General features: G+C 57.1%; 111 protein-coding genes (1 of these 111 running past the window's edge). 31 read left to right on the forward strand and 80 right to left on the reverse strand.

The features are described from left to right. Positions 1–428: 428 nt before the first annotated feature. The 5 genes from tyrS to argH form a co-directional block, all read right to left on the reverse strand. The gene (gene tyrS / locus CQ011_RS15090; protein WP_181148152.1) at positions 429–1748 is read right to left on the reverse strand and encodes a tyrosine--tRNA ligase; all 1320 of its coding nucleotides are present in this window, start codon (positions 1746–1748) and stop codon (positions 429–431) included. A gap of 91 nt (positions 1749–1839) precedes the next feature. Beyond that, on the reverse strand, positions 1840–4122 hold the full coding sequence (locus CQ011_RS15095) for a HelD family protein (RefSeq protein WP_105678548.1): 2283 nt from the start codon (positions 4120–4122) through the stop codon (positions 1840–1842). Positions 4123–4260: 138 nt separating this feature from the next. After that, positions 4261–4794 carry an adenine phosphoribosyltransferase gene (locus CQ011_RS15100; protein ID WP_502692890.1) on the reverse strand — a complete coding sequence of 178 codons (534 nt, stop codon included), beginning with the start codon at positions 4792–4794 and terminating at the stop codon, positions 4261–4263. A 91-nt stretch (positions 4795–4885) separates the two neighbouring features. Further along, positions 4886–5626: a maleylpyruvate isomerase family mycothiol-dependent enzyme gene (locus tag CQ011_RS15105; RefSeq protein WP_105678549.1), complete on the reverse strand. Its 741-nt coding sequence runs from the start codon at positions 5624–5626 to the stop codon at positions 4886–4888. A 132-nt stretch (positions 5627–5758) separates the two neighbouring features. Further along, entirely contained in the window at positions 5759–7177 is a 1419-nt protein-coding gene (gene argH / locus CQ011_RS15110; RefSeq protein WP_105678550.1) for an argininosuccinate lyase, read from the reverse strand. Between the two features lie 354 nt (positions 7178–7531). On the opposite strand from argH, the gene CQ011_RS15115 reads away from it, so the two are divergent. Then, positions 7532–8083 carry an O-acetyl-ADP-ribose deacetylase gene (locus CQ011_RS15115; RefSeq protein ID WP_105678551.1) on the forward strand — a complete coding sequence of 184 codons (552 nt, stop codon included), beginning with the start codon at positions 7532–7534 and terminating at the stop codon, positions 8081–8083. 215 nt (positions 8084–8298) lie between these two features. On the opposite strand, the gene CQ011_RS15120 is transcribed toward CQ011_RS15115, so the two are convergent. The 6 genes from CQ011_RS15120 to argC are packed head-to-tail and all read right to left on the reverse strand — an operon-like array spanning position 8299 to position 14234. Beyond that, positions 8299–8802, reverse strand: coding sequence for an arginine repressor (locus CQ011_RS15120; protein WP_105678552.1), 504 nt, complete (start codon positions 8800–8802; stop codon positions 8299–8301). After that, positions 8803–9762: an ornithine carbamoyltransferase gene (gene argF, locus CQ011_RS15125; protein ID WP_105678553.1), complete on the reverse strand. Its 960-nt coding sequence runs from the start codon at positions 9760–9762 to the stop codon at positions 8803–8805. It lies immediately after the preceding gene. A gap of 50 nt (positions 9763–9812) precedes the next feature. Continuing rightward, positions 9813–11000 (reverse strand): acetylornithine transaminase, encoded by a 1188-nt coding sequence (locus tag CQ011_RS15130; RefSeq protein WP_105678766.1) that lies wholly within the window; start codon positions 10998–11000, stop codon positions 9813–9815. Positions 11001–11053: 53 nt separating this feature from the next. Next, complete coding sequence (gene argB / locus CQ011_RS15135; RefSeq protein ID WP_105678554.1) at positions 11054–11980, reverse strand: acetylglutamate kinase; 927 nt, start codon at positions 11978–11980, stop codon at positions 11054–11056. Between the two features lie 26 nt (positions 11981–12006). Then, complete coding sequence (argJ, locus tag CQ011_RS15140; protein WP_105678555.1) at positions 12007–13206, reverse strand: bifunctional glutamate N-acetyltransferase/amino-acid acetyltransferase ArgJ; 1200 nt, start codon at positions 13204–13206, stop codon at positions 12007–12009. Then, entirely contained in the window at positions 13203–14234 is a 1032-nt protein-coding gene (argC, locus tag CQ011_RS15145) for an N-acetyl-gamma-glutamyl-phosphate reductase (protein WP_105678556.1), read from the reverse strand. Before argC ends, argJ begins: the two co-directional genes overlap by 4 nt. A gap of 170 nt (positions 14235–14404) precedes the next feature. Between argC and CQ011_RS15150 the strand changes: the two genes are divergently transcribed. After that, complete coding sequence (locus CQ011_RS15150) at positions 14405–15373, forward strand: quinone oxidoreductase family protein (RefSeq protein ID WP_105678557.1); 969 nt, start codon at positions 14405–14407, stop codon at positions 15371–15373. A 107-nt stretch (positions 15374–15480) separates the two neighbouring features. On the opposite strand, the gene CQ011_RS15155 is transcribed toward CQ011_RS15150, so the two are convergent. Beyond that, positions 15481–17028, reverse strand: a complete 1548-nt coding sequence (locus tag CQ011_RS15155; protein WP_181148153.1) for a DUF5129 domain-containing protein — start codon at positions 17026–17028, stop codon at positions 15481–15483. 356 nt (positions 17029–17384) lie between these two features. On the opposite strand from CQ011_RS15155, the gene CQ011_RS15165 reads away from it, so the two are divergent. The 4 genes from CQ011_RS15165 (at position 17385) to CQ011_RS15180 (ending at position 24202) form a co-directional block, all read left to right on the forward strand. Then, positions 17385–21305 carry a Pls/PosA family non-ribosomal peptide synthetase gene (locus CQ011_RS15165; protein WP_105678560.1) on the forward strand — a complete coding sequence of 1307 codons (3921 nt, stop codon included), beginning with the start codon at positions 17385–17387 and terminating at the stop codon, positions 21303–21305. Positions 21306–21318: 13 nt separating this feature from the next. Next, complete coding sequence (locus tag CQ011_RS15170; RefSeq protein WP_105678561.1) at positions 21319–22620, forward strand: M1 family metallopeptidase; 1302 nt, start codon at positions 21319–21321, stop codon at positions 22618–22620. A 126-nt stretch (positions 22621–22746) separates the two neighbouring features. After that, positions 22747–23643, forward strand: coding sequence for a polyphosphate kinase 2 (gene ppk2 / locus CQ011_RS15175; protein WP_105678562.1), 897 nt, complete (start codon positions 22747–22749; stop codon positions 23641–23643). A 118-nt stretch (positions 23644–23761) separates the two neighbouring features. Further along, entirely contained in the window at positions 23762–24202 is a 441-nt protein-coding gene (locus CQ011_RS15180; protein ID WP_105678563.1) for a VOC family protein, read from the forward strand. Positions 24203–24208: 6 nt separating this feature from the next. Here the strand turns inward: CQ011_RS15180 and CQ011_RS15185 are convergent, their stop codons facing one another. From CQ011_RS15185 to infC, 11 genes are all read right to left on the reverse strand, one after another. Beyond that, on the reverse strand, positions 24209–24514 hold the full coding sequence (locus tag CQ011_RS15185) for a hypothetical protein (protein ID WP_105678564.1): 306 nt from the start codon (positions 24512–24514) through the stop codon (positions 24209–24211). Further along, positions 24511–24837, reverse strand: a complete 327-nt coding sequence (locus tag CQ011_RS15190; protein ID WP_105678565.1) for an antibiotic biosynthesis monooxygenase family protein — start codon at positions 24835–24837, stop codon at positions 24511–24513. The genes CQ011_RS15185 and CQ011_RS15190 overlap by 4 nt, the downstream gene beginning before the upstream one ends. Positions 24838–24853: 16 nt before the next feature. Further along, the gene (locus CQ011_RS15195; RefSeq protein WP_105678566.1) at positions 24854–25066 is read right to left on the reverse strand and encodes a hypothetical protein; all 213 of its coding nucleotides are present in this window, start codon (positions 25064–25066) and stop codon (positions 24854–24856) included. 159 nt (positions 25067–25225) lie between these two features. Beyond that, complete coding sequence (gene pheT, locus CQ011_RS15200) at positions 25226–27766, reverse strand: phenylalanine--tRNA ligase subunit beta (protein WP_105678567.1); 2541 nt, start codon at positions 27764–27766, stop codon at positions 25226–25228. Between the two features lie 3 nt (positions 27767–27769). Then, positions 27770–28849: a phenylalanine--tRNA ligase subunit alpha gene (locus CQ011_RS15205; protein WP_105678568.1), complete on the reverse strand. Its 1080-nt coding sequence runs from the start codon at positions 28847–28849 to the stop codon at positions 27770–27772. A 116-nt stretch (positions 28850–28965) separates the two neighbouring features. Next, the gene (locus CQ011_RS15210; RefSeq protein ID WP_105678569.1) at positions 28966–29616 is read right to left on the reverse strand and encodes an LppM family (lipo)protein; all 651 of its coding nucleotides are present in this window, start codon (positions 29614–29616) and stop codon (positions 28966–28968) included. 74 nt (positions 29617–29690) lie between these two features. Further along, positions 29691–30125, reverse strand: coding sequence for a (deoxy)nucleoside triphosphate pyrophosphohydrolase (locus CQ011_RS15215; protein WP_105678570.1), 435 nt, complete (start codon positions 30123–30125; stop codon positions 29691–29693). A gap of 10 nt (positions 30126–30135) precedes the next feature. Beyond that, positions 30136–31017 carry a TrmH family RNA methyltransferase gene (locus tag CQ011_RS15220; protein ID WP_105678571.1) on the reverse strand — a complete coding sequence of 294 codons (882 nt, stop codon included), beginning with the start codon at positions 31015–31017 and terminating at the stop codon, positions 30136–30138. 112 nt (positions 31018–31129) lie between these two features. Then, positions 31130–31792, reverse strand: a complete 663-nt coding sequence (rplT, locus tag CQ011_RS15225; protein ID WP_105678572.1) for a 50S ribosomal protein L20, sunset domain variant — start codon at positions 31790–31792, stop codon at positions 31130–31132. Positions 31793–31895: 103 nt separating this feature from the next. After that, positions 31896–32090 (reverse strand): 50S ribosomal protein L35, encoded by a 195-nt coding sequence (gene rpmI / locus CQ011_RS15230; protein ID WP_096254473.1) that lies wholly within the window; start codon positions 32088–32090, stop codon positions 31896–31898. 169 nt (positions 32091–32259) lie between these two features. Continuing rightward, positions 32260–32919, reverse strand: a complete 660-nt coding sequence (gene infC, locus CQ011_RS15235; protein ID WP_502692891.1) for a translation initiation factor IF-3 — start codon at positions 32917–32919, stop codon at positions 32260–32262. Positions 32920–33246: 327 nt separating this feature from the next. Between infC and CQ011_RS15240 the strand changes: the two genes are divergently transcribed. Beyond that, positions 33247–33612, forward strand: coding sequence for a DUF1844 domain-containing protein (locus CQ011_RS15240; protein WP_105678573.1), 366 nt, complete (start codon positions 33247–33249; stop codon positions 33610–33612). A gap of 141 nt (positions 33613–33753) precedes the next feature. Here the strand turns inward: CQ011_RS15240 and CQ011_RS15245 are convergent, their stop codons facing one another. The 8 genes from CQ011_RS15245 to CQ011_RS15275 form a co-directional block, all read right to left on the reverse strand. Beyond that, positions 33754–35091, reverse strand: coding sequence for an MFS transporter (locus tag CQ011_RS15245; RefSeq protein ID WP_105678574.1), 1338 nt, complete (start codon positions 35089–35091; stop codon positions 33754–33756). 21 nt (positions 35092–35112) lie between these two features. Next, the gene (locus tag CQ011_RS15250; RefSeq protein WP_105678575.1) at positions 35113–35994 is read right to left on the reverse strand and encodes an SseB family protein; all 882 of its coding nucleotides are present in this window, start codon (positions 35992–35994) and stop codon (positions 35113–35115) included. A gap of 231 nt (positions 35995–36225) precedes the next feature. After that, positions 36226–36963 carry a bifunctional 1-(5-phosphoribosyl)-5-((5-phosphoribosylamino)methylideneamino)imidazole-4-carboxamide isomerase/phosphoribosylanthranilate isomerase PriA gene (priA, locus tag CQ011_RS15255; protein ID WP_105678576.1) on the reverse strand — a complete coding sequence of 246 codons (738 nt, stop codon included), beginning with the start codon at positions 36961–36963 and terminating at the stop codon, positions 36226–36228. Positions 36964–36985: 22 nt separating this feature from the next. Continuing rightward, positions 36986–37138, reverse strand: a complete 153-nt coding sequence (locus CQ011_RS17895; RefSeq protein ID WP_181148169.1) for a CG2302 family histidine operon protein — start codon at positions 37136–37138, stop codon at positions 36986–36988. Continuing rightward, the gene (hisH, locus tag CQ011_RS15260; protein ID WP_105678577.1) at positions 37139–37774 is read right to left on the reverse strand and encodes an imidazole glycerol phosphate synthase subunit HisH; all 636 of its coding nucleotides are present in this window, start codon (positions 37772–37774) and stop codon (positions 37139–37141) included. It lies immediately after the preceding gene. Next, on the reverse strand, positions 37775–38395 hold the full coding sequence (hisB, locus tag CQ011_RS15265) for an imidazoleglycerol-phosphate dehydratase HisB (protein WP_096254480.1): 621 nt from the start codon (positions 38393–38395) through the stop codon (positions 37775–37777). 25 nt (positions 38396–38420) lie between these two features. Then, positions 38421–39527 (reverse strand): histidinol-phosphate transaminase, encoded by a 1107-nt coding sequence (locus CQ011_RS15270; protein ID WP_105678578.1) that lies wholly within the window; start codon positions 39525–39527, stop codon positions 38421–38423. Between the two features lie 74 nt (positions 39528–39601). Beyond that, positions 39602–39955 (reverse strand): LysM peptidoglycan-binding domain-containing protein, encoded by a 354-nt coding sequence (locus tag CQ011_RS15275; RefSeq protein ID WP_105678579.1) that lies wholly within the window; start codon positions 39953–39955, stop codon positions 39602–39604. A gap of 255 nt (positions 39956–40210) precedes the next feature. On the opposite strand from CQ011_RS15275, the gene lexA reads away from it, so the two are divergent. Next, positions 40211–40927 (forward strand): transcriptional repressor LexA, encoded by a 717-nt coding sequence (lexA, locus tag CQ011_RS15280; protein ID WP_105678580.1) that lies wholly within the window; start codon positions 40211–40213, stop codon positions 40925–40927. A gap of 88 nt (positions 40928–41015) precedes the next feature. Here lexA and CQ011_RS15285 read toward each other — a convergent pair whose 3' ends face one another. The 4 genes from CQ011_RS15285 to hflX form a co-directional block, all read right to left on the reverse strand. Continuing rightward, on the reverse strand, positions 41016–42134 hold the full coding sequence (locus CQ011_RS15285) for a glycoside hydrolase family 76 protein (RefSeq protein ID WP_105678581.1): 1119 nt from the start codon (positions 42132–42134) through the stop codon (positions 41016–41018). An 89-nt stretch (positions 42135–42223) separates the two neighbouring features. Beyond that, positions 42224–43939 (reverse strand): HNH endonuclease signature motif containing protein, encoded by a 1716-nt coding sequence (locus tag CQ011_RS15290; RefSeq protein WP_181148154.1) that lies wholly within the window; start codon positions 43937–43939, stop codon positions 42224–42226. Positions 43940–44006: 67 nt separating this feature from the next. Then, positions 44007–46004: an ATP-dependent DNA helicase gene (locus CQ011_RS15295; RefSeq protein WP_105678583.1), complete on the reverse strand. Its 1998-nt coding sequence runs from the start codon at positions 46002–46004 to the stop codon at positions 44007–44009. After that, complete coding sequence (hflX, locus tag CQ011_RS15300) at positions 45997–47568, reverse strand: GTPase HflX (protein ID WP_181148155.1); 1572 nt, start codon at positions 47566–47568, stop codon at positions 45997–45999. Before hflX ends, CQ011_RS15295 begins: the two co-directional genes overlap by 8 nt. A 411-nt stretch (positions 47569–47979) precedes the next feature. Here hflX and CQ011_RS15305 point away from each other — a divergent pair, with 411 nt between their 5' ends. Next, a complete protein-coding gene (locus tag CQ011_RS15305) occupies positions 47980–48585 on the forward strand; it encodes a class I SAM-dependent methyltransferase (RefSeq protein ID WP_105678585.1) in 606 nt (201 codons plus the stop codon). A gap of 79 nt (positions 48586–48664) precedes the next feature. Here the strand turns inward: CQ011_RS15305 and dapF are convergent, their stop codons facing one another. The 3 genes from dapF to miaB are packed head-to-tail and all read right to left on the reverse strand — an operon-like array spanning position 48665 to position 52039. Next, positions 48665–49597 carry a diaminopimelate epimerase gene (dapF, locus tag CQ011_RS15310; RefSeq protein ID WP_105678586.1) on the reverse strand — a complete coding sequence of 311 codons (933 nt, stop codon included), beginning with the start codon at positions 49595–49597 and terminating at the stop codon, positions 48665–48667. An 8-nt stretch (positions 49598–49605) separates the two neighbouring features. Beyond that, positions 49606–50526 (reverse strand): tRNA (adenosine(37)-N6)-dimethylallyltransferase MiaA, encoded by a 921-nt coding sequence (gene miaA, locus CQ011_RS15315; protein WP_105678587.1) that lies wholly within the window; start codon positions 50524–50526, stop codon positions 49606–49608. A 4-nt stretch (positions 50527–50530) separates the two neighbouring features. After that, the gene (gene miaB / locus CQ011_RS15320) at positions 50531–52039 is read right to left on the reverse strand and encodes a tRNA (N6-isopentenyl adenosine(37)-C2)-methylthiotransferase MiaB (RefSeq protein ID WP_105678588.1); all 1509 of its coding nucleotides are present in this window, start codon (positions 52037–52039) and stop codon (positions 50531–50533) included. Between the two features lie 361 nt (positions 52040–52400). On the opposite strand from miaB, the gene CQ011_RS15325 reads away from it, so the two are divergent. Next, entirely contained in the window at positions 52401–52712 is a 312-nt protein-coding gene (locus tag CQ011_RS15325; protein ID WP_105678589.1) for a hypothetical protein, read from the forward strand. Positions 52713–52869: 157 nt separating this feature from the next. Here CQ011_RS15325 and CQ011_RS15330 read toward each other — a convergent pair whose 3' ends face one another. The 17 genes from CQ011_RS15330 to dapA form a co-directional block, all read right to left on the reverse strand. Beyond that, positions 52870–53634: a regulatory protein RecX gene (locus CQ011_RS15330; protein WP_286161224.1), complete on the reverse strand. Its 765-nt coding sequence runs from the start codon at positions 53632–53634 to the stop codon at positions 52870–52872. Positions 53635–53732: 98 nt separating this feature from the next. Next, on the reverse strand, positions 53733–54776 hold the full coding sequence (gene recA, locus CQ011_RS15335; RefSeq protein ID WP_096254492.1) for a recombinase RecA: 1044 nt from the start codon (positions 54774–54776) through the stop codon (positions 53733–53735). Positions 54777–55010: 234 nt separating this feature from the next. Continuing rightward, positions 55011–55235 carry a DUF3046 domain-containing protein gene (locus CQ011_RS15340; RefSeq protein WP_105678590.1) on the reverse strand — a complete coding sequence of 75 codons (225 nt, stop codon included), beginning with the start codon at positions 55233–55235 and terminating at the stop codon, positions 55011–55013. Between the two features lie 76 nt (positions 55236–55311). Further along, entirely contained in the window at positions 55312–55734 is a 423-nt protein-coding gene (locus CQ011_RS15345; protein WP_105678591.1) for a helix-turn-helix domain-containing protein, read from the reverse strand. Positions 55735–55931: 197 nt separating this feature from the next. Next, the gene (locus tag CQ011_RS15350; protein WP_105678592.1) at positions 55932–56414 is read right to left on the reverse strand and encodes a CinA family protein; all 483 of its coding nucleotides are present in this window, start codon (positions 56412–56414) and stop codon (positions 55932–55934) included. A 14-nt stretch (positions 56415–56428) separates the two neighbouring features. Next, positions 56429–57040: a CDP-diacylglycerol--glycerol-3-phosphate 3-phosphatidyltransferase gene (gene pgsA / locus CQ011_RS15355; protein WP_105678593.1), complete on the reverse strand. Its 612-nt coding sequence runs from the start codon at positions 57038–57040 to the stop codon at positions 56429–56431. Positions 57041–57043: 3 nt separating this feature from the next. Continuing rightward, positions 57044–59971, reverse strand: a complete 2928-nt coding sequence (locus CQ011_RS15360) for an FtsK/SpoIIIE family DNA translocase (RefSeq protein WP_105678594.1) — start codon at positions 59969–59971, stop codon at positions 57044–57046. A gap of 257 nt (positions 59972–60228) precedes the next feature. Next, the gene (locus tag CQ011_RS15365; protein WP_105678595.1) at positions 60229–60582 is read right to left on the reverse strand and encodes a TM2 domain-containing protein; all 354 of its coding nucleotides are present in this window, start codon (positions 60580–60582) and stop codon (positions 60229–60231) included. Positions 60583–60902: 320 nt separating this feature from the next. Then, positions 60903–61805, reverse strand: coding sequence for an ABC transporter substrate-binding protein (locus CQ011_RS15370; RefSeq protein ID WP_105678596.1), 903 nt, complete (start codon positions 61803–61805; stop codon positions 60903–60905). After that, positions 61802–62572 carry an ABC transporter permease gene (locus CQ011_RS15375; RefSeq protein WP_105678597.1) on the reverse strand — a complete coding sequence of 257 codons (771 nt, stop codon included), beginning with the start codon at positions 62570–62572 and terminating at the stop codon, positions 61802–61804. The genes CQ011_RS15370 and CQ011_RS15375 overlap by 4 nt, the downstream gene beginning before the upstream one ends. Continuing rightward, positions 62572–63255 (reverse strand): ABC transporter permease, encoded by a 684-nt coding sequence (locus tag CQ011_RS15380; protein WP_105678598.1) that lies wholly within the window; start codon positions 63253–63255, stop codon positions 62572–62574. Before CQ011_RS15380 ends, CQ011_RS15375 begins: the two co-directional genes overlap by 1 nt. Further along, on the reverse strand, positions 63252–64079 hold the full coding sequence (locus tag CQ011_RS15385; protein ID WP_105678599.1) for an ABC transporter ATP-binding protein: 828 nt from the start codon (positions 64077–64079) through the stop codon (positions 63252–63254). The genes CQ011_RS15380 and CQ011_RS15385 overlap by 4 nt, the downstream gene beginning before the upstream one ends. A gap of 437 nt (positions 64080–64516) precedes the next feature. Beyond that, positions 64517–65008, reverse strand: coding sequence for a hypothetical protein (locus tag CQ011_RS15390; RefSeq protein WP_105678600.1), 492 nt, complete (start codon positions 65006–65008; stop codon positions 64517–64519). Between the two features lie 133 nt (positions 65009–65141). Then, entirely contained in the window at positions 65142–65624 is a 483-nt protein-coding gene (locus CQ011_RS15395) for a hypothetical protein (protein ID WP_105678601.1), read from the reverse strand. An 83-nt stretch (positions 65625–65707) separates the two neighbouring features. Continuing rightward, positions 65708–66238: a hypothetical protein gene (locus CQ011_RS15400; protein ID WP_146112643.1), complete on the reverse strand. Its 531-nt coding sequence runs from the start codon at positions 66236–66238 to the stop codon at positions 65708–65710. Between the two features lie 86 nt (positions 66239–66324). Continuing rightward, complete coding sequence (locus tag CQ011_RS15405; protein WP_105678603.1) at positions 66325–68031, reverse strand: ribonuclease J; 1707 nt, start codon at positions 68029–68031, stop codon at positions 66325–66327. A gap of 19 nt (positions 68032–68050) precedes the next feature. Continuing rightward, a complete protein-coding gene (gene dapA, locus CQ011_RS15410) occupies positions 68051–68962 on the reverse strand; it encodes a 4-hydroxy-tetrahydrodipicolinate synthase (RefSeq protein WP_105678604.1) in 912 nt (303 codons plus the stop codon). Between the two features lie 66 nt (positions 68963–69028). Here dapA and CQ011_RS15415 point away from each other — a divergent pair, with 66 nt between their 5' ends. Together CQ011_RS15415 and CQ011_RS15420 are read left to right on the forward strand one after the other, a co-directional pair. After that, positions 69029–70201: a heparan-alpha-glucosaminide N-acetyltransferase domain-containing protein gene (locus tag CQ011_RS15415; protein WP_219844222.1), complete on the forward strand. Its 1173-nt coding sequence runs from the start codon at positions 69029–69031 to the stop codon at positions 70199–70201. A gap of 374 nt (positions 70202–70575) precedes the next feature. Then, entirely contained in the window at positions 70576–71166 is a 591-nt protein-coding gene (locus CQ011_RS15420) for a hypothetical protein (protein ID WP_146112644.1), read from the forward strand. 86 nt (positions 71167–71252) lie between these two features. Here CQ011_RS15420 and CQ011_RS15425 read toward each other — a convergent pair whose 3' ends face one another. Then, positions 71253–71717 (reverse strand): hypothetical protein, encoded by a 465-nt coding sequence (locus tag CQ011_RS15425; protein WP_105678607.1) that lies wholly within the window; start codon positions 71715–71717, stop codon positions 71253–71255. Continuing rightward, positions 71714–72472, reverse strand: coding sequence for a 4-hydroxy-tetrahydrodipicolinate reductase (gene dapB, locus CQ011_RS15430; protein WP_105678768.1), 759 nt, complete (start codon positions 72470–72472; stop codon positions 71714–71716). Before dapB ends, CQ011_RS15425 begins: the two co-directional genes overlap by 4 nt. Before the next feature lie 427 nt (positions 72473–72899). Between dapB and CQ011_RS17705 the strand changes: the two genes are divergently transcribed. Further along, positions 72900–73085 (forward strand): hypothetical protein, encoded by a 186-nt coding sequence (locus tag CQ011_RS17705; protein WP_146112645.1) that lies wholly within the window; start codon positions 72900–72902, stop codon positions 73083–73085. Positions 73086–73158: 73 nt separating this feature from the next. Continuing rightward, on the forward strand, positions 73159–73923 hold the full coding sequence (locus tag CQ011_RS15440) for an alpha/beta fold hydrolase (protein ID WP_181148157.1): 765 nt from the start codon (positions 73159–73161) through the stop codon (positions 73921–73923). Positions 73924–74006: 83 nt separating this feature from the next. Here the strand turns inward: CQ011_RS15440 and CQ011_RS15445 are convergent, their stop codons facing one another. Both CQ011_RS15445 and CQ011_RS15450 read right to left on the reverse strand, forming a co-directional pair. Then, positions 74007–75377, reverse strand: coding sequence for a M16 family metallopeptidase (locus tag CQ011_RS15445; protein ID WP_502692892.1), 1371 nt, complete (start codon positions 75375–75377; stop codon positions 74007–74009). Positions 75378–76219: 842 nt separating this feature from the next. Next, a complete protein-coding gene (locus tag CQ011_RS15450) occupies positions 76220–76711 on the reverse strand; it encodes an S-ribosylhomocysteine lyase (protein WP_105678610.1) in 492 nt (163 codons plus the stop codon). 142 nt (positions 76712–76853) lie between these two features. Here CQ011_RS15450 and CQ011_RS15455 point away from each other — a divergent pair, with 142 nt between their 5' ends. Next, complete coding sequence (locus CQ011_RS15455) at positions 76854–77432, forward strand: phosphorylase family protein (RefSeq protein ID WP_105678611.1); 579 nt, start codon at positions 76854–76856, stop codon at positions 77430–77432. Between the two features lie 444 nt (positions 77433–77876). Here CQ011_RS15455 and CQ011_RS15460 read toward each other — a convergent pair whose 3' ends face one another. From CQ011_RS15460 to CQ011_RS15470, 3 genes are all read right to left on the reverse strand, one after another. After that, a complete protein-coding gene (locus CQ011_RS15460; protein WP_105678612.1) occupies positions 77877–80105 on the reverse strand; it encodes a polyribonucleotide nucleotidyltransferase in 2229 nt (742 codons plus the stop codon). Between the two features lie 307 nt (positions 80106–80412). Next, complete coding sequence (locus CQ011_RS15465) at positions 80413–81756, reverse strand: exodeoxyribonuclease VII large subunit (RefSeq protein WP_181148158.1); 1344 nt, start codon at positions 81754–81756, stop codon at positions 80413–80415. A gap of 494 nt (positions 81757–82250) precedes the next feature. Further along, positions 82251–83474, reverse strand: coding sequence for a serine hydrolase domain-containing protein (locus CQ011_RS15470; RefSeq protein ID WP_105678614.1), 1224 nt, complete (start codon positions 83472–83474; stop codon positions 82251–82253). 324 nt (positions 83475–83798) lie between these two features. Between CQ011_RS15470 and CQ011_RS15475 the strand changes: the two genes are divergently transcribed. Both CQ011_RS15475 and CQ011_RS15480 read left to right on the forward strand, forming a co-directional pair. After that, a complete protein-coding gene (locus CQ011_RS15475; protein WP_105678615.1) occupies positions 83799–84842 on the forward strand; it encodes an NAD(P)-dependent alcohol dehydrogenase in 1044 nt (347 codons plus the stop codon). A gap of 136 nt (positions 84843–84978) precedes the next feature. Further along, positions 84979–85293 (forward strand): DUF1883 domain-containing protein, encoded by a 315-nt coding sequence (locus tag CQ011_RS15480; protein ID WP_105678616.1) that lies wholly within the window; start codon positions 84979–84981, stop codon positions 85291–85293. Here the strand turns inward: CQ011_RS15480 and CQ011_RS18200 are convergent. The 4 genes from CQ011_RS18200 to CQ011_RS15495 all read right to left on the reverse strand — a co-directional run bounded on the left by CQ011_RS18200 (position 85273) and on the right by CQ011_RS15495 (position 87309). Next, entirely contained in the window at positions 85273–85602 is a 330-nt protein-coding gene (locus CQ011_RS18200; protein ID WP_502692893.1) for an ADP-ribosylglycohydrolase family protein, read from the reverse strand. The two genes, CQ011_RS15480 and CQ011_RS18200, sit on opposite strands and share 21 nt — an antisense overlap. After that, positions 85536–86252 carry an ADP-ribosylglycohydrolase family protein gene (locus CQ011_RS15485; protein WP_502692894.1) on the reverse strand — a complete coding sequence of 239 codons (717 nt, stop codon included), beginning with the start codon at positions 86250–86252 and terminating at the stop codon, positions 85536–85538. Before CQ011_RS15485 ends, CQ011_RS18200 begins: the two co-directional genes overlap by 67 nt. 84 nt (positions 86253–86336) lie before the next feature. Beyond that, on the reverse strand, positions 86337–86852 hold the full coding sequence (locus CQ011_RS15490) for a PaaI family thioesterase (protein ID WP_096254531.1): 516 nt from the start codon (positions 86850–86852) through the stop codon (positions 86337–86339). A 13-nt stretch (positions 86853–86865) separates the two neighbouring features. Beyond that, a complete protein-coding gene (locus CQ011_RS15495; protein ID WP_286161225.1) occupies positions 86866–87309 on the reverse strand; it encodes a PaaI family thioesterase in 444 nt (147 codons plus the stop codon). A gap of 84 nt (positions 87310–87393) precedes the next feature. On the opposite strand from CQ011_RS15495, the gene CQ011_RS15500 reads away from it, so the two are divergent. After that, on the forward strand, positions 87394–87870 hold the full coding sequence (locus tag CQ011_RS15500; RefSeq protein WP_105678618.1) for a winged helix-turn-helix transcriptional regulator: 477 nt from the start codon (positions 87394–87396) through the stop codon (positions 87868–87870). A 65-nt stretch (positions 87871–87935) separates the two neighbouring features. Here CQ011_RS15500 and CQ011_RS15505 read toward each other — a convergent pair whose 3' ends face one another. After that, on the reverse strand, positions 87936–88421 hold the full coding sequence (locus CQ011_RS15505) for a hypothetical protein (protein WP_146112646.1): 486 nt from the start codon (positions 88419–88421) through the stop codon (positions 87936–87938). A 487-nt stretch (positions 88422–88908) separates the two neighbouring features. Between CQ011_RS15505 and CQ011_RS15510 the strand changes: the two genes are divergently transcribed. From CQ011_RS15510 to CQ011_RS15520, 3 genes are read left to right on the forward strand one after another with little or no spacing between them, the layout of a single operon-like run. After that, positions 88909–89934, forward strand: coding sequence for a 3-oxoacyl-ACP synthase III (locus tag CQ011_RS15510; protein ID WP_181148159.1), 1026 nt, complete (start codon positions 88909–88911; stop codon positions 89932–89934). Next, positions 89931–92519 carry an alpha/beta fold hydrolase gene (locus tag CQ011_RS15515; RefSeq protein ID WP_105678620.1) on the forward strand — a complete coding sequence of 863 codons (2589 nt, stop codon included), beginning with the start codon at positions 89931–89933 and terminating at the stop codon, positions 92517–92519. The genes CQ011_RS15510 and CQ011_RS15515 overlap by 4 nt, the downstream gene beginning before the upstream one ends. Then, positions 92516–93526, forward strand: a complete 1011-nt coding sequence (locus CQ011_RS15520) for an NAD-dependent epimerase/dehydratase family protein (protein ID WP_105678621.1) — start codon at positions 92516–92518, stop codon at positions 93524–93526. Before CQ011_RS15515 ends, CQ011_RS15520 begins: the two co-directional genes overlap by 4 nt. A 281-nt stretch (positions 93527–93807) precedes the next feature. Here the strand turns inward: CQ011_RS15520 and CQ011_RS15525 are convergent, their stop codons facing one another. Then, complete coding sequence (locus CQ011_RS15525; RefSeq protein WP_105678622.1) at positions 93808–94551, reverse strand: IclR family transcriptional regulator; 744 nt, start codon at positions 94549–94551, stop codon at positions 93808–93810. Between the two features lie 276 nt (positions 94552–94827). On the opposite strand from CQ011_RS15525, the gene CQ011_RS15530 reads away from it, so the two are divergent. Both CQ011_RS15530 and CQ011_RS15535 read left to right on the forward strand, forming a co-directional pair. After that, positions 94828–95688: a prephenate dehydratase gene (locus CQ011_RS15530; RefSeq protein WP_105678623.1), complete on the forward strand. Its 861-nt coding sequence runs from the start codon at positions 94828–94830 to the stop codon at positions 95686–95688. Positions 95689–96034: 346 nt separating this feature from the next. After that, a complete protein-coding gene (locus tag CQ011_RS15535) occupies positions 96035–97435 on the forward strand; it encodes a trimethylamine monooxygenase (protein ID WP_105678624.1) in 1401 nt (466 codons plus the stop codon). Positions 97436–97578: 143 nt separating this feature from the next. On the opposite strand, the gene CQ011_RS15540 is transcribed toward CQ011_RS15535, so the two are convergent. After that, positions 97579–98250, reverse strand: a complete 672-nt coding sequence (locus CQ011_RS15540) for a response regulator (RefSeq protein WP_105678625.1) — start codon at positions 98248–98250, stop codon at positions 97579–97581. Between the two features lie 10 nt (positions 98251–98260). Beyond that, the gene (locus CQ011_RS15545) at positions 98261–99868 is read right to left on the reverse strand and encodes a sensor histidine kinase (protein ID WP_353616177.1); all 1608 of its coding nucleotides are present in this window, start codon (positions 99866–99868) and stop codon (positions 98261–98263) included. 219 nt (positions 99869–100087) lie between these two features. Here CQ011_RS15545 and CQ011_RS15550 point away from each other — a divergent pair, with 219 nt between their 5' ends. From CQ011_RS15550 to CQ011_RS15565, 4 genes are read left to right on the forward strand one after another with little or no spacing between them, the layout of a single operon-like run. Next, a complete protein-coding gene (locus CQ011_RS15550; protein ID WP_105678772.1) occupies positions 100088–101101 on the forward strand; it encodes a Bug family tripartite tricarboxylate transporter substrate binding protein in 1014 nt (337 codons plus the stop codon). Further along, positions 101098–101601 (forward strand): tripartite tricarboxylate transporter TctB family protein, encoded by a 504-nt coding sequence (locus CQ011_RS15555; RefSeq protein WP_105678626.1) that lies wholly within the window; start codon positions 101098–101100, stop codon positions 101599–101601. The genes CQ011_RS15550 and CQ011_RS15555 overlap by 4 nt, the downstream gene beginning before the upstream one ends. Then, positions 101602–103221 (forward strand): tripartite tricarboxylate transporter permease, encoded by a 1620-nt coding sequence (locus CQ011_RS15560; protein ID WP_105678627.1) that lies wholly within the window; start codon positions 101602–101604, stop codon positions 103219–103221. Next, positions 103221–103622 carry a universal stress protein gene (locus CQ011_RS15565; protein ID WP_105678628.1) on the forward strand — a complete coding sequence of 134 codons (402 nt, stop codon included), beginning with the start codon at positions 103221–103223 and terminating at the stop codon, positions 103620–103622. The genes CQ011_RS15560 and CQ011_RS15565 overlap by 1 nt, the downstream gene beginning before the upstream one ends. 84 nt (positions 103623–103706) lie before the next feature. On the opposite strand, the gene CQ011_RS15570 is transcribed toward CQ011_RS15565, so the two are convergent. The 9 genes from CQ011_RS15570 to truB all read right to left on the reverse strand — a co-directional run bounded on the left by CQ011_RS15570 (position 103707) and on the right by truB (position 111169). Beyond that, complete coding sequence (locus tag CQ011_RS15570) at positions 103707–104147, reverse strand: DUF4282 domain-containing protein (RefSeq protein WP_105678629.1); 441 nt, start codon at positions 104145–104147, stop codon at positions 103707–103709. Between the two features lie 217 nt (positions 104148–104364). After that, the gene (locus tag CQ011_RS15575; RefSeq protein ID WP_105678630.1) at positions 104365–105750 is read right to left on the reverse strand and encodes a plasmid pRiA4b ORF-3 family protein; all 1386 of its coding nucleotides are present in this window, start codon (positions 105748–105750) and stop codon (positions 104365–104367) included. A 76-nt stretch (positions 105751–105826) separates the two neighbouring features. Then, on the reverse strand, positions 105827–106924 hold the full coding sequence (locus CQ011_RS15580; protein WP_105678631.1) for a pyridoxal-phosphate-dependent aminotransferase family protein: 1098 nt from the start codon (positions 106922–106924) through the stop codon (positions 105827–105829). Between the two features lie 252 nt (positions 106925–107176). Further along, positions 107177–107446, reverse strand: coding sequence for a 30S ribosomal protein S15 (rpsO, locus tag CQ011_RS15585; protein ID WP_105678632.1), 270 nt, complete (start codon positions 107444–107446; stop codon positions 107177–107179). 107 nt (positions 107447–107553) lie between these two features. Then, positions 107554–108342 carry a class I SAM-dependent methyltransferase gene (locus CQ011_RS15590; RefSeq protein WP_105678633.1) on the reverse strand — a complete coding sequence of 263 codons (789 nt, stop codon included), beginning with the start codon at positions 108340–108342 and terminating at the stop codon, positions 107554–107556. 3 nt (positions 108343–108345) lie between these two features. After that, positions 108346–109299, reverse strand: coding sequence for a bifunctional riboflavin kinase/FAD synthetase (locus CQ011_RS15595; RefSeq protein WP_105678634.1), 954 nt, complete (start codon positions 109297–109299; stop codon positions 108346–108348). Between the two features lie 62 nt (positions 109300–109361). Further along, the gene (locus tag CQ011_RS15600) at positions 109362–109832 is read right to left on the reverse strand and encodes a hypothetical protein (RefSeq protein ID WP_181148160.1); all 471 of its coding nucleotides are present in this window, start codon (positions 109830–109832) and stop codon (positions 109362–109364) included. After that, positions 109829–110206 carry a hypothetical protein gene (locus CQ011_RS15605; protein WP_105678635.1) on the reverse strand — a complete coding sequence of 126 codons (378 nt, stop codon included), beginning with the start codon at positions 110204–110206 and terminating at the stop codon, positions 109829–109831. The genes CQ011_RS15600 and CQ011_RS15605 overlap by 4 nt, the downstream gene beginning before the upstream one ends. 36 nt (positions 110207–110242) lie before the next feature. Then, the gene (gene truB, locus CQ011_RS15610) at positions 110243–111169 is read right to left on the reverse strand and encodes a tRNA pseudouridine(55) synthase TruB (RefSeq protein ID WP_286161226.1); all 927 of its coding nucleotides are present in this window, start codon (positions 111167–111169) and stop codon (positions 110243–110245) included. 220 nt (positions 111170–111389) lie between these two features. Here truB and CQ011_RS15615 point away from each other — a divergent pair, with 220 nt between their 5' ends. Next, positions 111390–111818, forward strand: coding sequence for a hypothetical protein (locus tag CQ011_RS15615; protein ID WP_105678636.1), 429 nt, complete (start codon positions 111390–111392; stop codon positions 111816–111818). 198 nt (positions 111819–112016) lie between these two features. Here CQ011_RS15615 and CQ011_RS15620 read toward each other — a convergent pair whose 3' ends face one another. After that, the gene (locus CQ011_RS15620) at positions 112017–112613 is read right to left on the reverse strand and encodes a class I SAM-dependent methyltransferase (RefSeq protein WP_105678637.1); all 597 of its coding nucleotides are present in this window, start codon (positions 112611–112613) and stop codon (positions 112017–112019) included. 366 nt (positions 112614–112979) lie between these two features. On the opposite strand from CQ011_RS15620, the gene CQ011_RS15625 reads away from it, so the two are divergent. From CQ011_RS15625 to CQ011_RS18095, 3 genes are all read left to right on the forward strand, one after another. After that, entirely contained in the window at positions 112980–113759 is a 780-nt protein-coding gene (locus CQ011_RS15625; protein WP_105678638.1) for an electron transfer flavoprotein subunit beta/FixA family protein, read from the forward strand. Between the two features lie 68 nt (positions 113760–113827). Further along, positions 113828–114820: an electron transfer flavoprotein subunit alpha/FixB family protein gene (locus CQ011_RS15630; protein ID WP_105678639.1), complete on the forward strand. Its 993-nt coding sequence runs from the start codon at positions 113828–113830 to the stop codon at positions 114818–114820. 79 nt (positions 114821–114899) lie between these two features. Next, positions 114900–115343, forward strand: the start of a protein-coding gene (locus CQ011_RS18095; protein WP_286161227.1) for a cytochrome b/b6 domain-containing protein. The gene runs 1365 nt beyond the window's last position; only the first 444 of its 1809 coding nucleotides appear in the window; it begins with the start codon at positions 114900–114902; the stop codon falls past the right edge of the window.

Raw genomic sequence — 115343 nt, forward strand, 5'->3', positions numbered from 1 at the left:
TTATATATCCACCAAATTAAAAATAATTCGGTATCAACAAACTTGGCACACTATTGAGTTCTCAAACAACAAACACTCTCGACACCACAACCACCAAAACTCGGTGACTGCTTCGCTCCGGAGCAACTTTTCAACTCTAGCATGTTCCGTGAACCGGTCATAACCAGTCGAAACGCCTTGCGAAAAGCTCTTTGCTACCGAATGAATTCTTCGTGTATTCCACGTTGTTTTCGTTTCGGCAACAGAGAAAAACTATACGTTCATTCTGAGCAACGCGCAAATCGGCTATTCCCACTAAAAATTACCCATAAACTCTATCTGACTAGTGATTTAGTGTTTTAGATACAAGAAAACCGCCAGAAAAGTGTTGTGGTTCACAGACTTTTCTGACGGTTTCTGGTTTTTAGCCGAACTACGTGGGTGTTTGACTAAGCGGTTAGCTCGACAACTGCCATATTCTTCTTGCCGCGACGCACAATGGCGTACTTACCGTGCAGGAAGTCCTCGGTGCTAAGTACCGAATCGATGCCGGCTACCTTTTCGTTGTTCACGTAGGCGCCACCCTCGTTCACGGTACGACGCGCTGCCGAAAGCGATTCACTAAGCCCCGACGTATGAAGCACATTCAAGATACCTAGATCATCGGCGCTAATCTGAGCCGAAGGCAGCTCGGCCAGCACCGATTCCAGTGTTGGCAGATCGATCTCGTTCAGATCTCCGTTACCGAATACCGCGGCCGAGGCAGCGATAACTTTATTGGTCGCGTCTTCACCGTGAACCAATGAGGTCACCAACCAGGCAAGTTCGCGCTGAGCTTGGCGCTTGAATGGACGTTCGGCGACCTCGACCGCCAACGCCTCAATCTGCTCGCGGGTAAGGAAGGTGAAGACTTTCAAACGATCAATAACATCGGCGTCTGCGGTATTGAGCCAGAACTGGTAGAGCGCGTACGGGCTGCACATTTCCGCGTCCAACCAAATGGCGTTACCTTCGGACTTGCCGAACTTGGTGCCATCGGAGTTGGTGATCAAAGGAGTGCCGTAGGCGTGAGCGGACTTGCCCTGCACCTTGCGGATCAAATCGGTACCGCTGGTCAGGTTGCCCCATTGGTCCGAGCCACCGGTTTGTAAGGTGCAACCGTACTGTCGGTTGAGCTCCAAGAAGTCATAGCCCTGCAGCACCTGGTAGGAGAACTCGGTGTAGCTGATGCCCTCATCGGAGTTCAGCCGTGCAGAAACAATTTCTTTCTTGATCATCGTGCCCACGCGGAAGTACTTACCTACGTCACGCAGGAAGTCCAAGGCCGATAGCTGTGAGGTCCAGTCTAGGTTGTTCACCAGACGTACCGCGTTCGGCCCCTGGTTGGACAGGAAGCGTGAGACCTGAGCCTGAAGACGGGTGACCCATTCGGTCACGGTCTCTTTGGTATTCAGGGTGCGTTCGGCGGTCTGCCGCGGATCACCGATCAGTCCGGTGGAACCACCGACCAGGGCCAGTGGCTGGTGACCGGCCAACTGTAGTCGACGCATATTCAACAACTGAACGAGGTTGCCAAGGTGTAGTGAGGGTGCGGTCGGATCGAACCCGCAATAGTAAGTGATACTCTCCTCGGCCAGGGCTCGCTCTAGCTCGGCTTCATCGGTGGACACGTGCACTAGGCCGCGCCACTTTAGTTCCTGCCAGATGTTCTCGAAGGAGGGATCATTACTCTGTCCCGCAATGACGGGATTCTGCTTATTCTCAGACACGCTCTCAACATTAGCAAAATCCCGTCGCCACGGCGTAGTTTGTACCGCCGATCACACCCACAAATACTCGTGCGGGAGTAAACCTCCGGCCTTAGGCTTCGGTAAACCCGGCCGGCAGCGGTTGATGGTGGATCACGTGCAGACGCTGGGTGGTGCGGGTCATCGCTACATACAAGTCGCCCACTCCCCCATCTACCTCTGCCACCAGCAGTGCCGGTTCCACGATCATTACCCCGTCGAATTCCAGACCCTTGGATTCACGGGCGGAAATCACCACGATGTCCTGCGCTAGGCCACCGGAACCGGTACCCACCCGCTCCGTGTAGCGCTTGGTAACCGCATCACGCGCGGCAACCAATAATTCTTGTGGCACGATCACCGCTTGCAACCCGCCTGCTGAGTATTCCAATTCGCCAGGTAGTTCTTCGATCAAGCTCTGGATCAGCTGGTCCTGGCCCACGGTGGTAATCACCGGTGGCCATTCACCTTCACGCACCGCTTGCGGCGTGGTGATCCGCAAACCCGCGGCCTGAGCCACGCGCACCGCAGCATCGGCAATCTGTGCCGGGGTGCGGTAATTGACGGTGAGTTCTTCGAGTTTGTAGCGGTCCGCGAAGAACGGTTCCAACGCTTGGGCCCAGCTATTGGCCCCCGAGGCGGCAGAGGTCTGCGCGATATCCCCGACGATGGTGAAGGACTTCATCGGGCAACGACGCACCAAAAGCCGCCACTGCATCGGCGAAAGTTCCTGAGCTTCGTCGACCACAATATGTCCGTAGGCCCAGGTGCGATCGGAGACTGCACGTTCGGCCGCGCTGGCCGAGGCGATGGTTTCCTGATTGACCGCGGCTACCTGCTCCGCGGTCACCACCCCGTCGATTCCCGCATTGGCGAGCATCGTATCCATATTGTCCAGCGCCCGTTTGGCGTTTTCCACGTCGCGCTCGTACTGCGAGGTATCGGGCAGATCCTGTGGGTTCACAAACTCGCCCAATAGTTCCGCTGCCTCATCGAGCAACGGCACGTCAGCCTCGGTGAAGGCCGAACCGGCCGGGCGGAATAGTGCATCGCGGTCCGCTGGGGACATCCTTGGGGCGGCAGCCTCCAACAGATGCGGTTTAGCAAAGAGTTCCGAGAGCAGACCCTGCGGGGTCATTGGCATCCAGCAGAGGTTGACGGCCACGCGCACATCCCAAGATTCGCGCACCTCCTGGGGAAGGTAGGAACGATCCGCGGCGCTTGGTTGTCCGGCGGATTCTTCCAATTTACGGCGCAACTGCTCGGCCAGATCTCCCACGATCACCTTGGTGAAGGTTTCGCGTGCCTCGTTATACGGCTTATGTGTATGACGGGCACGTTCGCGGGCGTTGCGCACCATTCCGCGAGTCAGCGTGAGCCGAGTACCTTCGACAACTACCGTGCGGTCTTCGGCCAGCAGACGCTGGCGATTGCGCACCGCCGCGCCGATGACCTTTGCCATCGATAGTCGACCCTTCACCCGGGCGACATTACGTGCGGTTTCCGGTCCGGCATGTACCCCGTGGTACAGCTCGCCGACCGAGGACATCACCACGCCGGTTTCACCCAGCGAAGGCAGCACTCGTTCGATATAGCGCATAAATGAATTGGACGGGCCAACGATGAGCACGCCTGCGTGCTTGAGCCGTTCGCGGTATTCGTAGAGCAGAAAGGCTGCACGGTGTAGCGCGACGGCGGTTTTACCGGTACCCGGTCCACCCTGAACCACCACGGCTCCAGGAAGATCGGCGCGAATGATCGCATCCTGCTCGGCCTGGATGGTGCCGACAATGTCGCCCATACGGCCGGTGCGCTTTTCGCGTAGCGCGGCCATCAACGCACCTTCACCGTGGTGCGTGTGACCCTCATCGAGCCAGGTTCCGTCGAGCACATCGTCTTCGATACCTGCGACGGAGCGGCCCTTGAGCATGAGGTGGCGGCGGCGACGTACACCGCGCGGATTTAGCGCGGTCGCCTGATAAAACGGTGCGGCTTCGGAGGCGCGCCAGTCGATCATCAACCGGTTCAACTCATCATCGGAGAGCCCGATGCGTCCAATGTAGCGCGGTGAATTCCCCGCGCCGTTGGACTCGGCTTGCGCCTCCCCTTGCTCGGCCAGATCCAACCGGCCAAAGACCAATCGGTCCTGCACCGCGTCCAATTGCGCGATGCGATCCTCATAAAGGCTCGCAAAGGAGTCACGTTCGGACTGGTTTTGGAAGGTTCCTACCGCGCCGGTAGCCCGGGTGCGTGCAAGCTGCTCGACCTTTTCGGCGCGCAACTCATCAAGCCGGTCATATAGTCGTGAGACATACTGGCTTTCGGCGAGCAGATCCTGCTCGATCGTACCGCTCAATCTTGGTTCCCCTCGCGCTCATATCGCTTATATACAGGACAGATTATGATACGCGCGTTGTTCGGCGCGGGGTTAATCCCGCGAAGTCGCGTGCGTCATCTTCCGGCCATGGCCGGCGCCCGGCACCGGTTAGAAACACTAAACTTTTTGTAAGCTGAGCACCTGGTGATCGCCCAGGTTGGCGCGTCCGCTAAGTTCTTCGAGCTCCAAAATTACGCCGACTCCGGCCACCACCCCGCCGGCGCGTTCGATCAACCGGACTGCGGAGCCCACGGTGCCACCGGTGGCGAGCACGTCGTCGAGTACCAACACGCGGGTGCCGGGCGCGATCTCATCCTTGTGCAGCTCCAGCGAAGCTGAACCATATTCCAAGGTGTAATCATCGCGGTATACCTCGCGCGGCAACTTTCCGGCCTTACGGATGGTCAGCATTCCGGTGCCCGAGGCGTAGGCAGCCGCGGCGGCAAGCACAAATCCACGCGCTTCTAGCCCGGCGACGATGTCGAACTGCCCGGCGAAGGGCGCGATCAGCTCATCAACCAATCGGCGCAACCCCTGCGGGTCAGCAAACACCGGGGTGAGGTCCTTAAAGGAGACCCCGGGTTGTGGGTAGTCTGCGACCACTGCGCACAGTCGGTCTAGCAGCTCACTTATACTCTCGTTATTAGTCACGCGTAATATTTTAGTGCGTCCAACGGGTTGCGAAAGACCGGGAATCGGCTTTTGCTCTGCGATCGCGCACACGTTTGGCGTCAACCGGAGTCTAACGCGCCATCAATACGTCGCTAGGCCACGGTAACAAGGTGGGGAAATCGGCCGAATCCGCGGCCTGCGTGGCACGAACCACCCCGCCCACCGGCCGGCCGGACAACCAGGCGGCCAAATCAAAATCTGTTCCCTCTAATACCCACGATCGCTCGCCATCACCAATCACCTGACGCTGGCGGCCGTGGGGTTGCAATACGATGCGGTCCTCTGGCTTAACCCGAGCGGCCAGGGCACGCAGCAGATGGTCGGAAAATTCTTGCGGCCAGCTAGCGGCGGGGCGGATAAATTCGTTCAGGTCGGTGGCGTGGATCAGCATTTCTCGCCAGACCGCGTAAACCATATCGGCCACCTTCGCTCCCGGACGATAGCCAACGGGCTCTTCGAAGTGCGCTTGCACGGTGCCTAGGGTAGCGCGTAGCTGGGCTAAGGAAGCGGTCACCAGTTCGCGGAGTTTTTCCGGCCGCATCAGCGCGGCCATATTGATTGCCTCGATTCGCCCGGCCGCTCCCCCGTCATACATCGGTGGGAGCTGCGCGGACCCGGCCTGCTCAAATTGCCGGTTTGCGGCCAGCGCGAGGGAATGTAGGTGCGCGACCAGTTGCGCGGTACTCCAGCCGGGCAACGAGCTGGGCTTGGCGAAATCCTCGTCAGCCAGGGTGGAAAGCTGCGCGACCAGTTCGTCCAAGGCGGTGGTCACATGTGCAATGAGTTGTTTCGGAGGCAGTTGAAGTGTCATGGCACACACTCTAGCGCGCACCGGTTCCCGTGCAGAAGTCCGGCACCCAGAACGCGCCGGGCGGCCGATCAACCACGCGCAATGCGTAGCTAAGCGGCCGCCCGGGAAGCGGTTTATTTGTGCAGTGTCGCTTTAGGCCTTGGCCCAGGCGCGAATCTGATCAAGCTGGCGTTCAAACTCGACAATTTGCTCTGCGACGGCGCTCGGGGCGGTACCGCCCTGGCCATTACGGGCATTAAGCGAGCCCTCGGTGGACAAGACCTCACGCACCTTCGGGGTTAAGTGTTCCGAAATGCCGGCGTATTCTTCGTCGGTCAAATCCCACAGCTCCACGCCACGCGATTCGGCCAATTGCACCGCGGCACCGGAAAGTTCGTGTGCGTCACGGAACGGCACGCCCTGACGGACTAACCATTCGGCAATGTCGGTGGCTAGGGCAAAACCCTGTGGCGCGAGCTGCGCCATGCGCTCGGTGTTAAAGGTCAGCGTGCCCATCATGCCTGCCATCGCCGGCAACAACATTTCTAGGGTGTCCGCCGCGTCGAATACCGGCTCTTTGTCTTCCTGCAGGTCGCGGTTGTAGGCCAACGGCAGCGCCTTGAGCGTAGCCATGAGTCCGGTCAGGTCGCCGATCAAACGTCCCGCCTTACCGCGTGCAAGCTCGGCAATATCCGGGTTCTTTTTCTGCGGCATGATCGAGGAGCCGGTGGAGAAGGCATCGTGCAATTTCACGAAGCTAAACTCCTTCGTGGCCCACAGGATCACTTCTTCGCTGACCCGGGACAGGTCTACGCCGATCATCGCGGTGATCCAGGAGAATTCTGCGAAGACGTCGCGTGCGGCGGTGCCGTCGATCGAGTTGAAAACCGCCGAGTCGAAGCCCAGTTCCGCGGCGACGAAGTTCGGGTCAAGCCCGAGCGTCTGCCCGGCCAACGCGCCGGAGCCGTAAGGGGACACCGCTGCGCGCTTATCCCAGTCGACAAAGCGCTGCACATCACGCAACAGTGGCCACGCGTAAGCAAGCAGCAAGTGTGAGAGCAGGATCGGCTGGGCGTGCTGCAGGTGGGTGCGGCCGGGCATCGGCGCGTAGGGGTGCGCCTTGGCCTGCTCTAGCATCGCGTCGATGGTATCGATGACGCCGCCGGCGATGATCCGGGCGTGGTCGCGCAGGAACATTCGGCCTAAGGTGGCGATCTGGTCGTTGCGTGAACGGCCAGCACGTAGCTTGCCGCCCAATTGGGTGCCGGCACGTTCGAGCAACCCGCGCTCCAAGGAGCCGTGCACATCTTCATCCGATTCGGCGGCCACGTAGGCTTCAGACTTTACATCTGCTTCGAGCTGGTTCAGGGCGCTGAGCATATCGCTCAGTTCGGTCTCGGTCAGCAACCCGGCACGCTGGAGCACCTTGGCGTGAGCGCGGGAGCCGGCGATGTCATACCCGGCTAGGCGCCAGTCAAAGTGGGTGGACTTGCTCAGTGCTGCCATCGCTTCTGCTGGCCCACCGGAGAAGCGGCCACCCCAGAGCGATCCTTGATTTGTTGACGAGGACATAACTCGTTCCTTTCAGCCAGATCCCGCCGGGTGACGGGCAAAGTTGATGATGCGCTGCTTCCACTCTAGCAAAGCATTATGCATTGTCGCTCATAATTATTCAGCGAGTTCAGTGTGCACCGCTCAGGGCACGGCACGATCGTGGACAAATTCAGCTCCGGAGCCTCCATCCGCCACCCGTTGCAAAGCTTCGCAGCCGACGTAAATGCCGGATCGGGCGCCAACCTGTGAACCGCGTATAGATTTTTAGTCAGGACACGGTGAGTTGTGCGTTTGCTACTTCCGCAGGTGCCAGCGCGAGCGTATGGTGAGAGACACAAAGCCGAATACGGATACTTCGTTGGAGGAAACCCCATGGAAATCCAGTTGTACCGCGGTGATATCACCACGTTGAACGTTGATGCCATCGTCAATGCAGCCAATCCCTCGTTATTGGGTGGGGGCGGCGTCGACGGAGCTATTCATGCGGCGGCCGGGCCTGCCCTGCTAGCCGCCTGCCGTGCAGTTCGTGCGGCCAGGTACCCCGACGGAATCCCTTCAGGTATTGCGGTGGCGACGAAGGCCGGAAACCTTAGCGCCAAATGGGTCATCCATACCGCGGCGCCAAACCTCGCACTGATTAAACCGAACCCGAAGATCTTGGCCGATTGTTTTAGCAATTCGCTCTATCTGGCGGCACGGCATGAGGCGCACTCCATCGCATTTCCTGCAGTGGGTGCCGGTGCGTTCGGCTGGCCTGCACAGACGGTCGCGCAAATTGGTTTTGACACCATTAGCGCATGGGTGGAAACGAATAAGCACGTTTCGCCAATCCGCCGCATCGTCATGGTCTCGCACACTGACGAAGTTCAAGAGGCCTTCGAAGAGGCCTTTGGGATGTCCTCGGTAGACCAGTTGGCCGCCTAGCACCAAGAGCCCAACCCGCTAAGAACAAAATTACCCGTCACCACTCCTGTGCGATGACGGGTAATTTCATTTCTCACGAGGTGTGCTGTGCACCGCGGATGCGCCGGTGTCATAACTGATTAACGCAGCACGCCACCGCGGGTGAAAACCCTTTCGGTGGCGCGTTACTCGTGCATGAAATTTGTGCGGTGCTGCGCTTTGCGTGTTGGGCCAGGTTAGCGCGGTTCGGCCAGCTGCAAAAAGCGGCTAGCTACCTGGCTGGCCCCATCGGCGGCGCGGGTGATCACCATAATCGTGTCATCGCCCGCGATACAGCCAAGAATCGCGGGAATCTGCGAGTGGTCGATGGCCAGCGCCAGCAGGTTCGCGGCCCCCGGCGGGGTGCGCAGAACAACGATATTTGCCGAGCCCTCTGCGGTCACCAACTGCTCCTGACAGATTTTAGCCAGACGCGCGTCGAGCACCTCCTGGGTGATGGCGGTCTGCGGGGAACGATCCCCGCCCTCTTGACGGATCGCATAAATCAGTTGGCCCAGATGGTCGCGGATGCGCACGGCTCCGATCTCCACTAAATCGCGGGAGAGCGTTGCCTGGGTGACTTCCAACCCGTCATCTTTGAGCAAGCCAAGCAGTTCTGCCTGAGATTTAACCGAATTATTGCCCAAGAACGCACGGATCCGGGCTTGGCGCGCTGTTTTGGTGCTTGGCTGTGCCGACATTTAGAGCTCCACTCGGGGATCGTGTGCCAGACCGGAAGCGACCATCAGCCAGGTCATGATGGCCTTCTGCGCGTGAACCCGGTTCTCGGCCTCATCAAACACCACCGACTGTGGGCCGTCGAGCACCTCGGCGGAAATCTCGTAGCCACGGTAGGCCGGCAGGCAGTGCAGGACGATCGCGTCGTCCTTGGCAAGCTTCATCGCCTCGGCGTCCACCGCGTAATCCACGAAGAGCTTCTGCCGCGCTGCCTTCTCATCTTCCTGACCCATGGAAACCCAGGTGTCGGTGACGACCACGTCGGCATCCTGCAGCGCCTGCGCCGCATCGGTGGTGATGACCACCGAGCCGCCGGTTTCTTCGGCACGGATCTGGGCTGCGGCAATGATCTCGGCCGATGGCAGGTAGCCTTCAGGGCCGGCGATGCGTACGTGCATGCCGGCGGTGACCCCGGCGAGCAGGTAGGAGTTGGCCATATTGTTGGCCGAGTCGCCCAGGTAGACCATGGTCAGACCCGCGGTTTTGCCCTTGTGCTCACGCACGGTCAGCAGGTCCGCCAGTAGCTGGCAGGGGTGGTAATCATCAGATAGCGCGTTAATCACCGGCACCGCCGAATTCGCTGCCATCTCTTCGAGCCCGGACTGAGCGTAGGTGCGCCATACGATGGTGGACACCATGCGCGCCAACACCTGAGCGGAATCGGCGATGGTCTCCTTGTGCCCCAGCTGCGAATCGGTGGAGTTGATGATCAGCGGTGAGCCGCCCAACTCGGCAATCCCCGCGTGGAAGGAAACGCGAGTACGCGTAGAGGTTTTGTCGAAGAAGACCGCGACGGTTTGCGGGCCCGCGTAGGGTGCGAAGCCGTATTTGTCGGCCTTCATCGCTGCGGCGAGGTCCAAAACTTTGGACTGCTCTGCCGGGCTCAGATCAAGGTCGGTGAGGAAGTGGCGGGTAAGACTCATGGGATGATTCCTTAGTTTCCGGCGGTAGCCGGGCTGTTCGTTCGCAAGGTTTAGACGGCCGCGGTCAGCAGCTGTGGCACGGCGGCGAGGAAGGTTTCGAGTTGTTCGCGGGTAATAATCAGTGGTGGGGCCAGGCGGATGGTGCGCTCGTCGGTGGCGTTGACGATGAACCCGGCATCTAGCGCGGCGGAAACAAACTTCGGCGCGGCCGCCGTCTGCAATTCAAAGGCGGTCAGCAGACCGCGGCCACGCACGGTGCTAATCCCGTCGACCTCGGCCAGCGCGGTGCGTAACCAGTGACCGGTTTCGCGTACATGCTCCAGCAGATTTTCGTTTTCAATGGTGTGGATGACGGCCAGACCCGCGGCGCAGGCCACCGGGTTGCCACCAAAGGTGGTGCCGTGGTCCCCCGGGGTCAGCCAGCTGGTGTTTTCTTCCCCGAAGACGATCATCGCGCCGATCGGGAACCCGCCGCCCAGACCCTTAGCTAGGGTCATCACGTCCGGGAGCACCGGTGCGGAGGCAAAAAATTGTCCGGTGCGACCCATTCCGGTCTGCACCTCGTCAAAAACCAAGAGTGCACCGGCGTCCTTGGTGATCTCGCGGGCCGCGCGCAGGTACTCTGCGTCCAACTCGCGCACCCCTGCTTCACCCTGAATGGGTTCGATGAACACCGCCGCAACGGTTTCGTCGACCGCCTCACGTAGCGCCTGGATATCACCGGCCGGAATCCAGCTGACATTATCTGGCAGCGGGGCGAAGGGTTCGCGGTACTTGGGCTTATAGGTCAGCGACAGCGCGCCAAGGGTGCGGCCGTGGAAGGAGTGTTCCAGGGCGATCACCTTGGTGCGCGGGGTCTGTTCGGTTCCGACATTACGCCGGGTCAGCTTCAACGCAGCCTCGTTCGCCTCGGTGCCGGAGTTCGTGAAGAACACCTTGGACCCGGCCGGCGCGGCAGAAATTTCTAGTAGCTTCTCCGCCAGGGCAATCTGCGTTGGGGTGCTGAAAAAGTTCGACACATGCCCCAAGGTCGCCAACTGACTGGTGATCACGCTGGTCAGCAGCGGGTTCGCGTGACCAAGGGTGTTCACCGCGATGCCGCCGAGCAGATCTAAGTACCGGTTGCCGTCGGCGTCCCAGACGTGGCAGCCGGCGCCACGCACCAAAACTCGTGAGGGGGTGCCAAAAACGCCGAGCAGCGACTTGCTGTAACGCTCGGTCAGCTCGGCGCCATGCATCGAGGAGAGCTCATTGGCCTGATTCAGCGCACCACTTGGGTGCAATTCCTGACTCACTTTGATTCCTTATCCTGGGGTACCACCTGGGTGCCAACCCCGGCGGTGGTGAAAATTTCGAGCAGCATCGAGTGCGCCTCGCGGCCGTCGACGATATGCGCCTGGGCCACTCCCTCGTCGACCGCCTTCAGGCAGGCCCCCATCTTCGGGATCATGCCCGATTCCAGGGTCGGCAACATGGTGCGCAGCTCATCGTTGGTAATCGAGCTGATCAGCGAGGACTTGTCCGGCCACGCCGCGTAGAGACCCTCCACGTCGGTGAGGATGACCAGTTTGGCAGCGCCCAGCGCGGTGGCCAGCGCCGCGGCCGCGGTATCCGCGTTGACGTTGAGGATCGCGCCGGTAGGCTCCCCATCCGCATCAAATTCCGGGGCCACGGTGGAAATAACCGGGATCATCCCGGCGGAGACCAACGAGTCCACCTGATCGGTGCGCACCTTGATCACCTCGCCGACCAAACCCAAATCAACGGGCAGCCCGTCGACGATGGTGCCGGTACGAACCGCTTGCAGCATCGCGCCGTCCTCCCCGGACATGCCCACCGAGTAGGGGCCATGCGAGTTGATTAGCCCCACCAGGTCACGTTGCACCTGGCCGGTGAGCACCATGCGTACCACATCCATCGCCTCGGGTGTGGTCACCCGCAGCCCACCACGAAATTCTGATTTGATGCCCAACGTGTCAAGCATCTTGTTGATCTGCGGTCCGCCACCGTGCACCACTACCGGGTTGATTCCGGCGTGACGCAGGAACACGATGTCCTCGGCGAAGGCGCGGCGTAGCTGGTCGTTGACCATCGCGTTGCCACCGTATTTGATGACCATCGTGGTTCCGGCGAAACGTTGAATCCAGGGCAGCGCTTCGATGAGCGCTTCAGCCTTGGTGCGGGCTGCGCCGAGGTGACTTTGTTCGGTGTGCGGCATCGTGGCCGGGCTCCTAGGGTGCGTGCCTAGCTGGAGTAGGCGGAGTTTTCGTGGACGTAGTCGTGGGTCAGGTCGTTGGTCAAGATGGTGGCCTGTGCGGATCCGGCGTTCAGATCAATGTCGATCGAGACGTTGCGGTCCTCTAGCGAGACCAGCGAACGGTCCTCGCCGACACCACCGTTTTTGCAGACCATCACCGAGTTGATCGAGACGTTCAGTTCATCGGGTTCAAAGGCCGCACGCGTGGTGCCGACCTCGGAGAGCACCCGGCCCCAGTTCGGGTCCTTGCCGAAGATCGCGGTTTTCACCAGGTTCGAGCGGGAGACCGCGCGGGATACCTCTAGCGCGTCGGCCTCGGTAGCAGCATTAAAGGTCCGCACCGCAATGGTGTGCTGTGCACCCTCCGCGTCGTCGATGAGCTTGGCCGCCAATTCCTGGCACATATCTGCCAGTGCGGCGGTGAACTCTTCGGTGTCCGGGGTGATCCCGGAGGCGCCGGAGGACATCAGCAGCACCGTGTCGTTGGTGGACATGCAGCCATCTGAGTCTGCCCGATCAAAGCTGACCGCGGTGGCTGCGCGCAATGCCGCATCAAGCTGTGCGGCGTCGAGCACCGCATCAGTGGTCAGCACCACCAGCATCGTGGCCAGCGCCGGGGCGAGCATGCCCGCACCCTTCGCCATGCCGCCCAAGGTGTACCCGCCCACGGCGCGCGAGGCAATTTTTGGCACGGTGTCGGTGGTCATGATGCCGGCCGCCGCCTGATCGGAGGCGTCCTGACCACCGGCGAGCGCGGTTGCTGCGTGATCCACCCCGGCCAGTAGCTTGTCCATCGGCAGTTGTTCGCCGATGAGCCCGGTGGAGGCTACTGCCACGTCACCGGAGGAAATGTTCAAAAGTCCGGCAACGTGCTCCGCGGTGCGGTGCGTGTTGGCAAAGCCTTCGGCTCCGGTGCAGGCGTTGGCGCCGCCGGAGTTCAACACGATCGCGTCCACTCGGCCGTCGGTGATCACCTGTTTGGACCAGTGCACCGGGGCTGCCGCCACGCGGTTGGCGGTGAAGACCGCGGCCGCCGTGTAGTTCGGGCCCTGGTTGGTCACCAGCACCACGTCGTTTTTGCCCGTGGATTTCAGGCCCGCTGGCACGCCTGCGGCGCTAAATCCTGCCGGTGCGGTGACTCCGGCTAGTTCGGCCTGCTCAAAGGTTGGGGTGTGGGTGAGGCTCACGGTGCGACTCCTTGCATTAACAATCCGGTGGTTTCGGGTAGCCCGAGTGCGATGTTCATCGATTGCACGGCGGCGCCGGCGGTGCCCTTGGTGAGGTTGTCCAGCGCGGCGGTGACGATCACGCGTCCGGCGTGCTCGTCGAACGCTAATTGCATGTGCACGTGGTTTGAGGCTTGCACCGCGCCGGTGGTAGGCCACTGCCCCTCGGGCAATAGGTGCACAAATGGTTCGTTGGCGTAGGCCGATGCCCAGGCATCGCGCAATTGGTCGGCGCTAACCCCGGCCTTTACCAGTGCGGTGGCGGTGGTCAGGATGCCGCGCGGCATCGGCGCCAGCGTCGGGGTGAAGGACACGGTGACCGCCTCGCCGGCCAGCTTGGAAAGGCCCTGTTCCATTTCGGGAATGTGGCGGTGCACGCCGCCGACCCCATAGGTGCTCATCGAGCCCATGGTTTCGCTGCCCAGCAGGTGGGTTTTGGCGCTTTTGCCTGCGCCGGAGGTGCCGGAGGCGGAAACGATGACTACGTCTTGTGGCTCAAGTAGCCCGGCGTGGTAACCCGGTGCCAGGGCTAGTTGGCCGCCGGTGGGGTAACAACCGGGTACGGCGACGCGTTTGGCGCCGGCAAGTTTCTCGCGTGTACCGGGAAGTTCAGGCAGTCCGTAGGGCCAGGATCCGGCGTGTGGTGAGCCGTAGAATTTTTCCCAGGCGCTCGCCGATTCCAGGCGGTGGTCCGCACCGGCGTCAATGACCAGGGTGGATTCGGGCAGGGCCGCTGCCACCGCTGCGCTCGCGCCGTGCGGTAGAGCCAGAAAGACCACGTCGTGTCCGGCGAGGTTTTCCACGGTGGTTTCCACCAGTACCCGATCGGCCAGGGAGTGCAGGTGCGGGGCGATGCCGCCTAGTCGCAATCCGGCTTGGGAATGCGCGGTGATCGCACCAATCTCTACCTCTGGGTGATTGGCTAAAATTCTAAGGACTTCGCCTCCGGCGTATCCGCTGGCGCCGGAGACAGCAACTGAAATCGTCATGACCTCACTCTACAACCGGTTATGCATCAAACCTAATAAATATGCATAAATTGTTCGTCATTTCATGCTAGCTCGGGGTTGTCGCTCATCGCACTCACACCCGCCACGCTTAGACTGGAAATAGGCAACGGCCAGCAACTGGCAAGGGACAAAGATTGGAAGCGCATCGTATGAATCAGCAGAGCATACTCGTCTCCCACGCAGGTGGACCCGAAGTGATGGAACTCGGTGTTACTCCCGTCCAGACCCCGGGCGAGGGCCAGGTCTTGGTGAAGATCGAAGCGATCGGCGTGAACTTCATCGAAACCTACCAACGCTCCGGCGTCTACGCGGTGGACTACCCCTTCACCCCGGGAACCGAATTTTCTGGCACCGTGACCGAGCTCGGCAAAAACGTGCGTCACCTGAAGGTCGGGGACCGTGTGGCGACCTCCAGCGGCACCAAGGGCTACGCGCAATTTGCGGTGGTCGACGAAAACCAACTGGGCAAGGTGCCTGACAACGTCGATCTGCGCCTCGCCGCCGCGCTGCCGTTGCAGGGCATGACCTCGCACTACCTGACGCATTCGAGCTATCTGGTCCGTTCGGGCGACGTCATCCTCACCTACGCCGGCGCCGGCGGAGTGGGCCTATTACTGACGCAGATCCTGAAGATGAAGGGCGCGACGGTGATCACCACCGCCTCCACCCAAGAAAAGAAGGACTTGGCGCGTGCCGCCGGAGCAGATTACGTGGTGGCTTACGACCAGGTCGAGGCCACCGTTGACCAGGTCACCGACGGCCAGGGCGTGCATGCGGTCTACGACGGCATCGGCAAAGACACCTTCGACACTTCGCTGAAGGTACTCAAGCGTCGCGGCACACTTGCACTCTTTGGTGGAGCCAGCGGCCAGGTGCCACCCTTTGACCTACAGCGCTTAAACGCGGGTGGGTCCTTGACCGTCACCCGCCCGAAGCTCGCAGACTTCCTAGCCACCGACGAGGAACGCGCCTGGCGTTTTGGCGACGTGTTCGGCTGGGTGGCTTCCGGTGAGCTTGATATTCGGGTGGGCCAACAGTTCGCGCTCAAAGACGCGGACCAGGCGCATCGGGCCTTGGAATCGCGACAGACCACCGGCAAGGTGCTCCTTGTTCCCTAAACGCCTGACTCACGCGCCAAGGCACCCAATAGCACCACATAGCGAAGGCCTGTCACCGAATTTGGTGGCAGGCCTTCGCCGTTGGTTTGATCAGTTGCGGGGCAACCTTAGAAGTGCGAGGAGCCTCCGGCGCCGGAGAAACTACCCCCACCGGAGTAGCCCTGAGAAACACCCGAAGCGCCACCGGATGAGCGTGAGCTATCCACCGAACTGACCGCTTGGCTATACCCGGTGTTGTAGGAACCCACGGACCAATACATCGCCGCCGGGTAGCTGACATCCAAAATTGTGCCGACCGCGCGCGGACTTTGATTCGTTGCGTCATGGCGTGAGCGATTGAGCTCCGTGCGCATTTCTTCCTCCTCTTCCGGGCTCGTCGCATAGGTCAAGATTTGTGCGTTGGCCAAAGCATCAAGTTTTTCGGTCAGTTGCACACGCAAATCCGAAAGCGCATCAAGCGCGTCATCAACCGCAATACTTTCACCGCTCAGCTCATCGCCCAGGCGTTGCAACTGCGTACGGGCTTGAGCCGCGAAGGAATTTAGCGCGGCCGCGCTGGCTCGAACCTCTTCGCTGCTTGCCTGGTCGGTGACAAAATTCTCGGTCAGTTCGGGCAACGCATTGAGGTCTTCAAGTAGCGGGGCGATCTGCCTGCGCCAGGCAGCTTCCCAGTTCGCATCGCGGGTATAGAGCGATGCTGCATCGATGATCGCGTCGTCGGTCAAATCCAGAGTTTGCGCGGTGGACAAGAAATCTTTAGCCCGCAGTACTCCGACACTGCGTGAACGCAGCTTTTTCGTCGCCGCCTCCAACTCTTGGCGCTCACTAAACACCGTGCGGTAATCGGCGCTGAAGTCGGAGAAGCGGCTAGCCAGTACGGTTGCGTGCGCGGCGTCGGCCGGGAGCGTGCGCGCTGCAAGCTCGGTAGTATCCAGGTCCAGCGTGACCCGGGTCAGGTGTTCGGTGCCCTCGGCGAGCGCTTGGCTAAAACGTGTGCGATTGTGTGCGCGTACCGCGGCGGTGATCCCCACCGTGCCCAGCGCCCCGAGTCCGCCAAGTCCCACGGTCCACCCCAGTGCCGGATGCTGATACCAAGGGCGATTCATGATTTTGGACCCGCGCTCGGCGACCGCGATCACCCCGTCAGACCAGCGCCCAGCGTTAAAATCCTCGTAGCCGGCCTCATGAATGGCCCCCATCTGCCCCTCGGAGACCTTACGATCCTCGCCGAAGTAGGTGCCGATCTGCCCGTCTCCTTGGCCCTCCACCGACAGGGTAATAATGAAGTAGCCATCGGCCCAGTAATCGCCATAGTCGTCGGGCTTATCCGAAATCCATTCACGGTGGCTACTGCGCGCAAAATCTAGGGTGTTCGTGTTGATGTCATCGGAATATTCTCCGTTGCGCGAATATACGGCCACCTTGGTCGGCTCATTAAAGTCCAGACGTTCGATCGCGTCGCGCAATTTGTCCTCGTTGAGCACATTTGCGGTGTCATCAACGCTGATCGATTCCAGATTCTCCGGCTCGGCCGCGGCAGCATAGGCTCCGGGGATGATGCTGGCCATCAGCAACGTGGCGGCAAATCCTGCAGCCATGGTGCGACGGATCGGCCTCGCAACTTTGCTCAAGCCTGTTGGGTGGGGCTGATGCATGGAAAATTCCTCCAGAGGGGTGTCGAGATTTATTCCGATCGATGCGCTTATCATTTAGCCTACTAGGTGCTTACGCCGCCGCGCATCCCCACCCAGCTGCGCGCACTGCCCCCACCGGGAAGAATTGAGCCGACCATGGTGAGTCCGCGCAGCGACACTAGTGTTGTGATCCATACGACCAAAAGTGCCCAATGCTTCCCCGTGACCGCTTTCAGGGGCTTTAATAGGTGCAGGACGTCGCAACGTCCGATCCCCTCCAGGATCCATACCCCTTTTTTATGCGAGCCCGTATCCCCCACGAACTCGCAGCCCACTGGTGCACCCCACCCGTAGCGAAGGGACGGATCCGCCCGCTTATGGACTCCGTAGATAGTTCCACCCCCGAGAATTCGTCCATCTACCCGGCGCAGTTTCCGGCCGGTTCGCTGGCCCCAGCGCCACGGACGCTGATCGACATTGTGCAGGCCACCGCCAAGGCCCATCCCGACGCGCCGGCCATTGACGACGGCGCACGCATCGAAAGTTACGCCGAGCTGATCGACGAGGTTAAGACCAAGGCACTACGCCTACATCAGTCGGGCCTCGGCGCCGGGGACCGGATCGGCGTGCGCGTCACCTCCGGGACCGCCGCGCTCTACGAATGGATCCTGGCGATCCTCTGGGTGGGTGCCGCCTACGTGCCGGTGGACGCCGACGATCCCGACGAGCGCGCCAAAACCGTGTTTGACGAGGCCCAAGTGGCCGGTTTCATCTCCGGCACCGATCAGCTGACCGTGATCGACCCGAACCGTCCGGCCCCCTTCCGCAACCCACGCGCCCCACAACTTGGCGACGACGCGTGGATCATCTTCACTTCCGGCTCCACCGGCAAACCCAAGGGTGTTGCGGTCACGCACCGCTCCGCGGCGGCCTTTGTGGACGCCGAGGCGCAAATGTTCTTACCCAACGACCCGCTGAACACTAGCGACCGGGTGCTTGCCGGACTATCGGTGGCCTTTGACGCCTCCTGCGAGGAAATGTGGATCGCCTGGCGCAACGGCTCCTGCCTGGTCCCGGCCCCGCGCGCCCTGGTCCGCAGCGGCATGGACTTAGGCCCCTGGCTGATCTCCCGTTCGATCACCGCGGTGTCCACCGTGCCCACATTGGCCGCGCTGTGGCCGGCCCAAGCACTAGATTCGGTACGTTTGTTGATCTTCGGCGGGGAGGCTTGCCCTCCAGAACTTGCCGCCCGTCTGGCCACCGACAGTCGCGAACTGTGGAACACCTACGGGCCGACCGAGGCGACCGTGGTAGCGTGCGGGGCCACCATGGACGGCAGCTTACCGGTGCGCATCGGATTGCCGCTGGCCGGCTGGGACCTGGCGGTAGTGGACCCCGAAGGTATCCCGGTGCCCGAGGGTCAATCCGGTGAGCTGATCATTGGCGGCGTGGGACTGGCCCGCTACTTAGATCCGGATAAAGACGCAGAAAAGTATGCGCCGATGCCCACCCTGGGTTGGGAACGCGCTTACCGCTCAGGCGATATGGTGATCAACGACCCGCTGGGGTTGGTGTTCATCGGGCGCGTGGATGACCAGGTGAAAATCGGCGGGCGACGCATTGAACTGGGCGAAATTGATGCCGCCCTCGCCTCACTAGAGAGTGTGTCCAGCGCCGCCGTCGCGGTACGCGAAACAAACACCGGCAACAAGATTTTGGTCGGCTATCTGGCTGCGGACCCGGACTACGACCTGAACGCGGCACGCACCGCACTGCTCGAAGATTTACCGGCGGCGATGGTGCCACTGCTCACTCTGGTGGAGACCATGCCGATGAAAACCAGTGGCAAGGTGGATCGTAATGCCTTGCCCTGGCCGTTGGCAGGCGCCGGCGAAGACACCGGCGAGCAACTGAGCGGCTTAGATACGACCGGGCAGTTTGTGGCAGATGCGTGGAAGGGTGCGTTAGGCGCGGCGGTATCCAGCGCGGACGCCGACTTCTTCGGCTCCGGCGGCGGATCGTTGTCTGCCGCGCAGTTGGTCTCCGCGTTGCGCTACCGCTACCCGGATCTGACCGTCGCCGAACTCTACGACTATCCGCGCTTCGGCGCGCTGGTCACCTACCTTGGCGGTAAGCCGGTCAACGACGAGGTGATCGAACCTCGCATCGTTAAACGCACTAAACGCAGTACCCAGATCATCCAGTCGCTGCTGGCGGTGCCACTATTTATCCTTTCCGGGTTGCGCTGGTTCACCTACCTCATGCTGGGGCACTGGTTCTTGCTCAGCGTGGGAATTTTTGATGCGCCGCTGCCGATCCCGTGGTATTTGCTACTGGCCTCGTGGCTGATTTTTGTTACCCCGCCCGGGCGCATGTTGCTCTCGGTGGTAGCAGCGAAACTGCTGCTGCGTGGCCTGACACCGGGCACCTACCGACGCTCCGGGGCGATGCACCTGCGGCTCTGGTTGGCTCAACACATCGCTGACGTGGTCGATCCGGTCTCGCTGGCCAGCGCACCACTGCTGCCCTGGTATGCGCGGATGCTCGGCGCGAACATCGACAAAACCGCTGCCGTGCACACCCTGCCACCGGTCACCGGAATGCTCACCGTGGGCCCCGGGGCGGCCCTAGAGCCCGAGGTTGATGTCTCCGGTTACTGGATCGACGGAGACCTGGTGCACGTCGGACACATCACCGTGGGCGATTTCGCCTCCGTCGGCGCGCGTTCCACGCTGACTCCGGGCGCAATCGTTGCGCCGCACACCATTGTGGAAGCCGGCTCGGCGATCTACGGCGAAACCCGGGAAAACTCCCGCTATGCAGGCTCCCCGGCCACTCGTGCAGGGCGCGCTAAACCGCGCTGGCCCGAACAAGTTCCCGCTTACCGGGTGCTGCCGCGAGTACTCGGCGGAATCGGCTCGCTGGTGCTGAACCTGGCCCAGTGGATCCCCGTGGTCCTCGCGGTGCTCGCCGTGAGCCCGCTACTGGACGGTGACAAGTCGCTGAGCAACATTGGGCTGAGCTTCATTCCCGCCGTGTTGCTGGCGGCGCTGGTCTGGTTCTTCTCGATGATGTTGCTGGTCATTATTCAGGTGCGGCTCTTATCCATTGGGCTGCGTGAAGGTTGGCATCCGATCACCTCGCGGGTGGGCTGGCAGGCCTGGGCCACCGAACGCGTGCTCGATACCGCACGCGATGTGCTGTTCCCGCTCTACGCGTCGCTGTTCACCCCGATCTGGTTGCGCCTGCTCGGTGCGAAGGTCGGGCGCGATGTGGAAATTTCGACGGTACTGCTGATCCCGAAGATGACCACCATCGCCTCGGGCGCTTTTCTGGCCGATGACACCATGGTCGCCTCCTACGAGCTGGGCGGCGGATGGATGCACATCGCCCCGGTACGCGTAGGCAAAAAAGCCTTCCTGGGGAACTCCGGCATCCTGCATGCCGGACGCCGGGTGCCCAAGCGCTCGCTGATCGCCGTACTTTCAGCCACCCCACGCAAGATGAAGGCCGGTACCTCGTGGATCGGCTCTCCCCCGCATAAGCTGCGGCGCACCACCGTGGATGCCGAATCCGAGCGCACCTACAGCCCGCCGATGAAGCTGAAGGTGATGCGCGCACTGTGGGAGTTGACCCGCGCGCTAGCCGTGTTCACCACCGTGGGGATCGCGGCAGCCGTGTTGTGGGCGCTGTCCGCATTGACCAGCTACGGCCATCCGCTCACCGCGGCGCTGCTCTCCGGGGCGGTGCTGGTGGCAGCCGGGGCGGTGGCCGCGCTGACCGCGCTGGCCGCCAAATGGCTGGTGGTCGGGGTGATCCGCCCGGGCGAGCACACGCTATGGAGCTCGTTCATCTGGCGCACCGAGATGGTGGACTCATTTGTCGAACTGGTCTGCGCCCAGTGGTTTGCGCGCCTAGCCTCCGGCACCCCGGCACTAGTCTGGTTCCTGCGTGCGCAAGGCGCCAAGATCGGACACGGGGTGTGGTGCGAAAGTTACTGGTTCCCGGAGGCTGACCTGGTCACCTTGGAGGATCATGCCACGGTGAACCGCGGTTGCGTGCTGCAAACCCACCTCTTCCACGACCGCATCATGTCCATCGACACGGTTACCCTAGGTGCGGGCGCAACGCTTGGCCCGCACAGCGTGATCCTGCCCGCCGCGATCATTTCCGAGGGCACCACCGCCGGGCCGGCCTCGCTGATCCTGCGCGGTGAGCAACTGCCGGCCAATACCTACTGGCGCGGCAATCCGGCGGTACGCTGGAACATCACCACCGATCAGCCAGTGAAAGCCTAGAGGACCGCACCGCATGCCGCAGCAGCTAGATGACTACACCAAACACCACGGCTCCGAGCAGTACACCGTGGAGCACTACGACCTAGAGCTCAAGTGCAAGCTGGCCAGCAACCTGCTCGAGGGCAAGGCCGTACTGCATATCCGCGCGCTGGTCGACCTGGATGTGGTGCGGCTAAACCTGCATGGCTTGCGCGTACTCAAGGCCACCTGCCAGGGCAAAAAGCTGGCGGTCGCCAAAAGGCACCACCGCATCGAGGTGAAACTTCCTGCAATGCTTCCCGCCGGCGAACAGTTGGAACTGGCGCTGCGCTATGCCGGAAACCCGGGGGTGGATGACGGGATGTGGGGCGAGGTCGGCTGGGAGGAACTGACCGACGGGGTACTAATTTCCGGTCAACCCACCGGGGCGGCCACCTGGTTCCCTTGCAACGATCACCCCAGCCACAAATCCAGCTACCGTTTTTCGATCACCACCGATGCCGGCTACCGGGCGGTGGCCAACGGCGAACAGGTCGGCTATTCCCGGGCCGCGAGCGCCGATACCTGGGTCTACGAACAGCGTGAGCCGATCGCCAGTTATCTAGCCACCGTGCAGATCGGACGCTACAGCGAAATCCCCTTTGATAGCCAACGCCACCTGCTGGCCTACGCGGTGCCCGGCATGGATTTAGCGGTGCGCGGTGCCTTTGCCAAACAGGGCGAGATGGCCGAGGTTTTTGAACGGCACTTTGGCCCCTACCCGTACGCCAGCTACAAGATTGTGGTGGTGGACGACGAGCTAGAAATCCCGTTGGAGGCCGCGGGGCTGAGCATTTTTGGGCGCAATCACCTGTCCTTGGACTGGGAGGCGCAACGGCTGATCGCCCACGAATTTTCGCATCAGTGGTGGGGCAATTCGCTGACCTTAAAGCGCTGGAGCGATATCTGGTTGCATGAGGGGTTCGCCTGCTTCAGCGAATGGTTGTACTCCGAATCTGCCGGGTTGCTCTCGCTGGCCGATCGGGCCCGAGCGGCGTGGGAGAAGCTAAACGAGTCCGCGCAGGATCTGGCTATCGGGGCCCCGGGGGCCGAGCAAATGTTCGATGACCGGGTATATAAACGCGGCGCGCTAGCGCTGTTCGCGTTACGCGGTGCGCTGGGTCCCGAAACCTTCTACGCGATGCTCAAAGACTGGGTTGCCACCTATGCCCACGGGCATGTGGACACCGCCGCGTTCCTCGCGCACGCCCAGGGGTTCGCGCCCGACACACTGGATGTCGCCGCGCTTCTAGATCCTTGGCTTTACGAACAAGCGCTGCCGGCCTTCCCGCACTAGCTCGCTGCGTATCGCGGACACCACCGGGGACCACGTGGCGTAGGCCATAGGTCATAAACGCGGTACTCAATGAGCGGTTGGCCAATTATTCACCAGCTGTTCACCTGGCAAAACTAGGCTGAAGCCATGACGGTTGAACTCCCCCTGCTTGAAGATGCGTTTCGCGGCTACTCCGTGCTAGACAACGACGATGATGACCCGGTGCTGGTGCGCGCTGACGGATCCATCGTGGACACCTGGCGCGAGGACTACCCCTACGACGCCAAAATGGAACGGGCGACCTACGATACGCAAAAGCGTGCGTTGCAAATCGAACTACTGAAGCTCCAAAAGTGGCTCAAGGCGCACGATCGGCGGTTGATGATCGTCTTCGAGGGACGCGACGCGGCCTGCAAAGGCGGCACGATCAAACGTTTCACCGAGCATCTGAACCCGCGCGGGGCACGCGTCGTCGCCCTAGAAAAGCCGACCGAACGCGAATCCACCCAGTGGTATTACCAGCGCTACATCGAACATTTCCCGGCCGCCGGGGAGATCGTGCTCTTTGACAGGTCCTGGTACAACCGCGCCGGGGTGGAGCGGGCGATGGGTTTCTGCAGTGAAAATCAGGTTGAGCACTTTTTGGAGCAGACTCCACACTTTGAACGGCTGCTCGTAGAAGAGGGCATTGACCTGGTGAAGTTCTGGTTCTCCGTCTCCGCCGCCGAACAGTTCACTCGTTTCCTCATTCGCCGCATCGACCCGGTGCGCCAGTGGAAGCTCTCCCCCATGGACCTGGCCTCGCTGGACAAGTGGGATGACTACACGGCCGCGAAAAAACAGATGTTCCTGAAGACCGACACCGAGCATGCCCCGTGGACGGTGGTGAAGTCCAACGACAAGAAGCGCGCCCGGCTGCAGGCCATGCGCCACGTGCTGAACCTCTTCGAGTACAAGGGCAAGGACCACGAGCTGGTGGGCACCCCCGATCCGCAGATCGTTGGGCGAGCTGCAAACGTCATCAGCCACGGTGAAGAGTTCTAATACTGCTTCTTGCGGCTTCGCGGCTCTTGCGCCTTCGCGCGGCCCGGCACTACGCTGAGGCAACCGATAAACACCGACGCGACTTTCTAAGTGGTGCGCGAAGTGTGGAGGAAAGCTCATGGCAGAACCTAAGTCCCCCGAATCCCCGGCGCCGGTCTCGGCTGCGCCCGCGCCCTACATCCTTTTTCCGGGCACCGCGGCTCAAGCGTTGGAACGCTACCAAGATATTTTTGGCGGAACGCTCGCGCTCTTTAGCTACGCCGAATTTGCGCGCACCGACGGGCCAGGCGAGCACATCGCCCACGGCATGCTGCACGGTGCACTCACCTTGTACGCGGCCGATGCTGCAGCGGGCGAAGAAGCACTGTCCACCCAAGGTTTAATGCTCAGCCTGCTGGGCACGGCGCCACCTGCAACATTGCATGTCTGGTTCGAGAAGCTCGCCGAGGGTGGCACGATACTCGATCCGCTGGCGCGCAAAGCCTGGGGTGCCAGCGACGGTCAGGTGCGCGATCGTTTTGGGGTGCACTGGCTCATCGGCTACGAACCGGAAAAGTAATCTGAACTAATTTGCGCGCGGTGTCGCCAGGGGCATTCCGTAGGGGTAATCCACCCATGACCCGTCCCCGGTGTGCGGGCAATGTTGTTCGGCCCCGTCGCGGACGCATTTGGTGTCAGCCGGGTAACGGTGGCCCTGTAAAAGTTTGTCGAACTCGATCGCGCCTACCTCGTACAATTCTCGGCCGTCGGAGTAGCGCAACGCATAGCGGAAGTAGCGGAAACTGCGTCTGCTCAGGCGCCGGATCCCCAGCGCGGCGGTGGCTCGTACCGCGACCGGCAGTTGCTTGTTCTCCCGCGGGTGGTCGATCACAACCCATCCTCCGCCCGGGAGCCGGGTTCGGAATCGAACACCGGGGTAAAGTGTTCCACCACGGGGAACGGATCATAAAAATGGTGCAGCGCCTGCTTCCAGAGCTGATACTGAGCTGAGCGGCGAAAGCCTTCGGTGTGTGCGGCCACCGACTCCCATCGCACCAGCAGCAGGTACTGGTTCGGGCTTTGGATCGAACGTGAAAGTTGGAGCGCGATAAATCCTGGTTGTTCTTCGATTAGGCTGCGTGCCTGGCCGAAGGCGAGTTCAAACGCTTCCTCGGCCCCGCTGCGCACAGGCAGGATGGCGTGTTCCACGATCATGGTGTTGCGCTCGTTTCTAGGGTCCGTTGGGGTGCCCGGGTAGCGGGTCCGCGGGCGGTTCGCTAAATTCCACGCTCGGGGTGGGCGGCTCTTCCAGATGTGTCCCGGCACCGCGCTGGATCAGGTTGACCGCGCCCATCGCCAAAAACACCGCCACCGCTACCGCGAGGGCGCCAAGCACCACAATAAGTAGCACCGCGCCAAGCCGCGCGGCGATCCGTGAACCCATATATTGCCCCCGAGGTAGCTACCGTGAACCCTAATTCTAACGTGCACCGGCCGGTGCTAGCTGGCAGATGCGGGAAAAACCAACGCCCCAGGATCATCTGCGTGAATGCAGAGACCCCGGGGCGTTGTTTGCCCGACGCTCGGCGCCGGTTAACATGGTTTAGCGCTGGGTAGCGCCAAACTTTTCGGCCGCCAAGGCTACCGCGGCGGCACGCGCCTCGGAGGCTTCATCGGCGGTCAGCGTGCGATCCTCGGCGCGGAAGCGCAACCCGAAGGCCAACGACTTCTTGCCCTCTTCGATGCCCTGCCCCTGGTATACATCGAACAAGGTGATGTCTTCGAGCAGTGCGCCGGCACCCTCGCGCAGGGTGTCAAGCACATGACCTGCGACGACGTGTTGATCGACGACCAAGGCGACATCCTGGGTGGCCAGCGGCTGAGTAGACAGCGACTGCGCCACCACTACCTGCGGCGCGGCGGCCATCATCGCGGCAGCGTTCAGCTCCATCGCCACGGTGCGCGGCGGCAGATCGGCGTCCTTGAGCAACGCCGGGTGCAGCTCGCCAGCGTAGCCAACCACTTCGCCAGCAACCTTCAGCGTCGCGGCGCGGCCCGGGTGGAAGGCCTGGTGATCGCCCTGAGCGACCTCCAGCTGAACACCCAGGATGTCCGCGACGGTGCGTGCGGCGTCCAAAGCATCGGCCCAGTCCCACAGACGCGGCGCAAATCCGGCGGCGGCCGAAGCCTCATGGCCGGTGAAGACCGCGGCCAGCTGCCATGGCTGGTGGGGAACCCCGTGATACAGGTCCGCCAGCACCTCATCGCTTGGCTTGACGCCCAACGGAGGAAGGAATGCCGAGCCCAACTGCTCGCCCGGCAAGAACACCAGACCACCCTCGTACAAGGCCAAATCGCGGAAACCACGGCCGATATTGCGTCGTGCGGTGTCCAGCAGACCCGGCAGCAGGCTGGTGCGCAGGAAACGGAACTCCTTGGAGATCGGGTTGGCCAGCGACACGGCTTTCACCGTGCTGCCAGCTTCCGGGGTGCCGAAGGTGTTGTTCTGCGCCTCGGAAACGAACGGGTAGGTCAAGACCTCGGTCAGGCCAGCATCGGCAAGGCCCTGCAACAGGCGTCGGCGCTGGGACTGGGTCCGGGTCAGGCCACGTCCTGGTGGGGCCACCGGCAAGGTTGCCGGGATCTGGTCATAGCCAACCACGCGGGCTACTTCCTCAACCAGGTCTTCCTCAATCTCTAGGTCCGGGCGCCAGCTTGGAGCCGAAACCATGAAGCCCTCGGCGTTTTGCTCGACGGTTGCGCCGATGCCCCCAAGCGCGGTGATGGTCTGCTCGTCGGTATATTCCACGCCGATCAGTGCCCCGGCGAAACCGGCAGGCAGCTGAATCTGGGTGTCGGCCGGAACCATGCCTGCGTCGGTGACGTTGGCAGTCTCGGTGCCCCCGGCCAGCTCAACGAGCAGATTCACCGCACGCTGCGCGGCGATGTCCATAATGCGCGGGTCAACCCCGCGCTCAAAACGCTTGGAAGCCTCCGACGGCAGTTTGTGCCGGCGGCGGGATCGGCCGATGGATACTGCGTCAAAGTGTGCGGCCTCGATCAGCACGCGGCTGGTGGAATCGCTGACCTCGGTAGCCGCGCCACCCATGACGCCAGCAATACCCAAAGCACCGGACTCGTCGGTGATCAGCAGGTCCTCCACCGACAGCTCGCGGTTCTTCTCATCGAGCGTGGTGAGCTTTTCTCCGGCGGTAGCACGGCGCACGGTGATCGCACCGGTGAGCTTGTCCGCATCGTAGAAGTGCAGTGGTGCGCCGAGCTCAAGCATCACATAGTTGGAGATGTCGACAACCAGCGAGATCGAACGCATTCCTGCCAGTTGGAGGCGCGAGGCCATCCAGCGTGGGGTGGGCAGCGCCGGGTTGATGCCGGTGACTTCGCGAGTGACAAAACGCGTGCAGCCGGGCACATCGTAGATCGGTGCGTCGTCGGACAGCTTGACCTGGTGGCCGGCGCCGGTTGCCGCGGTGACCTTGATGGTGCTCGCCGGGTCGGTGAACGAGGTGCCGGTGGCTAGGCCGTATTCGCGGGCGACGCCGCGGATCGAGAAGCAGTAGCCGCGATCCGGGGTGACGTTGATTTCAGCGGCCTGATCGTTCAGCCCGAAAAGCTCAAACGCGTCGGTGCCCACCTCTGGGTCTAGCCCGAAGTTTGCCAGCACCATAATGCCGTCGTGGTCCTCGCCGATGCCCAGCTCGCGGGAGGAGGCGATCATGCCGGCTGAAACATGTCCGTAGGTTTTGCGTGGGGTGATCTTAAAATCTCCGGGCAGCACGGCGCCGGGCAGGGTGACTACAACCTTGTCACCCTCCACGAAGTTATGCGCGCCGCAGATGATGCCCTGCACGCCGTTGGGCTCGATGCCCTTGCCGGTCAGCGTCTGCTCGGTACCTTCGGGCACCACGCGGACCTGGCACCAGTTGATAGTTTTGCCGTTGGTCTGTTCTTCCTTCACCAACGAGAGCACCTGACCGACGACGATCGGGCCCGAGAGGTTGTCGGAGGGACGGTGTACGTCCTCTTCCTCCAAACCGACCTTCACCAGATCGGCCATCAAATCTTCGGCGCTTGCATCGGCCGGAAGCTGCGTGTATTCGCGCAGCCATGAAAGTGGAATACGCATAACTTAAATCTCCATCCCGAAGTGCTGGCTGAAACGAATGTCGCCCTCGATCATGTCGTGCATGTCCGGGACGTCGTTGCGGAACATGAGCGTGCGCTCGATGCCCATGCCGAAGGCGAATCCGGAGTATTCTTCCGGGTCGATCCCGGCGGCGCGCAGCACGTTCGGGTTGATCATGCCGCAGCCACCCCACTCGATCCAGCGCGGTCCGCCCTTGGCGCCTGGGTGCCAGATGTCCAGCTCGGCGCTTGGTTCGGTGAACGGGAAGTAGGCCGGGCGCAGACGGATCTGTGCATCCTTGCCGAACATCTGACGCGCGAAGTGCTCCAGCGTGCCGCGCAGATCGGCCATGGTCAGGCCCTTATCTACGGCGAGACCCTCAAACTGGTGGAAAACCGGGGTGTGGGTAGCGTCCAGCTCATCGGTGCGGAAGGTACGGCCCGGGCAGAGCACGTAGACCGGGGTCTCACGCTGCAGCATCGAACGCACCTGCACCGGGGAGGTGTGGGTACGCAGCACCAGGTGCGCGTCGGCCGGCTCAATGAAGAAGGTGTCCTGCATTTCGCGGGCCGGGTGGTCTGGTTTGAAGTTCAGTGCATCGAAGTTGAACCACTCGGATTCAACCTCGGGGCCTTCGGCGATTTCCCAGCCCATACCGACGAAGATGTCCGATACGCGGTCCTGCAATACCGACAGTGGGTGGCGGGCACCGACGCGGCGACGGCGCGGAGCCGCGGTGACGTCGACGGTCTCCTCTTCCAGGATGCGTGCGGCCTCGGCTTCTTCGAGCACTACCGTGCGGGCGGCCAGCGCCTTGTTCACCCGTCCGCGGGCGCCGCCGACGAGCTTGCCGGCCACCGCCTTCTCGGACTTGTCCAGCTTGCCGATCTGCCGGTTCGCCAGCGACAGCGCGGACTTCTCACCGCTGTGGGCGAGCCGTGCATCTTTTAGTTCGGTCAGGTCGCCAGCGGATTCGATGGCTGCCAGTGCAGCTTGAACCGCGGCGTTGATGCCTGCTTCATCTGTCGGATGCGGTGCGTTGAGCTCCGCTTCCGTTGCCTCTTGGATTGTCTGATCAGACATGGGATCGATCGATCCTTCTCTTATCTCGTGGAACTATTAGTCCCTATTCTATTAGCTAAGGCCCGTCAACGTTTCAACGATGACGGGCCCAGGCCGTGAAGAAGCTAACGAATCACTTAGTGACCGGCTGGATCCTTGGCTGCCTTCGGTACAAAAGCGAAAACGAGGATCATCGCTAGGACCAGCATGGCGCCTGCAAAAATCAGCGAGTAGAACACCGCGTAGTTTGCTGCGCCGGTAGCCTTGTACTCGTTTGCACCGGCAACCATGTCGAAGGTGACGGTGTGGTGATCGACCACTCCGGCGGAGTGGGTGAGCACCTTACCGGGGAAGCTGACCTGCAAGTTTGCCTCGGTGAACTGTTCGTTGACCGCGACTTCACCGGCGCCTGGCATCGAGAATCCGAATTCGCCGCCCTGATCGGTCAAGGTAATTGGGAAGCCGAAGGTCATAAATGCGTCCTGTAGCTGGACAAAGTTCATCTTGCCGACGGTTTCAAAGCGCAGGCCGACGTTTTCACCGTCGTCGATGGTGGTGTAGCTCCACTGCTCGCCCAGAATGCTATCCAGCTCGTCGGTGTTCATCTGTGTGGCCAGCACGTCCTCGAACTTCTGGCCCTGCAGGTTTTCCTGATGAGTGGTGAGCTGCAATGCACCGGTAGCCTGATCGGCACCGGTCACGTTGACCTCAGCGTTCATGTTGACGCAGCCGGAGAGGGCCAGCATTGCGGTAAAGACCAGCGCGAGAACGCCAAGAAGTCTCTTCACTCGGATTACTCCTAAAAATTTTGTGGGTTGGTTACGGGTTGCCGTTTCCAGGCACTATGACCAGCTTACGTGGTTCAGTAGGTAGACCCCGAATGGGCCTGGGCCAGGCAGGCAGCCACAATCGGGGCGTCGGCCTCGATCCACGGCACTACCGTGCCCAAGGAATCGTCGAGTTCTAGCCAGGCCAATTGGTCATGTCCATCGAGCGTGTCCGGCGTACCTTCACTGATGGTGGCGAACCAGACGCGCATTGCTGCCCTCTCATTGAGCACCCAGCCCTGGGCGTGCGGACCGGTGATCTCTGCTCCGAGATTCAGCTGTATGCCAAGTTCTTCACGCAGTTCGCGGTGTACCGCATCGATCTGCGACTCCCCCGGTTCGACTTTGCCCCCGGGAAATTCCCAGAGTCCGGCCAGTTCCACCGGCCGATTGCGCCGTGCTGCCAACATCTTGCTGGGCGCTTGGAAACTGTCGATGATCGCTACCGCGACGATTTGTTTGAGCTGCATCGGACGCTGCCTACCGCTGGGCGCGAGCCGACGCGTAGAGGCACACGGTCGCGGCGGTGCTCACGTTCAGCGATTCGGCCACCCCGTAGAGCGGTACTGCGACGTTAAACTGTGCCAGCGCCTTTTCTTGCTCGCTCAGGCCCTGGCCTTCATTGCCAAATAGCCAGATCGTCGGGCGTTCCAGTGCTGGCTCCTGCGCGCTCACGGATTCCAATGAACCAGCGCGTAATACTGCGCCATCTTGCAGGGTGTCTAAGTTGTGTTCGGCGTAGCCATCGGCCGACAAAATTTGGAAGGACTCTTCCGCGCCATTAATTTCGGCCACGACCTGTGCTAGGTCTACGTCGCTGAGCACCGGCAAGTGGAACAGTGAGCCGGCGGTGGAGCGTACGGCTTTGGGGTTATAAATATCAACGCTGTCTTTGGTGATAATCACCGCGTCGGCACCGGCTGCATCGGCGGCGCGCAAGATCGTGCCGGCATTTCCCGGATCCTGAATGCGGCACAGCACCGCGATCAATTTCGGTTTGCTGGCCAGTACCTCGAAAAGCTGCGGCTGGGACATAGCAACTACGGCGAGGATACCTTGGGGGTTCTTCGTGTCTGCCATGGCGGAAATGACATCGCCGGTGACAAAGAAGGTGTGAATGTTAGCTGCATCGAGCAACGTCGCAAATTCCTCATGGCTTTCCAGGAAGCCGGGCACCACGTAGACCTCTTGAACCAGCTGGTCATTACTTTGGTGGGCGAGCAGCGCTTCGCGCACCGATTGCGGGCCTTCGGCGAGGAATTCGCCGGTTGCTTCGCGCCCCTTACGGTGGGCTAGCCGGGCTACTGCCTTCACTCGGTCGGCGCGTGGATTGGACATCACATCATTGGAGAAGCTGGTCATATAACGAGAATACCGGTAGAAACACCGAAGGGTGGGCTCCGCACTATGTGCGGTGCCCACCCTTCGGTGTGATCTGTCCTACCTGAGACTTAGCTCAAAGGGAGAAACAGATTTACTTCATCTGCTGGCGGGATTCTCCACCAGCTGGCTCGAAGCCTGCAGCCTTAGCAGCGTCGGTCGAGTTGAACCAGAACTCGGCTTCGGTCTGCTCGAACCAGGTCGAACCTGGAACGTGGTACTTGTTCGAACCGGCGTTGCCCTTGATGACGAAGCCTTCTGGTGCGTCTTCGCCCTCAACGGCCTTGACTACGCCTTCGCCTTCGACGGACTTAGCTGGTGCAGCAGCCTTCGCAGCCTTTGGAGCCTTAGCTGCCTTTGGAGCAACTGCAACTTCAGCGTTACGTGGTGCGTTGACGTCTGCTGGAAGAGCGTCCTTAGCAACCTTAACCAAGGTAGCGAAAGCGTTCGAATCCGAAACAGCAAGCTCGGAAAGCATACGACGGTCAACCTCGACCTCAGCGGCCTTCAGGCCCTGGATCAAGCGGTTGTAGGTCAGACCGTTAGCGCGGGATGCAGCGTTGATACGCTGGATCCACAGGCGACGGAAGTCACCCTTGCGCTTACGACGGTCATTGAAGCTGTAAACGTACGAGTGGAGCAACTGCTCCTTGGCCTTACGGTACAAGCGCGAACGCTGACCGCGGTAACCCTTTGCGCGTTCCAGAACGACGCGACGCTTCTTATGGGCGTTTACTGCCCGCTTCACACGTGCCACGTGTGTACTCCTTCAAGTCAGTTCCTCCCACCGGGATTACCCGATGAAAGCGAAATCTATGGTTGTTGGGGTGGTGCTTCCCCGAATTGCGAAAAGGGAGAGCTTAGATGCCCAACATCCGCTTGATGGTCTTAACATCGGCCTTAGCGACCAACTGGTCAGAAGCCAGGCGGCGAGTAACGCGCGAGGACTTGTGCTCCAGGTAGTGACGACGGTTAGCCTGCTGGCGCTTGAGCTTGCCGCTACCAGTCAGCTTGAAGCGCTTCTTGGCGCCACTGTGAGTCTTGAACTTCGGCATAGCTGCCGTTCTCCTAACGTGCTCCACATAAATCGTGAGATCTGTGGGGATCATCCGAAGCGGACCCTCTTGGCAAGGTGACCGCTGCTGTTCTCTTGATAGTTGGAACTTCTCAAGGAAGCTCCTTCATCGTTTCCGATGACGGGCCCGAAGGCCCAACAGACTTGGGCTAAGCTTCGTCTTCAGCTACGTTGCGAGCCTGCTCCAGCTTGGCACGAGCATCGTCGTCCATCGCAGCTGCGACGTTCTGACCCTCGGTTTCTACTGGGGCGTCGGTGCGGATCTTGCGCTTCGCGCTATCCCGGCCACCGGACTTCTGCTGTTGCTGCTGCTGTTCGCGGCGAGCTTCTGCCTTGTTCTTCAGCGGACCTACCACCATGACCATGTTTCGGCCATCGATGCGAGGCGTGGACTCTACAAGTCCTACCTCGGCGACGTCTGCTGCAAATTTTTCGAGCAAGCGAATGCCCATTTCTGGACGCTGCTGTTCACGACCGCGGAACTGGATCATGGCCTTGACCTTGTCGCCTGCGCCTAAGAAGCGTAGTGCGTGGCCGACCTTGGTCTCGTAGTCGTGAGTGTCGATCTTCAGACGGAAGCGAACTTCCTTCAGGATCGTATTGGTCTGGTTCTTACGAGCTTCACGAGCCTTGACTGCAGCTTCGTACTTAAACTTGCCGAAGTCCATCAGCTTGCATACAGGAGGCTTGGCGGTCGGTGCGACCTCAACCAAGTCCAGATCGGACTCGACAGCTAGACGGAGTGCGTCCTCAATACGGACAATTCCTACTTGCTCACCATTGGGTCCGACGAGACGTACCTCTGGCACGCGAATGCGCTCATTAATGCGTGGATCGCTGATGTGTCACTCCTGATTTTCGTAAGTCACTTACTCGCAAACAAAGAAGGCCTCCGTCTGCGAGGTGCAGGCGAAGGCCAAAACATAGACGACACAATAGTTAAGCGAATCTCATCGCAAAACTATTTCGGGATACCGCGAGGTATCCTGCCGAATGACCCGGAAGCCTCAACGGCTACAGCGGGTGGGAGTTGGCCTCCACTTGCATGGCTCAACACTGATCTCTTGTGGACATCATCCGGATACCGGACGCTCTCAAGTACCTGTATTGAGTCGGTCTATGACAAGCTTAGCAGTATGAGTACTCAAGACACCAACTCGCAGCAGGAAGCTGTCGAGCAGCAGATGCGAGACATCGCTGAAGTTCCAGCAGTAGAAATCATCACCACCGGCGCGGTTCACCTGATGAGCGCGGCAGCGGTCAAATGTGGTCTAGCAGCGGGCGATGATGCCGATGAGCTGAAGGATCTTGATGAAGCTCGTAAACTAATTACGGCACTAGCTGGCCTAGTCACCGCCGGCGCACCGGAGATTGGCTCGCAGCATGCGGCCCCACTGCGCGATGGACTACGCAGCCTGCAGCTGGCCTTCCGCGAAGCCTCGTTGATCCCCGACGAGCCAGGTAAGGGCCCGGGCGAAAAGTACACCGGACCAGTTAACTAGCGTTTATTGCACTAAATTTAAGAGATTAACGTCATGGACTCGCTTCCCTATGGGAAGCGAGTCCATTGTTCTTTAGCTCACTTATTGGGTGAAATTACCCAGCGAGTAGTGCGCGGGGCACGAATATCAGGCAGCGCGGAGCTATCCGATGGCTTCCAACCTGCGACGACGCGCGCGGCGCACCCGGCGACGAATCTGCTGGGCGATCAGCGCAATGATCACGATGAACACCGCCAGGGCACCGATACCGATGAAGGCTTCTGCCGGACCCAGCGTGTCAACGAAGATGCCTGTCAACGGTGAACCGAGAGCGGTGCCGGTAGTCATCGCCGAACCATACCAACCCATCGCCTCGCCGCGGCGTTTTTCTGCGACCAGATCGGTGAGCCATTCGGAGGCTGCCGAAAGAGTTGGAGCGCAGAGGAATCCGGGGGCCAACGACAGTAAGGCCAAGGACCAGGTGTCGGTGGCAAAGTACATGGGCACGGTAAGTATGGCCATGGCCAGCAACAGCATGAGCGGGGAGATCGAACGATTCATCGCCCCATAAAGCAACCCGCCAATGAGCGAGGACCCGCACCAGAAGAGGAATACGATTCCTAGGTCTCCCGAGCGTGACTGGGCTTCAAGCTCGGCGACGATACCCACTTCGGTGCCGGTAAGCAGCGCTCCGGCACCGCCAGCGGCGATGAAAACCGCAAGTACCGAGGCGCTAATCCAGTTAAACCGACCCTTAAAGGCTCGACCTCGGCTCTTAATTCTGGCGCGCGCTGATTTCCAGCCGGCGGTAATCAGTTCGCCTTCCACCTCGGCTACGCCAACCGGTGCAGCTGCAATGAAGCTGGCTTCCGCGCCGAGGCGTTCCTCATGCACGTTGGCGCGCATCGCGACCGCTTTGGGATCATCACTGCGTGTGGGTGGGTTTAAAATCATCAGCGCGAGGCCAGCGAGCGAGGCGGTGATTCCTATGACGCTCAGTCCGATGGTGCTGCTGACCTGCGTGGCGACGATTCCTGCGGAGGCCGGTCCGACGATGAAGACGAGCTCGGTGCCGGTGGCATCGAGCGCAAAAGCCGTGCGGCGTTGGTCTCCGGTGGTCATGATGCCCAGTGCCGTGCGCACTACGGAGAACACCGGTAAGGAAAATAGCCCGCCAATGAATGCCAGCGGGTATACCCATTCCAGTGCAACGTGGGGCACGGTGCACCAGACGAGGGTTTCCACGAAGATCGAGGGGATCAGCGCCCGGCGCAGACCCCACGCATCAACGCGGGCCCCACGCCACGGTGCACCAATGGCGATACCCAGGGTCATTAAAGCGGTGACTAGGCCGGCAGATACCCAACTCTGATCAAGGTTGGTGACCAGGTGCAAAAGCAAGAGCATACTCAGCGCCGAATGCGGAAGTCGAGCAATCATTCCGATGACCAGTAACGATGAGATCTGCGGCTGCCGCAGAATCTGCCAATACCGTTTCATACCCGGGCTTTTCCTTCTCTATTAGTTTGGTGCGCTGTGCAAGCTCACTTCGATTGAATCTACCGCTTCGGCGAATTCTGGGTTTTGGGCGAGTAGCCCATGAATACTCTGGGTGATCTGTCGAGCTTCGTCCTCCGGGGTTCCGGCGGCGAACACGAACTGCAAATTCAGTTCTGGACCCGAGCCTCCACCGAGAACTGGGGCGCCTAGCTGGTCACGCGAACCGACTCCGCGACCCGGAGCAAGCTTCACCGTCCGTAATTTCTGGTGTCCGGCGGTAGCTTCCTCGACCAGCTTGGCCACCTGCTCGTTCAAATAACTCGGAGTCCAGTCAATTTGTTTAGCCAGCGTCCACATTCCCGGGCGGCGCAGCACAAAAGTGAAGTCGCTGCCGGGATCGAGCACTAATAGCTGGGCTTCCTCACTGACCGCGGACAGGGCCGCACGCGGGGCGTACACCGCGACCGGTCGGGCCTGATCATGCCAGGCTTGCAGACGTTCGACGGTAGTGAACACGGGTAGGGCCATACGGCCATCGGGTGCCTTGATTTTCACCAAGGCCATATCCGCTTCCTTGTCCGCGGCGAAACCGTGCTCGGTCATCGCTTCCTCACCCAGTTGCGCGACCACTGCTACGAAAATCCGCGCCTGGGACAGCGCGCGATGTACCCCCGCTTCGTCCCCGGTCCCAGCACGCAGCCCGGCAAGGGCCTGGACCACTCCAGCGTCGGCGGATCCATCGTCCTTATCAAATTTGTGCAGGGGATTTTCTTCGCCACTGAGATCTCGCCCATCCCAGCTTTGGCCCGCAGAATCAGCGTGATTACCGGCTTGTGCCAAGGCCGCTGTAATGTGGCCGGGCAGGTGTCGGGTGGGTTCTGATTCTGGGTGCAAAGCGCTCATAAAACAATGCTATCTGGCGTGCGCAAATAGAAAAGACCTCAAAGCTTGCTGCGTCCATGAGCTTGGCCACCCATGGCGGTGACACGCGACGATAAAGTCGCACTCCCCCAGCATTGGTGGTTTCGGTGGTCCCCGATTTTGCCGATTGTCCTTTTACATCGATGTCGAATTAAAAAAGCAGGACCCGAGGGAGCATTAGGCGCTGCCTCGGGTCCTGCAATGGCTGTGTGTTTAGCGGCGGCCGGCCACGTCTAGCGCTTGGGCGAGAGTGAACTGACCTGCGTACAGGGCCTTGCCCATGATCGCGCCTTCGATTCCCTCGGAGACCAATTCGCGCAGGACACGCAGGTCTTCGAGCGAGGAGATACCGCCGGAGGCAATGACCGGCTTGCTGGTCTTCGCGCAGATTTCACGCAGCAGCTCAACGTTTGGGCCACGCAGTGTTCCGTCTTTGGTCACGTCGGTGACCACATAGCGGGCACAGCCGGCGTCTTCCAAACGAGCCAGGACGTCCCAGAGATCGCCCCCATCTTTAGTCCAGCCATGGCCAGAGAGGGTGGTTCCGCGAACGTCCATGCCGACGGCAATCTTGTCACCGAAACGTTCGATCGCCCGAGCGGTCCATTCTGGATTTTCCAGTGCGGCGGTGCCTAGGTTCACGCGGGTCGCCCCGAATTCTAGCGCGCGTTCCAGCGAGGCATCGTCACGGATGCCGCCGGAAAGCTCTACCTTGATGTTCAGTTCTTGCGCGATACGCTGGACCACATCGGTGTTGTTGCCACGGCCGAATGCTGCATCGAGGTCCACCAGGTGCAGCCATTCGGCGCCTTCGCGCTGCCAGGACAAGGCAGCTTCCAGTGGGTCGCCGTATCCGGTTTCCGATCCGGCTTCGCCCTGGACCAGGCGCACGGCCTGACCGTCGGCAATATCTACCGCCGGAAGCAGTTCAAGAATAGGTAGCTCGCTCATAATTTCCTTCTATCACTAATGTCTAGAGTGTTCGGACCCAACCGGCGACAACTGCCGCGGCGGCTAAGGCCCATAATGCGATGATCCAGGACAGGTGTGCCTTCTGACGTTGTAGCGAAATCGCGCCGCCAGCCAGAAAGGCTCCGAGGGCCATCAGGAGAATTGCCCAAATCACTTAGAGCGTCTCCAACCAGTTACGCAGCAACTTTGCGCCCGCGTCGCCGGATTTCTCCGGGTGGAACTGCACTGCCGAGAGTGGACCATTTTCCACCGCGGCGACAAAGTCGGTTCCGTGAGTAGACCAGGTCACCTGTGGCGGGGTCATCGCCGGCTGGGTGACATCAAATTCCCACTTCTGCACCGCGTAGGAGTGCACAAAATAGAACCGTTCATTTTCGATGCCGGCAAAAAGTTTCGAATTTTCTGGTGGGCGCACGGTATTCCAACCCATATGCGGGATTACCTCGGCTTGTAAACGCTCGACGACACCGGGCCATTCGCCAATGCCTTCGGTTTCTACCCCGTGTTCAACACCCTGCTCGAAGAACACCTGGTGTCCTACGCAGATGCCAAGTACAGGTTTGCCGCCTGCGATGCGTCGGCCGATCCATCGCAGTGCGCCGGTATTGGTTAGTTGTTCCATTACCGATGCGTAAGCGCCCACTCCGGGAACGACCAAGCCGTCGGCGTCGAGGATGGCTGTAGCATCGGCGGTCAGCTCAACTTCTGCTCCCGCAGCTTCCAACGCGCGCACTGCCGATCGGACATTTCCGGAACCGTAGTCCAGGACAACTACCTTTTTCTTCGCCACTTACAGGGCACCCTTCGTGGATGGGATTTTGTCACCCATGCGTGCGTCTGGCTCGACTGCTTCACGCAAGGCACGGGCGAAAGACTTGAACTGCGCTTCGACGATATGGTGCGGGTCGCGGCCCGAAAGCACCTCGATGTGCGCGCAGATCTGTGCGTGGAAGGTGATCGCCTCAAAGACGTGGCGCGTCATCGAACCGGTGAAGTGCCCACCGATCAGGTGGTATTCCTGTCCTGCTGGCTCGCCACCGTGCACCAGGTATGGGCGGCCTGATACGTCGACCACCGAACGGGCCAGCGCCTCGTCTAGTGGTGCATATGAGGTACCAAAGCGGCGAATGCCTGCCTTGTTCCCCAAGGCAACACGCAGTACCTCGCCGATGGTGATCGCCACGTCCTCAACCGTGTGGTGCACGTCGATGTGGATGTCACCGGTGGCACGCACCGTCAGGTCAATCAGCGAATGCTTGGAGAGCGCGGTGAGCATATGGTCGTAGAACGGCACGGACGTGCTGATCTCCGAGGTACCGGTCCCATCCAGATCCAGCTCGACAAAAACTGATGATTCGCTGGTCACGCGTTCCATACGGGCGCGACGAGCGCCAATCAATTCGGCAGACATGTCTTCCTTCGCTTGTGTGTAAGTGCTATTTCTGCGCGCCCAGCAACGTGGCTAGGTGCTCTAAGAAGGCGGTGGTTTCGGATTCGGTGCCGGCGGTGACGCGCAGCGTGCCCTTGATTCCATTGTCGCGGACGATGATGCCGGCATCCAGCAAACCTTGCCAGATAGTGTGTGGATCTTCCAACCCGCCGAAGAAGACAAAATTCGAATCCGAGACCGAAGGCTTCAACCCGAGCTCGGTCAACCTCGTGACGATGCGATCGCGCTGGGTTTTGATCTCTTCAACTTGGGCCAGTAGTAGGTCGATGTTCTTTAACGCGGCGATGGCAGTCGCTTGGGTCACCGCAGACAGGTGGTAGGGCAAACGCACCAGACGAATTGCGTCGGTCACCTCGGGAGCTGCGGCTAGGTAGCCGACTCGGGCTCCGGCCAATCCGAAGGCCTTGGACATCGTGCGCGAGATGATCAGTCGCTGACGGCCCTCAAGTAGGGTCAGTGCCGATTTGGTGTTTGCCAACGAGAACTCGGCGTAGGCTTCATCAACCACGACGATAGCGTTTGTTTCACTGGCTGCCTCGTAGACCGCTTCGATCACGTCTAGTCCCAGCGCTGTGCCGGTGGGATTGTTCGGGGAGCACAGGAAGATCACGTGTGGCCGGTGGGTGCGAACCTGTGCGGCGGCGGATTCGGCGCTGAGGGTGAAGTCCTCGGCGCGGGTGCCAGCGATAAATTGAGTATCGGTTCCGCTGGCTAGCAACGGGTACATCGAATATGTGGGGACAAAGCTGAGCAGACTGCGCCCGGGTCCGCCAAAGGCTTGCAGGATTTGCTGGAGAATTTCGTTAGAGCCGTTGGCTGCCCAGATGTTCTCGCGATCTAGGTTGTGGCCCAGGTAGTCGGCGAGCAGTTCACGCAGTTCGGTAAATTCACGATCTGGGTAGCGGTTGAGGGTAGCGGCCGCCTTGGCGACTTCTTGGGCGATGGCCTCGACTACGCTCGTTGGCAGCGGATGCGTGTTTTCGTTGACGTTCAGCTGAATGGGAACGTCGATTTGTGGCGCACCATATGGGGAAAGCCCGCGGAGGTTCTCACGCAAAGGCAGCTGACTCAGAAGTTCACTACGGTCATTCACGCATTAATTCTAATGGTGAGTTGCTCTGCGTGGTGAATCCACGACAAGAGCAGGTAACAATGGTGAGCTAATACCTAGTTCGCGAGGACCGGAATGTTGATGGTGTCCCCCGCGTAAAGCATGCCGGTATCGATCGCGTTCAGCTCTTCGATATGGTTCATTGCGGCGTTAACCTCATAGCCCTGCGCATATTCACTGGCCAGGCTCCATAGCGTGTCGCCTGGAATGACCGTGACTTCTACGGTTTCCAGACCGGCGGGGAGGTCAGTAGATGCGTTGGCGCTGGAGGTGAACATCGTGAAGACGAACGCCGCGGCGATCGTCAACAAGAAGACCGGGATGCCCACTAGGACAGCCCATCCACGACGATTGATGCGGATCTTCAGCGGTGCTTTGTCTTGCTGCGGTACGAGTGTGAGCGTAGTCATGACATTTCTCCTCAACGGTTTTGATGATGCGAACTGATCTTCGAATACTAACTTCGAACACTTGTTCGATACTAGTACATCTTTTCTAACAGACTCTGATCGAACTTGTCCAGACTCTTTCGAACAAATCTTTGAAAGAAGCGAGAAAATCAACTAAGATTTCGAAGTAGAAGATCAGTAAATACATCACAACATTGGGCACCGACAGTTTGAAGGTTAGAACTGAGGACCGAATGCAAGGGAAGGCAAAACCACATGTCAGCATCACAGCGCACTCCCCGGTCAAATGCCCGATCGCTGACCATACGTCAGAAAAAAATCCTCGAAACCATCCAACGCTCCATCGGTCGAAACGGTTACCCGCCGTCGATGCGTGAGATTGGCGACTCTGTAGGACTGAAGAGCCTCTCTAGCGTGACCCACCAACTCGGGCAGCTGGAAAAACTCGGATACATCCGCCGCGACCCCCGTCGTCCACGCGCCATGGAAATCCTGCTCCCCTTGCAGCTGGCCGAAGATGGCGAACCTACCGAGGAAAGCTCGGGCACACCGGAGCCGGTAGAAGATGCCAAGGTGATCGAGCTAAGCAGCTCGGCCGACACCACCATGGTGCCGCTGGTCGGACGGATCGCCGCCGGCGGACCAATCTTGGCCGAACAGACCGTCGAAGATGTGTTCTCGCTACCCCGTCAATTAGTGGGACACGGCGAACTATTCATGCTCAAGGTCTCGGGTGATTCAATGGTGGACGCCGCAATTTGCGACGGTGACTGGGTGGTTGTGCGTCGCCAACAGACCGCCGAAAACGGCGATATCGTCGCAGCCTTGCTAGATGAAGAAGCCACGGTGAAGACTTTCCGGCAGCGCGATGGACACACCTGGTTACTTCCACAGAACTCCCGTTACGAGCCGATCCTTGGTGACGCAGCCACCGTCATGGGTCGCGTTGTTTCGGTCATGCGTTCGCTCTAATCCGGGTAAGTTGAAACTTTTTTAAAGTAGTCAGCCACCGTCCACGCACCAGTTAGAAGTGCGTGGGCGGTGGCTTTTTCATGCCTGTCTAGTCGCGCTGCGTGCCGGTATGGCACACACGTTGAGCCGCCTGCAGGATCGTCCACCGTTGGATCGCCGCGGAGAGCTGCGTTTCAGTCCTGTCGGCAAGATGAGCCGCCGTGAGGCAAATTAGTCGCGCAGCAATGCGCTGGCTCGCTGCGGGAAGCCTCGGATCAAGTGCGGCCAGAGCAAGGTAGCGACAAAGAATTCCGGTGAACAGATCCCCATCACCACCGGTGTCCAGACGTAACCCGGTGCCCTGATCGTCGTCGCACAGTTGCACGTTGATCGACTCAATAAGTGATTGTGCCTGAGCTAGATGTTCGGCGCTTCCACTGGCCAAGAGCGCGCCGAGCACCGTGCCCTGATTGTAGGTATAGATCGCGTTTTCGAGTTGTGGGCCGCTGGCGGTTAGCCGGATTCCATCAAGGTAGAGCCCGGTGCGTTCATCGTGCAGATTGTGGCGCATCCAGTCCAAGAGCAGCTTGCTACTCTGACCATCGTTAATGCGTGCAAAGTACAAGGCTGCCGGACCGTTGGAAGGCGTATTTTTAAAGTCTCGTTTACGCGACCAGTAAAGTCCGCCACCGAGTTTATCGTCCTGGCCGAGTACCAGTTGGCGGCCCAATGCCCGCATGGCGAGGGTGGATAACAGTGCAGGGCGTGCCGAAAGTTGCAGACTCAGCTCATTCAGCCGGGTCGCTGCGAGAAGTAACCAGGCCATATCGTCGTAGAAGTAATTGGGGAAGCTTGCGAAGTTGCGGATCAGGACGCCTCGCAGCAACTGTTTAGCGCGCTTCCATTCCGCCTGTGCCTTGCTGCGCTCCCCCGCTTGCAACGCGCTGAATGCCGCATCGATGATCGCATCCAGATAGTGCGCCTGCCACCAATAATGCCATTCGGACCAGGGCCGGGCGCCTGAATTGGGTAGTGGTTGATCAGGCAGTGCGCGTAACGCTCCGATCCAGGTACCGGGTATCCCCATCAGCCGATGCCCAAAACGTTCATGTAAGTCGGTTTCGGCCGACAAGGCCAGTCGGTTCCAGTGTTCGGCATCGGTAATCTCGCGCGCAGCCGATGGCGAGTCTGCGTGAGGATCGTGCATTGGATCATGCGCTGTGCTCATGGACCGCTCCCAGCTGTCGAAATTCCGTGACTGGGTACCAGCGTAGTCCGAATTCACCGGTGCATCGAGCACAGTTTAGGCGCAACCGATTAGGCGGCGAGCACCTCGGCTGCCGAGAACCAGTGGGTGTTGCGTCGCGGTTGTTGATCGGGGTCCAAAAATTTGGGCAGGAGCACCGCCGGGGGTTTTCCGTCGGCGACGATCAGGCTAAATAGTCCTGCGTGCCGGGCATGATGGTGCATTGGGCAGAGCAGTGCCCCGCGGTCCACGCGCGTTTCGCCGCCTTCCTCCCACGGATCGACGTGATCCGCTTCGCAACGGCTGGCTGGCATATGGCAGCCCGGATAGATGCAGCCGCGGTCTCGCGCGGCCAATGCCCGTTTCATATGTGGTGGGAAGAGCCGTTTGGATCGTCCGATATCCAGCGGTTGACTCTTACCGTTGAGTACCACGGGATAAATTCCGGCATTGCACATCAGGGTGCGGGCCGCGGCAGCGGTAAGCGGCAAACCGTTTTCTGTGGTGGCAAAACTTGGCGCACCGGCAAGCATTTTTTCGTAGTTCAGGTGCACGATGACCTGTGGGGCGACTAATGCAGCGCCCGGATCTTTGCCGCCCACACGGTTGGCGCGCAAGACTGCCAGCAATGCGGTCATGTGGCGTAGTGCCGGGGAGAGGTCTTCGAAAGGAGGTAGCGCAGGAGTTTCCGCAACAGGATCGGTGCACGGCTGCGGTGTTTCAGGTGCGTCTGGCTCCGTGGCCTGGGCTTCGCGAGCCCATTGCGGCATCGTCGGTGCGTCGTCCCATTCTTTCGGGATACGCGGTGCGCGAGGTGGCTCAGGCGCTGCGTTGGAAGGTTCATCGGACTCAGTGTCCACCGCAGCCTGAGTGGAATCTGCTGGCTCGGCGGAATCTATTGGCTCTGTGGGGCTAACGCCTGGCTGGTTTGCGGCCGCGTAATTTGCCTGCGTCAGCTCGTTTAGAAGCACTCGGTTCCCGGCGATGGTGTTGGGGTTATTCGTTTTGGCCCGCAATGATTCGATGACTTCTGCTTCGTGTGGGAAAACCTTGAGCAGGTAAACCATCAAGCCGCGCTGCATGCCGCGCGGGAACAGGCCGGCTTCGGCGAAGAGGGCCGCGGCCGGACGTTGGGCTTGAATGTGCTCGGTGATCAACGCGTTGAGGTGCTTGCTTGCACTGGCGGAGTCCTCCGCCTTGATCAGTTCCAGCGCCTGCATTTCCAGTTCGTGGCGAGCCTGCGGCGTGGATAGATCGGGGGTGGCTTTACGAATCGCATGAGCCGCACTGATCAGCGGACGCGGATCGGTGCTCTGGTCGGTAAATTTGTCGGCCAGTTGGGGGCAGTTAGGTTCGGTGCGTTGCCCTGACTCGGTGACCGCGGCGATCAGTGATCCGGCGGCATTTAGCCGAGCAACCGCCGCGCCGTGCGGGATGCCCAGCCAGCCGCTGTGCAGATCGGCCGCGTCTTTATAAGAGGCCCGGCCCAACGTGCAGTGCCCGTGTAATGCGATGAGCTGTTCATCGCTGGGATCTGTGCCAGCCTCTACCAGCGCGTCCAATGATTCGGTGTCCAACTGGTGACTACCGCTGCGTTGCAGGGCGTCGGCGGCCTGAATTTGCAAACGCGAGAGCGTCTGAGTGAGGCGCTCGGTCAACCAGGCGAAATAGGCGGCGTGCCCCGGAGCGAGAGCGTCGGAGGTGAACTGGGAACCGGCAGCATCCAGCGCGGTGATGGCGTGGGCCATCGCCAACAGGTGCGACTGGGTGCTGGTAAGTTCTTCCATACCCACCATCTTGCGCCCGGGGTGCGCTGGGGTGCGCGGATCGGGCGCAGGCTGTGGATAAGGCCGGTTATGCCTCTGGTTTTAGCCGCGTGAGCACCCCGGTGATGACCTTTTTGTCGGTGGTCGGCCACATGGGAGGCAAGGAGCTTTTCAGGAAGCTGCCATACCGTGCGGTGGCCATGCGCGAATCAAGCACCGCAACAACGCCTTTATCTTGCACCGAACGGATCAGTCGGCCGGCGCCCTGGGCGAGGCGGATCGCGGCGTGAGTAGCGGAGACCTGCATGAAGCCATTGCCACCGTGCTTGGCGACATCCTCGGTTCGAGCCTTGGAGATCGGATCGTCCGGGCGCGGGAAAGGAATTTTATCGATGATCACCAGGCGGCAGGAATCTCCGGGCACGTCCACACCCTGCCAGAGCGTCATCGTGCCAAAGAGGCAGGTGTCGCGTTCGGCGGAGAAGTCTGCGACCAAGGATTTCATGCTCGCATCGCCCTGACAAAGGATTTTGACGTCAAGCTTTTCGCGCAGGATCGCGGCGGCTTCCTCCGCCGAGCGCTTGGAGGTGAATAGGGCCAGCGCCCCACCACCGGAGGCGCTGATCAATTCCTCGATCTCGTCCAGCGTTTCGGCTGCCAACTGGCGCCCGGGCTTGGGCAGGTGCTTGGCCACATAAAGAATGCCCTGTTTCGGGTAGTCGAACGGGCTTCCCACGTCGATGCCGGTCCAGCTTGGGGCTCCTTGGCCCATCAGTCCAAGCGAGCCTGCCACCGCATCAAATTGTGAGCCAATAGCCAAGGTCGCGCTGGTAAGCACGACGGTGCGTCCATCAAAGAGGCCCTCGCGAAGTTTGCCGGCTACCGATAGCGGTGCCACGTTCAGCGTTGCCGGCTGGGAATCGTCGGTCTCCACATAGCCGCGACCCTCCACAAATTCGCGTGGTCGAGAGGTGTAGAGCACCTCACGACGTTCCTCGGCTTCGAGCATGCGGATCGCGTCGTCCATAATTGCCTGCATTTGTGAGCGGGCGGTCTGCCGGCCACCGTCGGCCGGGGCGTTGGCTTCCGGTTTGGACAGAGCCAACACCAGCCGGGCCTGTTCGACGATATCGTTCAGCGCGATGCCCATATCTTCGCGCAGTCCCTGTTCGAGCAGCCCGGTGGGCACGCCGGTCAGCGACTTTTCCAGTCTTGCCGTGGCCTTGGTCAGTTCATCAACGTTGACACCGCAGTGCCTTTTGGCACCACCGGCAGCGGTGAGCACGGTGCGCGCCGACAACGCCCCGGAAACCGAGGAGGTCACCCGGTCTTGCAGTTCGTGGGCCTCATCGATGATCGCGACCTCAAAGTCCGGCAAGACTGAAAGGCCCTCAAAGGCGGAGACCGCAAGCAGCGCGTGGTTGGTGATGACCACGTCCGCCTCGGAGGCACGGGCACGAGCCATTTCGGAGAAGCACTCGTCGGCCATCGGACATTTTTGCGAGCCCAAACATTCCATGGCGGACACCGAGACCTGTTTCCAGGCCTTATCGCTAACCCCGGGGATCAGCTCGTCGCGGTCACCGGTGTCGGTTTTATCCGCCCAATCGCGCAGTTTCAGTACCTCGGCGGCCAGCGGGGAGAACATCTGTCCGGCCGGAGCCGCCGGGGCATCCATTTCAAACAGGGTGCCCTCGTTATCGTCCGGGTAGCCCCCGCCGAGCTTGTACTGGCACAGGTAGTTGGATCGTCCCTTGAGCAGTGCCACATCCATCGGACGCGACAGTTTGCCCTTCAGCGATTCGAGCAGCCGTGGCACGTCGCGCCCGACGATTTGCGACTGCAAGGCCAGTGTTGCGGTGGAGACGATCACCGGTTTGGCACTGGTTTGAGCGTGCGCGAGCGCCGGGATCAGGTAGCCCATTGATTTACCGGTGCCGGTGCCGGCTTGGACCAACAGATGCGTTTCCTCTTCGAGGGCTTCGACTACGTGCTTGACCATTTCCTGCTGGCCGGTACGCATCGAACCTCCCATTGAGGTCACCGCGGTTTCGAGAAGGTCCAAGACCTGCGCTTGCTTATCCATGTAGGTTGAAAGGCTCCAATTGAACTGCCAGAGATTCGCGAACCTTCACGATCATCCGTGTTCCGTGTTCTGTGTGCTCGTTTTCCAGTATTTCCGATTCGCTCTGATGCAGCTTGGCGATCAGATCTCCACGGTTGTAGGGCAACATAATTTCAAGTTGCACCGTCGGGCGTGGGATCGAGGTGCGGACCAGTTCCAGCAGTTCGGTGATGCCGGCGCCGGTGCGTGCGGAGACGACCGCGGTGTTTGATTCGCGGTTGCGGATTCGCTCGATGACCATCGGATCGGCGACGTCTGCCTTATTGAGCACGATGATTTCCGGAATGTTCAGCGCGTCGACCTCGCCAAATACATGGCGTACCGCGTGAATCTGCCCCTCGGGGTCTGGGTGGGAGGCGTCGACGATGTGCAGGATCAGGTCCGAATCGGCGATTTCTTCCAGCGTCGAGCGGAAGGCCTCGACCAGTTGGGTGGGCAAGTTGGAGACGAAACCGACGGTGTCGGCCAGCGTGTAGGTCAGCCCGTCGGAGGTTTGCGACTGCCGCACGGTGGGATCCAAGGTGGCGAACAATGCGTTCTCCACCAGCACCCCGGCGTTGGTCAGCCGGTTGAGCAGCGAGGACTTGCCAGCGTTGGTGTACCCGGCGATGGCTACCGCGGGGACCTGATTACGCTTACGGTTTGCACGCTTGGCCTCACGGGCCGGTTTCATCGCCTTAATTTCGCGGCGTAGCTTGGCCATCCGATCGCGAATGCGTCGGCGGTCCATTTCAATCTTCGTTTCACCCGGGCCACGCGAACCGATACCGCCACCGGCGGCACCTACTCGGCCACCGGCCTGCCGGGACATCGACTCGCCCCAACCACGCAGGCGCGGCAACAGGTATTCAAGCTGTGCCAGCTCGACCTGGGCCTTACCCTCACGGCTGGCAGCGTGCTGAGCGAAAATATCCAGAATTAGCGCGGTGCGGTCGATGACCTTCACCTTCACTACGTCTTCTAAGGCGCGACGCTGCGAGGGCGCAAGTTCCGCGTCAACGACCACGGTATCAGCGCCGGTGGAGGCGACGATATCGCGCAGCTCGATGGCCTTGCCCGAACCGAGGTAGGTGGAGGAATCTGGTTTACTGCGTCGCTGTACAACGCCGTCGAGCACCTCTGAGCCCGCGGTTTCCGCCAGTGCCGCCAGCTCACGTAATGAGTTTTCGGCGTCGGTGATGGTGCCGGAGGTCCACACCCCGGCGAGCACCACACGTTCCAGACGTAACTGGCGGTATTCGACCTCGGTGACATCTTCCAGCTCGGTGGACAGACCGGCCACGCGGCGTAGTGCACGGCGCTCGGCTAGGTCCTCTTGGTCCCCGTCGAAGGATGAATGCTCGGTTGAAAAACGGTTCAACGCGGGAGCCTGCCCGGAGAAGATACCGTCATCTGCGGGCTGCTCGGCGTGGAATACCGCCGGCGCTTGGGCGTCGTCGGCCGCAATGATGCGATCGATGGCGGCCTGAATTTGGGCATCGTCCATGGATGCTGGCTGTTGCTGCGGTGACTCGGAGTTAGTCATGGTCTCCTTAGAAGAACTTCTTAATACAGAATAGTGCGGTGTACCCCCACTTTGCGAGGTGGCGCGGTTGGATGTCGGTGGGTGTTCGCTCATACCGGTCCTTAGATTGAGGGCAAAAAGCCGTCGATGTTCAGATGAAGTGCTGGTTACCGGGAGATGGCGAGGATACACCGGGCGGTGCGTTGAGCCTAGAAATAGCAAAAGACTTTGCCGTCTGCGGGCTTAAAGTTCCCCGATGGCGCATAGAAATAGCGTCAGATGCCGGGGGTAAGCCTAGGTAACCGATGGGGGTTACGTCTTAGACGAAGATCAAAGTCATAGGTAAAACTCTATCAGTGAACGGACCCACGCGTATATCGGCTAGCTCACGTTGTTTGCCCGGCCTCACGCGCAGACGATAATCTTTTGCTTATGAGCTCCGATCATTACTTCAGCGCCAGCCCCGCCTCGGCCGACGAACGCCGCAACGTGACCGTCGAATTAAACGGCGCGCGCCATCAGGTGCAGACCGCGCCGGGGATCTTCTCCCCCGCCGGTTTGGACAAAGGCACCGCCATTTTGCTGGAGTACGTACCGACCCCGCGCGGCCGAATCTTAGACATCGGCTGTGGTTGGGGTCCGATCATGCTCTCGGCCGCGTTGCAGAGCCCAGAGTCGGAGGTTTTTGGTGTGGACGTTAATGAGCGTTCCATTGAACTTGCCAAGTTGAATGCGCACAGCCTTGGGTTGCAGAACGTTTCGGTGGGCACCCCCGACTCGATTGATCCGCAGCTGCAGTTCGACACGATTTGGTCCAACCCACCGATTCGCGTTGGTAAAGAAGCTCTCCATGAATTGTTGCTACTTTGGTTGCCTCGGCTGGCACCGGGCGGCGAGGCCTGGATGGTTGTGCAGAAAAACCTTGGCAGCGACTCGTTGCAAAAGTGGATGGGCACCGTACTGCCCAAGGATTGGAAGATCACTCGCGAGGCGACCTCCAATGCCTTCCGCGTGCTGAAGATAGCTCGGCCCGCTTAGCTACTGACTTCAGTTTTAAACCTCAACGGCCTGCCGGTGAATCATTGATTCGCCGGCAGGCCGTTTTTGCGTTGCTGCTCTAGCTTGCGCCGACAACTCCGCGGGCTACCAAGGTCGCGGGGCCGGAGAGGATCGTGTCCTCGTTGCCGTCCTCGGTGGCGGCAAATTCGACACCAACCAGTCCGCCGGGAACCTCCACCGCCCACTGATTAATCAGTGCGGTGCCACGAGCCCAGTAACGCATGGCGGCCGCAGCCGCGCAGGCACCGGTGCCACAGGATAGGGTTTCCCCCACCCCGCGCTCGTATACCCGCATCTTGATATGAGCCACGCCGTCGTTGATCAAGGGTTCGGCCGGAACCACAAATTCAACGTTGGTTCCGTGCGGTGGTGTCGGTGAGACTTCTGGGAGAGTGGTGAGGTCCAAATTTTCCAGTAACTGCGCCTCAGGTAGCGCCACCACGGTGTGCGGGTTACCCATGGTGATGCTCAGCGCCGGGTGCGGCTGTTCCCACTCACGTGCAAGCACTAGCGAGTCTACGGAGTCCGCGCCGGCTTTGGCCTCGTGAATAAGTCCCCACGGGCCAAGGTTCACCGCATAACCATCGGCTAACCGGGTGACGGTTTTGACGCCCGCACGACTGCCAATCTGCAAGCTGGCACCGATCGGGAGATTAACCAGCCCTTCAGCGAGCAGGTAGTGCACAAATGCTCGCACCCCATTGCCACACATTTCGGCAATGGACCCGTCGCTATTACGGTAGTCCATGAACCAGTAGGCCTTCGGGTGATCGAGCATCTGCGATTCAAAGCCGGCCATTTTGGAAGTGGGAACGGCGCGAATTAGCCCGTCACCACCAATGCCAAAACGACGATGGCAGAGCGCGGCAACCTGCTCGGCGGTGATATTCCGGGTGTCTTGGGGATCCGCAAGCAGCACGAAGTCGTTGCCGGTGGCATGGCCCTTAGCGAAGGGTAGCCCTGCAAGCTGGTCTAGTTCGGTGCGGTACATCTCGCTCCTTAGCTGGTGGGGTGTGCCGGGTTCAGTAGTGCTAAGGCCTTATCCAACAGGCCAGGTTCTTTAGGGTTAAGCCAGTTCACTCGTGGGTCGGCGTTGAACCAGGTCAGCTGCCGGCGGGCAAACTTCCTGGTGGCGATGATGGTCGCCTCGATGGCTTCTGCGCGACTTATTTTACCGTCCAAGTAGTCGGTGTACTGCTGGTAACCGATCGCCCGTGATGCCGTTTTTCCTTCACGCAGGCCCTTGCCCAGCAGCTCGGCAACTTCCTCGGCAAAACCCATTCGGTCCATTTTGCGTACACGCTCGGCCAACGTCTCATGTAACGCAGCCCGCTCGTAATTTAGTCCGATCTGCAGCCCCGGTTGGAAATACTCACGGTTTGGCATAAATGAGCTAAACGCACGGCCTGAAATTTCGAATACTTCCAGCGCCCGAATCGCCCGACGGGTGTCTAGGTTCCGTGCTGCCGAGATCGGATCAACCTCAGCCAAGCGGCGACGTACATCCCCATCACCGTGTTCCTGCACTTCGGCTTCCAGACGATCGCGTACGTCTCGGTCGGTAGGTGGGAAGTCGATGACATCCAAGGCGGCACGGACATATAAGCCAGAACCCCCGACCATCACCGGCACCTTGCCGTGCGCACGAATCTGCTCGAAGTGTTCGCGAGCTTGGGCCTGGAATTGAGCGACCGACGCTTCCTCGCGCACGTTCATGATGTCCAGCAGGTGGTGCTCAATGCCCCCGCGCTCGCCCGGCGCTAGTTTGGCCGTGCCGATGTTCATTCCACGGTAAAACTGCAGCGCATCAGAGTTGACGATTTCGCCGCCCAATTTTTGCGCCAGTGCGATCGCCAAATCTGACTTGCCGGTACCAGTCGGGCCAACGATGGTAATCACCGGCAATTGCGAAGTGGTCATCGCCTTAGCCGCGTACCTTCAACGTTGGCATGCCGAGATTGGTTTTACCGACAGCGCTCCCGCCAGTCGTTGGTACACCACAGCTTTCAGCCTGCGACCGATCCCAGGCGTCCCCGGCTCGTGATCGGCGTAGCGAGTACTGTTCCAAAGTTGGGTCAGACACCAGGTGGAACGCCGCTGCCTCGGTAATTGGTACGGTCACCATGTCGCCCGGACGTGGAGTGTCACCGCCTTCAGGCACTGAGAAGTGCACCAGACGCTGATCGCGGGAACGGCCCGAGAGCCGGTGAGTTTCCTCGGCTTTGCGCCCGGATTGCTCGGTTACCAAAACTTCCACGGTGCGCCCGAGTTGTTTGGCGTTTTCTTCCTTGGCAATGCGATCCTGCAATGCTGTCAGACGTTCGAAGCGTTCCTGAACGACTGCCTTGGGCAGCTGATCGGGCAACTCGGCAGCCGGGGTACCCGGGCGTTTGGAGTATTGGAATGTAAAGGCGGTAGCAAAGCGGGAGGCCTCAACCACATCGAGCGTGGCTTGGAAGTCTTCCTCGGTTTCGCCGGGGAAGCCAACAATAATGTCGGTACTGATCGCCGCCTGCGGCATCCGTTCGCGAACCTTGTCCAAGATGCCTAGGAACTTCTTTGACCGGTAGGAACGGCGCATATCTTTGAGCACCTTATCCGAACCTGATTGCAGCGGCATGTGTAGCTGCGGCATAACGTTCGGAGTTTCGGCCATCGCGTCGATGACATCGTCGGTGAATGCGGCCGGGTGCGGGCTGGTGAATCGCACACGTTCCAATCCTTCGATTTCACCACAGGCGCGCAGGAGCTTTCCGAAGGCCAGACGGTCACCAAATTCGATACCGTAGGAGTTGACGTTTTGCCCTAGCAGAGTGACCTCAACAGCGCCGTCGGCAACTAATGCTTCGATTTCAGCGAGGATTTCACCTGGTCGGCGATCACGTTCCTTACCGCGTAGGGCGGGAACGATGCAGAAGGTACAGGTGTTGTTGCAGCCCACGGAGATCGAGACCCAGCCCGCATATACCGATTCACGTCGGGTGGGCAGTGTGGAGGGAAAGACGTCCAATGATTCAAGGATCTCTAACTCTGCGCGCTGGTTGTGCTCGGCACGACTAAGCAGCGCCGGCAGCGATCCGATATTGTGCGTGCCAAAGACAACATCCACCCACGGAGCTTTTTGCAGGATGGTTTCGCGGTCTTTCTGCGCCAAGCATCCACCCACGGCAATCTGCATACTAGGATTTACATCCTTGACGCTCTTGAGCATGCCAAGGTTTCCGTAGAGCTTATTGTCGGCGTTTTCACGCACCGCGCAAGTATTGAACACGACGACGTCTGCAACAGCATCCGGGTCAGTTTCATCTATGCGGGCCAGACCCGCGTCTTCCAAAAGGCCCGACAGGCGTTCGGAATCATGTACGTTCATTTGGCAACCGTAGGTGCGAACCTCATAGGTACGCGCAGAAATTTCGGTTCTAACTGGGGTCATCTCGTCCAACTCACTCACTCTTCAAGGTTACCCAATTCAGTGACCCGCGACATCTTAGCCATGGCTTAACCGATGGCTTCTCCCAAAATCAACGCAAAACCGTAACCTCCTCAATCCGGAAACGAATCTAAGCCCGGCATAGCCTTCGCGTCATGAAGAGCGCAATGAATAGCGGCCAGCTGTCACAGGGCGGTGATAGTCGTCTAAACCTCGCGTTGAATTTCTACGGCAGCTCTCTGCCACAATGAATATGAGGAGAACTAGATGACACGTCCGTAGCCGATCCGGACAGATCTTATGCTGCCCTGCAGTATGGCCGGCAAAGTGTGCGCCGACGTTGCAGGATCAACCGGAGGTACCCATGAATATCAAGGACAATTCTTCCTACCGAAACCAGGCGGCGAAGGATTCCGGTGCGGCATCTCCACTTCCAGAAGAGCAAACAACGGAAAAACCAGTTACCGGTTTGAACAAGTCACAGAAATTTCATCTGACCATGTTGTTATTGACGCTCGGGCTACTGATCATTCTTCCGTTGTGCTTCGCCGGATTTGCGGTCACTTTTCCGCATGTAGGTTCGGTTTTGTACGTCTTATTTGGAGCCTCTGCTATTGCAGGCATTTTGACTCTACTATTCTGGATTGCGTATTCGCTCAAACGATTCCTGCGTTGAGAACCGTCGCACCTCTAAGTACTCCCCAAACAATATCCAAGAGAGCTCACTCCGGTAAGGGCAAGTTCGCAGGGTGAAGATCTCCAGAAACTTCTAGGTCCTAGCGACTGAAACGCGCGTTGCAGTTAGTCAGTGAAGCCTGACCCGCACTACCCGGTCACTTCTCGCCGTAACGTTCTTCCCACTCTTCACGGGCAACTTTGAATGCCATCGAGCCGTGGTAACCCTTGCGTCCGAGCATGCCAACAAGTCGGCGAAGCGCCTTGTCCCGATCTAGGCCCATGGAGGCCGGGCGAAGTTTGGTGCGCGCCAGTTCTCGGGCTCGCTGTTCTTCTGCTTCATCGTCGATTTGTTCCAATGCCTCGGCGGCCACCTCATCGTCGATCCCTTTGGTACGCAGTTCGCGGCGAATAGCGCCGCGAGCAAGTCCACGAGACCGGGCACGTGCCGCAACCCAGGATTTTGCGAACCGTTCGTCATCGACCAGGTTCAACTCGGCGTAACGCTCCAGTACCTCGTCGGCGATGTCTTCGGGGCATTCCTTTTCCAGCAATTTATCTTTGAGTTGTTTGCTGGTTTTATCGCTTGCGGTGAGCTGCCGTAAGACGATACCGCGAGCTTTTTCACGCCACTGGTCGTCGCTAAATACTTCGGGCTCATCTGATTCTTGCGCGGCGCGTCGTTCTGCACGCGCTTGGCGGCGTTCCTTTTTAGTGGGGTTTTCCGCCGCCGGTTCTTTGTTGGCCACGATATTTTCCATCGCAGCGCGAAGCTCATCGACGGTTTGTGGCGGGGCTGGTTCAACCGTGGCTGAAACGATCTGCGTGACTTCGCTACGCTTAGCGGTCCGTGGTTCACGGGTCGGCTGAGGTTTTTTCAGCTCTTCTAGTTCTTGCGCGCTGGGTTTGGCCCAGTCAGGCATGTCATCTAGGTCGCCTTGATACTCTTTGGAAACGGACGTAGCGTCCGACCCGGATCGAGATCCGGGTCGGACGCTACGTTTATTGAAGCCTGAGGCCACTACTTATCGCCCTCGACGATTCGCAGGTCGGCCTCTCCTTCTTCGCCGTCTTCGAGAATGCCAAGCTTAGTCAGAATCTGGCGTTCGAGCTCATTGGCCAGATCAGGGTTGTCGCGCAGGAAGCGACGTGCGTTTTCCTTACCCTGGCCCAGCTGATCACCATCGTAGGTGAACCATGCGCCGGACTTTTTGACCATACCGTGCTCAACACCCATATCGATCAGGCTACCCTCGCGGGAAATACCGTGGCCGTAAAGGATGTCGAATTCGGCCTGCTTGAAGGGAGGCGCCATCTTGTTCTTGACGATCTTGCAACGGGTGCGGTTACCGACTGCGTTGGTTCCCTCTTTGAGAGTCTCAATGCGGCGGATGTCGATACGTACCGAGGCGTAGAACTTCAGCGCCTTACCACCGGTGGTGGTTTCCGGGCTACCGAAGAAGACACCAATTTTTTCACGTAGCTGGTTAATGAAGATCGCGGTGGTCTTGGAGTTCGACAGACGTCCGGTGATCTTACGCAGTGCCTGAGACATCAAACGTGCCTGCAGACCCACGTGGCTGTCGCCCATTTCGCCTTCAATTTCGGCACGTGGCACGAGTGCTGCCACGGAGTCGATCACGATGATGTCCAGTGCGCCGGAGCCCACCAGCATGTCCATGATTTCTAGAGCCTGTTCACCGGTGTCTGGCTGGGAGACCAGCAGTGCGTCGGTGTCCACGCCAAGCTTCTTAGCGTATTCAGGGTCAAGTGCGTGCTCGGCGTCGATGAAGGCCGCAACGCCGCCAGCCTTCTGGGCACTAGCAACTGCGTGCAATGCCAGAGTGGTCTTACCCGAGGATTCTGGGCCGTAGATTTCTACGACTCGACCGCGGGGAAGTCCGCCTATGCCCAGCGCAACGTCCAATGCTACCGAGCCGGTGGGGATGACCTCAACGGCTGCGCGGGTAGTGTCACCCAAACGCATGAGTGAGCCCTTGCCGAAAGCCTTGTCGATTTGGCCCAGAACGGACTCGAGAGCCTTTTCCCGATCATTACTTGCCATGGTTCACCTTTGGTCATGCAGGCCGTTGCGCGACCTGCCAATCAATCTTTGTACTGTATCTAGACAGTATGAGCGCCAACCGACACTTTAGACCGCTTGGGCCCGAGGTGTGGACAAACTCTGTGTGCTGTTGTTAATAGAATAACCTAATCCGAACAGATGTTCGAAATCAAGTTAGCGTGTTTCGAATATTTTTCAGTTCTTCGAAGACACGGTCGTGCGGCAGTGGTGAGCTTAGGGGTCTTTGATTTCCAGATCCATGCCCAACCAGCGCTCGGGTGGCAGATCCTGCGCACGGCAGATCGCTTCCCAAACCTCTCTGGGCTTGACGCCTTTTCCTAGTGCTTCGGTGGCATTCATGCTCTGCAGCTCAGTGAGCGCGAGCGAATCGGCCAGGGTGCGCGAATAGATCGAACCAAATTCATGATCCATATTTCGCCAGAATTCACTATTTTTCACGACTCATATTCTTCCATGCATAACTCGAGGGCCCTCGCATTTGCGAAGGCCCTCGAGTCGAAAACTTAGGTCGATATTAGACCGATGCCAGTGGCTTGCCGTTGCGGCTTTCGACGTCCGCAGCGAATTCATTGGTCAGATCCAATGGAACGGTGTCCGGAATGGTTACACCCTCGGCCAATGCGATGCGATCGGAAACTTCACGAAGCATCAGTGAGAGCGGCACCTCCAAGGCGGTGCAGATGGAGGAAAGCAACTCAGAGGATGCTTCCTTCTGGCCACGCTCAACCTCGGATAGGTATCCAAGGGAAACACGGGCGCTATGGGAAACCTCGCGTAGGGTCCTGCCCTGACGTTGACGAACATCGCGCAGGACGTCACCGATTTCATGCCGGAGTACTACCATTTTGCGTTCCTCCTTCTGGGGCTGGACCGAATGGGCTTCTCCCATATCGCGCCAACGGACGACACCATTGACAGTTACGGGTTGCTTCACCATGTGTATAGCCTCTACTCCTAGGTCCTTCTCAAAAGATACATCTTGCCGAAGAGCCAGATCTTTCGACCCTTCAATCCGTACAACCACACGTTATACGGATTTGTTCCCGACACCTCACCCTAATCATAAATATGCGACGTACGCCACATATAAGCGAAATATTGTGAAGTTTTTGGATATTTCTAGTATCGCGGTACTTACTGTGAAGAAGCTTTACCCATAATGGCAGCTAGCTGATTGATTGCCGCAATGGTGCTTCGTTCTCGGATTTTGGCGCGATCGCCCACAAAGTGATGGGCGACAAAACCAGATTCTTCGTGGTAGGCCCAGCCGATGAATACGGTGCCCACGGCTTTGCCGTCATGGGGTTGCGGGCCTGCGACGCCGGTGGCCGAGACCGTCAACTGCGCACCACAGGCACGTTGCGCGCCAACCGCCATCTGGCGGGCGACTTCCCCGTCTACCGAGCCAACCTTGGCCAGCAAAGATTGATCAACCCCCAGCAGCGAAGCTTTAACCTCGGAGGAATAGCTGATCACTCCCCCGCGCAAAACTGCTGACGCACCGGATACCTCGGCCAGCGTGGCCGCGATCAAACCTGCGGTTAACGATTCGGCGGTAGCGATCTGAACGTTTGCGGCGATCGCCTGCGCGATCACCGGTACGGCCTGATGTTCCATGCGTTGCACCTAAACTACTTGGCCTTAGCCGCAGAGCGCAGCTTGGCGGCCTTGTAGATGTATTCCAAACCGGTCAGCACGGTGACCGCCATGGTCAGCAACATCAAGATGAACGCGATCATGTTCAGCCAGTCGATCGTCTGCGTAAACGGCAGTAGGTACAGGCCGATAACCACCGCTTGCATGACGGTTTTCACCTTGCCACCCATATTCGCGGCGATAACCCCATAACGGATCACTGCCAGGCGCAACAGCGTGATACCCCACTCGCGGACCAGGATCACGATGGTGATCCACCAGGCCAGCTCGCCGAGCATGGACAGCACTACCAGCGCGGAGCCGGTGAGCAACTTGTCTGCGATTGGGTCGGCAATTTTGCCGAAGTTGGTGATGAGTCCGCGGCTGCGGGCTAGGTCCCCGTCGAGCTTGTCGGTGTACATGGCCACCACAAACAAGGCCAGGGCCACCCAGCGCCATAGGCCTTGTTCGCTGTTATCGGCCAGCAGGGCCCAAACGAAGAACGGCACCATGATGATGCGGATGGTGGTCAGGACGTTAGCAATATTCAGGTTTGGGACCGGGGCGTGCGCCGGGGAGTCCTCGGGCTGCGGGGCGTGCGCGCTCATGGGTTAGTTTCTTCCTGTCAGGTCCCAGGCGTCCTCGCCCGGTTCGTCGGCTTCATCGTAGTATTCGGTGGCGGCCTCGCGCTTTGCCAGGTCTTCGGCAACTAGATCCACCGGTTCGGCGTGGTTCACGTTGGCCTCGTTGACCAATGCGGCCTCGGCGGCGGTGGCCTGGTGGTTGGCGGCGTCATCATCCCCGCGCATGGCGGCGAGCACCATTGGCAGGTCATCGGGCTGGATCAGCACATCGCGGGCCTTGGAACCTTCCGAAGGGCCCACCACACCGCGCGATTCCATCAGGTCCATCAGGCGCCCGGCCTTGGCGAAGCCAACGCGTAGCTTACGCTGCAACATCGAGGTAGAACCGAACTGGCTGGTGACCACAAGCTCGGTGGCCTGCAACAGCAGGTCCAAATCATCGCCGATATCCTCATCGATGGTCTTCTTTTTCTCAGCCACCGGGGTGACATCATCACGGTATTCGGGCTTGAGCTGACCGCGCACGTGGTTGACCACACGCTGGATTTCCGATTCGGTGACCCAAGCACCCTGCACACGCATGGGTTTGGAGGTGCCCATAGGCAAGAAGAGCGCGTCACCTTGACCGAGCAGTTTCTCGGCGCCGGGCTGATCGAGCACCACGCGGGAGTCGGTGACCGATGAGGTTGCGAAGGCCATGCGCGAAGGCACGTTGGCCTTGATCAGACCCGTGACCACGTCCACCGATGGACGCTGCGTCGCTAGCACCAGGTGGATACCGGCGGCACGCGCCAGCTGGGTGATGCGCACGATGGAATCTTCCACATCACGTGGGGCGACCATCATCAGGTCGGCGAGCTCATCGACGATGACCAGCAGATAAGGGTAGGGCTTCATCACACGCTTGGATCCCTCAGGAGGGATCACCTTGCCGGCGCGCACACCCTTGTTGAAGTCGTCGATGTGCTTGTAACCGAAGTTCGCCAGATCATCGTAGCGAGTATCCATTTCACGGACAACCCACTGCAGCGCCTCGGCGGCCTTCTTCGGATTGGTGATGATCGGGGTGATCAGGTGTGGCACACCCTCATAGGCGGTGAGCTCCACACGCTTAGGGTCAACCATCACCATGCGAACCTCGTCCGGGGTGGAACGCATCAAGATCGAGGTGATCATTGAGTTCACGAACGATGATTTACCGGCACCGGTAGCACCGGCGACCAAGAGGTGCGGCATCTTAGCTAGGTTCGCGACGACGAAGCCACCCTCGACGTCCTTGCCCACGCCCATCACCATGGGGTGTTCGGTCTTACGTGCGTTGTTAGAACGCAGCACGTCGCCGAGCGCAACAATTTCCTTGTCGGTATTGGGGATCTCGATGCCGATGGCTGACTTGCCGGGGATCGGCGAGAGGATTCGTACGTCCGAGGAGGCGACCGCATAGGAGATGTTCTTGGACAGCGCGGTGACCTTCTCCACCTTGGTGCCCGGAGAGAGCTCAATTTCGTAGCGGGTCACCGTTGGGCCACGTGAGAATCCGGTGACGTGCGCGTCGACCTTAAACTGCTGCAGGGTGTTGGTCAGCGCGGCCACGATGGCCTCATTAGCCTCGGATGCTTCCTTAGCCGGCGGGCCGGCAGGCAGGAAGTCATCTTGTGGCAGCGTATAGGTGACATCGCCTGAAAGCTGAAGCTGTTCGGTCCGCTGCGGGATTGGTTCCAGGGCGGGAGCCGGACGGGTGTGGTTCACCGCGACGGTCGGAATCGCGTCGGTCTCTGGCTCTGGTTCGCTGGCACTGTTTAGGCCAACTTGTTCCATGATCGCAGCCATCTCGGCCTCGGCCTTGGTGGGGCGTTTGACCCCAGGTGGCGGACCGGCAGGGGCGGCGGCAGCCGCGGATTTAGCCGATAGGTCTGGACGGGCGATTGCCTCGGTGGCGGTGGAATCCGCGTCGTAGACCTCGGAAAGAGGTAGTGCGTTGGTTGCGGGCTCCGCGGGGTCGATGACGGCTTTATCATAGGCGACATCGCCGGGGCGCTCGTCATGTTCGTCGCCATCAACGTTGTATACCTCGGAGACGCGTTTAGCTTCGGCACGGCGTTCGAAGAAATTCTTCTTCTTCGGCTTCGGAGCTTGTTCATGCTCAGCATCCGGGTAGAGATAGGTCTGGTCGTGTGTTTCGGCGTGTGGGTCCAGTACCGCAGACTGCGCCACCGTAGGCGCGGTACGTTCGCGGTGTGGGTCCTGACCGAGTAACCGGTTGTAACCAATGCGCACGCGCGAGGCGATCTGCAATGGTGGGGTCGCGGTCATCACGAGCACCGAAAGGATAAGGAAGAAGATGTGTACTGCCATCGCTCCGGGTACCGAGATCATCAGTCCCAATGGGGTGCCCAGGATCGACCCGACCATGCCGCCGGCAGCCCAAAGGGCCGTGAAGTCGTCACTGACCGATGGGGATCCGTTGGCCAAGGCGGCCACAGAGGCTCCCGCCAAGGTCATCATCAACAGGCCAATACCGATGCGGTTATTTGACGAGTCTGCTTCCGGATAGCGGAAGAGTCGGAAAGCGCCGATGAACAGAATCACCGGCAACAGTACCGCCATGAAGCCCACTGAGCCTCCGGCTACCGCATGCACGCCGCGCCCGAACCAACCGACATCGCGTAGACCCCACCACTCGACGATGGCAATGGTGATCGCGATCAGCGTGAGAAAGAGTCCGGTGCCGTCACGGCGTAACTCAAAGTCAGGTTTGACCGTGGCACCGATTCGGCGGAAGGCGCCACCAAAAATCCGGGCGACGCCCATCCACATGCTGCGAATTGCGCGCAGTGGAAGAGCGAGATCCTGTTCCGGGTTCTCGGGCGTTTTTTTGGCAGGCGAAGAGCTCGACGTTCGCGGTTTGCGCGTCGTCGGCTTCTTCTCCCCCTGCGACTGGGTGCGTGAGGCCATAGTTCTAGGGTATCGCCACCTGCTGGATACCAGCCGAATTTACACGTCTGCCCGGGGATTGGTACTACCCGCTATTGGTCACAGTGCCGTATTCTCTGCTTGAGTCCGACAGCCCTAGTGCGTGGGTAACGGTCAGGCTAGGTGGTAAACACCGAACCATCAGGCGGCTAAGCACGCGGCAGGTGGACCCTCTGAGCAAGAACTCCCAAACAAGAAGCGTGCGACGTACTTGGTCTCGTCACTGGGCACGGTTCGGGTTAGAAGCTGAAGGTTTCCCAGCTAGTGCCGATACCGAGAACTGCCAAGATGATCGTGACTGTCAGTGCCATCTTCTTGTGTTGCTCGTATCCGGCCAGAAAATAGCCTGACTTGTCGCGCATGGTGCCACACAAGATGAGGATGACATCTATCAAGGCCCAAATTCCGAAGCCTCCCAAGGTCACAAGCTTTAGGAGACCCGTGCCAATTTTCCCGAGGTAGAACCGGTCGATTCCCAGAACGCCAAGAAACCAGGACAGCAGCCAGGTAACGACGAAGCTCTTCTTTCCTTCACCGTTATACGCACCATTTTCAGATGCGGTGTATTGATAGTTGTTCGGGGATACCGACATTTTTCTCCTGCTGTGATTCGGTGACTTGCCTAAACTGAAATACTGCTGGTCAGACCTAGAAAAAATTGGCTGAAACACTCGCGACGAAGACTGCGAACAGCTTACACACGAATCTGCTCGTACCAACTTCTAGGCACGAGCAGATTACAGTGTTTTAGGAGAATCGAAGAGCAGTCCAAAGCGACAAAATCCCAGCCCTTTGTACAGTGCATCATGCTACTTCGCAGCTAAAATTTGGCAGTCGACAGTTCAAAGATTCAAATATCGAAACTAGACACGACACTTATGGACGCTCCATAGACCTTGCTGTCTCAGGGTGGTTACAGTCCCTGTGAAGCCAACCATGCCGAAGCAATGTCTGCAGCCGATTTTTTATCAACCGTGCTCTGCACGTTTAGTTCAACCAGCGTGCCTGCATCCAGTTTTTCGCTGACTGGATTCAGTACGCTAGCTAGGTCCGAGGACAAGTCAGCGGATACGACCGGCACAACGTTCGAGGCAAGGAACATTGACTTCGGGTCATCAAGTACCACTAGATCTTCGGTCTTGATCCGCGGATCAGCGGTAAATACGTTGGCCACGTTCACGGTACCGGCGACCAACTCTTCTACTGTCGTGTCGCCTGTTCCGGAGAAGTCAGCCTTGACTCCGTAGACGCTTTCAAGCCCCTTGGGGCCGTATGGTCGCTCGGCAAGTTCCGGTGGCCCGCCCAACGTTAGTTTGGTTGAAACACCAGCCAAATCCGCAATGGACTTCAGATTATTTTCATCAGCGAACTTTCGAGTCACAGTGTATGAGTCTTGGTCCGAAGCTTTCGCTTGCTCAAGAACTGCTAATGAATCTGGCAACTCAGCTTCGAGTTCTTTGTACACTTCGTCCGAAGCGCGGGCCTTAGTATCATCCTTGAAGAATTGCAGCAGGTTACCGGTGTACTCGGGGAACACGTCGATGGCACCGTCTTCGAGCTGTGGCATATAAGCGTCGCGCTGACCGATGTTGAACTTTCGTTCAACTTCTTTGCCGGCACCTTCTAGCGCTTGAGCGTAAATTTCCGCAACGATTTCATTGGAGTAGTAAGCCTGTGAGCCGACAACAATTTTCTCGCCACTTGCCGGAGAGGAGTTGCTCTCGGTTGCCAGAGGATCTCCCCCGCCGCAGCTAGCCAAGACGAGGCTTCCAGCCATTACTGCAGCTGACGTAGCGATGATGCGTTTTAGCTTCATGACATTTCCTTCTCGTTGGACTTCAAATGGTCGGGGTTCTTATTTGTATCTTTACGGGCTTCATTAGCCGGCGCAACTTTGCCAGGTATTTTCGTATTTATGCGTCCCACCCCAGCTGGTACCGCCAGTTTTTGTGCCAAGGCAAAAATCAAGTCCAAGAGCAGCGCGAGCACGGCAACCATAAGGGCTCCCCCAAGCACCATGTCGAAGCGGCGCAAGTTCAGCCCGGTGATGATGGGCAGTCCCAGTCCACCAAGATTTACGTACGCTGCGATGGTCACCGTCGCAACAACCTGCAAGACAGCAGACCTGATTCCGCCTACGAGCAACGGCAAACCTAGCGGAATTTCTACCTTGAAAAGGATCTGCCATTCAGTCATGCCCATGGCGCGGGCCGCATCGATGGTTTTCCTGTCGATCGCTTCAAACCCCGTGTAGGCACCTGCGAGGAGCGAGGGAATGGCTAACAGCACGAAGGTAAGCACTGCGGCCTCAGGCTTGTGCAGTACTCCAAAAATCAATACCAATAGGATCAATAGACCAAAAGATGGCACAGCACGGGCGATTCCTGCGGCGCCCACTGCAATCTCACGGCCCTTACCCGTATGCCCAATGGCCCATCCGGCCGGAATTGCAATCAGTCCAGCGATGACTACCGTCAGTACGGTAAATAGTAGATGCTGCCCGAGCAAAGATTGAAGTCCCCCACTGCCTTCCCACTGCTCCGGCGCGAAGAGCCACTGAATTGCTTTGTTAATAAGATCCATTAGGACACCTGCTGCCGGGTGGCGTTCTTGACGGCTTGCCGGGATTTTTTAGGTTCTCTTGTCCATGGCATCAGCCAGCGGCCAATAAGGATGAGTAAAAGATCTACAGCCAAAGCAATCAATGCGACGGCGAGAATTCCTGCAAATACCTCTTCGATGATGCGCCGTTGCAGTCCGTTGGTAAATAGGTAACCCAGGTTGGTGACGCCTACCAAAATTCCTACCGTTGCCAAGGAAATGCTACTGACCGCGGTGACCCTAAGGCCCGCCAAGATCACCGGCCCTGCGAGCGGCAGGTCTACCGCGAAGAACCTTCGTGCTGAGCCGTAGCCCAACGCCGTGGCAGCCGAACGCGCCGCGGGGTCAACTGAATCCAGTCCATCGACAACCCCACGAACCATAATGGCCACTGCATAAAGCGTTAACGCGACAATGAGGTTAGCTTCGCTGATTGCACTCATGCCGGTGAGCACAGGCAGAATCATCAACAGCGCCAGCGAAGGAATGGTGTAGAGCAGCCCAGTCAAGGTCACCACAGGCCCGCGAACGAGTCGATATCTCCAAGCCACCCAGCCCAACGGAATCGATAATACAAATCCCACTAGGATCGCAATCAGGCTCTGTCGCAGATGTTCCAACGACAGTGAACCGATGAGACCTATATTTTCAGTTATCCAGTTCACGAGCTGGGGCCGTCTTCAATGAGTCGTCCTTGGGTACGCCCCTGCGAGTCGACTAGGACCATACCGTGTGGCGTGTGTTTAACGCTCAGCGCTCTGGCGCCCCTATCGGTACCAATGAATGAGGCAACAAAGTCATTGGCAGGATTTTCGATGATTTCGCTAGGATTGCCTACCTGTAGCTTTTGCGCTCCTGCTGCAAGGATTACAACTTGGTCGCCGAGCAAGAATGCTTCATCGATATCGTGGGTAACAAAAACTATGGTCTTGTCCAGCTCCTGTTGAAGCCGGATGAGCTCTTGTTGCAGCTCTGCGCGGACGATTGGGTCCACCGCACCAAAGGGTTCATCCATAAGTAAAATGTTCGGGTCTGACGCCAGACCACGAGCTACACCTACACGTTGCTGTTGCCCACCCGAAAGCTGATGAGGGTACCGATCTGCCATCGATGCGGGCAGGCCCACGGTTTCCATAAGTTCCAGGGCGCGGACTCGGGAAGCTTTGCGGGATTGGCCTTCTAGCCTGGGGACGGTGGCAATATTCTCCGCGACGGTAAAGTGCGGAAGCAGTCCAGAATTCTGCATGACGTAACCAATGCTCCGGCGCAATGCCACGGCGGGCTTCGTAGAAATTTCTTGTTCGTCAATGCGAATCGAGCCTGAGCTCGGATCAACCATGCGGTTGATCATGCGCAACAAGGTGGTTTTGCCACATCCCGAGGAACCAACAAAAACCGTGGTCTTGCGAGCAGGGATAGTCAGGCTGAAATTCTCGACGGCCATCGTTCCGTCGGCATAGTGCTTGGAAACATTCTCGAACTCGATCATGCGTTGTACCCGAGCATCGTTGACTCCTTGTCATGTCGTTGCGCCTTATTCTGCCTTAAAACGGCTCCACGATCACAGTGGTTCAGGATTTGCTCATTTATTGAATTCCGTGTCGGCACATTAGATCCATACAGGCCAGCGGTTGGACGGAATCTAATTCAAAATTATCGGAGAGGATTACGTCGCCGATCCCGCCACGCTAGTAGCCTCAGCCATGATGGTGACAGGCTTGGTCGGAATACCTCTGGTTCAAGCCGAAGGCACGGTTGCAAATGATTTTTCTAACGCTTTGGATTCAGTGATACTCGCGGAATTTTAGACTGGCGAGGCCTTGAAGGAATATTTCAGAGACGAGTAGGGCCTGCAGTTCCTCCTGCCGATACCGATTCCCCTTCGTCATTTGGAGAACAGCTAGGAGGAAGATATTCCCGCGTACTTTATTGGTCAAGTCGACCTTCAGACCCACTATGAAACGCACTCATTGGCACCCGATCTTTCTTTCGTCGGGCCATCAATGTCCTTGCGAGCACTATCAACGACAGTGGTACCGCTACTGTTCCAGCGGCGAGGGAGACACCGAGCGTGAGTGGTAAAGAACTTGCCCCATCAAAAACGTCACTCATCAGCAACGTCCAGACGGTGCTGGGGATAATTCCCATCACTAAAGTGGTCAGGCTAAGTAGCACCCTACTCAACCGGGAAGAGACGGCCACACTCAGGATCGACATGAGACCTGCGATTCCGAGCCATGGAATCAGCGGCAAGGCCAGAGCAAACCATAAGCTCAAGTCAAGGTAACTCCACCACGGTGCGTCAACCAATATTGGGTCCACCACGAGCAATAAGATCAGCCAGAGAATGCTGGAGATCAGGGGAAGTTTCTGCCACGAAGTTTTTGCAGAAGGCAACGCTTTTTTCTCGCCAAGCATACCGTTCATTCTTGTTAAGGCCGTTCTAACTAATCAGAGAATCGCGGACAAGAATAGATTCATGCGAACGGAATTTTGAAACTTTCAATCGTCGTAGCTTCCGGCGCATGCGAGTACGTCGGCAGATATTCGGCTAGGCGCTCCTCGTTGCCTCGCGTCGTTGTTCTAACGATCCAATAGTCGTCCATGCGGTGGCGAAGCACAGCCCGAGAAAAATGACAGCAGCGACAAGAAAAACAGCGGGTCCAAGGCTCATATAAAGAACCACGGACACCCCTAAAACGACCAATAGTCCGCCAACCAACGCCCCGGTTGCACCGATATTGGCCTGCTGGCTGGCGTCAGCGCTGGCGCTCTTCTTTTCACCGATTGCTAGGCCAATTACTGCACCAGTGGCTGGGAAGACTGCAATAACAGCACCGAGCCAGGCACCATTGATCGCGGCAAGCAACAGTCCGCCAATAGCATTGCCCGACATACCTGAAGACCCGTGAGTTAGCACCGGCCAGAAAATCACTGTACTCAGTGCAGCCCCGAAGAGAGCACCTAGTACTATTGCCACACCGAAGATCGGTAGCGTGAAGGAGCCGGTCGCTTGTTTCGGGGCATCTGACATAATTTCATCGTATGTGATTCGAAGCTGACTTGTCGATATTTAATACGTTGCAGTGATATCGATGAAAACGCGATTTCATAAAATTAGGAGATTTGAGCCTGCAAACTGTTTTTGACGGTCCGGTGATCTCTTCGTTGCAAATAGCCCAGCAACACGTACATCAGCATGTAAGTCAGCGCAAAACAGAGAAGAACGAAGCCTGAGGCCACGTACAAGATGCTGTGATCCGATGGATCTGAGAGGTAAACAACGAGTAAAACCATCGCGAGTAGCAGTGAACCACCGCTTGCTCCCCCTCCGGCCCACAGCGCTTGCCGTTGCCCCGAGGCATCCGGGTTTTTGAGCTCTTGGATAAAGACTGCGGCAAAGGCCCCGAGTCCCGGAAATAATGCGACTCCCCCACCGATGAGCGCCGCATTAACCGCAAATGCTCCATATTCGAGCCAAAATCCGCCCATCGCTGTGACGGCGCCAGGCTCGGCAAGCGCCTCATCGCGGGAGGAAAACCACATCAGTACTACCGCGAGTAGACCACAGGCCACGCCCGCGACCAGCGCCAGCGCTCCCATCGGGAGCAACAATCTATTTGAACTCTGCGCCGAAATCTTTCTCATGACCACATCATAAGCCTGAAATACTCTCGCTGTTATAAGTAATGCCTCAAACCAGAAACGGTTTGAGGCATTACTTATTTTGTTCTTTAGGCTTCGAGCACTACCGGCACGATCATCGGACGACGGCGTAGCTTGCGCGACACCCACGACCCAATAACGCGGCGGACAATCTGCTGCAACTGGTGGGTGGAGTGGTTCGGGTTGTTAGCCACTGCCTCCAAGATTGCTGCTGCGATCTTTGGCTTGATCTCGTTGAATACCGCATCGTCCTCGGCTACGCCGCGAGCGTGGATATCCGGTCCGGAGATCAGGGTGCCGTTCTGGCGGTTGATCACGGTGATGACCGAGATGAAACCTTCTTCACCCAAGGTGACACGGTCTTTGAGATCTTCGTCGGTGATGGTGCCAACCTTGGAACCATCAACATAGACGTAACCACATTCAACTTGACCAACAAGTTCAGCTACGCCGCCCTTGAGGTCGATGACCGAACCGTCTTCAGCCAAGATGACGTTCTCTTCAGGAACACCGGATAGCGCAGCCAGACGGCCGTTAGCGATCAGGTGACGGGTTTCGCCGTGTACTGGGAGGACGTTTTTAGGGCGGACGATGTTGTAGCAGTACAACAGCTCACCGGCCGAGGCGTGTCCGGAGACGTGAACCTTGGCCATTCCCTTGTGGATGACTTCTGCGCCCAAACGCATCAGACCATTGATCACGCGGAAGACTGCATTCTCGTTACCTGGGATCAGGCTAGAAGCCAGAATGACGGTGTCACCCGGGTTGATCTGAACCTTGTGCTCGCCGTTAGCCATACGGGACAGTGCTGCCATTGGCTCGCCCTGCGAACCGGTGGACATCAGCACCACCTTGTCGTCAGGCAACTGATCGATTTGCTTGAGGTCTACAACAACACCCTGTGGGATGTGCAGGTAACCCAAACGCTCGGCGATACCCATATTGCGGACCATCGAACGACCAATGAACGCGACCTTGCGGCCGTGCATCGCTGCTGCATCAAGTACCTGCTGCACGCGGTGAACGTGCGAGGAGAACGATGCCACGATAATTCGGCGACGGGCACGCGCGAACTTTGCTTCCAGCACCGGACCAATTTCGCGTTCGGCCACGGTGAATCCCGGGACCTCAGCGTTGGTGGAGTCGGTGAGGAACAAGTCCACACCTTCTTCGCCCAACTTCGCGAAGTGACGCAGGTCGGTGATGCGACCATCTAGTGGCAACTGATCCATCTTGAAGTCACCGGTGTGCAGTACGGTACCGGCTTCGGTACGTACGAACACTGCCAACGCGTCAGGGATCGAGTGGTTCACGGCGACGAATTCGCATTCGAATTCACTGATCTGAGCGATCTCGTTCTCGGCAACTACGTTGGTGATTGCCTTGATACGGTGTTCGGCCAGTTTGGCTTCGATAAACGCCAGGGTCAGCTTCGAGCCATATAGCGGGATATCTTCGCGCAGACGCAGCAAGTACGGGACGGCGCCAATGTGGTCTTCGTGACCGTGAGTCAGCACCACACCAACGATGTCCTCTAGGCGGTCCTTGATGTAGGAGAAGTCAGGCAGGATCAAGTCCACGCCTGGCTGGTGCTCCTCAGGGAAGAGCACACCGCAGTCGATGATCAAAAGCTTGCCGTTGATCTCGAATACGGTCATATTGCGGCCAACTTCGCCCAATCCGCCCAGCGGAACGGTACGTAAAGTCCCCTTCTTCAGCTTGGCTGGTTTCTGCATACGCGCAGTATCGGCCTTGCCTACCGAACTTTCAGTCATAAGTGGTTAAGCCCTTTCGTTAAAGATCCCATCCACCTTCACGTAGATCCGCGCGGATGGCATCGAGTTCTGCGTCCGATGGTGCCAGTAGTGGCAATCGAACGACGGTGTTCGGCAGGACACCCTGCCAGTGAAGTCCATATTTTGCAGCAACTGCGCCCTGAATGTGGCTCATGATGCCGCGCTGGATCGGATCCAGCTCGAAGTGTGTAGCGCGTGCAGTGGCCAAATCGCCAGTATGCATCGCATCAACAAGCGTACGGTATTTAGCCGCCGCAACGTGAGCCGTCACAGAAACGACCCCTACGGCGCCCGCTGCCATAAGAGGCAAGGTCAACCCGTCATCGCCCGAATAAACGTGCAAATCGGTGTTGGCCAACACGGTGGTGGTCGACTGGTAATCGGCCTTTGCATCCTTAAGCGCGATCACCTGTGGGATCTGCGCTAATTCAATGATAGTTTCTGGGCTCAGCGCGATTCCGGTGCGTCCAGGAATGTCATACATCATCACTGGAAGATCCACGGCGTCGATGATCGCCTTCACATGGGCGATAACACCGGCCTGGCTTGGCTTGTTGTAGTACGGAGCGGTGATCAGGATGCCATGTACTCCGGCTTCTTTGGCGCGCAAAGACAGGCGAATAGAGTGGCGAGTGTCATTAGTCGTGGACCCTGCAAGTACCGCGGCACGGTCTCCCACGGCGTTAACTACGGTGCGGAACATTTCAATGTTCTCGTCATCGGTCAGCGTGGAAGTCTCGCCGGTGGTACCGGTAACGACCAATCCGTCACAGCCTTCATCAACAAGTTTGATAGCCAGCTTCGCGGCGACATCATAGTCAACCTCACCTGCCTCGGTGAAAGGGGTGACCATCGCGGTCAGCACGGTGCCGAAGGGGAATGACTGATTATCAATTTCACTAGTTGCCATGGCTTAAATCTACACGCGGAAGTGTCACGATGGCATATTCATGTAGTTACGTGATGCGATATGTCTATGCACGTGCAAACGAAGTCGAGCAGACTCACCGGATTAGACGCCACTCGGGCGTTGGCAATCTTGGGAATGTTCGCCGCTCACATCTTTGATCTCTTTGCCCTCGACAAATCCGGGACCTTTTCTCCGACCTTCACCGGAGCGACCGCCAATGGCCGCGCCTCGGTACTCTTTATGGTGTTGGCAGGCGTTTCACTCACCCTCTTTGCCCGTTCCTTAGAACGCAAGGGGCTGACCCGGAAAGCTTCTGTGGGCGTGTTAGTGCGCAGAGCTTTGGTCATCGCGGTATTAGGTTTACTCATTGGCCCAGTCAACGAATCAATAGCAAACATTCTGATGCACTACGGCTTACTATTTCTGCTGCTCATTCCGGCGCTCTATCTGCCTGCCCGGGCGTTATGGGTCCTGTCCGCTTCTTGGCTGGTCATCGCACCATTGGTATGGCGGCCGCTTGCTGCAGCTGAAGCAGCGCAACCTCTAGGACATAACCCCACATTTACCGACTTCACACATCCCGGTCTACTTCTGGCTGATCTGCTAGTTACCGGCTATTACCCGTTGTTAATTTGGATCGGTTTTGGCTTATTGGGCGTTGCAGCCGGAAAGCTACCTCTTTCGCAGAAGAAAACAGTCGCTTGGATGGGTGCCAGTTCTGTAGTCATCGCGGCGTTAAGCCTACTCATTGGTTGGCTCAAAATTTTGCCGTGGATCACCGCAATCGGTACCGTCGCTGGCATCCCACGATCTCAAATTTTCACCGTACTGGTCACCGGCCGTGCTCCGTCCGGAAACCTTGACAATTTTTTGAGCGAAACGTCCTATATCTGGTTGCCAACTGCGCATTCGGGTTCGATGATCTTCACCATTCATGCAGCAGCATGCGCCTTGGCGCTGTTGGCAATACTGCTCTTAGTGACTTCCCATCTAGGCTACGTCGGAGCTTTGTTGGCAGCAGCCGGACGGGCACCGCTCACGTTATACATTGGGCACTTAGTCGTACTCCCGATGTTGCAGGTTGGCTTATCTGCCTGGGTTCAATGGTGGACGCTGTGTGTTCTCATGTTGCTGACAGCGATGGTATTGCACCATTGGGGCAAGACCGGACCACTGGAGGCAGGCGTGCGCTATCTGAGCATCCTGCCAACTGACGGAAAGAATCACGACCCGAATTAGCCTGCTCGCACCATTCAAGAACGAAACAAAAACTGGGTATTTTGAACGACTGACAAGTGTTTAGTTACACTTTCTTTATGAAAAAATATCGACGCGGCAGAAGTAAAACCGACACTCTCTCGGTAAAAATTTCAGCTATTGCACTTCTATTCACTCTCGTAGGCTGTTCTTCTGCTCCAGCAGAACAGCCCAGCGCGCCGACGCCTTCACCCTCACCGACAGCTCTAAGTCTCCGAGATTTTGACTTGGGCAACACGGATTGGAAGTTGGGTGAAGGGTATGAGAATAAGCCGCGTCCCATCGTAAAACTGCAGAACGGAAAGTCCGTCACCAATAATGACGAAAAGCTTTCACCATCTTACAAACTCGGCGACGTGGTCTACTCAGACTTGAATAACGATGGCGTTGACGACGCCGCAGCCATCTTGGAATATTCAGATGGAAATGCCTATACAACCCTCATGTATCTGTGGCTGGCTGACGGGCAGAAGCCGAAACAGTTGCTACAGCCAGTTGCTGTGGAACGTAGTTGTGGGGACTCGGTGAACAAGGTCACCGCAGTATCGGGTGGAATCAAAATTATGGAAACACGACGAACCATGTTTGATACAGACCGGTCATGCGCCGAAGGTGGAACGTGGAAAGTAACTAGAACCATCTCCGTAGAGCAAGTCGGCAAAAACAAAACTTGGCTCCCGGTACAGACTGCCCCAAAGCGAGGTTACGGCGGCATCTGTAATGAAGCGATTCCTGGAGATATCCTCCCATTTGACGAGCCATACTATCTGGCGCCAAACAAGGAAACGAAGCAAGAATTCGCGGCCAATGATCTGATTCGCGGCATTAGCATCGCAGGCAATGGGATGGACACTACCGAAGCTGCGGAACCCGAGGGGTGGAAGCTTTATAACGTGGTTGAGAAAGATGACTCTGTTGAACGGTGCATCTGGCTACCGGTGACCTAGTACACCGAGATTCTGCAGCGAAAACTAAAGGGAGTACCAAAACCCGCCTGGGTTTTGGTACTCCCTTTAGCCAATGCTCCAAAGCGTTATTTGTTGCTTGCTGCCGAAGCTTTATTATCGGCGACAAAGAAGTTCACCGCTGTACGCATCGAGGAACGTGCACGTTTGCGGTCCCCGCTGGCGTCATAGGCCAAGGCCAAGCGATACCAAGACTTCCACGACTCCGGATTCGCCTCGACATCTTCCTTATGACGTGGGAAGTCGGCATCCGCAGCTTCACGAATAAACCGCCCCGAGGGCATCCGAGGAAGATCCTCGGGAAGCTCCCCCAGCTCGGCAAGGGTCTTGCCCATTTTTTCCGTACGAAGCCCAAAGAGCACCTCGCGAATCAAGATCCACACGCCTAAAGCCGGAATCACGAAAACCGCTACTCCCATGGCGATAGCGATCGGTTCGCCGGTGCTCATGAAACGCACCGCTTGGGTGAATGACATAAAGATATACAAGGCGAATACAAGCAGAATTACGCCTACCCAGAGTTTAGTTTTCACTGACCCAACTCCAAATATCCGTCTAGTCCATAAGTCAGGCCGGCATGCGCCGAAGCCTGTCGTAGCCCTAAGAGCACACCTGGCATAAACGAGGCGCGGTCATAGGAATCGTGGCGCAAGGTGAACTGTTCGCCCGGCCCACCGAAGAGGACCTCCTGATGGGCTACCAAGCCACGCAAACGCACTGAGTGCACATGCACGTCATCTACAAGGGCACCGCGGGCACCATCAAGCTGTGTATCGGTGGCGTCTGGGCTTTTCGCAACACCTGCAGCCTTGCGAGCGGCGGCGATCAGTTCGGCGGTGCGTACAGCAGTACCGCTGGGAGCATCCACCTTATTCGGGTGGTGCAGTTCGATAATTTCTACCGATTCAAAGTATTTAGCGGCGGTGGCCGCAAATGCACTGGCAAGCACGGAGCCGAGGGCAAAGTTTGGCGCAATCAACACACCAACTTCCGGGTGCTGCGCGAGTAGCTCTTCAAGGCTGGAGCGGCGCTCGGCATCCCATCCGGTGGTTCCCACCACGGCGTGTAGTCCGTTTTCTACGGCAAAACGCACGTTAGCTTCGGTAGCTGCCGGGACCGACAGGTCAACGATGTGGGTTGCTCCGGCCTCCAGAATCTCGTTGAGGTCCGCGCCGCGTCCGAGGCTGGCCACGAGTTCCATATCGGCGGCCGCGGAGACAGCTTTAACAGCTTCCTCGCCCATTCGTCCTGCGGCACCTAGTACCGCAACCTTAATTTGTGCACTCATGTCTTTAAGCGTATCGCTTGCAGGCAGTAGCACTTGGCATCGATGACGTGATCTCTACCCGTTCAAGTCCACATCGTGCTGAGTTGAACCCTCATCAGATTTTTTGCGATCATCTTGAGATATACGGTGCCCAGCTTGTATTGCTGGGCAACTCAAGGAAAAATAAGCTTCAAGATCTTCCAAGGAGTTGGCAAGTAAAATGGGGACTGTCCTGAAGCGATGGTGCGCTGGCACTTTTTTAGTAGCCGTCGTCACGTTCTGTACCATCGCATGTAGTTCTGGCGATGTACCTCCAACCCTGAGCGATGATGAACGCGCACGACTCGTCGATATAGTCGAAGAGCAAAGCTCGGGGATTGAATCACCTTCCTGCCAAGTCGAGGTATTTCGGCAAGACGGCGAGACAACCTATGGCTGGGCCGATTGTATGACCACTGCTTCTGCTTCAACTTCTGAGCAAGAACTTCTACAGGGCGAGTCCTATCCTTTTCGCATTGATGGCGATCAGATCCGAGTCCCTGGCGACGGAAGTGCCTATGAACAGGACCTCAAGGAAATCTTCCCAGAAGACTTGTGGTCGGCAATCGAGGAACATTCCGTTGGCCTACCCTAAAGCTGACCTGCATCTGCTTGGAACAGATCTTGGCTAGAGTAGAGCCTTCAGCAAATAAATACTAAATTTTTTCGTGGAATCGTCCGCGGACGGAAGGGTACGTGTGCGGCACGGCTATTTTGGACAGATCCCGGAGACGTTGCGTACCCGCTTATCGGTACGCGTGGCAGGAACTGGTCCCGATGTGGTGCTCATTCATGGCCTTGGAGCCTCCAGCAGGTATTTCACTCCCCTAGCCCAAGAGCTATCCCGTGACCATCGAGTGATCGTTCCGGAGTTGCCTGGCCACGGCAAGAATATGGATGATGGCAGGCCGGTTAGCGTGGCACGCTTTGCTCATGAGGTCTCCCTCGCGTTACGCACATTAAATGTGAAAGACGCGGTCATTCTGGGACATTCCATGGGAGCTCAGGTGTCCATCGAGATTGCTCGTAGTCGTCCCGAGCTGCTCAAACACCTGATCATTGCCGCACCAGCGGTTAATGACCGAGAAGATACGCTCTTCCGGCAGGCACGCAGACTCTTGCAAGACTTTCCCCATGAGTTGAACGCCGTCAAGGTCATCTTGCTTGTTGACTACCTGCGATGTGGCATTCCGTGGTGGGCTAAGAGTTGCACGCAGATGCTCGATTACCCAACCATTGACTATTTGGGATCGGTTCCTGTTCCCGTCGATGTAGTTTGCGGCACGAAGGATTCGCTCTCACCACCGGACTTTGGGTTACGGCTTGTGGCCAACGCTCCAAACGCGAAGCTGTCGGTATTCGAGGATGCGGCGCACGGTTTCAACTACTCGCATTTTGAACAACTAGCCCAGCTGGTTCGCGCAGCCCGCTAAGCGCAATGACTCCATTATCAAAAGGTAAGGGACGCCCCACACTGTTGAAGTGTTAAGCGTCCCTTATGTTTTTGTTGAAGTATTTAGCGCCCCAGCGCCGCTGCCGATTCGAATGGACCGACCACGGTGATGGTGCGTTCCTTGGCAGCCAGCTCCTGAGCCAACCCCTGCACGTCTTCCTTGGTGACCGCATTAACTCGGCTCAATGCCTCATCAATGTCTTGGAATTCTCCGGTAACCATCTCAGCTCGGCCCAGACGCGACATGCGACTTCCTGGATCTTCCAGAGCCAACACCGTACCGCCGGCGAGCTGGCCCTTGGCCTGCGCTAATTCAGCATCGGTAATACCATCCGCAGCCAACCGATCCAGCTCGGATTCAAGCAGGCCGATTACTTCGCTCGCCTTGGCTGGCGAACAACCGGCATACATGCCGAAGTATCCGGCATCGGTATACGCAGCCGAGAATGAATAAGTCGAGTATGCAAGTCCACGCTTTTCACGGATCTCTTGGAACAGACGCGAGCTCATACCCCCACCGAGGACCGCGTTGAGCACGGCAAGTACCTGCCGTCTCTCATCTTGTCCGCTAATACCTGGGCAACCAATGATGATGCTGGCTTGTTCTACCGGGCGGTTGATCACTTCAATGCCGGGCACCGAAACAATGGTTGCTGGTTCCGAGGAACGACGCGGTTCCGGAACGGCCATCGGGTCAAGATCCCAGCCCGCCTCGGACAACGAGGTGAGAACCATTGCGCAGAGTTCGTCGTGGTTGAGCGAGCCTGCCGCGGTGATGATCACTTCGCTCGGACGGTAATGCGCCCGATAGTGCTCCATCACTGCCTCGCGGGAGATCTCCATGATCTCGGCGGGTGTGCCACCAATGGGTCGCGCCAACGGGTGATCGCCAAGGACCTTCGCGACGAAGTGTTCGTGGGCTACCTCGGTGGCATCGTCAGCGTCCATCGCTAGTTCTTCGATGATCACCCCACGCTCTTGCTCCAATTCCAAGGGGTCAATAACTGCGGAGGTCACCATGTCTGCGATGACGTCCATGGCCATTGGCAGATCGGAATCAAGCACTCGCGCGTAATAGCAGGTGGATTCTTTCGCGGTCGCAGCATTTGATTCGCCGCCCACTGCGTCAAAAGCCTGAGCGATTTCAAGCGCAGTGCGCTTCTTAGTTCCCTTAAACAGCAGGTGCTCTAGGAAGTGGGTCGATCCATAGTGCCCGGCTTCTTCGTCACGAGATCCAACGGGTACCCAGAATCCTACGGTGGTCGACCGCTGTCCGGGCATGGCTTCGGTGAGCACACGGACACCACCGGGAAGAATACTGCGACGCACTTCTGCCCCGCCCTCGCCACGGTGGACCAGCGATGGGTCGGCCGGATCAATCGGTGAGAACTGTTGTGCCTCCACCGAGTGCAAGGGCAACGGAATCATGACCACAGAGAAACATCCTTAAAACATGGGGCCCCGGCACTTGAATCCGGGCGGAACACTGCCACCATTCTCCCACAGTGGAGCATAGACAGCGTCCGTATTCCCCACACAGAAGAATCCGTAATATCCCAGTACAAAGCTCTCCCTCCCCCAAGATGAGGTGGAAGGAGAGCCTTGAAGTTGTGGACTGAATGGCTAACAAAGTGCCACACGGTAATCAGCAGATGAGTTTTATTTCACCGACTTCCCGTAGATCTTCCAAAAAACAGATCCGAAGCCGAGCTAGTGCCGCCCACACAACCACAAGAGGGTCGGGGCAGTTGCTGTCAGCCTATCCAAATGGATCATTTGGAATCGTCGGAGGTGGTTCGGGAGCATCCGGTGCTCCCGGCGGCATCGTTGGATCTGGCGGGAACCCCGGGGTCGAAGGCGGCTCGGGGCTATTCGGACCTCCAGGGACAGGGGTCAACGGATCAGGTGTGGTCGGTTCCGCCGGCGGAGGTGGTGGTTCCGGAGCGGGCGCGTGCGTTGGATCAATGGTGTTGTCCATGTTGCTCTCCTTATCCCCTGGCACCAAGCCAAGTATTCCCATTCAAGGACAAAGCAGCCACGAGAACAACCACTATCCAGTAAATTCACAGGAGAGAAGGCGATCTAACTGGGGCATCTCAACCGTGATTCGAGAATCAACTTATTTTGCATCCAAACACGGTTAAGCAACAACGAACCCCAGCGCTTACATCTCAAACGCTGGGGTTCATTAGGCTACATTGACCCAAAGTGTGCTCACCGCACCATAATCAATTAACCGAAACTATTAGTTACCGAAGACGATTCAACGGCTTCAATTAGGCAATGTTGGTGCGATCAAACGCATCCAGGCTGATGCCCTGTTCCAAGATCACTTTTGCCCATTCCTTCGCCGAGTGCAGGCTGTGATCGCGGAAGTTGCCACAGCTCACGGCCTCAGTACCTGGAACGTCATCCCAGGTGACTTTCTCGGCTAAGTCTTCGAGAGAAGATTTGATGGCCTGGGCAACCTCAGCTGGAGTTGGCTCGCCCCAGACAATCATGTGGAAACCAGTACGGCAGCCGAATGGCGAGAAATCAATCAAGCCCTCGAAGCGCGTACGAATCAGACCAGCCATGGTGTGCTCAATGGTGTGCAGGCCAGCGGTAGGGATCTCACCGTGGTTTGGCTGCACAAAACGAATATCGTAGTTCGTGATGGCATCGCCCTTAGGCCCACGCTCAACGCCGATCTTACGCACGTAGGGAGCCTTGACCTTGGTGTGGTCCAGGGCAAAACTTTCAACAGCTGCAAGTTCAATTTCACTCATAGTTTCAGTCTATCCGCTCCCCCATTAGCAAAATTGAAAAACTTCATAGCCCGTAACCGATAAACTCAAGTGAGCATGCTGACCGTCGAATCTGTTTCCGGTCAGAATCAAAAAGACTTAAGTTGTTGTTGAGAGGAACCGAATGTCGGAACAGAAGACCCTGCTCGTATTCGCGCACAGTGATGAAGCATCCGCCTTCGCAGACGTGCCACACATCGTCTCCGGAGTAGGGAAGGTCAACGCTTCGGTAGCACTCGCCGGTGCGCTCGCCGAGGGCGGCGTAGAGCGCGTCATCGTTCTGGGCACCGCAGGGGTAGTCGGCAATGCCGATGAAGACCGTCCGAGCTTGGATACGATTTACCAGGTGACTCGTTTGATCCAGCACGACTTCCCATTGGCCTCGAATGATGTGGTGCCAACCGGTGAGATCCTGTTGCCTGATACTCAAGCCACTATGGCTACCGGAGATGTGTTTGTAAGCAATGACGAGCAGCGCACCCACATTTCCGGCCTGAATGCGCAGCTAGTAGACATGGAAGGTTACGCCTACGCGAGCATGTGCCAGCGTTTTGACGTTCCACTGCAGATCTTCAAGGTTCCTTCGGACTACGCTGACAGCTCCACCAGCATGGAAGATTGGGATGCGATTGTTATCGCCAAGAGTGTTCAGCTGCGCGAGTTCTATGATGCTCATCTAAGCTCTGCTCCCCCAGTTAGCTAGGTACACCCCAAATTCAGTCCCTGAGCTCTAGGTTTCTAGCGGAACCGTCTCGGGGTTACCCTAATCACGCAGAACCCCGGTGTCGCAGACGAGCCGGGGTTTTGTCGTCCTTTGGCTACCTTTCGTCAACTATTTTCGGGGCAAGATTCTTGAAATCAGAAATGCGCTATGAACGATATTTCGGTAGCCGTAGTCGAATTTCCGAAGATTCAATATAGTTCGTCAATGACCCAAAGTACCTCAAGCAGTCTCTTGCGAATGTGGTGCCATGGAGGTAGGCGCCAACGCAGTACATCCACATTTAAATTTAGCAGTTGCGACTTTGTCAGTTGCAACTGCTAATTCGTGTCCGTCTCCGATTGCTTTCAATTAGCAGTCGTCTCTGGGTAACAGAAAACCCCGGCTCACAAATGTGAACCGGGGTTTTCAAACTAGAGGAGAGTATTACTCTGCTGCTTCTTCCGAAGCCTCGTCCTCTTCAACAACTGGAGACAGCGACAGCTTTCCGCGGTCATCGATCTTGGTGATCTCAACCTGGATCTTCTGACCGACCGAGACTACGTCCTCAACATCATCGACGCGCTTGCCGTCGTTGATCTTGCGCAGCTCGGAGATGTGCAGCAGTCCGTCCTTGCCTGGGGTCAGCGAGATGAACGCACCGAAGGTGGTCAGCTTCACTACGGTACCCAAGTAACGCTCGCCAATCTCAGGAACCTGAGGGTTAGCGATGGCGTTGATGGCAGAACGTGCGGCTTCAGCGGACTCACCATTGGTGGCGCCGATCAGCACGGTGCCGTCATCTTCAATCGAGATGTCAGCTCCGGTGTCTTCCTGAATGGTGTTGATCATCTTGCCCTTCGGGCCGATGACCTCGCCGATCTTATCCACTGGGATCTTCACCGAGATGATGCGTGGCGCGTAGGTGGACAGCTCATCCGGGGTGTCGATGGCCTGGTTGACCACGTTCAGGATGTGCAGGCGAGCCTCGCGAGCCTGAGTCAGCGCTGCGGCGAGCACCGATGCAGGAATGCCGTCAAGCTTGGTATCAAGCTGGATCGCGGTGATGAACTCAGGAGTACCAGCCACCTTGAAGTCCATGTCACCCATGGCATCCTCGGCACCGAGGATATCGGTCAGGGCCGCGTAACGGGTTTCGCCGTCAACGGTGTCCGAAACCAGACCCATAGCGATACCGGCAACCGGTGCGCGCAGTGGCACGCCAGCGTTCAGCAGCGACAGGGTCGAGGCGCAAACCGAACCCATGGAGGTTGAGCCGTTGGAGCTCAATGCCTCGGAGACCTGGCGGATTGCGTATGGGAATTCTTCACGCGTTGGAAGAACTGGCACGATGGCGCGTTCTGCTAGGGCACCGTGGCCGATTTCGCGGCGCTTAGGCGAGCCCACACGGCCGGTTTCACCGGTCGAGTATGGCGGGAAGTTGTAGTTGTGCATGTAACGCTTGCGGGTTACCGGGCTCAACGAGTCGATCTGCTGTTCCATCTTGAGCATGTTCAAGGTGGTGACGCCCATGATCTGGGTTTCGCCACGCTCGAAGATTGCCGAACCGTGGACGCGAGGCAGAACCTCAACCTCGGCGGAAAGCTGACGGATGTCAGCTAGGCCACGGCCGTCGATACGGATCTGCTCGGTCAGGATGCGCTGACGCACGATGTGCTTGGTTACGGCACCGAAAGCCTTGGAGATTTCGCCAGCACGCTCGGCGAAGGCTGAGCCCTCGGCGGTAAGCGATGCAACGATCTCGTCCTTGAACTCGCCGGCCGCGTTGTCGCGATCCTGCTTGTCTGCGATGGCGTAGATTTCTGCCAGGCGGATGGAAGCTGCTGCTTCAACCGCTGCGTAGGCGTCATCTTCGTAGTCGCGGAAGATTGGGAACTCAACGGTTTCCTTCGCTGCACGCGAAGCCAAATCGGCCTGCGCTTCGCAAAGTACCTTGATGAATGGCTTAGCAGCTTCTAGACCCTCGGCAACGACCTCTTCGGTTGGCGCGGTAGCGCCGCCCTGGATCAGTTCCCAAGCGTTGTCGGTAGCGTCGGCTTCAACCATCATGATGGCTACGTCGTCGCCTGCAACACGGCCGGCAACGACCATGTTGAACACTGCGTTCTTCAGCTGGCTGTGCTTAGGGAATGCAACCCACTGGGCGCCTTCTCCATCGTCAACCAAGGCAACGCGAACGCCACCGATTGGGCCGGAGAATGGCAGACCCGAAAGCTGAGTCGACATCGAGGAAGCGTTGATTGCGACAACGTCGTAAAGCTCATCTGGATCGATAGCTAGGACGGTTACAACAACCTGAACCTCGTTGCGCAGGCCCTTGACGAATGCTGGGCGCAGTGGGCGGTCCATCAGACGGCAAGCCAAGATGGCTTCGGTCGATGGGCGACCTTCGCGGCGGAAGAAGCTGCCCGGAATACGGCCAGCTGCGTACATGCGCTCTTCAACGTCCACGGTCAGTGGGAAGAAGTCGAAGCCTTCGCGTGGGTGCTTACCGGCCGAGGTGGCCGAGAGCAGTACGGTCTCTTCGTCAATGTAAACCATTGCAGCGCCAGCGGCCTGCTTAGCCAAACGGCCGGTCTCAAAACGAATGGTGCGGGTACCGAAACGACCGTTGTCGATCTGTGCTTCGGCGAATTGAATTTCTGGACCCTCCATTAAGGGGGTTCTCCTTTCGATCGCTCCCATAGCTGACAAGCGATCCGTGACGCCCTACCCAGATCTGGTCTTCGATCGAGACCCGCGCTTCAGCCATCAATGGGCTAAAGCGAAAGCCACTACCGAGGACCGCGATACTGGCGGTCAGGACTCACGGTGACGCGGTCAAGGGAGTGTTTTTATCGTTGAGGTCTTGGCCAGCGGCCAAGTCCTACTCTAAGCCTACCGGGAATTGGCAAAAGGTGCAGTTCCACGCGATTTTCGCGGGTGTTGAGAACGCCTTATGCACTTCGGCGGACAGCAGTATTTATTTTGATCCAGGATTCTCGATATCGGTTCTCCGCTTCAGCACCCACCGAAGGTCTCTAGGTGAGCTCGCTCCCTGCAAGCTCTTCCTTAACCACCGCAAGTCCTCCCCCATGGATGACGTTCGCCAGGCCTGTGACTCAACAATCTTTCTGCCTCGATATCCTCCAGTGAACGTCAGTAACATCCAGAGCGCAGGAAATACCGTGATCATCACGGCAGAACCTACAGAAAGACTGGCACTGGAGAAGGTCAAGATGGCGACCAGCGTTGTCCAAAGACACCACCACAATCCGTTAGATAGTGACTTCAAACGTACCGACTGCAGCGCAATCGTTAAGTAATCCCGATAAGACTGCTGATGGACTTCGCTAGCCTCTTTTTGGGCAACTATGCATTGTTCTTGTGACTTTGCGTGCTTTATTCGTTCCAAATCCAAATCGCGCTTGAGGCTATCGAGCAACCGTTCGTTTGTTCTTGCCTGCGCCCGCAATGTTTTTTCTACTGCATTTAGTCTTTGATTCTCATTTTTGAGATTTGCGTATGAAGGTTGACCATCGAAATAACGTTTGGAATTCTCTTTGCGGATCGATGCACCGGCATCGTGCGGAACGGTGAAATTTGCAGACGCAGCCCTAGCCGCCATTGGAATATGTTCACTGTGCCCCAAGGCAGTAATAACTGGAACCTGACAACGAACTACAGCTTCGATGAGGTCTCGTTCGTCGAAGACAGCGAAATCCGCATAAGATCCGCCACCGCGAATAATGATGACGGCATCGGCATCACTAGGTTTGAGATTTTTTAGCCTGCTAGATATATCGTCAACCGCTCGTGTCCCTTGGATGTGTGCTTCCACAGCCATGACCGAAACCCGATGCCCTCTGTCGCTTTCGTGCAGGCCCCTCTTAAAATCCGCTAACACCTGAGCGTCCTGACCACAGATAACCACCACGTTTTTGATTTTTCCTGTGGGACGAATACTTTCTAAGTTGCGAATTGGCTTCGGTCGAATCCCGAATTCTCGGGCTACTTTTTGTCGGGAAAGTTCCAGGGGGCCAACTTCGGGAAGGATCCGAACCGCTGATTGCATATCACCGGCAATGGGGTCGCTTACTTTCCATACCGGGTTCCTTCGCCACACGTCAAAGTTCGGTTTGGCTGTGACAACTAGCTGTTGCCCTTCGCGGAGCTTGCTGGGAAAAGCGTGCGACGGTGCTTCAATTTCTAATGCAGTCCTACCGTCAATGAGTGTAAGCCACCTTTTATCGGCTGTCCCCCTTACTTTTCCAATGACTTCTCCGCGAAATTGCACCATTCGAGTCGAAGAGATGTGGCTGGCCACAAATCCTCTCACTTGGGCCAATGAGTGAATAGTTGAAGTTTTAGATTGTCCAAGCCGCGTCTCCATACCAACCACGATATGTCGACAATCCGACAGTTTGTGGTAATTAGCTCAGATCAAAGTAAAAATTCAAATTTAAACTAAGAACAACCAGACCCACTGATCGACCCAACTAGTTCACCCATCCGCAGCCGCTTCTGGAGTCGCTGTCTGGCGTCCAATTCATTGAGAACTTCGCACTTTTAACACCGACAACGGGCTCGATCGACTTTTGAATTCATGAGAGCGCATTTTCAGAGCGTCGTTGTGGAACCGCTAGATCTAAATACACTGACCTCGCAACTGGCAGCAGTTCTTATTTAAATGTCGGAGCAGGTGGCGTTCACCCTGTTGCAGCGAAACCAATTAGTTCAGGTTGCAAAGACCGCACAGAAGCCGCGCAACGACTTCACCGACAGAATCCGATCACCACCGCACGAAGACGTTGGTAACTTCTATGCGTTTTCTGGCGCGGTCTGTGCTTCTACGATTAGGGCAGCAGCAATCGAATCGAAAGCGCCCAATGTTGCGTAAAGCTTGATCGGGTCCTGCGGCAATGGCCAACTGGAGAGTTTCACGGCAACCATCTGCGCGGGACGGTTAATGTAGACCATCTGTCCATGGATACCCATGCATAGCACCACATCATTACCGGGAGATGGAAACCACATTTGGTTACGGTACATACCGCCGGGCATACGGTAATCCCCCGGGCTAGCGGCAAAAGCGTCTCGTGAATCCGGATCGCCTTCCAACGTTTGTGTAATCCAGTCTTCAGAGAGCACACGTTCCCCCGTCAAGGACAGTCCCTCATTGAGGAATACTGCACCGAATCGGGCCATATCTCGTAGCGTGGCATTGATCCCGCCGTCGAAAGTTCCGGTCCCGTACTGATCAATGCAAATCGTCGCGTCAGATTCGCTACCCAGCTTGCTCCATAAGACTTCAGACATCAGCTGTGGCATTGCGGTTCCTGAAGCGGCCTCACACACCCAGCCGAGCATGTCAGTTTCGCAGGAGCGATACTCAAATACTCCGCCGTGAGCTGTCTTGCGTTGCAGTGTTTTCAGGAACGGGTACATCCCGGTCGGTCCAGGCGTACTGGTTGGTGCCCAGCCGATGGCCTCCGACATCCGGCGGATCCCGGAGAGTGGATCCAAATAATTTTCAGAGAAATCAATTCCTGAACACATATCGAGCAAGTGACGCACCCTCGCGCCGGCATAACCTGAGTCGGCCAATTCAGGGATATAGTCCGTGATCTGGGCATCAGGATCTAGTACTCCCGAGTCGCATAAGGAACCTGCAACGGCACCAATGAGAGATTTACTCATCGACATCAAAAGGTGCGAGGAATCTTCATTCATCTGCCCGAAGTATTGTTCTGTGATCACTGTGCCCCGATGCGAAACCATCCAGGCATCGGTATGTGTTGTAGCCATGATCGATCCAACGGTCACCAGCGGAGCACCCGGAATGCTGGACGGCGCTAGAACCAAGTCCAGATTACGAAGCGCAACGGGTAGTTCCGAAGGCGTCGCTGAACCACGTGGAATTTCGGCTGTGGGCAAGAAATCAGCCATATGCTGAAAAGACCAGTGCAGGTTCTCAGGCAATTTCCAATTCAGTGCGTTGATTGCGCCAGCGCCAGTAACAGCGCCTATTTGAGTGTCATCCATGAGAGATCCTTTCAACGCCACACCAGTTAGTAAATGGGAGACTATCATTGAGTAACTCGGATGGGTCTCTTTGACTGTCACGTATCAAATACTTAGGTTCACAACGGGACGACAAAAATGACAGTCAGCCTTCTTCCCTGTCCTTTCAGCCCTAGTTTCATGGATTTCGCCGATCTAGCTGGGAATTGGCAAATAATCAGGCTCGGCGGGATTATTTTGGCTTCTTGGGCTGTTGTTAATTTCCGGAACACACGCTTTGCCCGATTAGATCTACCCGATTCTCTTGGGGTAAGGCGCATTCACTGAGTACGAGGAAAGAGAACTATGACAACCATGGTCAATGCATACGCTGCACCTTCGGCTACCGAAGGATTGATTCCAACTCAGATCGAGCGACGCGAGGTTGGTCCGCGCGACGTCCTGATCGACATCAAGTACTCGGGCATCTGCCACTCGGACATTCACACCGTGCGCGGCGAATGGGGACCACAGTCCTACCCATTGGCTCCAGGCCATGAAATCGCCGGTATTGTGACCGAGGTCGGAACCGAAGTCACCAAACACAAGATCGGTGACCGTGTTGGAGTGGGATGCATGGTTAACTCCTGCATGGAATGCGAAAATTGCCTCGCTGGCGACCAGCAATTCTGCGACAGCTCCGTCGGAACCTATGGTTCGGTCGATCGCGATGGAACCATCACTCAGGGTGGGTATTCCACTCATGTTGTGGTCACCGAAAACTTCGTATTGAGCATCCCAGAAGGTATCGAGCTTGATGTGGCCGCTCCGCTACTCTGCGCCGGCATCACCACTTTCTCGCCGCTGAAGCGCTGGGGTGCAGGCCCCGGCAAGAAGGTGGCAGTGGTGGGACTTGGCGGTCTAGGCCATATGGCCGTGAAGATCGCTAGTGCGATGGGAGCCGAAGTTACCGTGTTATCCCAGTCGTTAAAGAAGAAAGACGAAGGACTGAGCATGGGTGCCAGCGATTACCGCGCCACCAGCGACGAGAGCACCTTCAAGGATCTGCACAAGAACTTCGACCTGATCATTAACACGGTCAGCGCCTCGATCAATATCAGCGATTACCTTGAGCTGTTGCGTGTAAACGGCACCATGGTCAATGTGGGCGCCCCGGCAGAACCATTGCCGGTGAATGCCTTCGCATTGATCGGTGGACGTCGTTCGTTTGCCGGTTCACAGATTGGCGGCATCGAAGAAACCCAAGAGATGTTGGATTTCTGTGCCGAGCACGGCATTGGTGCTGAAATCGAGGTCATTGGCGCCGAGCAGATCAACGAAGCTTATGAGCGCGTGATGAAGTCTGACGTTCGCTACCGCTTCGTGATTGACACCGCGACTTTGGTCTAAAAGTAGTATCCAGCGTTCTACGTACGGCGTTCGAACTATTAACTTACAGTTGATAGTTCGAACGCCGTATCCGCATGCGGCTTCGGGACACAGCTAACGGTTACGCAAAACGCTGCTCGATTACAGAGGAATCTCAATGACCGCTCCTGATTTCACCGAATACTCTTGGGATCATCTTGAACGTGGCACCATCTTGGTAGTCACGCTCAGCGGACCTGCCTACCTCAGGCTCATGGACCCGGAAAATTACGCAGCATTCCAAGATTCAGAAGATTACGATTTCCGAGGTAGCTTAGCGCGTAAAGCACCTTACCGAATCAAGGTTCCCCGTTCAGGCCCCTGGTATTTAGCGGTTGATCTCAGCGGATTGGGAGTCCGCGGGGTACGCCACGCAGTGAGCGTGGAACCGCCACAGCGGCCCGACGGTCCACTAATCGACGAGTTTGAGTGAGAGCTCAACGAGATTTTTTGCGTTCATGCCCGGCCAACCATGCAGTATTTCCAACCACTGCGCCGGAATAGACCGCAACCCAGAAGCAGCCCCGGCCAACGATCCAGCAATTGCGGCCACGGTGTCCGTATCGACCCCGCCGCGTGCCGCAGCTTCGACTGCTGCGACGAGGTGCTCAGCACTCCCGCCCTCAGCAACATTGGAAACCGTGATGGAACTCCAAGCGCCTTGGAATGCTTCAACTACCCAGCCGTTATGTGAGAAATCGCGTGGGCTTTTTCTTCTGCCTGCTGAATTCGTCGTTCCCAAGCTAAGGCGCGTTCAGGATTTAGAAGTGGCAGCCCTACGCGGATATCTAGTTCTGCGCTGAGTACGGCGTGACGTACTGCTAGCGTCCATAAAGCGCAGGCTTCGGCTGCTTCATCATCGAAATGAGTCAGCTTACTAATCTCGACTGCCGCCTGGTATGTCTCATCCGGCGTACGGTCTAGATAAGCCAAAGCAATGGGAGCAGTTCTCATCAGGCTTCCGTTGCCGCCCGAACGACCTGTTTGCCGGTGAATCGCAGTCGCAGCGGCGACTGCATCCTGCGTATTCGGAGCATCGCGCTTATTAGCCCGTGCGGTTTGTTCCGCCGCACCGAGAACAGCCCGAGTCTGGGTGCCTACATCCGGCGCATCTTTCGCCCAGATAGCCCACTGACGCACCATATAGTCAGATGCGCCTGCGTCGAGTTGACCTCCGGAGTTCGCTAGTGCGCGTGCAATCACGATCGCCATCGAGGTATCGTCTGTCCACTCTCCGGGGGCAAAGTCACCTAGCCCGCCACCGATCATGGCTACCGGTTTGTCAGCCGGCAGGGGAGGACCAAATTCGTACCCAGCGCCAAGAGCGTCTCCCGCGGCCATACCTGTAAGTACTCCACAGATACGGTCTTTCATATCAGAAGAAAACTTCATACCATTCCCATCAGAAAACTTGCACCTTGCCAATGCATTGGCGGTAAATCCAAGTTATCCCGTGTAACCGACACTTTTCAGCACTCAGTCTTTCGGAATATCAAGCGGAAACACGAGAAGCGATCCCGACGCAGTAGCTACTGCCTTCCCGTTTTTATCTACAACTTCTCCTTCAGCGAAGATCACTCGACGTCCCGGCTTGGTAACAGTTCCGGTGCAACGTAGCGGTCCACTATCCGCCAACACCGGACGTAGGTAGTTCACTTTGATTTCAATGGAGGTGTATCCCATTCCTGCAGGAAGCGTCGAGTGCGCAGCGCAACCGAGTGCAGAGTCCAGCACTGCACAAACTAGTCCCCCATGCACAGTCCCAATCGGGTTATACAAAGACTCATCCGGTGTACTTGTGAAAGTGACCGACCCTTCGCTGACTTCGACTAGATCCATATTGAGATGCGACGCGATTGGTGCACCAGGAAGGTCACCGGATGCCATCTGTTTCAGATATTCCAGTCCGGAAAGTAACGGGAGCTGATCCATGGCGTCAGCAGGATCTCTCCACTTCACAAGTTTTTCACGGGCGTCAGTTCTAGCTTCCATTAATATGGCTCCTCTAGCCTTGATTTTCTGTTTTCTCGGGCAACGGCACATTTTGTAGGCGCAGTTGCCCGCGAGCCAGCACCTTGGAACTAGCGTCGTCTGTGATGATGACTTCCCATAATTGTTGGGTACGGCCTTGATGCAAAGCTGTGGCCTCAACTAGAGCCAAGCCGGAACTACCTGGCCGCAAAAAATCTGTGGCGTTGTGAACCCCGACGGCAAATTGTCGATGCTCTTTGACGGCGAAGCTCGCCCCAATACTGGCGGCGCTTTCTACGATTGTGGTGAACAGTCCTCCATGCACCACTCCCCACGGTGTGTGGTGATTTGGTCCTAATTGCACGTGCCCGCGCAGGGACGTGGCGTTAAGTTCATCAACGACAAAACCGGTAGCAGCCACAAACTCGCTGGGCTCAGTCCGCGTCATACCTGGCAGAAGTTCTTCATTCGTGTTCAATCTCTTGCCCTTCAAAAGCTGGCTGTTATATTTGAAGCTAGCTAGAGAGTCAGGATCTGTCAACGGTAAGGAGCTGCTTTGAACATGCAGTGGCAGGACTACGACACTGAGAATTGCTCTATTCAACGCACTTTGGAAGTCGTCGGTGAAAAGTGGAGTTTGCTAATACTCCGGGAAGCATTTAATGGAGTGCGTCGATTCGATGCGATACGCAGCCACCTAGGGGCTTCCGAAGCGATGATCTCCGCCCGGCTAAATTCCCTGATGGCCAGCGGAATACTCGTAGCCACTCCATACAAGGAACCTGGCCACCGTACGCGTAACGAATATCGCCTCACCCCAAAGGGATTGGATCTTTACCCGATTATAATTTCGCTACTCCAATGGGGCGACAGATACGAGGCAGATCCGACCGGACCACCGTTACTCATCAAGCACAGCGGTTGTGGAGAGCAGGTTTCTGCCGTGGTGCAGTGCGCGCTCGGGCACGTTCTAGACACACCAAGAGAGTCTCAGGTATCCCCCGGGCCTGGGGCGAAACTGCGCGGATCAGCTCCCTAAACTTACGGTCCTGCAGGCAAACAATTTCGCTGTTTAGGGTAAATTTTCTTCAGCGCTGCATCTCTTTATCGTTGATCTCTGCGTCTGGCCTGCGGTAGGGCTACCGTTGCTTGGTCAACGCTTGACGCTCCATCCAACATAGTGAGTCTGGCCTTGACCTGCTCTAAATCAATTTTGAGCTGGTCAACAGTCGCGCGGTAATTATTGAGCTCTCGCTTTCGACGCCTAGCGGCTCTAAAACTCATCACCGCGACAAGAATCATCAGTGGAACGGCGATGAGTAATGCCCAGCCACTCTTCGTGAAGAAATCCAGTGCTACCGGAAGCGCCTGTTGGAACGCCACAAGCGAGTTCACACTTCCAACCATTGATTGGAGTGCGGAATTTAACGAGTCCAAGTATTGCCCAACGAGTGGCGTCTCGCTCAAGGAAGGTGCACTGAGTGGAACGGTTCCCTCCTGCGCCCATCGAGGATCCCCGACGGTCCGCAAAACGTAGATCCCCGCACCGGCGTTAAGCACTGCAAAGAGCATCACAGAACTGAGAGCCACCCATTGCAGTTGTCGCCGACGCCAGATTCCCATCGCTACAGCAAACACTGCGGTGCATACCCAAATCGCGACCGATAGGTCTTCTCGACTTAAACCGCGTAGTAGATCCATAAGATTTCCCGCCTATTTGCAGTAGGAGCGCCATCGGGCCCGTAGTTCAAGGCAAGCCTACCGGAGGAGAAAATGGTGCCATGGGTCGCAGAACTTATTTCTGAGCACTCCCAAAGTAATCGAGCCATCGACGGCCCCATTCCTCCAAAATGTTACTGCGCAGTAACTCACCGTGGGTTGGATGGGCGAAATATAGCCAAAAAGACTGTGAGTTTCTTGCTAACCGCTGAAAATAGCGTGCCCGTGTACGCACTGTGCACCAACAAGGAATACGGTAGAGATAGACGTTTTTTTATTATTTCTCGTAAAGCATCAATCTACTTCTACTTCGTTGCGTCCGAGCACGGCGCAACAGCCCCGACACAAAGGCTACATTTTGAACGGCAACGCCACTTTTAAACACCACAACGTGGCCCTCATAGCGGTAAATAGCGTACTTGCACCAGAGGTCATGAGTTCAGCAGAATTCGACGAACGCCTGGCCCCAAGCCTCAAGCGCCTCCGTCTTTCTAAGAAGTTGCTTGAACGGGTGTCGGGCGTCAAAGAACGCCGTTGGTGGTCTGAGGGTGTCGAGTTTGACGACGCTGCAATCGTTGCTGGCCAAAATGCGCTGACGCAGGCAGGTGTGGAACCGGGCGAGATTGGTCTGCTGATTAACACCTCAGTCACCCGCCGCAACCTAGAGCCTTCGGTAGCTTCCAAGATTCATAATGGTCTGGGTTTACCATCCTCCGCTATGAATTTTGACATAACAAATGCCTGCCTAGGATTCGTCAACGGCATGAGCTTGGCAGCAAACATGATTGATTCGGGGCAGATCAAGTACGCCCTGATCGTGGCTGGTGAAGATTCCCGCCCGACTCAGGAAACAACATTCCGCCGCCTGAACGATGAGAGCTCTACTCGTGAAGATTACATGCGCGAGTTTGCGACTCTGACCCTTGGTTCGGGCGCAGCTGCAGCCGTCATTGGCCCAGCAGATCTGCACCCGGACGGGCACCGCATCATTGGTGGCGTCTCACGCGCCGGTACCGAACACCATGAACTGTGCGTAGGTGGCCCGGCAGGAATGTACACCGATACCAAGGGGCTGTTAGACAACGGCCTAGAACTGGTGGTAAATGCTTGGGATGAAGCCCAGGAATCCGGATGGAACTGGAAGTCCATGGATCGGTATGTCACCCACCAGGTCTCCAAGTCCTACACCAACGCCATCATCAAGGCTGTGGGCCTAGTCAAGGATCGTGTTCCGATCACCTTCTCTAAGTGGGGAAACGTTGGTCCAGCTTCCTTGCCGATGACCTTGTCTCAGGAAGCTGACACTTTGAAGCCAGGTGACCGTGTTCTGTGTATGGGCGTTGGTTCAGGATTAAATACCGCGATGATGGAGATTGCCTGGTGACCGAGCTTTTCCCCGGTGTAGATGGAATTTATTCGACTTATCTTGAGGTTCCTTCCACTTCGAAAGTGGATGATCCAGGGACGCTGCACATGTGGCATCTGCTCGATAACGAAGACGAACTTCTAGCACGAGGAATTGAGCCCATCGGCACCCTCGTGTGTGTCCATGGCAACCCAACGTGGTCGTACCTATGGCGCAGCCTGTTGAACCATGTTTCGGCTAATGCTCTGCCGTGGCGCGTCGTCGCGGTGGATCAGCTAGACATGGGATTCTCCGCGCGTACCGGCAAGTTCCGTCGGCTAGCTGACCGAGTTAATGATTTGGGAGACCTCATCGACTCGCTCGGGCTCAGCGGCAAGGTCACCACCGTGGGTCATGACTGGGGTGGTGTCATTTCTCTGGGATGGGCCACCAGCCATCAGGATCAGCTGGCCAACGTCATTTTAACTAATACCGCGATTCATCCTGCTGGCTTTGAACTCCCCGCAGCGTTGAAGCTCGCTTCACATCCTGCGGTTCATGGTTGGGGCACTAAGACCACCAGCGCCTTCTTACAGGTAACCCACTCGTTAGCTCAGCCTGCGCTTGATCCAGAAGTCCGCAAAGCATTCATGGCTCCCTACACAAGTGCCGCCAAACGCGAGGGCGTAGCGAACTTTGTGGCAGATATTCCTTTCGCCGAAGACCATCCCAGCCGCTCGACGCTGAACGAAATTGCGCAGGCTGTACGCACGCTCACCGTTCCGACCTTGATGTTGTGGGGGCCAAAGGATCCAGTCTTCTCAGACCGTTATCTTCGCGACCTCATGGGTCGACTCCCGCACGCGCAGGTACACCGCTTCGAGGGCGCCAGCCATTTGGTAGGCGAGGACAAAGACATTGCCACCCCCATGTTTGACTGGTTGTCCAGCAATCAGAACTCCACAAATTCTTCACGAGCAGACAGCCTAGTTGACTACCGGCCAATGCTCTCAGAGTTGGATTCACGCACCGCAGACCACAGCGTTGCTGTAGTAGATATTAATCCTCCACGTTCGCTTTCCTGGTCAGAGCTGGGCCAACGGGTCAACGCGTTGGCCGCAGGACTTCAAGAAATTGGAGTCAAGGCCGGGGACCGAGTTAATTTACTTGTTCCCCCGGGCATTGAGCTAACAACTTTGATCTACGCTTGCCTGCGTTTAGGGGCTGTCATAGTGGTGGCTGATGCTGGACTCGGCACAAAGGGTTTGGGACGCGCCATCAAGGGCGCGGGGCCAAGCTATCTTATTGGTATTGACCGTGCACTCACCGGAGCACGACTATTCAACTGGCCAGGTACCAAGATTTCAGTGGAAACCTTGCCTGCTGCCAAGCGCAAACTATTAGGCGTGGAGCATTCTCTTTCCGAGCTTTTCGACGTAGGAAACAAGCTCGCGCCACAAGCTTCAAATTTCGAGCCCGCCGAACCAGACGCTGACGCCGCTGTGCTCTTCACTTCCGGCTCAACAGGCCCCGCTAAGGGTGTTGTTTATACACACCGGCAGTTGGGCGCAATGCGCGACACCCTGCGCGAAACTTACAATCTCAAAGCCGGTTCTGCTCTTGTTGCTGGCTTTGCGCCGTTTGCTTTGCTTGGTCCAGCTTTGGGCGCAACCTCGGTCACTCCAGATATGGATGTCACCGCACCCCGAACGCTAACTGCCTCGGCCTTAGCAGATGCTGCGGTAGCCGTAGATGCAACAACGGTTTTTGCCTCACCTGCAGCGCTGGCCAACGTTTTGGATACCAAGAATTCTCTGGATGCAACCCACCGGAAGACTCTCGCGAACGTTTCGGTAATGCTCTCGGCTGGTGCACCTATTCCAGAACCATTGTTAGCCAAAGTCCAAGAGCTAGTACCTAACGCACAGGTACACACGCCTTATGGCATGACCGAGGCACTTCCAGTCACAGATATCGACCTTGCGGGTATTCGCGAGGCGGGCCAGGGCAACGGTGTGTGCGTTGGTACGGCCGTCGCTGGCGCAAAGGTAGCCATTGCCCCTATCGATTCGATGGGAATCGCGGGAGACCAACCGCAATACACCCCTCACGTCACCGGTGAAATTCTAGTTCGCGCCCCACATGTCAAGGATCGCTATGACCGGCTTTGGATTACCGAGCAGGTGAGCATTTCAATCCCGGGCTGGCACAGGACTGGAGATGTTGGACATCTCGATGATGACGGACGGCTTTGGGTAGAGGGCCGGCTAGGGCATGTATTGAGCACCGCTAAAGGGGCTATGACCCCGGTGGCCGCTGAACACGCAGTTGAGTCTGTGTCCGGCGCTGGTCGCGCCGCATTGGTGGGTGTAGGACCGGCTGGCACACAGGCCGCCGTAGTAGTGATGGAAACAATTCCACCGGCGCGCAAAGCAGGCCCGGCAAGCAACGAGTTATCGCAAAAAGTTCGCAGTGCCGTCGCCGAAACCGGCGTGGATGTGGCTGCGGTTTTGATTGTTTCATCGCTGCCAACCGACATTCGCCATAACTCCAAAATCGATCGTGCCGCACTAGCTACTTGGGCAACTGCCACACTGGCCGGCGGAAGGGTCCGCAAGCCATGAGCACAGGCGTGAATAATGCAGAGCCTCGTCGTATCTTGGTTACCGGAGCCAGCGGGATGCTCGGCGGGGCGGTAGCTGAGCTATTGCGCGGCAAAGGACACCACGTTCGAACTTTCCAGCGCGGCGCTTCGAGCCAAGCGACGGATGAGATCCGTGGCTCACTCACCGATAAGGATGTAGTGGCTACCGCCGTGCAATCCATGGATGCGGTGATTCATCTGGCCGCGAAGGTCTCCTTTACCGGCCATTGGAATGAATTTGTCGCCACTAATATCGATGGAACAGCAAATTTGTTAGCGGCTGCAAAAAGCGCTGGCATCAAGGATTTTGTTTTTGTTTCTTCCCCTTCGGTCGCTCATTTCGGTGATTCGTTGACGGGCGCATCAGCAGGTATTGCGAACCCGAATTTGGCTCGCGGTAACTACGCTCGCTCTAAGGCAGCTGCTGAGCTAAGTGCCTTGGCCGAGGACTCCCCCGAATTCCGGGTGGCTGCTATAAGGCCACACGTGGTGTGGGGTCCTGGCGATACCCAACTGGTTGAGCGTGTGGTTGACCGTGCCAAGAGCGGCCGGCTTCCACTACTAGACAGTGGTGTGGCACTTATTGACACTACCTACATTGATAATGCGGCCTCCGCGATTGTTCGCGGGCTAGAACGCATGGATTACGCTCACGGACGGGCACTTGTCGTCACCAATGGTGAGCCTCGCCCGGTGGGGGAACTCATTGCTGGAATTTGCAAGGCTGGTGGAGCTCCGGCTCCGAAACTTAATGTTCCTGGCTGGTTGGCACGCGGTGCTGGCTCGGTTATCGAGAAAGTCTGGCTGGCCGCAGGTTCTCGCAATCTAGTGCATGATGAGCCACCGATGACTCGATTCTTGGCCGAGCAACTTTCAACCGCTCACTGGTTTGACCAGCGCGAGACGCATGAAGTGTTGGATTGGAAGCCAACGGTGAGTATTGACGCAGGCTTGGCAAAACTTGCAGCCCACTATGGGCAGTTGTAACTCAAAAGTACGTAGTCGTTAGTCCTCTGGCAGTGACCCTTCCAGACAGCGCGACCCCGAAGGCTTGGGGGAATCTTCGGGGTCGCTATCCTGAACGTTGGTTTTCCGAGTCTTGGGGGTACTCAGGAAATACTGCGCAGGACGTTTAGACGCTATCTGGGATGCTAGATATCGCAGTTGGTCCGTAGCACTCGCGCTACATCTTGGATTTCTAGCTTCCTACTGAACTTCTATGACTCCATCATCACCGGTGAGCCAACTGGTCAACAAGAGACAAGATTTCAAATACTGATAAGAGATGGCCCCATTGCCAGCCCGAGACGTCTCGCAGCCCTCTTCAGACTCGCTTCTTCGCTCTCCAGCAACTTGCGTTGCGAAGGTAGAGACACTGCAATCGCGCCAACCATCCCGTTATTCTGAATGGGAGCCGCGTGACAGGAAATACCAAGTAGATATTCTTCTTTATCTGACCAAATCTTGGAGCCGACAGACAGATTGCGTTCCAGACCGCCGCGGCTAGTAATGGTGTTAGGCGTTAGATCATACAGATCGTGTCGGTTGATGTAATCATCACGCAGTTCGTCGCTAAGGTTTGCCAAAATCGCCTTGCCAAATGCCGTTGCATGCCCGGACTCATGCACTCCTACCCACAAATCCACGCTTCGCCCTTCGGGACCTTCGACCATTGCTAGGAGATGGATCTCGTCATCCTGGTAAGTGGTTAAATACGTGGCGGCGCCAAGCTCATCACTCAACGACCTGAGCACTGGACGAACCCGTGGCACCAGTTCTTGGATTGCATCATTTTGCACCGTAAGTGAGGATGCGCCGAGCGCATACCCACCATCAATTTTGCACAGGTAACCCTCAAATTCGAGGGTTCGCAATAAGTGATAAGTCGTAGGCAAGGGGAATTCGGTAATTCGTGCAAGCTTCTTCGCCGAAATGGCAGTACCGCTCGCCGCAACAGCCTCCAAGAGGCGCAATGCCTTCTGCACCGACCCAATCAAAGTTGGTTGTGCCACTTCACACCCCCATGAAAAGCTGAGATCCCAAAAACAGCAGTGATCTACATCATAACCTAAGCTGATTAGAACCGTTGAGGCTCTAAAATCTGTCAAATTTTGCACCCACACAAATTAATACTCACCGCGGTATCTGGCTTGACGCGAACGACCAGACAGACATTATTTGGGGAAATTTTACTCCCTGAGATTGTAAGAAACATTCATAGATCGGCCGGTTCGAAACATCCTTGCTAGCATTCATCGGTGGCGAGCACTCTGCGCTAAATTGAACTAATGAGCAAAAAGATTTCCTATCAGGGCGAAGCCGGATCCAATTCGAATATGGCCTGCACCGAGCAGTTCCCCGATATGGAAGCCATACCTTGTGCGAGCTTTGAAGACGCCTTCGCCATGGTGGAAAGCGGCGAAGCCGATCTTGCCATGATCCCCATTGAGAACTCGATTGCGGGACGAGTTGCCGACATTCACGTTTTACTCCCCGAATCTGGACTACAGATTGTCGGCGAGCACTATTTGCGTATCCGCTTTGACCTGTTGGGACTTCCTGGAAGCAGCATTGAAGAAGCTACCGAAGTCCATAGTCATATCCATGCACTAGGACAGTGCCGCAAGATCATCCGTGAGAACAAGCTGACACCAGTGATCGCTGGAGACACGGCAGGTTCCGCGCGCGAGGTCCAAGAATGGAACGACCCCACCAAACTATCGCTTGCGCCACCACTTGCTGCCGAACTTTACGGACTAGAAGTACTAGCGTCTTCGGTAGAAGACGACGATACGAACACCACCCGTTTCGTCGTTCTTGCGCGGAAGCAAGAGCTCCCCGTCCGCTCTAAACTTCCCGAATCTGTGATCACCACCTTGGTCTTCCACGCTCGTAACGTGCCTAGCGCACTGTACAAAGCATTAGGTGGATTTGCTACCAACGGGGTAAACCTGACTCGCATGGAAAGTTACATGCTTGACTCAAGTTTCGCTGCCACAATTTTCATGGTTGACATCGAAGGCCATCCCGAAGACTTACCGGTACGCCTTGCCTTAGAAGAATTGGACTTCTTCACATGGGAAATCAAGATACTCGGTACCTATGCCGCAAGTGAGCATCGCCAAAAGGTCTCTGCTTCCTTCGTGTAAAGATTGGCAGCTCAATAATTTCCGACTGCTCGGTACTCGCCTCTAGAAGTTGGCGTTAATTGCTGTGTCCCAAGGTGAAATACCGAGCACGAATTTCTCTGATTCGACGTCAAACCTCCCCCTCAATAGCTGCTTTAAAATTCCAGAAAATGAATAACTGATAAACTCAAGGGTGGAGTCCCTTGAACAGGACAAGTTTTTCCTCGACATGTGAACGCTTTCAATGCGTGACTGGTCGACTGGTTTAGAGCATTTTTGTTGAATTGCGCGACGTTGACGAGCTCGATTGTTGGTTCGATTCTCGGCGCGCAACTGATATAAGGCTTAGATAGCCGGAGAGGTACGTTTGACTCAACGCGTCGCAATTATTGGAGCAGGACCCAGCGGCATTGCCCAGCTGCGGGCATTCGATTCTGCCAAGAAATCCGGGCGAGAGATCCCTGAGATCGTCTGCTTTGAAAAGCAAGACGACTGGGGAGGTCAGTGGAATTACAACTGGCGTAGCGGCATAGACAAGTACGGCGAACCAGTGCATTCGAGCATGTACCGCAACCTTTGGTCTAACGGCCCCAAAGAAGCCTTAGAATTCGCCGAGTACACATTTGATGAGCATTTTGGCCGCCCAATTTCTTCCTACCCACCTCGTGCAGTGTTGTGGGATTACATCAATGGTCGCGCCGAGAAGTCCGATGTTAAAAAGCTCGTTCGCTTCGCTACCGTGGTGCGTTGGGTTGATTTTGACGAGAGCACCAACCTGTTTACTGTCACCACCGAAGATCTCAAGACCGGACAGACAGAAACTTCCGAATTCGATCATGTCATCGTGGGCTCCGGACACTTCAGCTTCCCTAACGTCCCAGACTTTAACGGCATTGAAACGTTCTCTGGCGAGCTTATGCATGCCCACGATTTCCGCGGAGCTGAACGCTTAGCAGATAAAGATGTTCTGCTGATCGGAGCTAGTTATTCGGCTGAAGACATTGGTGTTCAGTCATTCAAAATGGGCGCACGCTCAGTTACGTATAGCTACCGCTCAGGTCCTATGGGGTTCGACTGGCCAGAAGGCATTGAGGAACTCCCCCTCATTGACCGCTTCGAAGGTTCAACCGCGTACTTCAGCAACGGCATGTCCCGCTCATTTGATACGGTCATCCTGTGCACCGGATACTTGCACCACTATCCATTCTTGCCCTCTGATTTGGCATTGGATTCACCAAACAACGTTTACCCGGATACCTTGTACCGCGGTGTTGTTTCTGAAAACAACGACAGCCTGTATTACCTAGGTGCCCAGGATCAGTGGTTCACCTTTAATATGTTTGATGCCCAGGCTTGGTACGTTCGCGATCTAATTTTGGGCGAGCTAACCGTCCCATCTCCGAGCGAACAACGCGAAAGCATCGATGCTTGGCTTGAACGTTTTAACGCTATCGAAACAGCAGAAGACGAAGTGAAATTCCAAGCCGACTACATCCGGGATCTCATTGAACTGACGGACTACCCGATGTTTGATTTGGACGAAGTCACCCGAACCTTTATGGCCTGGAAAACGGATAAAAAGAAAAATATCCTGACCTACCGCGACAAGGTTTATCGTTCAGTGATGACCGGTACGATGGCGGACAAGCACCATACGCCATGGCTCAGCGAACTGGATGACAGCATGGAACGCTACGTTTCCGCTGCCCCGCGAGAAAAACTCGAAGATCTCGCCTTGAACGAGCGCTCCAAGTCGAGCAAGGCGTAGCTAAAACTTGACCTTGCGTCTCTAGCCTTGACCGCATGGTGGCCTTGCTCCGAGTACTTGGTGCAAGGCCACAGCCATGTTTAGAGCTTTACTCGACTCAGATACGTCGAGCCTGTTTTAGTTCTGATGCCACGTTTTATTGGCTAGGTATTCCACGAGTACCGGCGTTCAGGCCGGCCCACTCCTCCATAACGCAGATTGACCTGTGCCAGATTTTCATCGGCCAAATACTCCAGATATCGGCGAGCGCTCACCCGTGAGGTGCCGAGTTTTTCTGCAGTTTCTGTGGCGGAAATGGGTTGTACCGCCTCTTTGACGATGTTTTCTACCAGTGTCATAGTTTCGGCACTGCACCCCTTAGGCAATGGACGGCGATTTTGTCCGCTGAGTCCAAAAAGTCGATTGACGTCTGCTTGTTGCAGTTCTTGATCGGCTTGTTGCAATGGCTGGTATGTTTTCAGATAGTGTTCGAGCCGTTCGTGTAGGTCTTCGCGGGAGAATGGCTTCATCAGGTAGTGCACGATTCCGCCACGAAGCGCCCGTCGCACGGTGTCCATTTCGCGTGCCGCGCTGATGACTAGAACGTCGAGGTCTGGCTGAATGTCGCGCAAGCGTTGCAACAGGTCTAGGCCGTTCATGTCTGGCAGGTGGATATCGAGCAAGACGAGATCTGGCGACAACGCAGTGGCTGCAATCAGTGCGTCTTTGGCCGAGTGGGCTACCCCCACCACGGAGAATCCTGGCTCGTTGTTGACGAACCCGGAGTGAACCTTGGCGACCATGAAGTCATCATCAATCACCAGTACTTTGATCACGAGTTATTCCCTACTTCCTGAGTGTGGCGGTGAATTGTGCGCCATCAGCGTTGATGGCTTGCACGTCTCCTGCGCGCCGCCGGCAGACTAGTCTGGTTAGTGCCAGTCCAAATCCTCTTCCGCCGGATACTGTGGTGTCTTTGGTTGAGAATCCTTGAGTAAAGATCTCATTGATTGCCGCGTCATCTATCCCTGATCCATTATCGCTTACCTGAACGATGACGTGGGTTTCGGATTCTTCGATGCGTAGCTCGATGTGCGGTTGAGTCACTGCTGATACCGCATCTATCGCGTTATCTACGAGGTTGCCGATGACCGTGGTGAGGTCTCGTGCTAGTTGCTCATCATTACGTCCAAGATGTGAATTCTCGGCGACGCTTAGCTTGATCCCCCGCTCCGTAGCCACACTGGCCTTAGCGATCAAGAGCGCAGCAATCGTCGGTTCGTTGATCCTAGCCGCAACATCTTCAAAGAGTTTGCTCCGGCTGAAGCTCACCCCATCAATGAACCCCACTACTTCATCATATTCACCTAGCTGGATCAGCCCCGAGATGGCATGTAGCTGGTTGGCGAATTCGTGAGTCTGTGCCCGCAACATGTCCGAGGTTGCTTTACTGTCGCCTAGCTCTTGTTCTAAGAGAGTTAGCTCGGTTCGGTCACGAAAGGTGGTGACCGAACCGAGGTCGCGTCCGGCGACAGCCACCGGCATGCGGTTGAAGACAAGGACTTTCTCGGCAACGAGGAATTGACGGTCTGGGTGATTCTGTTTGGTGGTCAATGCACGGGTCACCTGCGGTGCGACCTTTAGCTGTTCCAGTGTTTGCCCTACACAGTCATTGGGTAGCTGCAGTAGTTCAATAGCAATGTCGTTGGCCAGCATCACTCGTTGGTCGGGGGAAATGGAAACGATTCCTTCTTTGACCCCGTGGAGCAGGGCCTCGCGGTGCTCGAAGAGTTCTGAGATTTCCCGAGGTTCCATGCCACGAGTTTGATGTTTCACTCTTCTGGAGAGAAGTACGGAGCCGACCGTTCCCAAGAGCACGGATACCAAGAGCGTAAATAGGGCGCTGGGTGCGATCTCGCGGATCACCGCTTGCGTTGAAGGATATTTTTGTCCGGCGCTGACAATCCCGACCATTGTCCCCTCATCGTCTAGAACCGGAACTTGTGCGATCAGCACATGATTTCCGTTGCGCCAGATATCTCCGGTCCACCCTCGACCTTCTATTACCTGAGATTGCGGATGAAGAATCGAGGTTCCTACATCGTCAGGGAAACTAGAGGTGATCACCTCGCCTTGCGGGTCAGCGACGGCGACGAACTGCAGTCCAGAGGTGCTTCGTACCGATTCCGCCATGGCTGGTAGCGCAGAGCCCATTTCTGGTTCGGCGCCCGGAAGCATGACGCGCATCAGTGGGTTAGCGGCCAGTGATTCTGCTGCCGCAAGACTGCGCCGGCCTTCTTCTTGCTCAAAATTATTTGTTGCTTGAGTTGCGGAAACCACCACGACACCGGTAAGCACTACGGCAATGATCAGCAGTTGTAGGACGAGGTACTGCGCTGCCAGTGAGATTCGGTTGGGAAACATTTTGCCGAACCATGCCTTGATCGCCCGCACTGCCCCACCTCTTGCCTACGTTTTGATATCACCGAACATTTCATTGTCACGGGTGTACCCGTGCAACTGGCAACTTTACAGACAATTTATATGAAGCAGATCACGATTTTTGGTTACACAATGAACAGTATTTTCTTTGCGTACGCAAGAGTGACCTGCTTCACCCCTGCGCTTAGGGTTGAATTATTCGCACCCGATGAAAGCAAAGAGGCTGAATCAATGAAAACCTTCAAATCCATGCGCGTCATGGCAGCAGTTGCCGCTGCCGCCGCGCTGACCCTAACCGGTTGTGGCGTCACCAGCTCCGGTTCCGATTCCAGCACTTCCCCCAGCGCCGAAAGTGGCCCGCTGAAGGATCTGCGCATCATGGTCCCTAACACCCCAGGCGGCGGTTACGACACCACCGCTCGTGTGGCAGCCAAGGTCATGGATGATGCTGACATCGCAGCAAACTTGGAAGTCTTCAACCTTGCCGGTGCTGGCGGCACCGTAGGTCTTGCACGACTGGTCAATGAAAAGGGCAACGGCGATTTGGCCATGTTGATGGGGCTTGGCGTAGTGGGCGCTAGCTACACCAACGAATCAGATGCCAAACTCACCGAAACCACCCCCATTGCCAAGCTCATCGAAGAGCCAGGCGCCATCATGGTCTCCAAAGACTCCCCATACAAGACCATTGACGACCTAGTCGCTGCCTGGAAGAAAGATCCAGGAAAGCTCTCGGTCGGTGGCGGCTCCTCACCAGGCGGTCCGGATCACCTGTTGCCAATGCAGCTAGCAGAAGCAGTGGGCATCGATCCTAAGCAGGTGAACTTCGTTTCCTACGACGGCGGTGGCGATCTTCTTCCAGCCATCTTGGGCAACAAGCTCGCATTCGCAGCCTCCGGCGCTGGCGAATACATGCAGCAGATCGAAGAGGGCTCGGTTCGCGTGCTGGCTACCAGTGGCGAAAAGCGTCTGGAAGGTGTGGATTCTCCAACTCTGAAGGAATCCAACATTGATCTAATCTTCTCCAACTGGCGCGGACTAGTAGCCCCACCGGAGATCTCAGATGCTGATAATGCGAAGTGGACCGATGCCATCACCAAGATGCACGAGTCCGCGGAGTGGAAGGAAGCATTGAAGACCAACGGTTGGACCGATGCGTTCATGACCGGTGACGATTTCTCAGCATTCCTTACCGAGCAGGATGAGCGCGTAGCAAGCGTACTCAAGACCCTGGGTCTGGCGTGAGCGAAGTAACCACAGTGAAGAAGAAGCGCGTCGAACTCCTGTTCGCCGCGTTTCTTTTTCTGGTGGGAATCATTGTGTTCGTTGATGCGTCGCAGCTTCATGTGACGTACTCCCAAGCCGATGTGGTGGGCCCTAAGGCTCTGCCCTACGCGGTCTCTGGGATTCTGATTCTGTCATCCATTGCCCTGGCCATTACCGTTCTGCGCGGAAACCTGGCGGAGGGCGAAGAAGGTGAAGACGTTGATCTGAGCCAGCCCTCAGACTGGAAGGTCCTTCTACCATTGCTGGCAGCATTTGTGATCAATATTTTATTGATCAACACCGCCGGCTGGGTTATCTCAGGAACTATCTTGTTCTTTGGCTCAGCAGTGGCATTGGGAAGTCGCCGATATGTATTGACGGCCCTCATCTCCATAGCTATGGCTTTTGGTACGTTCTACGGCTTCTATCTAGGTTTGGGAATCAAACTTCCCGCCGGAATTCTCTCGGGGGTGCTGTAAATGGAAACTCTTAGTCTCCTCATGGATGGCTTTGCCTCTGCACTAACACCTATCAATTTGTTGTTCGCGCTCGTTGGCGTGATCCTCGGTACCGCGGTGGGTGTCTTGCCAGGTATTGGGCCGGCGATGGCAGTTGCGCTGTTGCTTCCCGTCACCTACGGCATGGAAACTTCCAGTGCCCTGATCATGTTTGCCGGTATTTACTACGGCGGCATGTACGGTGGCTCAACCACCTCGATCCTGCTCAACACTCCGGGTGAGTCTTCAACGGTGATCACCGCCATTGAAGGCCACAAGATGGCCAAGAACGGTCGTGCAGCCCAAGCGCTAGCTACCGCCGCCATTGGTTCATTCGTTGCGGGCACCATCGGCACCGCGCTGTTGGTCGGTTTCGCACCGATCGTGGTGAAGTTTGCGGTCAGCCTTGGCGCACCAAGTTACTTCGCCATCATGGTCTTGGCATTGATCACCGTAACCGCGGTTCTCGGCGCTTCTAAGATTCGTGGCTTCGCTGCCCTGGGTCTTGGTCTGGCCATTGGTTTGGTTGGCATGGATCCGGTTTCCGGACAGAGCCGTCTGACCTTCGGCTTTGCGCCTTTGGTTGATGGTTTAGATATCGTAGTGGTCGCCGTTGCTATTTTTGCCATCGGCGAGGCACTCTGGATTGCCGCTCACCTACGAAGCAATCCATCACGCACCATTCCAGTAGGCCGCCCTTGGATGGGTAAGGAAGACTGGAAGCGTTCGTGGAAGCCTTGGCTGCGCGGTACCGCGTATGGATTCCCATTCGGCGCACTTCCAGCCGGTGGCGCAGAGGTACCCACCTTCTTGTCCTACGTGACGGAAAAGAAGCTTTCAAAGCACCCTGAAGAATTCGGTCATGGTGCTATCGAAGGAGTTGCAGGTCCTGAAGCTGCAAACAATGCATCAGCTGCCGGTACCCTCACTCCGATGCTTGCACTTGGTCTACCAACCAATGCCACTGCTGCGGTGATGCTGGCCTTCTTGACCATGAAGGGCATTCAGCCAGGTCCGCTGCTCTTTGAAAATGAACCGGCCTTGGTTTGGACACTGATTGCCAGCCTGTTTATTGGCAACACCTTGCTGCTGCTGATCAACCTGCCTTTGGCGCCAGTCTGGGCCAAGCTGTTGAAAATCCCGCGTCCATTCTTGTACGCAGGGATCCTGTTCTTCGCCACCTTGGGCGCGTTCTCTGTCAACATGCAGACCGCAGATCTATGGTTGTTGCTGTTGATTGGTATTCTCGGCTTTGCACTTCGCCGTTTCGGTTTGCCGATTCTTCCACTGATTCTCGGTGTGATTATTGGTCCAATGGCCGAGCAGCAACTACGTAAATCATTCCAGCTCAGTGCCGGCGAGATTTCAGGTCTGTGGAGCGAACCAGTAGCAGTCACGGTGTACATCATTATTGCCATTCTGTTGCTCGTCCCATTGGTCCTCTCGATCCTTCGCAAATCACGTGGTGGCTCTTCCGAGCTCACCGCGGGCCTCGCAGCAGGTGGAATGATCAGCGAAGACGAACTGGATAAAGTCGATTCTCAGCAGCCATCGAGCGGACGCCATTCGGCCGAAGACGATCTGGATGGAAAGGACAAGTAATGACAGTTGTTGTTGGATATCTGCCCACTCCACAAGGAGAAGCAGCGTTAGAACAGGCAATCGTCGAGGCACAACGTGCGAAGGTGAAGCTTGTGGTGGTGAACTCCTCCAAGGGCGACGCATTGGTCGATGATCGACTGATTGATGCCCGAGAATTTCACCTCCTCGAAGAACGCCTGACCTCGGCGGGGTTAGATTTCTGGATCGAACGCTCCGCACAAGGTCATGATGCTGCAGATGAGGTATTACGAGTTGCCCAAGCGCAACGAGCCCAGCTCATCGTGATCGGTTTGCGAAAACGAACCACGGTCGGAAAATTCATCATGGGCAGCACCGCGCAACGCATCCTGATGCAGGCAGGTTGTCCAGTCCTCTCGGTGAAGGCCGACGGCGCCTGGTAGAGATAATTAGAACTGAAGCCGGGTGTGCAAGAAATTCTCTTGCACACCCGGCTTCAGTTTTTTATTGCTAAATATCACTCAGCGCTACTGCTTGTAAGGGTTCTCAGGTGGGGTGTCGCCACCTTCTGGATTCTGACGATTCACCGGACGTGTCGGGTCCGTCTGAGCCGCGGGGCGAACCTGTGGGTTCGTTGGCCCGGCTGGGTGTGGAGGGACTTCGCCGAATTGTTGTTCACTCGGAGGAGTGCCACCAGCCAAACGCACGAGCTCCGAGGTGTTCTCTGCAGTTCGGATCTGCGCGATAAGCGATTCCAAGCTGGCACGTGCCAACGCGAGGTAAATCAGCGTAAATAGTGGGCCAAGAATGAGTAGCACAAAGATGCCAAACATGACGTCGTTCGCAAAGGCCATGACGGTGAAGGCAATATAGCCCACTACCAACATGATCATAATCAGAACGTAGATAATCTTAATGATGGAGGGCGTGACAAATTTGCGGAAACCAAAATCGAATAGTGCTTTCAATGTTCAATCACCTTTCTCTTGGGGATGCGACTGACCTGTTCGAGGCTATCGTAAACCTGAGAGAATATCCTGAAACATGACAAACTATTTTCAGTTGAGCTTAGTGAACGACAACTTAACTGCGAGGTTCAACCAACTATTGGAATGATCCTCTTCGCAGATCATAAGGGCCCAAGGAAACTTGGCACAACATGAAAATCATGGCATGCAGGAGAAATTAGGCTTCCAGAATGAATCGCGAAATTTCCTGACGCCTGTCGTAAATCGCCTGACGATTATCGGAGTTCGAGTACTTGAAATCCATGAGCCGTTCGATCACATGCCACAGTTCCGTTCTAGGGATATAGCTGTCCGTGGAAATGGGGGTGCGAAGGTTCGGGTCCCAGTAGCCAAAGTTTTCAAGAACCTCGGATACATGAACGAACTTTTTCGCCCCTGTTGTAGCTTTCCTATACCCGTCCAAGTTATAGCCACCGGCGCAGAGTAGCCACTCCGAAAATGTCGCATCAACTTCTACGTCCTTCGTCACCACAGAGCGCAGTTCCTTGAGGATATAACGAACCATCGTTAGTGGATCTTGGATCAGTGAAGCTCCAAGCTTTGTAGCGATGAGTTTGCCCTTGTACTTTCGGATCAGCCGAAGCTTGGTAACTACTTCACGCATATTTGAAATGGTGGGCAGATCAACTTCCCGTTTCACCTTGCCCCGTTCGTAGTCGATCCCGTTCAAATCGCAACGAGTCATCAATTCGGCAATCATCGTTGGGGGCATCCAATCGGCTTTGGTCAGAGTGACTCCTTGATCCGTGCACAGTTCAACCAAGACAGTAAACGGCTGGAGAAGCTCGACAAACCATTCCGGGATTTCTTCGCCGGTAGGCTCAAGTCCAATTTGGCAATGTGCAAACACTAAGGACAGGTACTGCCGAATTCCCTCGTGAAATCGGTCGGCCCATTGCCCCGCCGCGTTAGCACCGATGAATCCGTCCGCAAGTAGTTTCAGTCGCGCGTTAGCAAAATCAATGTCGAAGGTATCTGGATCAAACGTTTTCCAGGGTCCCCCGCGCCACTTCATCCACTCCACGGTTTCTTCGTCTTCGTCACTACGTGCTGTGGAGCGATATATCTCTAGCTTGTTAGACCAGCCACCCAGTCCCCCGCTGTCTTCCAATGGAGCGCGTAACTGACCATCCAAGACTTTATATTTAGAATCTTCAGGCTTCTGCTCACGTCGAGACTCAACACTGATTCGATGGATCCAGCCATCACCAAAATCGTACTCAAAATAGAGTTCATCATTTGCAACCCGAAGCGCCTGTCCCAGGGTGGTATCTTCTAAGGATTCTCCGTCGCCGCTCTCGGCGCGCATTTGCTCGTCATACCATTTGATGACCGAGCCCGAACCGAGTTCCGTGTATGGACCGAGGTTCGTAAAGGCCTGCATATGAGCATGCTCCCACCCCATAGCAATTTGCACCGCTAAACCGACTTCATCGAGTGCGACGCTATCTTCGAGCTCAACTCTGCGCCAAATAACTGGCTCGGAGCCGACCAGCTCAATTCGAAGGGTCAGCATTTTGTGAAGGGTAAGAACATTACTCATAAAACGAGTCTAGAGGCCGTGGCGGCCTAAAACTTAGACACTCGCCACGACCTCTAGAATCTATAACTTGACCTACTTAGGCCTTATCGATGGCTTCCTTCAATGACGCAAGGATCAGTGCCACCGAGGAAGGATTAGCGTTTGGTCCCATCAAACCGATCCGCCATACGGTGTTTGCGTATTGACCAACGCCCCCACCGATTTCGATGTTAAAACGCTCCAACAAGTAGGCCCGGACCTTTGCCGAGTCCACACCTTCTGGAACCTTCACTGTAGTCAGCTGTGGCAGACGGTAACCTTCGGCGGCAAACAGTTCCAAGCCCATTGCTTCGATACCGTCCTGCAAGGATTTGCCCGCTTCTTGGTGACGCTTGGTGACCGCGTCTAAGCCTTCGGCAAGAATTCGATCGATACCGGCTTCAAGCGAAGCCACCATGGCCACTGGTGCGGTGTGGTGGTAGGTGCGTCCGCCACCGGTGTTACCGGTTGCATAGCCGCCGAGTAGTCCAAGATCTAAGTACCATGACTGTGGTTTCTGCACACGACGTTCGAAGGCACGATCCGAGATGGTGAATGGCGCAAGGCCCGGGGCCACACCGATGCATTTCTGTGTTCCGGCATAACCAATGTCAATGCCCCACTCATCGGCCAACACTGGCATACCGCCAACGGAGGTCACTGCGTCAGTGATCAGTAATGCATCACCCTTGATAGCGCCCAGAGCAGCAATGTCAGAAACTACACCGGTGCTGGTCTCGGCGTGCACGCCGGCAATAACCGTTGGGTTCGGGTGCGCCGCGGCTACGCGCTCGGCGTCAATTGGAGTTCCGTATTCATGATCCACACGAACTACTTCTGCACCGACACGTGAGGCAACCTCGCACATCCGCTCGCCAAACAGTCCGTTGATGGCGATCACCGCGACATCACCGGGGTTAATGGTGTTAACGAATGCGGCTTCCATACCGGCGGAACCGGTAGCACTCAGCGGCAAGGTGCGTGAATTCTTGGTACCCCACAAGGTTCGGAGCCCGTCGCCTACACGGTCCATGCGTGCGATAAATTCTAGGTCCAGGTGTCCTAGCAGAGGCAGGCCCAGCGCGGCAGTTGCTTCTGGGTAAGGGTTACATGGACCAGGGCCGAACAAATGACGTTGCAGAACAGTCGCGCTCATGACTACTCGCTCTCCTTGTAGGTACTGAAATCTCCTTCAGCCTATCCCCAATTCGGATATAAACGAAAGTAGAATTTCACACAGCAGAATTATTCGTCATTCGAGGAAACGGAAAATCGTTACCCGTGCATCTAAAATCTGCATAACTCGCAGTTTCTAGGCCGTAGCGTTGCACTAGTCTTTCCCAATAGACCCAAAAAATCCCCGTCTCCCAACGAAGGGAAACGGGGATTTTCACACCGAAGCGTGAGACTACTTGCGTAGGCCCAAACGCTCGATCAGCGCACGGTAGCGCTCGATGTCGGTGTTCTTGAGGTAGCCGAGCATACGACGACGACGACCGACCAGAGCCATTAGGCCACGGCGGGTGTGGTGGTCATGCTTGTGCTGCTTCAGGTGCTCGGTCAGGTCCTTGATACGACGGGACATGACTGCAACCTGAACCTCAGGCGAACCGGTGTCACCCTCGTGGGTGGCGTAAGCCTTGATGATTTCATTCTTTACTGCGGCATCTAATGCCATAACAAACTCCTGGAGTTGGACCGCGTTAATAAGTCAGTGTGTACGCCGAGGCGTTCACGGTGGTTCTTCGCAACCGCGGACTGCAGCGTGAACCATCGTCAATCATATCACCGACGTACCCGTCGGCGCGCCCTCCAAGCATGAGTGAGATAGGGCACCTCGACAATTTGTTCGGCCGCATAGCCTAAGTGTTCACACCAATACCAGCGAAGATTCTCTTCCACCTTGGTACGGGTTTCTTCTTTAGAACGGCGATAGTAGCTTCGCGAACGGGTCAGCTCCAAGATTCCGTGAAGGTCTAGTTCCATGAACCAATGCCACACCCCGGATTCTGGAGTGCTGAATTCTTTACCCAGCGGCGGAGCGAGCTCTGGGCGGTGCACATCTCCGGCGTGCATGATGCGCGCTAACCGGTGAACCCAGGGAACCTGTACATCTAATTGATTCCAGAGCAGCACCAACGAGCCCTCATCATGTAGCAAACGTGCGGCCTCGGCGCTTGCAAGCGGCGGGTCCACCCAGTGCCAAGCTTGAGCGTAGGTGATGAGGTCTGCACTATCTTCGGGCAACCCCGTTGACTCCCCCGAAGCACATACGGTGCGTACTTGAGGCATGCGTTCTTTGAGCACGCTCAACATATCCGCTGATGGGTCCACCGCCCACACTGCAAGCCCAGCTTCGACTAGTTGGGCAGTGAAAATCCCTGAGCCACAACCTATATCGATGGCTAGTTTGGCCGCACTGCCGGCCAAAGAGAATTCGAGTGCTTCACGAGGGTAAGCAGGGCGAATGCTGTCGTAGTCTCTGGCTCCTACTTCATATGCGGAAGCTAGATCAGTGCGACGCTCGGCCTTCATAGTGAATGCACGCTTGGGTAGTGCAGGAATTTCTGGCATAACCTAGTGGGACTCGGTGGCCAATACGCTTCGCGCCTGCACCACGTCATCATTCATCTGCTCAACCAGTGCTTCGATGCCACGGTAGGCAACCATCGGGCGCAGGTGCGCGGTAAATTCCACAACGATCTGCTGACCGTAAAGGTCAAAGTCTTCAAAGCCTTCTTCGGGGCGGTCAATGACGTGGGATTCAACCACGCGTGAGACACCCTCGAAGGTTGGATTGGAACCTACGGAGATGGCAGCTGGCCAGCGCACGCCGGCCTCGTCAATAACCCATCCGGCGTACACCCCATCGGCAGGGATAATTCCAGCTGCGTCCGGAGCAAGATTAGCGGTGGGGAACCCTAGCTCGCGTCCGCGGGCGGCGCCGTGCACAACTTCGCCACGCATCCGATGTGGACGGCCAAGAATTGCCGCGGCGGCTTCTACGTTGCCGGCAGCAAGTTCTTCACGAACCCAGGTGGAAGACAAACGTCGTTTGTCACCCACGTCTTGTACACCGATTACTTCAAAGCCGTATTTTGTTCCAAGCTCACACATGTAGTCAAAATCGCCGGAGTTGTCTTTGCCGAAACGTACGTCGTGGCCAACCACCACGGCTACGGCATGCAGCTTCTCCACGATGATTGAACGCACGAATTCTTCGGCGCTCTGATCCGCAAATTCAAGGGTGTAATGGATCATCAGTGTGGCATCTAAGCCAACACTGGCCAGCGTGTCCACGCGGTCTTCGATCCCCATGATGAGTTCTGGTGCAGAATCCGGACGGTGCACCTGAGCCGGGTGCGGATCGAAGGAGATGGCAACCGATTTAGCCGAACGTTTTTTAGCCTGAGTGACTGCCGAGTCGAGGACTTCGCAGTGCCCCAAATGGACGCCGTCGAAGTTGCCGATGGTGACAACAGTGGGAGCCATGTCCGCGGGGACTGAGTCGAGGCCCTTCCAATAGTGCACTTTGCTCCTTTTGACTCTGCAACGAAATCTAAATTGTTTACCGATGTAATTCTTGCACGTCTTTAGGCGTGACGCTCATTACGATTACGGAAGAGCCACCACAGACCGACTATCGGTAGCAACAACGGTATGTAACCGTAGCCCTTGCCAAAGTAGCTCCACACGGAGTCGTGACCAAAATGAGTTGGCATGGTGAAGGACAGCAAGCCGACTACAAGTACACCAAGAAGTTCAAAGCTAACGGCAAATACCGATAGCTTCCATGCCCCCGGCTTCTTCGAAGCCAGGGTGAACGTGGCCAAGATATAAACCAGCCCAGATAACAATGACAGCGTGTAGGCTAACGGCGCTTCAGGGAAGTCACGAAAGAACATTTGATACAGCGCTCGGACTGTCGCCGAAAGCGCCAGCACCCCGTAAACCGCAATAATAATGCGACCTAACCCGGAGGTACGCGCGGGGCGCGGAGCCTTGTTTACGCCACGAGCCTGGGCGGCTTGGATGATGCGTGAATTACGTGGTTTTTCGCTCATGCGATGACTCCTACATGCCAGATTTGTTCCATACGGAAAAGCATCACGAAGGTGATGGCTCCGGAAACGGCTAAGACGGTGTTGGCCCAACGACTCTTGTCGCTCACCGCCCAGAAGAAAGCAATGGGTGGCATGATCAATGCAGTCAGTAGGTAACCCCAGAATTCCCACGGCTCACCGAGAATTGCTTCTCCCCCGACCTGACGTATACCGGCGGCGACCGCGTAGACAATCAGGAATAACTCGGTACCCGCGGTGGCTACTAAGGCCCAATCATCCGGGTATCGCCGAATGACGGTAGCGATGAGGCCAAGTAGTACGGCGAGCGCACAAATAATTGTGCCGGCAATGAAAAAGCCGTTAAGGGCAAACAAGGCTGAGCCTTTCTGAAAGTCTCAAATAAAAGTGAGTTACTGCTTTCCGGTGAAGACTATTTGCCCTCGGGCTTTTTCGCCCTTATCGGCAATGAGGGCAACCAAGGCACCGTCTGGCGCGAAAGCGGCAACGAGGCCATCTGCCGGTTCATCCATGACGTTCTTGGATGCGGTGATGGTCCGCCCGAAGGACAGCTCGGCTGCTTCTTCTTCGGTCAATTGACGGTTGGCAAAAAGTGCTCCGGCTGCTTTTTCCAAGGGAAGTACCTCGAACTCTTCGGCGAGCTCTTCAAGTCGCTTAGATTTTTCGATGGAGTACGGACCCACTTCGGTGCGGCGCAAGGCAGTGAGGTGCCCGCCGACGTGCAGTGCTTCGCCGAGGTCTCGGGCCAGAGCACGGATGTAGGTTCCTGAGGTGCAGGAGACGGTTACGTCAACATCTAGCACCTTGCCACCTACTTCGCGGCGAATCTTGTGGATGTCAAAGCGTGAAATGGTCACCGGGCGAGCCTTCAGCTCTACCTGCTCACCAGCGCGAACGCGGGCGTAGGAGCGCTTACCGTCGACCTTGATGGCGGAGACCTGGCTCGGGATTTGTTCGATATCTCCGCGAAGCTTCGAAATCTCACGTTCGATATCTTCATCGGTGACCGCAGCGGCGATGCGCTCGGAGATGATGTCGCCTTCGGCATCGTCGGTGACGGTGTTCTGTCCCAGACGGATGGTGGCGGTATAAGTTTTGTCGTGTCCCACGATATAGGTGAGTAAGCGTGTGGCTTTGTTAACCCCGATCACCAGCACACCGGTGGCCATTGGATCAAGGGTGCCTGCATGGCCCACCTTGCGGGTTCCCGCGAGGCGGCGGATACGGCCCACCACATCATGGGAGGTCATCCCCTGATCTTTGTCGACTAATACGAGGCCTGAGGCCTGCTCTTCGGTGTTCTGCCCGGCTTTACTCACGCCTACCAGTATAGGCGTTATATAGGCGGCGCCTGCGGTGATGCGTGTCATGCAGTTCTCACGTTCAATCCGTGGGTAACTCGGCTTTACTTCTAGGCGGATGGATTTCGAATTTTCGAAGTCGTCTCGGCTCATCTGACAATCGGGTTAGTAGGTTGCCCCCTGAGCATCGTCTCGATAAGTTCGGATTGCTCAGTACCCACCGACTTCTTAGGACAACTTGCAAGACAACAAGCTAAAAACACCCGAATTGTTCATCTTCATTCTTGTGCTCTTAGGATGCGTATTTTTTGCGGGTCTGCCTGTTGCCCTTGGTTTCCTAACTCCTTTGGCACTACCGGTCCTTGGTGAGCTCAAAGCCGGACTGTGGGGCTGGGTTCCGTTGCTCACCGTCGTGTTCACGCTGACCGTGCTCCTCGCCGGCGAGATCACCGACAGACTGGTTCTTCGCACGTTCAAGGGTTCCGGCAAATGGGGAATCGAGATTCTGCAGTCACTGTTGAGTTTTGTAGTGCTGGTGCTGCTTTTCAATCTGGTGATGGATACCTATAAATTAGCGCTAACCAGCGCGGGCGTTGCACTTGTGCTGTATTTGCTTTTCGGACCGCTAATCAACAAGTTGAATAGGAAATTGCCTCGTAGTTCCTAACGAACGCAGACACTATGCTCTTTTCAGGCCGCGCAAGAAACACTTTTTGCTGAAGTCTGTTGGCACCTAGGCCGGCGGCTAAGTCCAGGTGGTCCTAATCAGCGCGTGGTGTTGCAAAAGTTCTAGGCAGATGACTGACGACGTTGCTGCTGAACAAGAGCTGAGAGTTCGTGCACCGCTGGGAGTATCGTTCTTTAATTACCGAGTTGCCAATAATGCACCGTGAGTGCGCGTAGGACTTATTGTTCGGCTTTCTACATGGGTCACCGAGAAGCCAGCCTCCTCAATTTGGGCGACTAATTGGTCCATAGGCCAGCAGTAAGCAACGGTGACGGCATGGTCAAAAGCATCTAGTTTGGTACCAGTAAAGAATCCGAGGGCCAAACCACCGCCAGGACGCAATGCGCGGGCAAATTCAGTGAGCGGTTTATGCAGGTTTTCAGGCTCCGTATGAATCAGGGAGTACCAAGCGAGCACCCCACCTAAACTTTGCGCCGGAACATCCAGTCGCTCAGCGCGACCTTGACGAAATTTTACGTTCGGGTAAGTCTCTTTAGCGATAGCGAGGAATTCGGGAACCGGCTCGACTCCTTCGACTTCAGCTCCCAATCTAGCAAGGAACTGCGTCCACTGACCCGGACCACTGCCGACGTCGATCACTTTTCCTTCGAGCCTGCTGGCCCAATCAGTGACCAATGCGAGATCCGTGTCCGCGATATGTTCACGTCTACCAACTGCCTCGACGTATTCAAGAGCCCTGGCGCCGTAGGCCAACCTCACCGATTCAAAGGTCATGGCCTCACTCTAAACGCTCGGGCAGACCTAGCGTTGATAAAAACTAGTTGCTACGTAGATTCAAAGATCTATCTTCAGACTGCGCTAAGCACTCGTCACCAAGTTGTATTGATCTGACTGGATTAAGAAAATGCACGTCCCCGCTAGAGAAATCACCGGTACCTCCGGCTTTGCCACCGATTTGCCCCTTCTATGTGAGCCCCGCCCCACGAGAACGCGATAGGCATGTAGAGTTTTTCCTAGTCGGTGACGTTGCTTAACTGCACCCACCATGCGAGAAAATTTCATTTGAAACGTTGCGCCAAAACAGCGGACAATCTCCGAATTATTTTGGCAATCACCAGAACCCCTCAGAAGGAGACCAGCGTGAAAATCGCCGTCCTGACCAAACAGGTACCTGATACGTGGTCGAGCCGTCGCTTGGACCTGCAAACCGGAATGCTAGACCGCGCAGCAGCGGACCTAGTTGCCGACGAGATCTGTGAGCGTGCCTGCGAAGTGGCGTTACAAGCCGAAAAGTCACTAGGCGAGGTTGAGGTTATCGCGGTAGCCATGGGCGGAGACAAAGCGGCCCTTGCACTGCGCCGACTACTGTCCATGGGTGCGCACTCAGCTGTGCATATCTCTGACCCGGCTCTCGCGGGCTCAGACATGATCTCCACCGCCCGAGTTTTGGCAGCAGCCCTTGAAAAACTCGACGTTGATCTAGTCCTGGCCGGAAATGAATCCACCGACGGCAAGGGTGGCATGGTTCCGGCGATGATCGCTGAACTAATGGACCGCCCGTTCCTGCCCTACGCAGATGAACTTGAGATCAGTGCAACCGAGGCGACTGGTTCAAGCCAGCTCTCCGAGGCAACCATGAAGCTCAGCGTGGCTTATCCTGCGGTCGTCTCCGTCACTGAGAAGTCTGCGGAACCTCGCTTCCCGAACTTCAAGGGCATCCGCGCAGCAAAAACTAAGCCTTTGGAAACCTGGACTCTGGCAGATCTAAGCATCGAAGCGGGACCAGAATCCGCGTACTACCGTTCGGTGATGGTGTCCGCCGAAGACCGTCCGGAGCGCGTGGCTGGTCCAAAGATTACCGATGACGGAACGGCAGCAAAGCAGCTGGCCGATTTCTTGGCTGAGAAGCACTTTATCTAAGTCCCTCTCGCAGCCTTCCGTAATTTTTAGTCCCCCACGACTTATCCTTGCTCAGGAGAATTCACCCCATGTCAGAAAATAATCAGCCGGTTGTTGTCCACGTTCAGGTCGCAACCGATGGAACACTCCAAAACACCACCGCAGGTCTACTCGGCACCGCTGCCCAGTTCGGCACTCCGGTAGCCGTTGCTGTCTGTGCCACCGGCCAAGAACAGCAACTAGCGACCAAGCTGGGCGAACTGGGTGCCGCCGAAGTACAGGTCCTGCCCATCGATTTAGATGCGCTTGCACTGGGCTCCGCAGATGTCGCAGCATTGGCTTCGGTCATCAAGACGACTTCACCGGCCGCCATTCTCATCTCCAATACCGCCATCGGACGCACCATCGCAGGTCGTTTGGCGATCCGTGTTGAAGGCGCAGTATGCGTCGATGCAGTATCGGTGCGTTGGGCCGATGATGAACCAATCGCTTCACACTCAATCTTTGGTGGCGATGTCACCTCGGAATCCACCGTTGAAGGCGGGCCACGGATTATTACCATCCGTCCAGGCGCCTCCGACCTGAAAGCGGAAGCAGTTGCTTCTCCGAAGATCACCGTCATTGAGCCTTCGGCACTACCTAAGGTTTCTAAAGGCGCGCAGATCCGCTCGGTTGAGTCGGTACAGACCGATGCCAGCCGCCCAGACCTGCGTAGCGCCAAGATTGTCGTTTCCGGTGGACGCGGCGTAGGTTCGGCCGAGAAGTTTGAAATTGTCGAACAGCTCGCGGACCACTTCGGTGCAGCCGTCGGAGCTTCGCGTGCAGCGGTAGATTCCGGTTATGTTTCCCCGAAGCTTCAGGTGGGTCAGACCGGAGTCATTGTCTCTCCCGAGCTCTACATTTCCTTGGGTATCTCCGGTGCTATCCAGCACCGTGCAGGCATGCAGACCGCCAAAACCATTGTCGCCATTGATAAGGACGAAAACGCGCCAATCTTTGACCACGCCGATTTTGGTGTGGTGGGCGATCTGTTCACCGTCGTGCCGCAGTTGCTCGAAGAGATTCGTACCCGCAAAGGATAATCGTGGGCATTGTCCACTCAGGTAGGTTCCGGCCCCGTAAGATCCGCCGGATACGACGACGCGATGAGGTTCAACGATCATGACCAAGCAACGGATGGCAGGCTACACTCCCCTGCGTACCAAGGGCGGTGTGCAACCCGAAGCACCTGCCAGTGCCAAAGAAATACCCACGACACAACCTGCGGCCGCGGAGCCAGCCGCGGCAGCCGTACCAATGCAGGCCCCACCAGCCGCGGTGGCTGAACCGGTACAGAAGACCGTGCCTGCTGAAGCGCCTGCGCCAGTAGCTCCAGTAGCTCCAGTAGCTCCAGTAGCTCCAGTAGCTCCAGCGGAAACCAAACCCGCCGCAGCGGCGAGCGAAGTTTCACGTCCAGAGACCGACTCAACACGTCAGCGTATGGCCGGTTACACCCCGTTGCGGCTGCGCGACGGGGTCGCAGCGAAGGCTGTGGCAACAGCCCCGGTGGCAGCAGCTACTGCCGCGACGACACCGGCTCCTGCTAAGGACTCAGCCACTGAGGTG

It is taken from the genome of Arthrobacter sp. MYb213, assembly GCF_002979915.1.
Classification (GTDB): domain Bacteria; phylum Actinomycetota; class Actinomycetes; order Actinomycetales; family Micrococcaceae; genus Glutamicibacter.

Coding starts and splice junctions, on each gene's coding strand:
- CQ011_RS15460 (WP_105678612.1), bottom strand. CDS start 80,105: ATGGAGGGTCCAGAAATTCAATTCGCCGAAGCACAGATCGACAACGGT.
- CQ011_RS15405 (WP_105678603.1), bottom strand. CDS start 68,031: ATGACTGAAAGTTCGGTAGGCAAGGCCGATACTGCGCGTATGCAGAAA.
- CQ011_RS15450 (WP_105678610.1), bottom strand. CDS start 76,711: ATGAGTGAAATTGAACTTGCAGCTGTTGAAAGTTTTGCCCTGGACCAC.
- CQ011_RS15245 (WP_105678574.1), bottom strand. CDS start 35,091: ATGAAACGGTATTGGCAGATTCTGCGGCAGCCGCAGATCTCATCGTTA.
- CQ011_RS17705 (WP_146112645.1), top strand. CDS start 72,900: ATGACCACTGCTTCTGCTTCAACTTCTGAGCAAGAACTTCTACAGGGC.
- pheT (WP_105678567.1), bottom strand. CDS start 27,766: ATGCGTATTCCACTTTCATGGCTGCGCGAATACACGCAGCTTCCGGCC.
- CQ011_RS15620 (WP_105678637.1), bottom strand. CDS start 112,613: ATGACCTTTGAATCGGTGAGGTTGGCCTACGGCGCCAGGGCTCTTGAA.
- CQ011_RS15520 (WP_105678621.1), top strand. CDS start 92,516: ATGAGCACAGGCGTGAATAATGCAGAGCCTCGTCGTATCTTGGTTACC.
- lexA (WP_105678580.1), top strand. CDS start 40,211: ATGTCAGCATCACAGCGCACTCCCCGGTCAAATGCCCGATCGCTGACC.
- CQ011_RS15330 (WP_286161224.1), bottom strand. CDS start 53,634: ATGCCTGACTGGGCCAAACCCAGCGCGCAAGAACTAGAAGAGCTGAAA.
- miaA (WP_105678587.1), bottom strand. CDS start 50,526: ATGACCACTTCGCAATTGCCGGTGATTACCATCGTTGGCCCGACTGGT.
- CQ011_RS15415 (WP_219844222.1), top strand. CDS start 69,029: ATGCACGTGCAAACGAAGTCGAGCAGACTCACCGGATTAGACGCCACT.
- CQ011_RS15305 (WP_105678585.1), top strand. CDS start 47,980: ATGAGCTCCGATCATTACTTCAGCGCCAGCCCCGCCTCGGCCGACGAA.
- CQ011_RS15485 (WP_502692894.1), bottom strand. CDS start 86,252: ATGAAGTTTTCTTCTGATATGAAAGACCGTATCTGTGGAGTACTTACA.
- priA (WP_105678576.1), bottom strand. CDS start 36,963: ATGAGCGAGCTACCTATTCTTGAACTGCTTCCGGCGGTAGATATTGCC.
- CQ011_RS15365 (WP_105678595.1), bottom strand. CDS start 60,582: ATGTCGGTATCCCCGAACAACTATCAATACACCGCATCTGAAAATGGT.
- CQ011_RS15105 (WP_105678549.1), bottom strand. CDS start 5,626: ATGACACTTCAACTGCCTCCGAAACAACTCATTGCACATGTGACCACC.
- CQ011_RS15385 (WP_105678599.1), bottom strand. CDS start 64,079: ATGATCGAGTTCGAGAATGTTTCCAAGCACTATGCCGACGGAACGATG.
- CQ011_RS15215 (WP_105678570.1), bottom strand. CDS start 30,125: ATGCAGCTCAAACAAATCGTCGCGGTAGCGATCATCGACAGTTTCCAA.
- dapA (WP_105678604.1), bottom strand. CDS start 68,962: ATGGCAACTAGTGAAATTGATAATCAGTCATTCCCCTTCGGCACCGTG.
- CQ011_RS15575 (WP_105678630.1), bottom strand. CDS start 105,750: ATGAGTAATGTTCTTACCCTTCACAAAATGCTGACCCTTCGAATTGAG.
- CQ011_RS15475 (WP_105678615.1), top strand. CDS start 83,799: ATGACAACCATGGTCAATGCATACGCTGCACCTTCGGCTACCGAAGGA.
- CQ011_RS15480 (WP_105678616.1), top strand. CDS start 84,979: ATGACCGCTCCTGATTTCACCGAATACTCTTGGGATCATCTTGAACGT.
- CQ011_RS15130 (WP_105678766.1), bottom strand. CDS start 11,000: ATGCATGGCGCCGAGCTGACCGAGCGTTACAGCAAGTCGCTGCTCGGC.
- CQ011_RS15120 (WP_105678552.1), bottom strand. CDS start 8,802: ATGTCGGCACAGCCAAGCACCAAAACAGCGCGCCAAGCCCGGATCCGT.
- CQ011_RS15195 (WP_105678566.1), bottom strand. CDS start 25,066: ATGGGTTCACGGATCGCCGCGCGGCTTGGCGCGGTGCTACTTATTGTG.
- hflX (WP_181148155.1), bottom strand. CDS start 47,568: ATGACTAACTCCGAGTCACCGCAGCAACAGCCAGCATCCATGGACGAT.
- CQ011_RS15165 (WP_105678560.1), top strand. CDS start 17,385: ATGGACTCCGTAGATAGTTCCACCCCCGAGAATTCGTCCATCTACCCG.
- CQ011_RS15360 (WP_105678594.1), bottom strand. CDS start 59,971: ATGGCCTCACGCACCCAGTCGCAGGGGGAGAAGAAGCCGACGACGCGC.
- pgsA (WP_105678593.1), bottom strand. CDS start 57,040: ATGAGCGCGCACGCCCCGCAGCCCGAGGACTCCCCGGCGCACGCCCCG.
- CQ011_RS15390 (WP_105678600.1), bottom strand. CDS start 65,008: ATGCTTGGCGAGAAAAAAGCGTTGCCTTCTGCAAAAACTTCGTGGCAG.
- CQ011_RS15295 (WP_105678583.1), bottom strand. CDS start 46,004: ATGGATAAGCAAGCGCAGGTCTTGGACCTTCTCGAAACCGCGGTGACC.
- CQ011_RS15285 (WP_105678581.1), bottom strand. CDS start 42,134: ATGAGCACAGCGCATGATCCAATGCACGATCCTCACGCAGACTCGCCA.
- CQ011_RS15180 (WP_105678563.1), top strand. CDS start 23,762: ATGGCAGAACCTAAGTCCCCCGAATCCCCGGCGCCGGTCTCGGCTGCG.
- CQ011_RS15490 (WP_096254531.1), bottom strand. CDS start 86,852: ATGGAAGCTAGAACTGACGCCCGTGAAAAACTTGTGAAGTGGAGAGAT.
- CQ011_RS15550 (WP_105678772.1), top strand. CDS start 100,088: ATGAAAACCTTCAAATCCATGCGCGTCATGGCAGCAGTTGCCGCTGCC.
- CQ011_RS15630 (WP_105678639.1), top strand. CDS start 113,828: ATGTCAGAAAATAATCAGCCGGTTGTTGTCCACGTTCAGGTCGCAACC.
- dapF (WP_105678586.1), bottom strand. CDS start 49,597: ATGTACCGCACCGAACTAGACCAGCTTGCAGGGCTACCCTTCGCTAAG.
- argC (WP_105678556.1), bottom strand. CDS start 14,234: ATGACGATTTCAGTTGCTGTCTCCGGCGCCAGCGGATACGCCGGAGGC.
- recA (WP_096254492.1), bottom strand. CDS start 54,776: ATGGCAAGTAATGATCGGGAAAAGGCTCTCGAGTCCGTTCTGGGCCAA.
- CQ011_RS15375 (WP_105678597.1), bottom strand. CDS start 62,572: ATGGATCTTATTAACAAAGCAATTCAGTGGCTCTTCGCGCCGGAGCAG.
- CQ011_RS15400 (WP_146112643.1), bottom strand. CDS start 66,238: ATGAGAAAGATTTCGGCGCAGAGTTCAAATAGATTGTTGCTCCCGATG.
- argB (WP_105678554.1), bottom strand. CDS start 11,980: ATGCCGCACACCGAACAAAGTCACCTCGGCGCAGCCCGCACCAAGGCT.
- CQ011_RS15275 (WP_105678579.1), bottom strand. CDS start 39,955: ATGACTACGCTCACACTCGTACCGCAGCAAGACAAAGCACCGCTGAAG.
- CQ011_RS15600 (WP_181148160.1), bottom strand. CDS start 109,832: ATGAGCGAAAAACCACGTAATTCACGCATCATCCAAGCCGCCCAGGCT.
- rpsO (WP_105678632.1), bottom strand. CDS start 107,446: ATGGCATTAGATGCCGCAGTAAAGAATGAAATCATCAAGGCTTACGCC.
- hisB (WP_096254480.1), bottom strand. CDS start 38,395: ATGTCTGCCGAATTGATTGGCGCTCGTCGCGCCCGTATGGAACGCGTG.
- CQ011_RS15565 (WP_105678628.1), top strand. CDS start 103,221: ATGACAGTTGTTGTTGGATATCTGCCCACTCCACAAGGAGAAGCAGCG.
- CQ011_RS15350 (WP_105678592.1), bottom strand. CDS start 56,414: ATGGAACATCAGGCCGTACCGGTGATCGCGCAGGCGATCGCCGCAAAC.
- dapB (WP_105678768.1), bottom strand. CDS start 72,472: ATGAGTGCACAAATTAAGGTTGCGGTACTAGGTGCCGCAGGACGAATG.
- CQ011_RS15150 (WP_105678557.1), top strand. CDS start 14,405: ATGAATCAGCAGAGCATACTCGTCTCCCACGCAGGTGGACCCGAAGTG.
- CQ011_RS15250 (WP_105678575.1), bottom strand. CDS start 35,994: ATGAGCGCTTTGCACCCAGAATCAGAACCCACCCGACACCTGCCCGGC.
- CQ011_RS15455 (WP_105678611.1), top strand. CDS start 76,854: ATGTCGGAACAGAAGACCCTGCTCGTATTCGCGCACAGTGATGAAGCA.
- CQ011_RS15370 (WP_105678596.1), bottom strand. CDS start 61,805: ATGAAGCTAAAACGCATCATCGCTACGTCAGCTGCAGTAATGGCTGGA.
- CQ011_RS15345 (WP_105678591.1), bottom strand. CDS start 55,734: ATGGTGAAGCAACCCGTAACTGTCAATGGTGTCGTCCGTTGGCGCGAT.
- CQ011_RS15590 (WP_105678633.1), bottom strand. CDS start 108,342: ATGCCAGAAATTCCTGCACTACCCAAGCGTGCATTCACTATGAAGGCC.
- CQ011_RS15395 (WP_105678601.1), bottom strand. CDS start 65,624: ATGTCAGATGCCCCGAAACAAGCGACCGGCTCCTTCACGCTACCGATC.
- miaB (WP_105678588.1), bottom strand. CDS start 52,039: ATGACCCCAGTTAGAACCGAAATTTCTGCGCGTACCTATGAGGTTCGC.
- CQ011_RS15155 (WP_181148153.1), bottom strand. CDS start 17,028: ATGCATCAGCCCCACCCAACAGGCTTGAGCAAAGTTGCGAGGCCGATC.
- CQ011_RS15530 (WP_105678623.1), top strand. CDS start 94,828: ATGAGCAAAAAGATTTCCTATCAGGGCGAAGCCGGATCCAATTCGAAT.
- argF (WP_105678553.1), bottom strand. CDS start 9,762: ATGAGTCTTACCCGCCACTTCCTCACCGACCTTGATCTGAGCCCGGCA.
- CQ011_RS15240 (WP_105678573.1), top strand. CDS start 33,247: ATGAGTACTCAAGACACCAACTCGCAGCAGGAAGCTGTCGAGCAGCAG.
- rpmI (WP_096254473.1), bottom strand. CDS start 32,090: ATGCCGAAGTTCAAGACTCACAGTGGCGCCAAGAAGCGCTTCAAGCTG.
- CQ011_RS15470 (WP_105678614.1), bottom strand. CDS start 83,474: ATGGATGACACTCAAATAGGCGCTGTTACTGGCGCTGGCGCAATCAAC.
- CQ011_RS15560 (WP_105678627.1), top strand. CDS start 101,602: ATGGAAACTCTTAGTCTCCTCATGGATGGCTTTGCCTCTGCACTAACA.
- CQ011_RS15170 (WP_105678561.1), top strand. CDS start 21,319: ATGCCGCAGCAGCTAGATGACTACACCAAACACCACGGCTCCGAGCAG.
- CQ011_RS15205 (WP_105678568.1), bottom strand. CDS start 28,849: ATGTCTGATCAGACAATCCAAGAGGCAACGGAAGCGGAGCTCAACGCA.
- CQ011_RS15220 (WP_105678571.1), bottom strand. CDS start 31,017: ATGACCAGCTTCTCCAATGATGTGATGTCCAATCCACGCGCCGACCGA.
- CQ011_RS15190 (WP_105678565.1), bottom strand. CDS start 24,837: ATGATCGTGGAACACGCCATCCTGCCTGTGCGCAGCGGGGCCGAGGAA.
- CQ011_RS15580 (WP_105678631.1), bottom strand. CDS start 106,924: ATGAGCGCGACTGTTCTGCAACGTCATTTGTTCGGCCCTGGTCCATGT.
- CQ011_RS15500 (WP_105678618.1), top strand. CDS start 87,394: ATGCAGTGGCAGGACTACGACACTGAGAATTGCTCTATTCAACGCACT.
- CQ011_RS15325 (WP_105678589.1), top strand. CDS start 52,401: ATGAATATCAAGGACAATTCTTCCTACCGAAACCAGGCGGCGAAGGAT.
- CQ011_RS15115 (WP_105678551.1), top strand. CDS start 7,532: ATGGAAATCCAGTTGTACCGCGGTGATATCACCACGTTGAACGTTGAT.
- argH (WP_105678550.1), bottom strand. CDS start 7,177: ATGTCCTCGTCAACAAATCAAGGATCGCTCTGGGGTGGCCGCTTCTCC.
- ppk2 (WP_105678562.1), top strand. CDS start 22,747: ATGACGGTTGAACTCCCCCTGCTTGAAGATGCGTTTCGCGGCTACTCC.
- CQ011_RS15290 (WP_181148154.1), bottom strand. CDS start 43,939: ATGGAAGAACTTACCAGCACCCAGTCGCACCTGTTGGCGATGGCCCAC.